The 113375-nt window shown below is 72.7% G+C and carries 101 protein-coding genes, 2 pseudogenes and 1 riboswitch (1 of these 104 running past the window's edge); of the genes and pseudogenes, 49 read left to right on the forward strand and 54 right to left on the reverse strand.

Going from position 1 to position 113375, the window contains the following annotated elements; genetic code table 11:
• Positions 1-198: 198 nt before the first annotated feature.
• The 9 genes from ACFVT2_RS19855 to ACFVT2_RS19895 all read right to left on the reverse strand — a co-directional run bounded on the left by ACFVT2_RS19855 (position 199) and on the right by ACFVT2_RS19895 (position 12050).
• Positions 199-825: a TetR/AcrR family transcriptional regulator gene (locus ACFVT2_RS19855; RefSeq protein WP_390019404.1), complete on the reverse strand. Its 627-nt coding sequence runs from the start codon at positions 823-825 to the stop codon at positions 199-201.
• Positions 813-1565, reverse strand: a complete 753-nt coding sequence (locus ACFVT2_RS19860; protein ID WP_390019407.1) for an enoyl-CoA hydratase family protein — start codon at positions 1563-1565, stop codon at positions 813-815. The genes ACFVT2_RS19855 and ACFVT2_RS19860 overlap by 13 nt, the downstream gene beginning before the upstream one ends.
• The gene (locus ACFVT2_RS19865; RefSeq protein WP_390019409.1) at positions 1562-3322 is read right to left on the reverse strand and encodes a 4-coumarate--CoA ligase family protein; all 1761 of its coding nucleotides are present in this window, start codon (positions 3320-3322) and stop codon (positions 1562-1564) included. The genes ACFVT2_RS19860 and ACFVT2_RS19865 overlap by 4 nt, the downstream gene beginning before the upstream one ends.
• Before the next feature lie 130 nt (positions 3323-3452).
• Entirely contained in the window at positions 3453-4631 is a 1179-nt protein-coding gene (locus tag ACFVT2_RS19870) for an acyl-CoA dehydrogenase family protein (protein WP_390019411.1), read from the reverse strand.
• Between the two features lie 142 nt (positions 4632-4773).
• A complete protein-coding gene (locus ACFVT2_RS19875) occupies positions 4774-6732 on the reverse strand; it encodes an acetyl/propionyl/methylcrotonyl-CoA carboxylase subunit alpha (protein WP_390019670.1) in 1959 nt (652 codons plus the stop codon).
• Between the two features lie 96 nt (positions 6733-6828).
• Entirely contained in the window at positions 6829-8427 is a 1599-nt protein-coding gene (locus tag ACFVT2_RS19880; RefSeq protein ID WP_390019413.1) for an acyl-CoA carboxylase subunit beta, read from the reverse strand.
• Positions 8424-10070 (reverse strand): acyclic terpene utilization AtuA family protein, encoded by a 1647-nt coding sequence (locus tag ACFVT2_RS19885; RefSeq protein WP_390019673.1) that lies wholly within the window; start codon positions 10068-10070, stop codon positions 8424-8426. Before ACFVT2_RS19885 ends, ACFVT2_RS19880 begins: the two co-directional genes overlap by 4 nt.
• Positions 10071-10144: 74 nt before the next feature.
• Complete coding sequence (locus ACFVT2_RS19890; RefSeq protein WP_390019416.1) at positions 10145-10948, reverse strand: TIGR03084 family metal-binding protein; 804 nt, start codon at positions 10946-10948, stop codon at positions 10145-10147.
• Positions 10949-11165: 217 nt separating this feature from the next.
• Entirely contained in the window at positions 11166-12050 is an 885-nt protein-coding gene (locus ACFVT2_RS19895; protein WP_390019419.1) for an NAD(P)-dependent oxidoreductase, read from the reverse strand.
• 49 nt (positions 12051-12099) lie between these two features.
• Between ACFVT2_RS19895 and ACFVT2_RS19900 the strand changes: the two genes are divergently transcribed.
• Positions 12100-12507 (forward strand): MerR family transcriptional regulator, encoded by a 408-nt coding sequence (locus tag ACFVT2_RS19900; protein WP_390019421.1) that lies wholly within the window; start codon positions 12100-12102, stop codon positions 12505-12507.
• Between the two features lie 78 nt (positions 12508-12585).
• Here the strand turns inward: ACFVT2_RS19900 and ACFVT2_RS19905 are convergent, their stop codons facing one another.
• Positions 12586-12777, reverse strand: coding sequence for a DUF397 domain-containing protein (locus ACFVT2_RS19905; RefSeq protein ID WP_390019424.1), 192 nt, complete (start codon positions 12775-12777; stop codon positions 12586-12588).
• Positions 12774-13595 (reverse strand): helix-turn-helix domain-containing protein, encoded by an 822-nt coding sequence (locus ACFVT2_RS19910; protein ID WP_390019426.1) that lies wholly within the window; start codon positions 13593-13595, stop codon positions 12774-12776. Before ACFVT2_RS19910 ends, ACFVT2_RS19905 begins: the two co-directional genes overlap by 4 nt.
• Before the next feature lie 316 nt (positions 13596-13911).
• On the opposite strand from ACFVT2_RS19910, the gene ACFVT2_RS19915 reads away from it, so the two are divergent.
• Positions 13912-14118, forward strand: coding sequence for a hypothetical protein (locus ACFVT2_RS19915; protein WP_390019428.1), 207 nt, complete (start codon positions 13912-13914; stop codon positions 14116-14118).
• Between the two features lie 226 nt (positions 14119-14344).
• Here ACFVT2_RS19915 and ACFVT2_RS19920 read toward each other — a convergent pair whose 3' ends face one another.
• A complete protein-coding gene (locus tag ACFVT2_RS19920; protein WP_390019674.1) occupies positions 14345-15274 on the reverse strand; it encodes a DMT family transporter in 930 nt (309 codons plus the stop codon).
• A gap of 167 nt (positions 15275-15441) precedes the next feature.
• Here ACFVT2_RS19920 and ACFVT2_RS19925 point away from each other — a divergent pair, with 167 nt between their 5' ends.
• Entirely contained in the window at positions 15442-16293 is an 852-nt protein-coding gene (locus ACFVT2_RS19925) for a LysR family transcriptional regulator (RefSeq protein WP_390019431.1), read from the forward strand.
• 112 nt (positions 16294-16405) lie between these two features.
• Here ACFVT2_RS19925 and ACFVT2_RS19930 read toward each other — a convergent pair whose 3' ends face one another.
• Entirely contained in the window at positions 16406-19408 is a 3003-nt protein-coding gene (locus ACFVT2_RS19930) for an FAD-binding and (Fe-S)-binding domain-containing protein (RefSeq protein ID WP_390019434.1), read from the reverse strand.
• 105 nt (positions 19409-19513) lie between these two features.
• On the opposite strand from ACFVT2_RS19930, the gene ACFVT2_RS19935 reads away from it, so the two are divergent.
• Entirely contained in the window at positions 19514-19714 is a 201-nt protein-coding gene (locus ACFVT2_RS19935; RefSeq protein WP_390019437.1) for a hypothetical protein, read from the forward strand.
• A 61-nt stretch (positions 19715-19775) separates the two neighbouring features.
• Here ACFVT2_RS19935 and ACFVT2_RS19940 read toward each other — a convergent pair whose 3' ends face one another.
• Entirely contained in the window at positions 19776-21242 is a 1467-nt protein-coding gene (locus tag ACFVT2_RS19940) for an FAD-binding oxidoreductase (RefSeq protein ID WP_390019440.1), read from the reverse strand.
• Positions 21243-21320: 78 nt separating this feature from the next.
• Between ACFVT2_RS19940 and ACFVT2_RS19945 the strand changes: the two genes are divergently transcribed.
• Positions 21321-22391, forward strand: a complete 1071-nt coding sequence (locus ACFVT2_RS19945) for a helix-turn-helix transcriptional regulator (protein WP_390019442.1) — start codon at positions 21321-21323, stop codon at positions 22389-22391.
• 186 nt (positions 22392-22577) lie between these two features.
• Entirely contained in the window at positions 22578-23696 is a 1119-nt protein-coding gene (serC, locus tag ACFVT2_RS19950; protein ID WP_390019444.1) for a phosphoserine transaminase, read from the forward strand.
• A 94-nt stretch (positions 23697-23790) separates the two neighbouring features.
• On the opposite strand, the gene ACFVT2_RS19955 is transcribed toward serC, so the two are convergent.
• Complete coding sequence (locus ACFVT2_RS19955; protein ID WP_390019446.1) at positions 23791-24168, reverse strand: hypothetical protein; 378 nt, start codon at positions 24166-24168, stop codon at positions 23791-23793.
• A 102-nt stretch (positions 24169-24270) separates the two neighbouring features.
• Here ACFVT2_RS19955 and ACFVT2_RS19960 point away from each other — a divergent pair, with 102 nt between their 5' ends.
• Positions 24271-24804: a MarR family winged helix-turn-helix transcriptional regulator gene (locus tag ACFVT2_RS19960; protein ID WP_390019449.1), complete on the forward strand. Its 534-nt coding sequence runs from the start codon at positions 24271-24273 to the stop codon at positions 24802-24804.
• A gap of 54 nt (positions 24805-24858) precedes the next feature.
• Here ACFVT2_RS19960 and ACFVT2_RS19965 read toward each other — a convergent pair whose 3' ends face one another.
• Complete coding sequence (locus tag ACFVT2_RS19965; protein WP_390019452.1) at positions 24859-25665, reverse strand: DUF6333 family protein; 807 nt, start codon at positions 25663-25665, stop codon at positions 24859-24861.
• A 245-nt stretch (positions 25666-25910) separates the two neighbouring features.
• Between ACFVT2_RS19965 and ACFVT2_RS19970 the strand changes: the two genes are divergently transcribed.
• Complete coding sequence (locus ACFVT2_RS19970) at positions 25911-26324, forward strand: PPOX class F420-dependent oxidoreductase (RefSeq protein WP_390019454.1); 414 nt, start codon at positions 25911-25913, stop codon at positions 26322-26324.
• Between the two features lie 101 nt (positions 26325-26425).
• Here ACFVT2_RS19970 and ACFVT2_RS19975 read toward each other — a convergent pair whose 3' ends face one another.
• On the reverse strand, positions 26426-27493 hold the full coding sequence (locus tag ACFVT2_RS19975) for a hypothetical protein (protein ID WP_390019457.1): 1068 nt from the start codon (positions 27491-27493) through the stop codon (positions 26426-26428).
• A 99-nt stretch (positions 27494-27592) separates the two neighbouring features.
• Between ACFVT2_RS19975 and ACFVT2_RS19980 the strand changes: the two genes are divergently transcribed.
• Both ACFVT2_RS19980 and ACFVT2_RS19985 read left to right on the forward strand, forming a co-directional pair.
• Positions 27593-28264 (forward strand): GDSL-type esterase/lipase family protein, encoded by a 672-nt coding sequence (locus ACFVT2_RS19980; protein WP_390019677.1) that lies wholly within the window; start codon positions 27593-27595, stop codon positions 28262-28264.
• A gap of 42 nt (positions 28265-28306) precedes the next feature.
• Positions 28307-29299, forward strand: coding sequence for an aldo/keto reductase (locus ACFVT2_RS19985; RefSeq protein ID WP_390019459.1), 993 nt, complete (start codon positions 28307-28309; stop codon positions 29297-29299).
• Between the two features lie 228 nt (positions 29300-29527).
• Here ACFVT2_RS19985 and thpR read toward each other — a convergent pair whose 3' ends face one another.
• The 3 genes from thpR to ACFVT2_RS20000 are packed head-to-tail and all read right to left on the reverse strand — an operon-like array spanning position 29528 to position 32083.
• Complete coding sequence (thpR, locus tag ACFVT2_RS19990) at positions 29528-30094, reverse strand: RNA 2',3'-cyclic phosphodiesterase (protein WP_390019462.1); 567 nt, start codon at positions 30092-30094, stop codon at positions 29528-29530.
• 44 nt (positions 30095-30138) lie between these two features.
• Positions 30139-31617: an MFS transporter gene (locus ACFVT2_RS19995; RefSeq protein WP_390019465.1), complete on the reverse strand. Its 1479-nt coding sequence runs from the start codon at positions 31615-31617 to the stop codon at positions 30139-30141.
• Positions 31618-31645: 28 nt separating this feature from the next.
• On the reverse strand, positions 31646-32083 hold the full coding sequence (locus ACFVT2_RS20000; RefSeq protein ID WP_100606736.1) for a MarR family winged helix-turn-helix transcriptional regulator: 438 nt from the start codon (positions 32081-32083) through the stop codon (positions 31646-31648).
• Between the two features lie 142 nt (positions 32084-32225).
• Between ACFVT2_RS20000 and ACFVT2_RS20005 the strand changes: the two genes are divergently transcribed.
• A complete protein-coding gene (locus ACFVT2_RS20005) occupies positions 32226-32459 on the forward strand; it encodes a hypothetical protein (protein WP_390019468.1) in 234 nt (77 codons plus the stop codon).
• Here ACFVT2_RS20005 and ACFVT2_RS20010 read toward each other — a convergent pair.
• Positions 32452-33924: an NCS2 family permease gene (locus tag ACFVT2_RS20010; protein ID WP_390019470.1), complete on the reverse strand. Its 1473-nt coding sequence runs from the start codon at positions 33922-33924 to the stop codon at positions 32452-32454. The two genes, ACFVT2_RS20005 and ACFVT2_RS20010, sit on opposite strands and share 8 nt — an antisense overlap.
• A 272-nt stretch (positions 33925-34196) precedes the next feature.
• Here ACFVT2_RS20010 and ACFVT2_RS20015 point away from each other — a divergent pair, with 272 nt between their 5' ends.
• Together ACFVT2_RS20015 and ACFVT2_RS20020 are read left to right on the forward strand one after the other, a co-directional pair.
• Positions 34197-34463 (forward strand): DUF2530 domain-containing protein, encoded by a 267-nt coding sequence (locus tag ACFVT2_RS20015; RefSeq protein WP_390019472.1) that lies wholly within the window; start codon positions 34197-34199, stop codon positions 34461-34463.
• Between the two features lie 155 nt (positions 34464-34618).
• On the forward strand, positions 34619-37114 hold the full coding sequence (locus ACFVT2_RS20020; RefSeq protein ID WP_390019475.1) for an HAD-IC family P-type ATPase: 2496 nt from the start codon (positions 34619-34621) through the stop codon (positions 37112-37114).
• A gap of 175 nt (positions 37115-37289) precedes the next feature.
• Here the strand turns inward: ACFVT2_RS20020 and ACFVT2_RS20025 are convergent, their stop codons facing one another.
• Positions 37290-37514, reverse strand: a complete 225-nt coding sequence (locus ACFVT2_RS20025) for a hypothetical protein (RefSeq protein WP_390019478.1) — start codon at positions 37512-37514, stop codon at positions 37290-37292.
• Positions 37515-38000: 486 nt separating this feature from the next.
• Here ACFVT2_RS20025 and ACFVT2_RS20030 point away from each other — a divergent pair, with 486 nt between their 5' ends.
• Positions 38001-39212: a cytochrome P450 gene (locus tag ACFVT2_RS20030; protein WP_390019481.1), complete on the forward strand. Its 1212-nt coding sequence runs from the start codon at positions 38001-38003 to the stop codon at positions 39210-39212.
• A gap of 110 nt (positions 39213-39322) precedes the next feature.
• Here ACFVT2_RS20030 and ACFVT2_RS20035 read toward each other — a convergent pair whose 3' ends face one another.
• The 7 genes from ACFVT2_RS20035 to ACFVT2_RS20065 form a co-directional block, all read right to left on the reverse strand.
• On the reverse strand, positions 39323-40630 hold the full coding sequence (locus ACFVT2_RS20035; protein WP_390019484.1) for a cytochrome P450: 1308 nt from the start codon (positions 40628-40630) through the stop codon (positions 39323-39325).
• Positions 40627-41289, reverse strand: coding sequence for an ATP/GTP-binding protein (locus tag ACFVT2_RS20040; RefSeq protein ID WP_390019487.1), 663 nt, complete (start codon positions 41287-41289; stop codon positions 40627-40629). The genes ACFVT2_RS20035 and ACFVT2_RS20040 overlap by 4 nt, the downstream gene beginning before the upstream one ends.
• Positions 41270-41626, reverse strand: a complete 357-nt coding sequence (locus ACFVT2_RS20045; protein WP_390019490.1) for a DUF742 domain-containing protein — start codon at positions 41624-41626, stop codon at positions 41270-41272. The genes ACFVT2_RS20040 and ACFVT2_RS20045 overlap by 20 nt, the downstream gene beginning before the upstream one ends.
• Positions 41623-42036: a roadblock/LC7 domain-containing protein gene (locus ACFVT2_RS20050; protein WP_390019492.1), complete on the reverse strand. Its 414-nt coding sequence runs from the start codon at positions 42034-42036 to the stop codon at positions 41623-41625. Before ACFVT2_RS20050 ends, ACFVT2_RS20045 begins: the two co-directional genes overlap by 4 nt.
• Positions 42033-43640 carry a sensor histidine kinase gene (locus ACFVT2_RS20055; RefSeq protein WP_390019494.1) on the reverse strand — a complete coding sequence of 536 codons (1608 nt, stop codon included), beginning with the start codon at positions 43638-43640 and terminating at the stop codon, positions 42033-42035. The genes ACFVT2_RS20050 and ACFVT2_RS20055 overlap by 4 nt, the downstream gene beginning before the upstream one ends.
• A 385-nt stretch (positions 43641-44025) precedes the next feature.
• The gene (locus ACFVT2_RS20060; protein ID WP_390019679.1) at positions 44026-47265 is read right to left on the reverse strand and encodes a sacsin N-terminal ATP-binding-like domain-containing protein; all 3240 of its coding nucleotides are present in this window, start codon (positions 47263-47265) and stop codon (positions 44026-44028) included.
• 404 nt (positions 47266-47669) lie between these two features.
• Positions 47670-48575 carry a DUF3027 domain-containing protein gene (locus tag ACFVT2_RS20065; RefSeq protein ID WP_390019496.1) on the reverse strand — a complete coding sequence of 302 codons (906 nt, stop codon included), beginning with the start codon at positions 48573-48575 and terminating at the stop codon, positions 47670-47672.
• Between the two features lie 403 nt (positions 48576-48978).
• Between ACFVT2_RS20065 and ACFVT2_RS20070 the strand changes: the two genes are divergently transcribed.
• From ACFVT2_RS20070 to ACFVT2_RS20085, 4 genes are all read left to right on the forward strand, one after another.
• Positions 48979-50358, forward strand: a complete 1380-nt coding sequence (locus ACFVT2_RS20070; RefSeq protein WP_390019499.1) for an MFS transporter — start codon at positions 48979-48981, stop codon at positions 50356-50358.
• Between the two features lie 94 nt (positions 50359-50452).
• Positions 50453-50962: a hypothetical protein gene (locus tag ACFVT2_RS20075; protein ID WP_390019502.1), complete on the forward strand. Its 510-nt coding sequence runs from the start codon at positions 50453-50455 to the stop codon at positions 50960-50962.
• A gap of 52 nt (positions 50963-51014) precedes the next feature.
• On the forward strand, positions 51015-51800 hold the full coding sequence (locus tag ACFVT2_RS20080) for a futalosine hydrolase (protein WP_390019505.1): 786 nt from the start codon (positions 51015-51017) through the stop codon (positions 51798-51800).
• On the forward strand, positions 51797-52648 hold the full coding sequence (locus ACFVT2_RS20085) for a 1,4-dihydroxy-6-naphthoate synthase (protein ID WP_390019508.1): 852 nt from the start codon (positions 51797-51799) through the stop codon (positions 52646-52648). Before ACFVT2_RS20080 ends, ACFVT2_RS20085 begins: the two co-directional genes overlap by 4 nt.
• 10 nt (positions 52649-52658) lie before the next feature.
• On the opposite strand, the gene ACFVT2_RS20090 is transcribed toward ACFVT2_RS20085, so the two are convergent.
• On the reverse strand, positions 52659-53042 hold the full coding sequence (locus ACFVT2_RS20090) for a cold-shock protein (protein ID WP_390019511.1): 384 nt from the start codon (positions 53040-53042) through the stop codon (positions 52659-52661).
• A gap of 203 nt (positions 53043-53245) precedes the next feature.
• On the opposite strand from ACFVT2_RS20090, the gene ACFVT2_RS20095 reads away from it, so the two are divergent.
• A complete protein-coding gene (locus tag ACFVT2_RS20095; protein ID WP_390019513.1) occupies positions 53246-53512 on the forward strand; it encodes a hypothetical protein in 267 nt (88 codons plus the stop codon).
• On the opposite strand, the gene ACFVT2_RS20100 is transcribed toward ACFVT2_RS20095, so the two are convergent.
• Positions 53461-54135, reverse strand: a complete 675-nt coding sequence (locus tag ACFVT2_RS20100) for an HAD family hydrolase (RefSeq protein ID WP_390019515.1) — start codon at positions 54133-54135, stop codon at positions 53461-53463. The two genes, ACFVT2_RS20095 and ACFVT2_RS20100, sit on opposite strands and share 52 nt — an antisense overlap.
• 150 nt (positions 54136-54285) lie before the next feature.
• On the opposite strand from ACFVT2_RS20100, the gene ACFVT2_RS20105 reads away from it, so the two are divergent.
• The 4 genes from ACFVT2_RS20105 to ACFVT2_RS20120 all read left to right on the forward strand — a co-directional run bounded on the left by ACFVT2_RS20105 (position 54286) and on the right by ACFVT2_RS20120 (position 58466).
• Positions 54286-55296: a FecCD family ABC transporter permease gene (locus ACFVT2_RS20105; protein WP_390019517.1), complete on the forward strand. Its 1011-nt coding sequence runs from the start codon at positions 54286-54288 to the stop codon at positions 55294-55296.
• Entirely contained in the window at positions 55293-56417 is a 1125-nt protein-coding gene (locus ACFVT2_RS20110) for a FecCD family ABC transporter permease (RefSeq protein ID WP_390019520.1), read from the forward strand. Before ACFVT2_RS20105 ends, ACFVT2_RS20110 begins: the two co-directional genes overlap by 4 nt.
• Positions 56418-56485: 68 nt before the next feature.
• Positions 56486-57277: an ABC transporter ATP-binding protein gene (locus ACFVT2_RS20115; protein ID WP_390019682.1), complete on the forward strand. Its 792-nt coding sequence runs from the start codon at positions 56486-56488 to the stop codon at positions 57275-57277.
• Positions 57278-57350: 73 nt separating this feature from the next.
• Positions 57351-58466, forward strand: coding sequence for an ABC transporter substrate-binding protein (locus tag ACFVT2_RS20120; protein WP_390019522.1), 1116 nt, complete (start codon positions 57351-57353; stop codon positions 58464-58466).
• 37 nt (positions 58467-58503) lie between these two features.
• On the opposite strand, the gene ACFVT2_RS20125 is transcribed toward ACFVT2_RS20120, so the two are convergent.
• Positions 58504-59751, reverse strand: coding sequence for a hypothetical protein (locus tag ACFVT2_RS20125; protein WP_390019525.1), 1248 nt, complete (start codon positions 59749-59751; stop codon positions 58504-58506).
• Between the two features lie 327 nt (positions 59752-60078).
• Between ACFVT2_RS20125 and ACFVT2_RS20130 the strand changes: the two genes are divergently transcribed.
• Entirely contained in the window at positions 60079-62712 is a 2634-nt protein-coding gene (locus ACFVT2_RS20130; RefSeq protein WP_390019528.1) for a helicase-associated domain-containing protein, read from the forward strand.
• A gap of 265 nt (positions 62713-62977) precedes the next feature.
• Positions 62978-64663 carry a DNA repair helicase XPB gene (locus tag ACFVT2_RS20135; protein ID WP_390019530.1) on the forward strand — a complete coding sequence of 562 codons (1686 nt, stop codon included), beginning with the start codon at positions 62978-62980 and terminating at the stop codon, positions 64661-64663.
• 145 nt (positions 64664-64808) lie between these two features.
• Here the strand turns inward: ACFVT2_RS20135 and ACFVT2_RS20140 are convergent, their stop codons facing one another.
• The gene (locus tag ACFVT2_RS20140; protein ID WP_390019533.1) at positions 64809-66098 is read right to left on the reverse strand and encodes a glycosyltransferase 87 family protein; all 1290 of its coding nucleotides are present in this window, start codon (positions 66096-66098) and stop codon (positions 64809-64811) included.
• A 405-nt stretch (positions 66099-66503) separates the two neighbouring features.
• Positions 66504-66713, reverse strand: a complete 210-nt coding sequence (locus ACFVT2_RS20145; protein ID WP_390019536.1) for a hypothetical protein — start codon at positions 66711-66713, stop codon at positions 66504-66506.
• A 359-nt stretch (positions 66714-67072) separates the two neighbouring features.
• On the opposite strand from ACFVT2_RS20145, the gene ACFVT2_RS20150 reads away from it, so the two are divergent.
• A complete protein-coding gene (locus ACFVT2_RS20150; protein ID WP_390019539.1) occupies positions 67073-69262 on the forward strand; it encodes a HelD family protein in 2190 nt (729 codons plus the stop codon).
• Positions 69263-69417: 155 nt separating this feature from the next.
• Here ACFVT2_RS20150 and ACFVT2_RS20155 read toward each other — a convergent pair whose 3' ends face one another.
• Positions 69418-71646, reverse strand: coding sequence for an FG-GAP repeat domain-containing protein (locus tag ACFVT2_RS20155; RefSeq protein WP_390019541.1), 2229 nt, complete (start codon positions 71644-71646; stop codon positions 69418-69420).
• Positions 71647-71964: 318 nt separating this feature from the next.
• The gene (locus ACFVT2_RS20160; RefSeq protein ID WP_390019543.1) at positions 71965-72687 is read right to left on the reverse strand and encodes a copper homeostasis protein CutC; all 723 of its coding nucleotides are present in this window, start codon (positions 72685-72687) and stop codon (positions 71965-71967) included.
• 332 nt (positions 72688-73019) lie between these two features.
• On the opposite strand from ACFVT2_RS20160, the gene ACFVT2_RS20165 reads away from it, so the two are divergent.
• From ACFVT2_RS20165 to ACFVT2_RS20185, 5 genes are all read left to right on the forward strand, one after another.
• Positions 73020-73505, forward strand: coding sequence for a hypothetical protein (locus ACFVT2_RS20165; protein ID WP_390019546.1), 486 nt, complete (start codon positions 73020-73022; stop codon positions 73503-73505).
• Positions 73502-74239 carry a hypothetical protein gene (locus tag ACFVT2_RS20170; protein ID WP_390019548.1) on the forward strand — a complete coding sequence of 246 codons (738 nt, stop codon included), beginning with the start codon at positions 73502-73504 and terminating at the stop codon, positions 74237-74239. The genes ACFVT2_RS20165 and ACFVT2_RS20170 overlap by 4 nt, the downstream gene beginning before the upstream one ends.
• 93 nt (positions 74240-74332) lie before the next feature.
• Positions 74333-75184, forward strand: coding sequence for a transporter substrate-binding domain-containing protein (locus ACFVT2_RS20175; RefSeq protein WP_390019551.1), 852 nt, complete (start codon positions 74333-74335; stop codon positions 75182-75184).
• An 18-nt stretch (positions 75185-75202) separates the two neighbouring features.
• On the forward strand, positions 75203-75907 hold the full coding sequence (locus ACFVT2_RS20180) for a hypothetical protein (protein ID WP_390019553.1): 705 nt from the start codon (positions 75203-75205) through the stop codon (positions 75905-75907).
• A 93-nt stretch (positions 75908-76000) separates the two neighbouring features.
• On the forward strand, positions 76001-77323 hold the full coding sequence (locus ACFVT2_RS20185) for a Cmx/CmrA family chloramphenicol efflux MFS transporter (protein WP_390019556.1): 1323 nt from the start codon (positions 76001-76003) through the stop codon (positions 77321-77323).
• A gap of 105 nt (positions 77324-77428) precedes the next feature.
• Here the strand turns inward: ACFVT2_RS20185 and ACFVT2_RS20190 are convergent, their stop codons facing one another.
• Together ACFVT2_RS20190 and ACFVT2_RS20195 are read right to left on the reverse strand one after the other, a co-directional pair.
• Positions 77429-77689, reverse strand: a complete 261-nt coding sequence (locus tag ACFVT2_RS20190; protein WP_390019559.1) for a DUF4031 domain-containing protein — start codon at positions 77687-77689, stop codon at positions 77429-77431.
• A gap of 1 nt (position 77690) precedes the next feature.
• Positions 77691-78053 carry a hypothetical protein gene (locus tag ACFVT2_RS20195; protein ID WP_018540318.1) on the reverse strand — a complete coding sequence of 121 codons (363 nt, stop codon included), beginning with the start codon at positions 78051-78053 and terminating at the stop codon, positions 77691-77693.
• Positions 78054-78184: 131 nt separating this feature from the next.
• Here ACFVT2_RS20195 and ACFVT2_RS20200 point away from each other — a divergent pair, with 131 nt between their 5' ends.
• From ACFVT2_RS20200 to ACFVT2_RS20215, 4 genes and pseudogenes are all read left to right on the forward strand, one after another.
• Positions 78185-79117, forward strand: coding sequence for a MurR/RpiR family transcriptional regulator (locus ACFVT2_RS20200; protein ID WP_390019562.1), 933 nt, complete (start codon positions 78185-78187; stop codon positions 79115-79117).
• 241 nt (positions 79118-79358) lie between these two features.
• Positions 79359-80312 carry an N-acetylmuramic acid 6-phosphate etherase gene (gene murQ, locus ACFVT2_RS20205; protein WP_390019565.1) on the forward strand — a complete coding sequence of 318 codons (954 nt, stop codon included), beginning with the start codon at positions 79359-79361 and terminating at the stop codon, positions 80310-80312.
• A gap of 35 nt (positions 80313-80347) precedes the next feature.
• Positions 80348-82075: a PTS transporter subunit EIIC gene (locus ACFVT2_RS20210; protein ID WP_390019568.1), complete on the forward strand. Its 1728-nt coding sequence runs from the start codon at positions 80348-80350 to the stop codon at positions 82073-82075.
• Between the two features lie 11 nt (positions 82076-82086).
• A pseudogene (locus ACFVT2_RS20215) lies at positions 82087-82275 on the forward strand (DUF397 domain-containing protein); the annotation flags it as partial.
• Positions 82276-83558: 1283 nt separating this feature from the next.
• Here ACFVT2_RS20215 and ACFVT2_RS20220 read toward each other — a convergent pair.
• The gene (locus ACFVT2_RS20220; protein ID WP_390019571.1) at positions 83559-84467 is read right to left on the reverse strand and encodes a DUF998 domain-containing protein; all 909 of its coding nucleotides are present in this window, start codon (positions 84465-84467) and stop codon (positions 83559-83561) included.
• Positions 84468-85110: 643 nt separating this feature from the next.
• Here ACFVT2_RS20220 and ACFVT2_RS20225 point away from each other — a divergent pair.
• Positions 85111-85323 carry a hypothetical protein gene (locus ACFVT2_RS20225; protein ID WP_390019573.1) on the forward strand — a complete coding sequence of 71 codons (213 nt, stop codon included), beginning with the start codon at positions 85111-85113 and terminating at the stop codon, positions 85321-85323.
• Positions 85324-85486: 163 nt separating this feature from the next.
• Here the strand turns inward: ACFVT2_RS20225 and groL are convergent, their stop codons facing one another.
• From groL to thrC, 4 genes are all read right to left on the reverse strand, one after another.
• Positions 85487-87109 (reverse strand): chaperonin GroEL, encoded by a 1623-nt coding sequence (gene groL / locus ACFVT2_RS20230; RefSeq protein ID WP_100605988.1) that lies wholly within the window; start codon positions 87107-87109, stop codon positions 85487-85489.
• A gap of 496 nt (positions 87110-87605) precedes the next feature.
• A complete protein-coding gene (locus ACFVT2_RS20235; RefSeq protein WP_003949956.1) occupies positions 87606-87809 on the reverse strand; it encodes a cold-shock protein in 204 nt (67 codons plus the stop codon).
• Positions 87810-88292: 483 nt separating this feature from the next.
• Positions 88293-88571: a MoaD/ThiS family protein gene (locus ACFVT2_RS20240; RefSeq protein WP_390019576.1), complete on the reverse strand. Its 279-nt coding sequence runs from the start codon at positions 88569-88571 to the stop codon at positions 88293-88295.
• 55 nt (positions 88572-88626) lie between these two features.
• Entirely contained in the window at positions 88627-89904 is a 1278-nt protein-coding gene (thrC, locus tag ACFVT2_RS20245; RefSeq protein WP_390019578.1) for a threonine synthase, read from the reverse strand.
• A gap of 17 nt (positions 89905-89921) precedes the next feature.
• Positions 89922-90079: riboswitch (SAM riboswitch) on the reverse strand.
• 176 nt (positions 90080-90255) lie between these two features.
• On the opposite strand from thrC, the gene ACFVT2_RS20250 reads away from it, so the two are divergent.
• The 4 genes from ACFVT2_RS20250 (at position 90256) to ACFVT2_RS20265 (ending at position 94811) form a co-directional block, all read left to right on the forward strand.
• Positions 90256-91230: a glucosyl-3-phosphoglycerate synthase gene (locus ACFVT2_RS20250; RefSeq protein ID WP_390019580.1), complete on the forward strand. Its 975-nt coding sequence runs from the start codon at positions 90256-90258 to the stop codon at positions 91228-91230.
• A gap of 49 nt (positions 91231-91279) precedes the next feature.
• Positions 91280-92773, forward strand: a complete 1494-nt coding sequence (locus ACFVT2_RS20255) for a trehalose-6-phosphate synthase (RefSeq protein ID WP_390019582.1) — start codon at positions 91280-91282, stop codon at positions 92771-92773.
• 91 nt (positions 92774-92864) lie between these two features.
• Positions 92865-93947 (forward strand): cytochrome c oxidase assembly protein, encoded by a 1083-nt coding sequence (locus ACFVT2_RS20260; RefSeq protein WP_390019585.1) that lies wholly within the window; start codon positions 92865-92867, stop codon positions 93945-93947.
• Between the two features lie 168 nt (positions 93948-94115).
• Positions 94116-94811, forward strand: coding sequence for a hypothetical protein (locus tag ACFVT2_RS20265; RefSeq protein WP_390019587.1), 696 nt, complete (start codon positions 94116-94118; stop codon positions 94809-94811).
• Here the strand turns inward: ACFVT2_RS20265 and otsB are convergent.
• The 3 genes from otsB to ACFVT2_RS20280 all read right to left on the reverse strand — a co-directional run bounded on the left by otsB (position 94801) and on the right by ACFVT2_RS20280 (position 97619).
• A complete protein-coding gene (gene otsB / locus ACFVT2_RS20270) occupies positions 94801-95799 on the reverse strand; it encodes a trehalose-phosphatase (protein ID WP_390019589.1) in 999 nt (332 codons plus the stop codon). The two genes, ACFVT2_RS20265 and otsB, sit on opposite strands and share 11 nt — an antisense overlap.
• A gap of 246 nt (positions 95800-96045) precedes the next feature.
• Positions 96046-96300: a DUF3263 domain-containing protein gene (locus ACFVT2_RS20275; protein ID WP_390019591.1), complete on the reverse strand. Its 255-nt coding sequence runs from the start codon at positions 96298-96300 to the stop codon at positions 96046-96048.
• Between the two features lie 98 nt (positions 96301-96398).
• Positions 96399-97619: an extracellular solute-binding protein gene (locus ACFVT2_RS20280; RefSeq protein WP_390019594.1), complete on the reverse strand. Its 1221-nt coding sequence runs from the start codon at positions 97617-97619 to the stop codon at positions 96399-96401.
• 368 nt (positions 97620-97987) lie between these two features.
• Between ACFVT2_RS20280 and ACFVT2_RS20285 the strand changes: the two genes are divergently transcribed.
• The 3 genes from ACFVT2_RS20285 (at position 97988) to ACFVT2_RS20295 (ending at position 101297) form a co-directional block, all read left to right on the forward strand.
• Entirely contained in the window at positions 97988-98920 is a 933-nt protein-coding gene (locus ACFVT2_RS20285; protein WP_390019596.1) for an ROK family protein, read from the forward strand.
• Positions 98920-100164: an N-acetylglucosamine-6-phosphate deacetylase gene (nagA, locus tag ACFVT2_RS20290; protein WP_390019599.1), complete on the forward strand. Its 1245-nt coding sequence runs from the start codon at positions 98920-98922 to the stop codon at positions 100162-100164. The genes ACFVT2_RS20285 and nagA overlap by 1 nt, the downstream gene beginning before the upstream one ends.
• A gap of 203 nt (positions 100165-100367) precedes the next feature.
• Positions 100368-101297, forward strand: coding sequence for a 1-phosphofructokinase family hexose kinase (locus ACFVT2_RS20295; protein ID WP_390019601.1), 930 nt, complete (start codon positions 100368-100370; stop codon positions 101295-101297).
• A gap of 48 nt (positions 101298-101345) precedes the next feature.
• On the opposite strand, the gene ACFVT2_RS20300 is transcribed toward ACFVT2_RS20295, so the two are convergent.
• Both ACFVT2_RS20300 and cdgB read right to left on the reverse strand, forming a co-directional pair.
• Positions 101346-102248, reverse strand: coding sequence for a CBM35 domain-containing protein (locus ACFVT2_RS20300; protein WP_390019603.1), 903 nt, complete (start codon positions 102246-102248; stop codon positions 101346-101348).
• 263 nt (positions 102249-102511) lie between these two features.
• Positions 102512-104203, reverse strand: coding sequence for a diguanylate cyclase CdgB (gene cdgB, locus ACFVT2_RS20305; RefSeq protein ID WP_390019606.1), 1692 nt, complete (start codon positions 104201-104203; stop codon positions 102512-102514).
• Positions 104204-104578: 375 nt separating this feature from the next.
• Between cdgB and ACFVT2_RS20310 the strand changes: the two genes are divergently transcribed.
• Positions 104579-105193, forward strand: a complete 615-nt coding sequence (locus ACFVT2_RS20310; RefSeq protein ID WP_390019608.1) for a flavin reductase family protein — start codon at positions 104579-104581, stop codon at positions 105191-105193.
• A gap of 160 nt (positions 105194-105353) precedes the next feature.
• On the opposite strand, the gene arfB is transcribed toward ACFVT2_RS20310, so the two are convergent.
• Positions 105354-105782 carry an alternative ribosome rescue aminoacyl-tRNA hydrolase ArfB gene (arfB, locus tag ACFVT2_RS20315; protein WP_390019611.1) on the reverse strand — a complete coding sequence of 143 codons (429 nt, stop codon included), beginning with the start codon at positions 105780-105782 and terminating at the stop codon, positions 105354-105356.
• Positions 105783-106053: 271 nt separating this feature from the next.
• On the opposite strand from arfB, the gene ACFVT2_RS20320 reads away from it, so the two are divergent.
• Entirely contained in the window at positions 106054-106629 is a 576-nt protein-coding gene (locus tag ACFVT2_RS20320; RefSeq protein WP_390019612.1) for a TerD family protein, read from the forward strand.
• Between the two features lie 83 nt (positions 106630-106712).
• Here the strand turns inward: ACFVT2_RS20320 and ACFVT2_RS20325 are convergent, their stop codons facing one another.
• Positions 106713-107000, reverse strand: coding sequence for a helix-turn-helix domain-containing protein (locus tag ACFVT2_RS20325; RefSeq protein ID WP_390019614.1), 288 nt, complete (start codon positions 106998-107000; stop codon positions 106713-106715).
• Between the two features lie 153 nt (positions 107001-107153).
• Between ACFVT2_RS20325 and map the strand changes: the two genes are divergently transcribed.
• Positions 107154-107921: a type I methionyl aminopeptidase gene (gene map / locus ACFVT2_RS20330; protein WP_390019617.1), complete on the forward strand. Its 768-nt coding sequence runs from the start codon at positions 107154-107156 to the stop codon at positions 107919-107921.
• Between the two features lie 161 nt (positions 107922-108082).
• On the opposite strand, the gene ACFVT2_RS20335 is transcribed toward map, so the two are convergent.
• Positions 108083-109393: an SGNH/GDSL hydrolase family protein gene (locus ACFVT2_RS20335; RefSeq protein ID WP_390019619.1), complete on the reverse strand. Its 1311-nt coding sequence runs from the start codon at positions 109391-109393 to the stop codon at positions 108083-108085.
• Between the two features lie 141 nt (positions 109394-109534).
• Between ACFVT2_RS20335 and ACFVT2_RS20340 the strand changes: the two genes are divergently transcribed.
• Positions 109535-110032, forward strand: coding sequence for a hypothetical protein (locus tag ACFVT2_RS20340; protein WP_390019621.1), 498 nt, complete (start codon positions 109535-109537; stop codon positions 110030-110032).
• A 22-nt stretch (positions 110033-110054) separates the two neighbouring features.
• Here the strand turns inward: ACFVT2_RS20340 and ACFVT2_RS20345 are convergent, their stop codons facing one another.
• A complete protein-coding gene (locus tag ACFVT2_RS20345) occupies positions 110055-110738 on the reverse strand; it encodes a pentapeptide repeat-containing protein (protein ID WP_390019622.1) in 684 nt (227 codons plus the stop codon).
• Positions 110739-111038: 300 nt separating this feature from the next.
• Between ACFVT2_RS20345 and ACFVT2_RS20350 the strand changes: the two are divergent.
• Both ACFVT2_RS20350 and ACFVT2_RS20355 read left to right on the forward strand, forming a co-directional pair.
• Positions 111039-111212, forward strand: a pseudogene (locus tag ACFVT2_RS20350) (FAD-dependent oxidoreductase); the annotation flags it as partial.
• A 127-nt stretch (positions 111213-111339) separates the two neighbouring features.
• Positions 111340-112353: a zinc-binding dehydrogenase gene (locus ACFVT2_RS20355; RefSeq protein ID WP_390019624.1), complete on the forward strand. Its 1014-nt coding sequence runs from the start codon at positions 111340-111342 to the stop codon at positions 112351-112353.
• 282 nt (positions 112354-112635) lie between these two features.
• On the opposite strand, the gene ACFVT2_RS20360 is transcribed toward ACFVT2_RS20355, so the two are convergent.
• Both ACFVT2_RS20360 and ACFVT2_RS20365 read right to left on the reverse strand, forming a co-directional pair.
• Positions 112636-112908, reverse strand: coding sequence for a hypothetical protein (locus tag ACFVT2_RS20360; protein WP_390019625.1), 273 nt, complete (start codon positions 112906-112908; stop codon positions 112636-112638).
• Positions 112909-113322: 414 nt separating this feature from the next.
• Positions 113323-113375, reverse strand: partial view of a M24 family metallopeptidase gene (locus tag ACFVT2_RS20365; RefSeq protein ID WP_390019685.1) — the end only. Its footprint extends 1051 nt past the window's final position; the window shows 53 of its 1104 coding nt (coding positions 1052-1104); the start codon falls outside the window, past its right edge; it ends in the stop codon at positions 113323-113325.

Genomic DNA, 113375 nt, shown 5'->3' on the forward strand with positions numbered 1-113375 from the left:
AAAGCGCAGCAGTCCTGCACACCGACCCCTCCGCCCCGACACCGCACCCAACAGCCCCGCGCAGCGGACAACACCCCACGCCGCCAGGCGAAACGGCACGGCCCCGCGCAGCGGACAACAGCCACGCCGCAGGCGAAACGGTGCCGCACCCGGCAACGTACGAAGGGCCCGCGCCGCCAGGCGCAAAAACGTGGGAAGTCAAACCCCCGGCAAGACGGAGTCGATGATCTTGGCCCACTGGGCCACGACTCGGTCTCGGCGGGCCGTGTCGTCCGTCAGGAGGTTGGCCAGGCCCAGGCCGCGGGCCATGTCGAGCAGCCCCTGCACGGTCTCCCGGATGCCGGGGACGGACTCGTCGGCGGCCAGTAGTGCCACCGCCGTGCGGTGCGCCTCGCGGCCGACCCGGGCCTCCAGGGCGGTGACGCGTTCGCGGAGTTGTTCCTCGTCGGAGGCGGCCACCCACAGGTGCAGGGCGGCCCGGAACAGCGGGCCGGTGTAGAGGCCGACCAGTTCCTCGACGATGATCCAGGTGCGGGCGATGGACCCGGTCGGCGGCAGGTTGTGCGCCAGGGCCTTCAGCGCGCCCTGCCGCTTCTCGGCGACATGCTCGACGGCCGCGGTGAACAGGTCCTCGCGGGTGCGGAAGTGGTGCTGGGCGGCGCCCCGGGAGACGCCCGCCCGTTCGGCCACGACGGAGACCGTGCTGCCGGTCCAGCCGCGTTCGGCGAGGCAGGCGATGGCGGCCTCCAGGAGCTTGAGCCGGGTGGCGCGGCTGCGCTCCTGCTGGGGCTCCTTGGAACCGCGGGCCGGGGTCAGCGCACCCATGCCGGGTCCCGCCGTTCGAGGAAGGCGGTCATGCCCTCGCGGGCCTCCGCGGAGCCGAAGAGCCGCGCGGACTGTTCGGCGAGCGCGTCGGTGTCCCGGTCGAAGGCGGCCAGTACCTCGGCCGTGACGAGTTTCTTGGATTCGGCCAGTCCCTGGGGGGAGCCCTTGCGGAGTCCGTCCAGGAGGGGCGCCAGTCCGGTGTCGACGTCGTCGGCGGCGAGCGTGACCAGTCCGATCCGGGCCGCCTCGGCCGGCCCGAACTTCTCGCCGGTGAGGTAGTAGCGGGCGGCGGCACGGGCGTCCAACCGGGGCAGCAGCGGCAGCGAGATCACCGCGGGGGCGAGGCCGAGCCGCGCCTCGGTGAAGGCGAAGGTGGCCTCGGGGCCGGCGACGGAGAGGTCGCAGGCGCCGAGCAGTCCGAGCCCGCCGGCCCGGACGTGGCCGGTCACCCGGGCGACGACCGGTTTGGGCAGCTCCACGAGGGCCCGCAGCAGCCGGGCGAGCCCCAGGGGGCCGTCCTTGGCGGTGCCGGAGGTGGCCTCGGAGAGGTCCGCGCCGGCGCAGAACGTGCCGCCGGTGTGGCCGAGCACCACGGCCCGGACGGTGTCGCCGGCGGCCGCGGCCGCGAGTGCCTGGTGCAGTTCGGTCACCAGGCGGGTGGAGAGGGCGTTGCGGTTGTGGGGGGAGTTAAGGGTGAGGGTGGTGATTCCGCGCTCGTGGGAGCGCTCCACGTACGTCATCGGGCCGTCGAATTCCTTTCCCTGGCGCGGAGTTCGCGCCGGAGGATCTTTCCGGTGGTGGCACGCGGCACGCTGTCCAGGAATTCCACGCGGCGCACCTTCTTGTACGGGGCAACTCGCTCTGCAACGTAGGCGATGACCTCGTCCGCGGTGAGTTCGGCCCCCTGCCGGCGCACGACGAACGCCTTGGGGACCTCGTTGCCGTCCTGGTCGGTGACGCCGATGACGGCCGCGTCCGCGATGGCTTCGTGGGCGAGCAGCAGCGCCTCCAAGTCGGCGGGGGCCACTTGGTACCCCTTGTATTTGATCAACTCCTTGACGCGGTCGACGACATACAGCCAGCCGTCGCCGTCGGTCCGCCCGATGTCGCCGGTGTGCAACCAGCCGTCGGGGTCGATCATCGCGTCGGTTTCGGCGGGGCGTCCCAGGTATCCGCGCATCACCTGCGGGCCCCGGATGACGATCTCGCCGCTCTCCCCCGGTCCGAGGTCCTGCCCGGTCTCCAGGGAGACGATCCGCAGCTCCGTACTGGGCAGGAGGGTGCCGACCGCGCCCGGTGGCGGGAGAGTGCCTTCGGCGCGTGGCGCCGGCGTTGCCCGGTGGTGGCCGGGTGGCCGGTGGGCCGCGTCGGGCGGTACGACGTGGGTGGCCGGGGAGAGTTCGGTCATCCCGTATGCCTGGAGGACGGTGGGCAGGCCCAGGCGGCGGGCGCAGGTGGCGGCGAGTTCGGCGTCCAGGGGTGCGGCGGCGCAGAGCACCCGCCGTAGGGAGGAGAGGTCGAACTCCGTCACCATCGGGTGCTTGGCGAGCGCCAGCACGATCGGGGGTGCGGTGTAGACCTCGGTGATCCGGTGCTGCTCGATCGCGGTGAGGAACTGGCGCAGGTCGAAGCGGGGCAGGACGACGACGGTGGCACCGTTGCGCAAGGGGGCGTTCATCAGGGCGGTGAAGCCGTAGATGTGGAAGAACGGGAGTACCGCCAGGATGCGGTCCCCCGGGCCGTTGGCCATCACGGGCGCCAGTTGGGCGAGGTTGGTGGCGATGTTGCGGTGGGTGAGCATCACGCCCTTGGGGGTGCCGGTGGTGCCGGAGGAATACGGGAGCGCGGCCAGGTCGGTCGCGGGGGTGATCTCCGGTTCGGGGTCCGGCTGGTCGTCGTCGAGCAGCTCGAAGACGGACCGGTCGGAGCGGTCGGAGCGGTCGGACCGGTGGCCCTCGGCGCGGTCGCAGAGGAGGATGTCGGCGATGCCGCCGGCCTGGCGGGCGGCGCCCCGGGCGGTGTCCAGCAGCGCCGCCACGGTGACGATCCGGGACGCCCCGGAGTCGGTCAGCTGCCGGGCGAACTCGGCCTCGGTGGCGAGCGGGTGGACGGTGGTGACCGCCGCCCCGCAGCGCGAAACGGCGTAGCACACCACGGGGAAGAGCACCGAGTTGGGACTGTGCAGGGCCAGTACGTCGCCCTTGCGGAGCCCGGATGCGGCGAGCGCGGCGGCCAGGCGGCGGCTGAGGTGGTCGAGCCGGGCGTAGTCGAGCGTGGCGCCGGTGAGCGCGTCGATGAGGGCGGGGCGGTCGCCGTACTCGGCGGCCCGCCCGAGGACGGCTTCGTGGATCGGCAGCTCCACGGGAGCGATGTCGGGGTACGCACTGCGGAAGACGTGGGAGCGGTGGGAGCCGTGGGAGTGGACGGAGCCGTGGGAGTGGTCGGAACGGTCGGAGTGGTGGGAATGGTCGGAGTGATGGGACGCCTTGGATGCCATAGGGCCCTTCCCCTGGGTGCGGCGGTGGGCGGCGGTGGGCGGCGGTTTGGGGCGGTGGAACTTCCCCCCGTATGGCGGGCGTTGGTGCGCCGCGCCCGGTGGTGCCGGGGCCGGCGCACCGGCCGCTTCCTCAGTACGACTTCGGCAGCCCCAGGGACTGGTGGGAGATGAAGTTGAGGATCATCTCCCGGCTGACCGGTGCGATCCGCGCCACCCGGGCGGCGGTGATCAGCGACGCCAGCCCGTATTCCCGGGTGAGGCCGTTGCCGCCCAGGGTGTGCACGGCCTGGTCGACGGTGTGGACGGCGGCCTCGGCCGCCGCGTACTTGGCCATGTTGGCGGCCTCGCCGGCGGCCATGTCCTCGCCCGCGTCGTACAGCAGTGCCGCCTTCCGCATCATCAGCCCGGCCAGTTCCAGTTCGACGTGGCACTGGGCGAGCGGGTGGGCGAGGGCCTGGTGGGCGCCGATCGGTTCCTTCCAGACCTGGCGGGTGCGGGCGTAGTCGACGGCCCTGGCGAGCGCGTAGCGGCCCATGCCGAGGGCGAACGCGGCGGTCATGATGCGTTCCGGGTTGAGGCCGGCGAACAGTTGGAGCAGTCCGGCGTCCTCGTCGCCCACCAGGGCGTCGGCGGGCAGCCGTACGTCGTCCAGGGTCAGCTCGAACTGCTTCTCCGGGGCGGCGAGTTCCATCGGGACGGTGCTGCGGCCAAAGCCGGGGGCCTCGCGCGGGACGATGAACAGGCAGGGCTTGAGCTTGCCGGTGCGGGCGTCCTCGGTGCGGCCGACGATCAGCGTCGCCTCGGCGATGTCGACGCCGGAGACGAAGATCTTCCGCCCGTTGAGGATCCAGTCGCCGCCGCTCTCCTTGCGGGCGGTGGTGGTGATGCGGTGGGAGTTGGATCCGGCGTCCGGTTCGGTGATGCCGAAGGCCATCTTGCGGCTGCCGTCGGCCAGTCCGGGCAGCCAGGTGCGCTTCTGTTCCTCGGTGCCGAAGCGGGCGATGACCGTGCCGCAGATCGCCGGCGAGACCACCAGCATCAGCAGCGGGCAGCCCGCCGCCCCCAACTCCTCCAGTACAAGGGAGAGTTCGGTGATGCCGGCGCCTCCGCCGCCGTACTCCTCGGGGAGGTTCACGCCGAGGTAGCCGGCCTTGGCGGCGTCCTGCCACAGCTCGTCGGTGTGCTTGCCCTCGGCGACGACGGTGGTGAAGTACTCCCGGCCGTAGCGCTTGCCGAGTGCGGCGACGGCGGCGCGCAGGGCGCGGTGTTCCTCGGACTCGATCACGGAGTTGCTCAGGGCGTTGCTCATGACGGCTCCTGGGGCGGTGAGTGAGTGCCTACGGATGGCGGATGCGGATGGCGGATGGCGAGTGACCCGTAACCGGCGACCGGCGACCGGCGACCGGCGATGCGTAACGGGTGTGGCCCGTAAGCCAGTTACGTGGCCCGAGTCAGTCGGCGACGACGGCGAGCAGTGTGCCCACCTCGACCTGCTGTCCCGTGCGGGCGGGCAGGGCGGTCAGGGTGCCGGCCGCCGGTGCGGTGATCTTGTGTTCCATCTTCATGGCCTCCAGCCACAGCAGCGGCTGGCCGGCCGTGACGCGGTCGCCCTCGGCCAGCCCGTCCGCGATCCGGACGACCGTGCCGGGCATCGGGGCGAGCAGCGACCCGGGCTCCGTGCGGGCGGTGGGGTCGGGGAACCGGGGCAGCGCGGTGAGGGTGCGGGCGCCCAACGGCGAGTCGACGTGGACCCGGTCGCCGTAGCGGGCGACCGTGAACGTCCGCCGGAGCCCGTCGACGTCCAGCACCACCTGGTCCGCGGCCAGGCGGAGGAGTCGGATGCCGGGGAAGTCCTCGGCGGTGAGCCCGGCGCGCCCGAGTCGGTAGCGGACCTCGTGGGTGGTGCCCGCGCAGGCGTAGCTCTTGACCTGCGGGCCGGCGGGGACGTTGCGGAAGCCCCCGAAGCGGGAGCGGCCGTGCGCGTCGGCGAGGGCGGCGGCCAGCGCGGACAGGCCGTCCCCGGCCGTGGCGGTCCCGGTGAGGTTGTCGAGGTTGCGGTCGTAGAAGCCGGTGTCCAGTCCGGTGGCGGCGGCGAATTCGGGGTGCCGCAGCGAGCGGACCAGCAGGTCGCGGTTGGTGACCGGGCCGTGGATCCGGGCCCGTTCCAGGGCGCCGGCCAGTTTGCGCACGGCCTCGGCGCGGGTGGGCGCCCAGGCGATGACCTTGGCGAGCATCGAGTCGTAGTGGATGCTCACGGTGTCGCCGTCGGTGATGCCGGAGTCCAGCCGGACGCCGTCCGGTACGTCGATCCGGTGCACGGTGCCGGTCTGCGGCTGCCAGCCGGCCGCCGGGTCCTCCGCGTAGAGCCGGGCCTCGACGGCGTGGCCGTGCGGTTCGGGCAGCGTGGCGGGGAGTGGCCGGCCCTCGGCGACGCCGATCTGGAGGGCCACCAGGTCGAGCCGGTAGATCTCTTCGGTCACCGGGTGCTCCACCTGGAGGCGGGTGTTCATCTCCAGGAAGTACGCCCGGCCGGAGGCGGGGGTCCCCCCGTCGGAGGCAGCGGGAGAGACCAGGAACTCGACGGTGCCCGCGCCCCGGTAGTCGATGGCCCGTGCGGCCTGCGCGGCGGCCCGGTGCAGGGTGTCCCGGAGCGCGTCGGGCAGTCCGGGGGCCGGGGCCTCCTCGATGACCTTCTGGTGGCGCCGCTGGAGGGAGCAGTCGCGGGTGCCGAGCGTCCAGACCGCGCCGTGGGCGTCGGCGAGGACCTGCACCTCTACGTGCCGCCCGCCCTCCACATAGGGCTCGACGAACACCTCCCCGTCCCCGAAGGCGGCCGCCGCCTCCGCCCGAGCCGAAGCCAACTCCTCCGCCAGCGACGCCAGTTCCCGCACGATGCGCATGCCCCGGCCACCGCCGCCGGCCGCCGCCTTCACCAGCAGCGGCAGCTCCCCGGCGGTGGCCGCGGCCGGATCGACCGGCACCAGCAGCGGCACCCCGGCCGCCGCCATCAGCTCCTTGGCGCGGGTCTTGGAGGCCATCGCCTCGATGGCGGTCGGCGGCGGCCCGATCCACACCAGCCCCGCGTCCGCCACCGCGGCGGCGAACGCGCTGCTCTCGGAGAGGAACCCGTACCCCGGGTGGACCGCGTCCGCCCCGGCCGCCAGCGCCGCCTTCACGATCAGCTCGCCGCGCAGATAGGTGTCCGCGGGCGTCTCTCCCGGCAGGCGGACCGCGCTGTCCGCCTCCCGTACGTGCGCGGCGTCCGCGTCCGCGTCGGAGTACACGGCGACGGTGGCGATGCCCAGCTCCCGGCAGGTGCGGAAGATGCGGCGGGCGATCTCACCGCGGTTGGCGACGAGGATCGAACGGATCTCGGTACGGCCGGCCGCCCCGGAACCGGAACCGGCCATGGGCACCGCCCCGGAATCAGCCCCGGTCGTAGTCACCGCCCCGGAGTCGGCCCCGGTCACGGTCACCGCCGCGGAATCGTCAGTGGTCATGGAACCTCACATCCGGAAGACGCCGAAGCCGCCCCGCGCGCCCTCGACCGGCGCGGTGTGGACGGCGGACAGGCACAGGCCGAGGACGGTGCGGGTGTCGCGCGGGTCGATGACGCCGTCGTCGTACAGCCGCCCGGACAGGAACATCGGCAGCGATTCGGCTTCGATCTGCTGCTCCACCATGGCGCGCAGCGCCGCGTCGCCCTCCTCGTCGTACGGCTGCCCCTTCGCGGCCGCGGAGGCGCGCGCCACGATGGAGAGCACCCCGGCGAGTTGCTGCGGCCCCATCACCGCCGATTTGGCGCTCGGCCAGGCGAACAGGAACCGCGGGTCGTAGGCCCGCCCGCACATCCCGTAGTGCCCGGCCCCGTACGAGGCGCCCATCAGGACCGAGAGGTGCGGTACCCGCGAATTGGACACCGCGTTGATCATCATCGCGCCGTGCTTGATGATGCCGCCCTGCTCGTACTCCCTGCCGACCATGTAGCCGGTGGTGTTGTGCAGGAAGATCAGCGGGATGTCCCGCTGATTGGCCAGCTGGATGAACTGCGCCGCCTTCTGCGACTCCGCGCTGAACAGCACGCCCTGCGCATTGGCGAGGATCCCCACCGGGTAGCCGTGCAGCTCGGCCCACCCCGTGACCAGGCTCGCCCCGTACAGCGGTTTGAACTCGTCGAAGTCCGACCCGTCCACGATCCGGGCGATCACCTCGCGCGGATCGAACGGCGCCTTGAGGTCGCCCGGGACGATCCCCAGCAGCTCCTCCTCGTCGTACGCCGGCGGCTCGGCCGGGCCCGGATCGCCGTGCGCCTTGTGCCAGTTGAGCCGCGCCACCACCCGCCGCGCCTGCCGCAGCGCATCGGGCTCGTCGACCGCGAAGTAGTCCGCCAGTCCCGACGTCCGGGCGTGCATCTCGGCCCCGCCCAGCGACTCGTCGTCGCTCTCCTCACCGGTCGCCATCTTCACCAGCGGCGGCCCGCCGAGGAAGACCTTGGCCCGCTCCTTCACCATGATCACGTGGTCCGACATCCCGGGGACGTACGCGCCCCCGGCCGTCGAGTTCCCGAAGACCACCGCCACCGTCGGAATGCCCGCCGCGGACAGCCTCGTCAGGTCCTTGAAGAGCGCCCCGCCCGGAATGAAGATCTCCTTCTGGCTGGGCAGGTCGGCCCCGCCCGATTCCACCAGGCTGACCACCGGCAGCCGGTTGCCGAACGCGATCTCGTTGGCCCGCAGCGCCTTCTTCAACGTCCACGGATTGCTCGCCCCGCCCCGCACCGTCGGGTCGTTCGCGGTGATCAGGCACTCCACGCCCTCGATCACCCCGATCCCGGTGACCAGCGACGCCCCCACCGCGTAGTCGCTGCCCCACGCCGCGAGCGGCGACAGCTCCAGGAACGGCGTGTCCGGGTCCACCAGCAGTTCGATCCGCTCCCGGGCCAGCAGCTTGCCGCGCTTGCGGTGCCGGGCGACGTACTTCTCCCCGCCGCCGGCGAGCGCCTTGGCGTGTTCCCCCGCCACCTCGTCCAGCTTCCCCAGCATCACCGCCCGCCGCTCGGCGTACTCGGCACCGCTCGGGTCCAGCGCGCTCCTGAGCACGGTCACAGCAACACCACCTCCGGTATCTCCACAAGACGGGAGCGCAGCCACTCCCCCAGCGCCTTGGCCTGCGGATCGAACCGGGCCTGCGACGCGACGCCCGCCCCCAGCAGCCCCTCGACGGTGAAGTTCAGCGCCCGCAGGTTCGGCAGCACCTCCCGTCGGACCTCCAACTCACCTGTCTCCGGCAGGAGTTGGCGGAATCTGGTCACCGTCAGCTCATGCGCGAGCCACCGCCACGCGTCGTCCGTCCGGACCCACACCCCGACGTTCGCCGACCCGCCCTTGTCACCACTGCGGGCCCCGGCGACGGCCCCCAGGGGCGCCCGCCGGGTCGGCCCCGCCGGCAACGGCGCCGGAAGCTCCCCTTCCACGACAACCTCCGCGGCAGCCGGCTCCCCTGCCGCCGCCGACGCGGGCACCTGCGCGATCTCCACCCGCCCCCCGTCCGGCAACACCGCCACCTGCCGCACGTCCCCCACCGGCACATAAGCCGCCTCGAACACCCCGTACGGGGCGCCCTTCCCCGGCGGCGCCGTCACGTGGAAGCCCGGGTAACTGGCCAACGCCAGCTCGACGGCCGCCCCGCTCACCCCCCGCCCGACGGCCTCCGGATCCGGGTCCCGCACCACCAGCCGCAGCAGCGCACTCGCCTCCTCCTGCACCCCCGCATCCCCGTGATCGGTCCGCGCCAGCGACCACCTCACCTCGCGCGGACGGCGCTCGGCCCGCCCCAACGCGTCCTCCAACTGCTCCTGCACCAGCGCCGCCTTGGCCTCGATGTCGAGCCCGGTGAGCACGAACACCACCTCGTTGCGCCAGCCGCCCATCCGGGTCAGCCCGACCTTCGCGGTCGCCGGCGGCGCCTCACCGCGCACCCCGTCGATCCGCACCCGGTCCGGCCCGACCTCGGTCAGCCGTACGGTGTCCAGCCGCGCCGTGACGTCCGGCCCCACATAGCGCGCACCGGCCGTCTCGTAGAGCAGTTGGGCGGTCACCGTCCCCGCCGTGACCGCGCCCCCGGTCCCCGGATGCTTGGTGATCACGGCGCTGCCGTCCGGGTGGATCTCGGCCAGCGGAAACCCCGGCCGCCGCACGTCCCCCAACTCCCCGAAGAACGCGTAATTGCCGCCCGTCGCCTGCGTCCCGCACTCCAGTACGTGCCCCGCGACCACCGCGCCCGCCAGCCGGTCGTAGTCGTCCGCCGCCCAGCCGAAGTGCGCCGCGGCCGGCCCGCTGACCAGCGCCGCGTCCGTCACCCGCCCCGTGACCACCACATCCGCCCCGCCCCGCAGGCACTCCGCGATCCCCGCACCGCCCAGATAGGCGTTGGCGGTGAGCACTCCCTCGCCCCACCCCCGCCCCACCAGGTCATCACCCTCGACGTGCGCGACCCGCACCGGAACCCCGACCCGGTCACTCAACTCCCTTACGGCATCGGCAAGTCCGGCCGGATTCAGCCCACCGGCGTTCGTCACGATCCGCACACCCCGCTCGACGGCGAGCCCCAGCCCCTCCTCCAACTGCCGCAGAAAGGTCTTGGCGTACCCCCGCCGCGGGTCCTTCAGCCGGTCCCGTCCGAGGATCAGCATCGTCAACTCGGCGAGGTAGTCCCCGGTGAGCACGTCCAGCGGCCCCCCGGTCAGCATCTCCCGTACGGCCTCGAACCGGTCGCCGTAGAAGCCGGACGCGTTCCCGATCCGCAGCGGCTCCCGCGCGCCGGTCACCGCCGCACCTCGCCCGGCGCCCGCCCCGGACCCGCCGGCCCGGCGAAGGACTGCGCGATGCCCAACCACCGTTCGGCGTCCGCCCCCACGGCCACCAGGGAGACATCGTCCCGGTGTACCCGCTGCGTCACCAGCAGGCAGAAGTCCAGCGCCGTCCCCGTGACCCGCTGCGCGGCCCCCGCCGGCCCGAACGCCCACTCCTCGCCGCCGGGCCCGGCCAACTCGACCCGGAACTCCTCCCCCGGCGGTGTCAGCCCGCGCACCGCGTACGCGTAGTCCCGGGCCCGCACCCCGATCCGGGCGACGTGCCGCAGCCGCGCGGTCGGCACCCGCCGCACCCCCAGCGCGTCCGCGACGTCCTGCCCGTGCGCCCAGGTCTCCATCAGCCGCCCGGTCGCCACCGACGCCACACTCATCGGCGGCCCGTACCACGGCAGTTTGCCGCCGGCCGGCTGCGCCGCCAGCACCTCCAACAGCTCCGCCCGGCTCGCCCGCCACCGGGCCAGCAGCTCGGCGGGCGGCATCCGGGCCCCCCGCTCCGCCCCCTCGTCCACGAACGTGTCGGGCGACGCCGACGCCGCCGCCGCCTCCCGCCCGAACCCCTCGGGGTCGACCGCGGACTGCACGGCCCGCTCGTCCGTCCACAACAGGTGCGCGATCTGGTGCGCGATGCTCCACCCGGCCGCCGGGGTCGCCCGACCCCACTCGGCTTCGGGCAGCCCCGCCACCAGCCCGTCCAGTTCCTCACCCTCGGCCCGTAGGTCCGCAAGGACCTCCCGAACCTCCTGCGGATCGGCCATCGCGCGCTCTCCTCATCCACGCCGGACGCCCATATCCCTTACGGGCCGGGCGCGTTGACATCAGCTGCGGTGATGCGAGACCCGAGCGTGGCAGCACCCCCAGAAACAATCAAGCACGCCTGCATGATTTTCTGCCATGGCGCGCCGAGCTCCTTCGACGCGCCCGGCGCCAGAGCCAGGCGCCGGGATCGGTCAGTCGCTACGGGGCTGGAATCGGTCAGTCGTTACGGGGTCGGCTGAACTCCTCGATCAGCACGGGATACTGCTCCCCACCGTGTCCGGCGGCGATCGCGCGGTCGGCCATCGCCTTGATCAACTTCGGCAGTTCGGCGTTGACACCCACCGCCTCGCTCTCCTCGATCAGGTGCGCCATCGACCGGACGTGGGTCTCCAGCGACGCCACCTCGGCCGGGAAGGAGCCGCTGTCGACCTGCTCGGCATGGCCCGGCAGCCATTCGGCCACCCCGGCGGCGATCTGCCGCGCGAACGGCGCGTACGTCACGGCGTCCACACCGGCCGTCCTGAGCAGGGCCGTGCCCTGGAGCCAGGCGTTCAGGACGCTCCACATCATGGCCAGGCCCGCCACGTCGTACAGGGACGCCAGCCCGTGATCCGCACCAAGGTAGGTGACAGTGCCGAGCGCGTCGAGTGTGGTCCTGTGCGCCTCGAAGTCCGCCTGCGGCCCGCTGTGCAGAATCACCGCCCCAGCGGTCCCGATCGCCTGCGGGATCGCCATGATGGCGCCGTCCAGGTAACGGGCGCCGCGCTGCTCGGCCCATTGGGCGGCCTCCCGGGCCTGGGCCGAGTCACCCGAGGTCAGGTTCACCAACGTCAGCCCGTCCAGCTCGATATCGCCCGCGCCGAGCAGACCGTGCATGCCCTGGTAGTCGGTGACGCAGACGATCGTCAGGGAACCCGCCTTGAGCGCGTCGCCCACCGTTGGCGCCAGCAGGGCACCCTCGGCCACCAACTGGTCGGCCTTGGAGGCCGTACGGTTCCACACGGTGGTGGGGTGCCCGGCTTTGAGGAACGCGCCGGCGAGTGCCTGGCCCATCCGTCCGAGGCCGATGACGGTTACGGGTGTTTCGGTTGTGTTGTTCATGGCAGCATCGTCAACGTTGATACCGGTGTGAAGGTCAAGCGAGGTTTTGATGCGGATCGGGGAACTGGGTCGCCGGACGGGCGTCAACACCCATCAGTTGCGCTACTACGAGGCCCAGGGCCTGCTGGAGGCGGACCGCGGCGCGAACGGCTACCGCGAATTCGATGAGAGCGCCGTGCTGCGGGTCAGGCAGATCCGGCATCTGCTGAGCGCCGGCCTGTCCTCCGAGGACATCGCGTACGTGCTGCCCTGTGCGGTCGGAGAGGCCCCGCAGCTGCCCGGGTGCCCCGAGTTGCTCGCTGCGATGCAGTCACGGCTACAGCGACTGGACGATCAGATGGACAGCCTCGCTCAATCCCGCGACGCTCTTGCCAACTACATTGACGCGGCCGAGCGAACGGGCAGCAAGAGCTACCCGCCCTTTGACCATGCCGACCAAGAGCCCGTCCCCGCCTGATCAGTCGAAGCGCCCCGCCTTACGGACCGCCTCGACCGGCGGCACTCGACCAGGGCCTCCCCGTCGATATCGCCCTCGTCACCGAGGCGTTGCGCCTGCCGCGTAACGGAGGAAGGCGGTCCAGGTGGCGGGGGTGAGGGTGAGGTGGGGGCCGGTCGCGTCCTTGGAGTCGCGGACTCGCGTGACGTGAGGCTGGAAAGCCACCTCTACGCAATCGGCGGCCTGCGGGCCGCTGTAGCTGGACTTCATCCATGCAAGTTCACTCTTCATGCCTTACCAGCCAACTCCTCGATGAATTGCAAGGATTCGTTGAGGGACAGGGCCTGTGTTCGGATCATGCCATAGCGCTGCGTCATGCGGTTGACCTTCTCGCGGTCGGATACGAGCAGTCCGTGGGCCTGACCTTCAACGTAGACCACCGTGCGCTGGTCCGGCATGTCCAACAGGGTCATCGCGCCGTCCAGGCCGGGATGCGCCACGTTCGTCGGCATGACCTGGATCGATACATTGCGCAGCTGTACCCACTCCAACAGCTTCTCGATTTGCCCCTGGTGGATCTTTCGCCCACCCATCGGACGCTCCAACGCGGCCTGCTCGACGACGAAATGCACGGCGGGGCGGTCATCGCGGGTGAGCATTGCCTGACGATCGAGCCTCGCGCCCACCAGTCGGGCCACCTCATCCTCCGTGAAGGCCGGGATATACCAGCCGATCACCGCGATTGCGTACTCCTCCGTCTGCAGCAGCCCCGGCACGCAGTGCGGATCGTACGAGTAGCGCTTCGTGCACTTCTTTTCGAGCTTGGGCAGGTCCCGGAAGAACTTCGGGTATTGCACCTCCTCCAGTAGCGGAATCGCCGCCCGCAGCACCCCCTTGGCCCCCAGCAGTTCGTCCGCGCGCTCCACCGTCGCCGGTTCCGGGATGCGCTGGGCGAGCTCGTAGGACTTGATCGTGTGGGAGGCATAGCCCAGCTGCCTTCCCAGTTCCTCTCGACTCATCGAGGCCAGCTCCCGGAAGAGCTTCAACTGTCCGCCGAAGACGCGCAGCGCCGTCGGCACCCGCTCCCCATTGCCGTCTGCATTCACCATGCCTCCTCGGGTGCGGCTACGCGCACTCCCCGTACACGTGCCGTTACTTTTCAGGCTAGGCAGGCATGCCGACGATAGGTGGCATGAATCAGAAAGACCCCTCATCCGGGGACAATGCTTTGGCCCAAGGACAGCGGGCGGCAGAGGAGTTGGCGTGTGCGCTGACAGGCGCTGGGTTCGTCTTTCCGTCCCTCCGAGGCGGTTATCCCGTCCTGGAGCGGGGGCGGGTCGAACTGGGCGGAATTTCCGCTTCCGAAGTGTTCCGGCTGGCCGCGTGGATTCGTGAGCGTACGGAAATGCAGCGGGGGCGGGCCCGGTGAAGACCAATCCGTGGAAGATCAACCCGCGGCGGATGACGCTGTCCGTGTACCGGGTTTCGGCGGCCGGTGAGCGTACCCCGCTCCGTACGGTCGTCGTGCGGACCGACGATCCGATGCGGCTCGTCGACGACATGCCGGGCCGCTATCCGCCCTGTGCGTGTCCGGCGTGCAGGCCCACCGGCGGGCAGTCGGCGACGGCGTAGGCCGGAGGGGATGTCCCGGGGTGCGCCCGCAGGATCTGGAGCGAACGCCGGGGCATTCCTCATCTGACTGACCAGAAGCGCCCGCACCGAGGACGGACCCCGGGGCAGCCCCTCCGGCCCCACCCACCGGACAGAACCCGCACAGCGCCCGCCCCCACCGGACGGAACCCGAGGCCACCGCAACCACCACGGCGGGACAGCCGACAACGTACGGCGGCCACAAACCTCAGCGGCGCGACCCGCTCAACACCGCCCCCGCACTGGCCACCACCACCAGCCCGATGGCCACCAACTCCACCCACCCCAACGCCTGCCCCAGCACCAGGAACCCGGCCGTGGCCGCCGCAGCCGGCTCCAGGCTCATCATCACCGCGAACCCCGACGCCGGCAGCTTCCGCAGCGCCAGCAGCTCCAGGGTGTACGGCATCACCGACGACATCAGCGCCACCGCCGCCCCCAGCCCCACCGTCACCGGATTCAGCAGCGCCGTCCCGGCACTGAACACCCCGAGCGGCAGACTCAGCACCGCCGCCACCGTCATCGCCAACGCCAACCCGTCCGCCTGCGGGAACCGCTGCCCGGTCCGCGCCGACAACAGGATGTACGCGGCCCACAGCCCACCCGCGGCCAGCGCGCACCCGGCCCCGACCAGACTCAGCCCGTCGAACCCCGCGCGCCCCAGCAGCACCACACCCCCCAGCGCCAGCGCCGCCCACACCACACTCAGCAGCCGCCGCGACGTCGCCACCGAAAGGATCAGCGGCCCGAGGAATTCCAGGGTGACCGCGGCCCCCAGCGGAATGCGGTCAATCGCCTGGTAGAAGAGCGAGTTCATGCCGACGAGCGCCACGCCGAAGGCGATGATCGTCGCCCAGTCGCCCCGCCCGTAGCCCCGTACCTTCGGCCGGCAGGCGATCAGCAGCACCAGCGCCGCGACGACCAGCCGCAGCGTGACCACGCCCAGCGCCCCGGCCCGCGGGAACAGCAGCACCGCCACCGACGACCCGAACTGCAACGAGACGATCCCGCCGATGACCAGTCCCACCGACACCAGCCGGCCCCGCGCCCGCGCTGTGCCCGTATCGCCCACGCCCCGGGCCGCGGCCTCCACCTCGGCCGACACCACCTCGGGCGAGGGCGGCACGGGCGCGGGCAGCACGGGCTGAGGTATCTCGGAACCGAGCGCATCGGCCCCGGACGACCCATGGGAGGAACCGGCGGAGGAACCCGCGGACGACGCGGAGGAAGCATTCACACCCCCACGCTACGACCCACGTTCCCGCACGTGAAATGCGATTTCGCCGGTTGTTATGCTCCGCAGGCATGAGCATCGAGCTGCGTCATTTCCGCTGCTTCCTCGCCATCGCCGACACCCTCAGCGTGACCCGCGCCGCCGAACGCCTCCACCTCACCCAGCCCGCCGTCTCCCGCACCCTCCGCCAACTGGAGGACGCGCTGGGCGTCCGCCTCGTGGACCGCACCACCCACCACCTGGCGCTCACCCCGGACGGCCTCGCCTTCCGCGACCAGGCCACCCTCGCGCTCTCCGCCTTCGACCGCGCCCTGGCCTACGGGCGGCACACCGGCTGGCCGCTCCGCCTGGGCCACGCCTGGTCCGCGGCCGGCGCGGACACCACCACCCTGCTCCGCCGCTGGCACGAGGAGCACCCGGAGACCCCGCTCGAACTGCTCCGCATCGACGACCGCACGGCCGGCCTCGCCCGCGGCGACGTGGACGCGGCCCTCCTCCGCGGCGAGGTCAGCGCTCCCGGCCTGGTCACCGAGGAGCTGACGACCGAGCCCCGGGTGGCCGGCCTCCCCGCCGACGACCCGCTGGCCCGCCGCCCCAGCATCTCCCTCGCCGACCTCGCCACCCGCACCATCGCCCTGAACACGGTCTCCGGGACCACCTTCCTCGGCCTCTGGCCACCCACCGCCCGCCCCTCCTCGACGATCACGATCGGCAACACCGACGACTGGATCGCCGCCATCACCGGCGGCCGCGCGGTCGGCGTCACCACCTCCGCCACCGCCGGTATGCATCCGCACCCGGCGATGGCGTACGTCCCGCTGACCGACGCCCCGCCCGTCCCCGTCGTGATCGCCTGGCGCGACGGCCCCGGCCACCCCCGCATCCCGGACCTGGTTTCCCTGGCCCACGAGGTCATGGGCTAGTACGGCCGCCGGCCCGGCTGCCTGGCATTCCTCGTCGCCGGGAGCACGGACACGAGCCCGCGACATCCGGGGCACGGCCGCCGGCCCTCCGGCCGATGGGCCCGCCGACCGGCTAGCTCCCCGCCCCCTCCCCCGTCTCCCACGTCTGCCCCGCGTCCAGCCCCTCCGCCAGGACCTCCGCCAGGTGTCGTCCCCGGCGGTCGCCGAGTTGGGCGAGCTGGGTGCGGCAGGAGAAGCCGTCGGCGAGGATCTCGGTGTCCGGGCCGGCCTCCCTTACGGCGGGCAGGAGTTGGTCCTCGGCGCAGGCGACCGAGACGTCGTAGTGGCCGCGTTCGAAGCCGAAGTTGCCGGCCAGACCGCAGCAGCCGCCACTCAACGTCCCGTCCAGACCGGCCCGTTCGCGGAGTCGGCGGTCGGCGGCGTCGCCGAGGACCGCGTGCTGATGGCAGTGGGTCTGGCCGGCGACCGGTCGGTCGAGGCGGGGCGGGACCCAGTCGGGGGCGAGCTCCTCCAGCACCTCGGCGAAGGTGCGGACGGCGGCGGCGAGCCGGGCGGCGCGGGGGTCGTCGGCGAGCAGCTCCGGCAGGTCGGTGCGGAGCGCCGCGGCGCAGCTCGGTTCGAGGACGACCAAGGGGCGGCCGGGGCGTACGAGGGGGCTGAGCACCTCCACCGTCCGCCGCATGACGGCCCGGGCCTGGGTGAGCTGGCCGGTGGAGACGTAGGTCAGGCCGCAGCAGAGGCCGGGGCGGGGCAGGCGGGGCAGCGGGAGTGCCGGGCGGGCCGCCAGGGGTGCGGTGGGTGGGAGCAGGGGCCGCAGTCCGGCGGCCTCCAGGACGCGGACGGCGGCCCGCCCCACCTCCGGGGAGAGGAAGTTGGTGAAGGTGTCCGGCCAGAGGACGACGGTCCGGCCGCCCGTAGGCGCACCCGTCGTCGTGTGCCGGCGCCACCACCACCGGCGGAACGTCTCCCGCGCCAGCTCCGGGATCTCCCGCTCCGGCGCGATCCCGCCGAGCCGCTTGGCGACCGCGGCCAGTGGGGTGCGGGCGAGCGCGTTGAGGACCGGCGCCGCGGGGGCGGCGGCGCGCAGCCACTGGGGCAGGCGGCCCATGGTGTAGTGGGCGGCGGGGCGGAGCCGGCCCGCGTAGTGGTGGTGCAGGAACTCCGCCTTGTAGGTGGCCATGTCGACCCCTACGGGGCAGTCGCTGCGGCAGCCCTTGCAGGAGAGGCAGAGGTCGAGCGCTTCGCGCACCTCCGGGGAGCGCCAGCCGTCGGTGACCACCTCACCGGCCAGCATCTCGTGCAGCAGCCGGGCGCGCCCGCGGGTGGAGTGCTGCTCCTCGCCGGTCGCCCGGAAGGACGGGCACATAACGTCCGTCGAACCTGAACTCAACTGTTCCGTACGGCACTTGGCTACGCCGACGCAGCGGCGAACGGCGGCGGAGAAGTCGCCGCCGTCGTGTGGGTAGCCGAACTCGACCGGGACCGGCCCCTTGGGCAGCGGGGCGAAGCGGAGGTTGTCGTCGAGGCGGGCCGGGCGGACCAGCATGCCGGGGTTGAGGCCCGCGGCCGGGTCCCAGAGGTCCTTGAACCGGCCGAAGAGGCCGACCAGTTCTTCCCCGTACATCGCGGGGAGGAGTTCGGCGCGGGCCTGTCCGTCGCCGTGCTCGCCGGAGAGCGAACCGCCGTGCGCCACCACCAGGGCGGCCAGGTCGGTGGAGAACTCCCGGAAGCGGCGGATGCCGGGCGGGGTGAGCAGGTCGAAGTCGATCCGGACGTGGATGCAGCCGTCACCGAAGTGGCCGTAGGGGGTACCGCGCAGGCCGTGCTGGGCGAGCAGGGCGCGGAAGTCCCGTAGGTAGGGCCCGAGTTGGGCCGGTGGGACGGCGCAGTCCTCCCAGCCGGGCCATGCCTCTCTGCCGTCGGGCGTGCGGGTCGCGGTGCCGGAGGCGTCCTCGCGGATCCGCCAGAGGGCGCGTTGACCGGCCGGGTCGGTGACGAGGGCGTGGCCGGTGGCGCCGTCCGCCCGCGCCGCGCGGCACAGCGCCTCGGCCCGGGCGGCGGCCTCGGCGCGGCTCGCCCCGCCGGTCTCGACGAACAGCCAGGCGCCGCCGTCGGGCAGCCCGGCGGCGCCCTTGCCGACCAGGTCGGCGGCCATGCCCTCGACGGTCAGCGGCTCATGTGGCAGGAGGGTGTGTGCGGCCTCGGCGGCGGCGCTCTCGTCGGGGTAGGCGAGGACGGCCAGCGCACGGGCCGCGGGGGCCTCGACGAGCCGGACGGTGGCCTCCGTGACGACCCCGAGGGTGCCCTCGCTGCCGGTGAGGGCACGGGCCAGGTCGGTGCCCGCCTCGGGGAGCAGCGCGTCCAGGGCGTAGCCGGAGATCCGGCGCGGGAGGCCGGTCGGGTAGCCGGTGCGCAGCAGCGCCAACTCCCGGTCCACGAGGGCCTTGACGCCGTCGCGCAGGCGTGGCGGGAGGCCGGTGGGGCGGCCTTCGGGGTCGGTGCCGCGGCCTGCCCGGACCGGTTCGCCGCCGTAGGTGAGCAGGTCCAGGGTGTGGACGTTGTCGGCGGTGGTGCCCCAGGCGACCGAGTGCGAGCCGCAGGAGTTGTTGCCGATCATGCCGCCGAGGGTGCAGCGGCTGTGGGTGGAGGGGTCGGGGCCGAAGGTCAGCCCGTGCGGGGCGGCCGCGGCCCGGAGGTCGTCGAGGATGACGCCGGGCTGGACGACGGCGGTGCGGGTCACGGGGTCCACTGCGACGATCCGGCGCAGGTGGCGGGTGAAGTCCAGGACGACGCCGGTGCCGGTGGCCTGTCCGGCGATGCTGGTGCCGCCGCCGCGCGGCACCACCGGGACGCCGCGTTCGCGACAGACCCGTAGCGCCGCGGCGACGTCCTCGGCGTCCCGGGGCGCGACCACCGCGTCCGGGACCCGCCGGTAGTTGGACGCGTCCATCGTCATCAGGGCCCGGTCGGCGGCGGTGGCCGAGACCTCGCCCCGTACCGCCGCGGTGAGTTCGCGCGCCAGGTCGCGGCGGGCGGCCGCCGCCCGATCCGTTCCCCGTCCGCTCGTGCCGGGTCCGCCGCCGTTCCGCTTGTCCGTCTCCGTGCGATCAGCCATGACTCCAGGGTGCGCAGAGAGGGTGGGGGCGGATCAAGGGCTGTGGATAACGGTGTCGCCGCGGACCCGGCCATGAACCACCGGACAGGACCTAGCATGGAACGCATGAGCGACGACACGTCCGGTGGCGCCTCCCACCACACGGCCCACCACTCCTCCCACCACTCGTCGGACGATTCCTTGCCCTGGCAGCCGCACCGGTCGTCCGGCGGTCATTCGTCGATGGACACGCTGCGCCGCGCGGCCCGGTGGGAGACCCTCGCCATCCTCGTGGCGCTGATCGTGCTGGCGGCGATCTTCAGCTAGCCGGGCGGGTGCCGGTCGTTCGAGCGGCCGGCGTACGAAGGCTCACGCCTCGTACCGGGGCTCACGCCTCGTAAGGGTGGAAGCGGAAGACGTTCTCCGGGTCGTGCGCGGCCTTGAGGTCCGCCAACCGGGACCGGGCCGCCGTCCCGTGGGTGCTGCGGGCCACCTCCGCCGCGTCCGCCCGCCCCCGCTGCTCGCCGAGGAGGAAGTTGACGCTCCGTCCGATCCGCCAGGGCTCGACCGCCGCCAGCGCCGCCGCGTGCACCTCCCGTACGGTCGCCAGGTCGCCCTCGGGGTCGGCGTCGCCCAGCGGCGACAGCAACCGCAGCGCGAACCGGGCGTCCCGGTGGCCCACCGCCCCGGCCCCGGTACCGCCGGTGGGGCCGGTCGCCAGCGCCCCGCCCAGGTGGTTGAGCTGCACCACCACCATCATCGGCGCGGCCGGCCCGGTCAGTGCGGCCACCCGTTGCAGCGCCGCCGCGTCCAACCCGCTGAGCAGCGCGTTGTCGCCGTTGTAGGCGTGCGGGTCGCTGGGGTCGCGGTGGATGGTGTGGGACTCCTCGTAGGGCATCTCACGCAGGTCGTCGCCGACCACCGGGCCGACCGCGCGCAGCGGCGCCACCAGGCGCGCGCCCTCCTCGGCGGGGCCGGTGTACGCGATCCGGATCTGGAGGAGGTGCCGGCCGCGCAGCGGGGCCGGCAGCTGCGGCAGGTCGGGGTAGACGATCAGCGCGAGTGAGGAGGTCAGGGCGTCGGGGACGGTGTCGGTCCAGCGCAGGTACGCGGCGAGTGCGTCGTCGATCTGCTCGGCGCCGAAGACGAGTTGACCGCCGTAGAGCCGGGCCACCGGCACCAGCCCGAACTCCATGCCGGTGACCACCCCGAGGCCGTGTCCGCCGCCGAGCAGCCCCCAGAAGAGGTCGGGGTCGGTGTCGGCGGTGACCCGGACCGGGCGCCCGTCGGCGGTGACCAGGTCGACGGCCCGGACGTGGTCGGCGGCGAACCCGTAGGTGCGGGCCAGCACCCCGACCCCGCCCCCGAGGGTGTACGAGACCACGCCGACGCCGGGCGAGGAGCCGTTGAGCGGGGCGAGCCCGTGCGGGGCGGCCGCCGCGACGACCTGGCCCCAGACGGCGCCCGCGGCGACCCGTGCGGTGCCCGCCACGGGGTCCACGGTGACGTCGGTCATCCGCCGCGTGCTGATCAGCAGTCCGCCGTCGGTGGCGGTGGAGAGGCCGTGCCCGGTGACCTGGACTGCGACCGGCAGCCGCTGGGCGCGGGCGAAGCCGACCGCGGCGGCCACGTCCGCGGCGTCCGTCGCGCCGACGATGACGGCGGGGCGGTGCCGGTAGCCGGCCTGGAACCCGGACCGCTCGGCGTCGTAGCCCTCGTCACCGGGGTGGAACACGGGCCCGCCGACCTGCCGTACGAGGTCCACCACCGCCTCCGGGGCGAGCGGGGCGGGGGCGGTGGCCGGGCCGGCAGCGGCGGGTCGGGAGGTGGGGGCGAGTGCTTCGGTCGTCGTCATGCGTCGCACTCTCGGCCAATAACTTGACATCGGCCGTCATATTTAAAGGGGAGTTGAGCGGCGGGATATAAACCGGGGGTGAAGGCCGACCGTCTGCTCTCGATCCTGCTGCTCCTCCAGACCCGCGGCCGGGTCCCGGCGAGCGAACTGGCCGCGCGCCTGGAGGTCTCCACCCGCACCGTCTACCGGGACGTCGAGGCGCTGTCGGCGTCCGGAGTCCCGGTCTACGCCGAGCGCGGCCGGCACGGCGGGATCGCGCTGCTGCCCGGCTTCCGGACGGACGTCACGGGGCTGACCACCGACGAGGCCCGGGCGCTGTTCATCCTGGCCGCGCAGGGCGCGCACCACGCGCTCGGCCTGGACGACGCGCTGGGCTCGGCGCTGCGCAAGGTGATGGCGGCGCTGCCGGCCCCGCACCGCCCGGCCGCCGAACTGGCCGGCCGACGCATCCTGGTGGACCCCGACCGCTGGCTCGGCGGCCCCCGCCCGGCGGTGGACCTGGACGAGTTGCAGACCGCCGTCTTCACCGACCGGCGGCTACGGATCCGCTATCGGCACGGCGGCGAGACCCGGCTGCGCACCTACACCGTCGACCCGTACGGGCTGGTCGCCAAGGCCGGGACCTGGTACCTGGTCGCCGACCGGCGCGGCCGGCCGCAGCTGTTCCGGGCCGACCGGGTCGCGTCGGCGGCCGTCACCGACGCCCCGGTCCGGCGGCGGCCGGGCGTGGAACTGGCGGAGGTCTGGGCGCAGTTGCGGCGGCAGGTGGAGGAGCGGCCGGCGCCGGTACGGGTGACCGCCCGGATCCGCCGGGAGCGGCTGGACCTGGCGGTGCGGATCCTGGGCGGCGCGCTGACCGGGCCGCCACGGACGGGGGACGCGGCGGACGGGGAAGAGGGGGAAGGCGGGGAAGCGCGGGGAGGCGGGGAGGAGGCGCCACGCCACGGGGCGGGGGCCGCGGACGGCTGGGCGGTCCTGGAGCTCGGCTATCCGGTGCTCTCCGCCGTCCGCCAACTGCTCCAGTTCGGCGACTCCCTGGAGGTGCTGGACCCGCCCGAGGCCCGCCGGGTGCTGGCCGACGCCGCGGCGGCGCTCACCGGCCTCTACGCGGCGGACGGCGCAGCGGACAGCGCGGCGGGCGGCGCATAGCCACCCCGCGCCCTTCGGACGTGAGGTGCTCGTGAGGTGCCCGTGAGGCGCCTGCGAAACGCCTCTGAGACGCCCGCGAGGTGCTCGTGAGGCGCCTGTGATGCCCCGTGTCCACACTCCGACCGCAGGTCATCTCACCGGCTGGACGCTCCACCCGACCCCCGCGCGACCCCTTAGGCTTCCCCCGTGGCTGATATCGAGATCCCCGCTGACCTCAAGCCCGCCGACGGACGCTTCGGCGCGGGCCCCTCCAAGGTGCGTACGGAGGCGCTCGACGCGCTGGCCGCCACCGGTACCTCGCTGCTCGGCACCTCCCACCGCCAGGCCCCGGTCAAGAACCTGGTCGGCAAGGTGCGGCAGGGCGTGCACGACCTCTTCCAGCTCCCCGAGGGCTACGAGGTCGTCCTCGGAAACGGCGGTTCCACCGCGTTCTGGGACGTCGCGACGCACGGTCTGATCGAGAACAAGTCGCAGCACCTGTCGTTCGGCGAGTTCTCCTCGAAGTTCGCCAAGGCCGCCAAGCAGGCGCCGTGGCTGGCCGAGCCCACCGTCATCTCCGCCGACCCGGGCACCCACCCGGAGCCGGTCGCCGAGGCGGGCGTGGACGCCTACGCCTTCACCCACAACGAGACCTCGACCGGTGTCGCGGCCCCGATCCAGCGGGTGGCCGGCGCCGACGAGGGCTCCCTGGTGCTGGTCGACGCCACCTCCGGCGCCGGTGGTCTCCCGGTGGACATCACCCAGACCGACGTCTACTACTTCGCGCCCCAGAAGTCGTTCGCCTCGGACGGCGGACTGTGGCTCGGCGTCTTCTCCCCGGCCGCCCTGGAGCGCGCCCGCGCCATCCACGCGTCCGGCCGCCACGTCCCGGAGTTCTTCTCGCTCCCCACGGCGATCGACAACTCCCTGAAGAACCAGACGTACAACACCCCCTCCCTCGCCACCCTCTTCCTGCTCAACGAGCAGCTGGAGTGGATCAACGGCCAGGGCGGCCTGGACTGGGCGGTCGGCCGCACCGGCGCCTCCTCGCGCACCCTCTACGGCTGGGCCGAGGACTCCAAGTACGCCACCCCGTTCGTCACCGACCCGGCGAAGCGCTCGCAGGTCATCGGCACGATCGACTTCAACGACGACATCGACGCGGCGGCGATCGCCAAGGCGCTGCGCGCCAACGGCATCGTCGACACCGAGCCGTACCGCAAGCTCGGCCGCAACCAGCTGCGGATCGCGATGTTCCCGGCGATCGACCCGGCGGACGTCGAGGCGCTGACGGCCTGCATCGACTACGTGGTCGGCCAGCTGTAACGGCACCGCACCGACGCGCATACGGAGGGCCCCGGCGGGCAGCAAGACCGCCGGGGCCCTCCGCGTGCCGGGGTCGTACGCGGAGAACGGCCGATCAGGCGACGTCACCGCCCACGCCCGACCGTCCGGCCGGGATCCCCACCAGCACCACGGACAACTCGTCTCGGGTGCCCTCGCCGAGGACACCCACGGTCCGGTCGGTCAGTGCCGCGACGAGCCGCGCGGGGGTGTCCCCGGCGCGGGTGAAGGCGCCGTCCCGCATCGTCAGGGTGACGATCGGGGCGGGCGCCGCGCCGGGCACCCCGCCCCGGCCTCGGCGCTCACGCGGCAGGCCGAGGAGGTCCACGGACGCCCGGCTGCGCCCCCAGTCGCCGAAGACGTCGGCGACCCCTTCGGTCAGGGCCTGGATGAGCTTCGTCTCCACCTGGCCGTCGAGGAGTTCCTCGGCGATCTGTACGTTGAGGTGCGGCACGGGAAATCTCCGTTCGACGAGCCGGTCGGCTAGGACCGGCGAGCGGAATTACCTTTGCATGCAAAGCATCTTTGAAGGTAAAGCTAAATGGAGTGAGGGGCGATGTCAACGGAGCGCCGTGCGCAGGGCCAAGCAGCAGCCGAAGGGCCCGGGCCCGACGTCGATGCCGCCGTCCGGGCACTGCTGCTGCTCATGCCCCGCATGGTCGGCCGGGTCAAGCGACTGACGGTGCCGGAGGAACTCCAGTCACTCGCGCTGGCGCCCCGGCACCTGTCGCTACTGTCGTACCTGCTCTTCGACGGCCCGATGACCGTCAACGACCTGGCCGCCCGGCTGGAAGTGGCGCCGACGACGGTGAGCCTGATGATCGGCGAGCTCAGCCGGAAGGGGATCCTGGAGCGCCGCGAGGACCCGTCCGACCGCCGCCGGCGCATCGTCAGCATCAGCGACGCCAAGCGCCCGGCCATCGACAGCTGGCTGGCCGGCGGAGCTACCGCCTGGCGCCGCGCCCTGGCGCCGCTGACACCGGATCAGCGGCAGCTGTTCATCGACACGCTGCGCGCCTACGAGGAGGCTGCGAGCCCCGGCCTGGAGGGCCAGGGCCCACCCGACCATGATCCACCGGACAGGCCCTGAGGCCCACTCCGATCTACCGGACAGGCCCTTGAGCCCCACCCCCTGAAACGGCTACTACCGGGAGAACCACACCTCGTCGCGGCTGTAGGCGCCATCCTCGGTGCGGCGGACGCGGAAGTAGGAGACCGTGGGCTCCTCGCCGGTGTAGACGAACCGCCCGACCACCAGCGCCCCGAGAGCGCTCCAGCTGCGCTCGCGCGGCTCCTCGTCGAGGTCGAAGCCCGCTCCCGCCGCGGTCTCGCGGTCGACGCCTATGGCGCGCAGGATCTCCCCCGGATCGCCGGCATACGTCCACGCGTCATCGCCATCGCAGTCCCAGCCGCCGACGAACAACTGCTCGCCGCTGGGCAGGACCACATGGTCCTCCAGGTAGGAGTTTCCGTAGTCGAGTTCGACCGACCCGACGATCCGGGCCTCCGGGTACCGTTCGCGCTGCCGCGCTATCTCCTCCTCCATCGCCGGGCTGAGCATGTCGCTGCCCAGCGCCGGGTCGAGGAAGCAGACAACGTTGCCCCAGCAGCCGACCGCGACGCAGTCGAGGTCGGCACGCACCTCCGGCGCCGGTATGTCGTCGACGGGGCGGTCCGGAAGCTGCTCCAGCACCTCGGCGACGGTGCTCAGCTCCTCGACGAACCGGCGGGCGCGCACCGGGTCGTGCGGAGCCCGGACCGCGGCGCCGGCGCCCGGGGTGGGGAACGGCGGGAAAATCAAGGTCAGGTCGATCTCGGCGCCGCGCCAGAGCTTCACCTCCTCGTTCGGGTCGGACTCCTCATCGGACTCCTCATCAGACCCCTCATCAGACCCCTCAGCAGACTCCTCATTCAGGTCGATACCGTCTTCGTGGACATCTGCGTCAGCCATGTCTGCACCGTAACTGCCGCTACTGACAACGCGGTTCGAGGACCGAGGCGCCTCGTAGGAGCGCGGCGTCAGCGACCCAGCCGCCGGAAGCGGCGCACCGCCAAGAAGCTGCGTACGCGGCCATCGCCGCCCGGGCGCCCGGAGCCCCGGCCGCGTCCCCGAATGGGCGCACCGCGACCGGCCGCCGCACGGGACGCACCGCGACGAGACGTGACGAAACGGGCCGGATGTGCCTCCATGGAGGCATGCGGACTCCTCCCAGCCCCGGCCTCGCCCCCTTCGAGCGGCAGGGAACGATCCTGCTGACCACCTACAAGAAGGACGGCACCGGCGTCGACACCCCGGTCAACCTCGCGGTGGACGGCGACCACGCCTACTTCCGCACCTTCGGCAGCGCCTGGAAGGTCAAACGGATGCGGAACTTCCCCGAGGTGGAGTTCTGCGCCTCGACCTGGCGCGGGAGGCCCACCGGCCCCACCGTCCGGGCCCGGGCCCGGCTGCTCGACCCGACCACCCGCGAATACCGGCGCGCCGAACGGTCGTTGACGCGGAAGTACCCGCTCATCCACGGGCTGGTGGTGCCGCTCGTCCACCGACTGCGGCGCGAGCGCACGCTCCACTACGAGCTACGGCCGGTAGAGGACGCGCCAGAGGTGTAGCCGGGGCGGCGGGCCCCCGGGCCGACAGCCCAACAGACCGACCGACGGACCGACAGTCCGACGGGCCAACAGCCCGCCAGCCCCACAGCCCGACGAGGACCCTAGCGGCGGCCCCGCCGCAGCAGGCTCCGGATGGCCAGTACCAGCGCCGTCGCCCCCGCCAGCACCAGCGCCCCCTTGCCGTAGCTGGGCGCCGGGTCGCCGGACCGCTCGCCCGGCCGCCCGTCCGCGCCGTCCCCACCGGACACGTCCCCGTGAGCCGCGCCGCCGTCCCGCCGGGCCCTGTCCGGGAGTTGCTCCCCGCTGAGCGCCACCGGCTCGACCTGGCTGCCGCGCCCCTCCGACCCGTACATCAGCGTGCGGCCGTCGGGGGTGAAGCTGACCGACTCGCCCTGCCGTTGCAGCGGCACCGCCGCCCCGCCGAGGTCGTCCGGGCGGCCGTCCCGCCAGCGGTACATCCGCGCCCCGAAGTAGCCGCGCAGCACCAGCCGGGTGCCGTCCGGGGAGAACGCGCCGTCGGTCACCCACAGGTCCACCAGGGCGACCTTGCGGAAGGTGTTGCTCCCGGAGGTGGACAACCGGGCCGGGCCCTCGTAGAGCGCGGCCCCGCCACCCTGCTTCTTGCTGGCGAGGTAGACCCGGCCGGTCTTCGGGTGCACCATCAACGCCTCCGCGTCCCGCGGCCCGTCCGCGTACCGGACGGTGAACTGCTCGGCGGTGACGGTGACGTCGCGCAGCTGCTTCGGCTCGGGGAAGCGGTAGATCCAGACGTGGTCCCAGCTGCCGCCGAGGTTGTCGCCGATGTCGCCAACGTAGACCTGGCCGTCCTGGCCGTCCGGGCCGACCGAGATCGCCTCGACGTCGCGCGGCGCCCCGATGCCGCGCAGGGTGACGGTGGCGACCGTCCGGCCGGTGGCGGCGTCGACGGCGTAGACGTAGGGGCCGTCGTCGCTGTCGTTGTGCGTCCAGTAGATGCCGGGATGGGCTCGACTGGCGGCCAGGCCGCTGGACTCGGTGATCCGGGGGTCGGTGAGGGTGAAGCCGTCGGGCTCCGCGGCCGCGGCCGGCCCGCCCGTCGCGGTCAGCAGCGCTAGCGCCGCGGCCGCCACCCCCGCCGCGCAGGGGAGCGGACGTCGCGGGCTCCGGGGGCGGCGCACGGCGGCATACATGGGGCACAGCCTGCCATGGCGCCCGGTCGCCCGGGGCGGCGTGGCCAGCGTCACGTACCCGGCGGTAGCGTTCTCGGCCATCATGGCCAGATGAGGATCATGTGCGTCGGGGACTCCATGACGATCGGCAGCTCCGGCGACTTCACGTGGCGCTACCGGATGTGGCAGCACCTCAACGCGACGTACGCCGGCCCGTACCGCATCGTCGGACCGCGCCGCACGCTCCACGACCCGGCCACCGGCGCCGCGGACTCCCCCGCGTACGCCGACCCGGCCTTCCCCGAGAAGGCGCAGTGCCACCTCGCCGGCTGGGGCGAGGGCTGGCTGCACATGGCGCCGCTGATCGAGGACGCGGTGCGGGAGCACCGGGCCGACACCCTGCTGGTGTCGCTGGGGCTGATCGACCTCGGGTTCTACACCGACCCGGAGCAGACGGCGGAGAACGTGCGGCGCTTCGTGGACCGCGCCCGGGCGGCCCGACCGCACATCCGGGCGGTGCTGATGCCGGTGATACCCAATGTGCGGACGCTGATGGACCCGGACTTCGGCGACCAGTGCACGCGCTTCAACGAGCTGCTGGCGAAGGCGGTGGCCGACCTCGACACGCCCGGCTCGCCGCTGCTGCTGGCCTCCGAACCGGAGGACTGGGAGATCGACACGGCCACCTACGACGGCACCCATCCGTCGGTGCTGGGCGAGCACCTGCTGGCCGGCGCGTTCGCCGATGCGATGCACCAGGCGTGGGACGTCGGCGACCGCTACGCCCCCTGACCGCTTGCTTCGAGCGGGCTCCAAGGGCTTGGCTGGACGACCATGAAGTACACGCAGCTGGGACGCACCGGACTCAAGGTCAGTCGCCTCGTCCTCGGGACGATGAACTTCGGGCCGCAGACCGACGAGGCGGGCAGCCACCGCATCATGGACGCCGCGCTGGACGCGGGCATCAACTTCTTCGACACCGCCAACGCCTACGGCTGGGGCGTGAACAAGGGCCGCACCGAGGAGATCATCGGCTCGTGGTTCGCCCGCGGCGGCGGCCGGCGGGACAAGACCGTGCTGGCCACCAAGGTGTACGCCAACATGGGGCCGGACGGCGAGCCGGTCTGGCCCAACCACGACAAGCTCTCCGCGCTCAACATCCGTCGGGCGGTGGACGCCAGCCTGACCCGCCTGGGCACCGACCACATCGACCTGTACCAGTTCCACCACGTCGACCGGGACACACCCTGGGACGAGATCTGGCAGGCCGTCGACGTCCTCGTCCAGCAGGGGAAGATCCTCTACGCGGGCTCCTCCAACCACGCCGGCTGGCACCTCGCGCAGGCCAACGAGACGGCCGCGCGCCGGGGTTCGTACGGCCTGGTCAGCGAGCAGTGCCTGTACAACCTCGCGGAGCGGCGGGCCGAGATGGAGGTCATCCCGGCCGCCCGGGGCTACGGGCTGGGCGTGATCCCCTGGTCGCCGCTGCACGGCGGGCTGCTGGGCGGGATGATCAAGAAGGGGGTCGAGGGCGGGCGCCGGGCGTCCGGCCGGGCCGCGGACGCCCTCGCCGACCCCGCCGTCCGGGCGCAGATCCAGTCCTACGAGGACCTGGTCGACAAGCACGGCCTGGAGCCGGGCGAGGTGGCCCTGGCGTGGCTGCTCGGCCGGCCCGGGGTGACCGGCCCGATCGTGGGTCCGCGCACCGCCGACCAGCTCGCCTCGGCGCTGCGTGCGGTGGAGCTGGAGCTGTCGGCGGAGCTGCTGACGGGTCTGGACGAGGTCTTCCCGGGGCCGGGGCCGTCGCCGGAGGCGTTCGCCTGGTGAGCCCGGGAGCCCGGCGCGCCCGGTGAGCCCGGTGAGCCGGCTGCTGCCCGGCTGATCGGCGGCCCGCGCCCCGGCGGGCGGCTCGGGTCAGCGCAGCGCCGCCGCCACGATGACGACGATCAGCAGCACGGCGAACAGACCGGACATGATCCGGTTACGGGTTTTGGGATCCACCCTTTGAGCGTAACCGGGGCCGAACCGGACCCTTCGCCGACCCGGGTGTTCGGCTCAGCCGCCCAGCGGCCACCGCGCCACCGGCTCGTAGTGCGGCTGGCTGCCGGGGACGCCGGGCGCGGGCGGGTGGCTGCGCACCAGGGCGATCTCCTCGACCGTCCAGGGGCTGCCCTCGAAGTCGGCCAGGGCCGCGGCGTACGGGACGAGGTCGAGGCCGCCGGTGCGGTTCCGGGCGAGGGTGAGGTGCGGGGTGTACGGGCGGTGGTCGCCCATCCGCAGGCCCGCCCGGCGGCCGGCCGCCTCGGTGGCGTCCGCGAGGTGGCGCATGGCGGGCCGGTCGCCGTCCGCCCCGGCCCACACCACCCGGTCGCCGAACCGGCCGCCGCCGGCGATCCGCAGGTCGTAGGGGGCGTGCCGGTGGGCGGCGCGGGCCAGTCGCTCGTGCAGCTCGGGGAGGACGTCCTCGGGCACCTCGCCGTAGAAGGCGAGGGTGAAGTGCCAGCTGTCGTGACCGGTCCAGCGCAGCCGGTCGGCGTCCGGGAGCTTCTTCAACTGGCCTACTTCCGAGGCCAGTTGGCCGAGGGAGTGGGCCGGGGGCAGCACGGCGGCGAAGAGTCTCATGGGGCCAGTGTTGCCCCACGATCGCCGCCGTGCCCGGCAGACGGCTACGCCGCCGGCGCCAACTCCTTCTCCGCCGCCTCGCCGGCGGCGCCCATCCGCGGGACGAACGCCACGTGCGGGTGCCCGCGCCGCAGATCGATCTTGAGGCGGAGTCCGCCGGACCGGGCCAGGGCCAGGCCGACCAGGGCCGCGGCCGCCATGGAGATCACCCCGCCGGCGAGGAAGCCGACCTGGGGGCCGTAGGCGTCGGTGACCCAGCCGAGCAGCGGCGCGCCCAGCGGCGTACCGCCCATGAAGACCATCATGAACAGGCTCATCACCCGGCCGCGCATCGCCGGGTCGGTGGCCATCTGGACGCTGGAGTTGGCGGTGACGTTGATCGTCAGGCCGACCAGGCCGATCGGGGCGAGCAGCGCTGCGAAGACCCAGAACCCGGGCGCCAGGGCCGCGACGCACTCCAGCAGGCCGAAGACCAGCGCCGCGCCGACCAGCATCCGCAGCCGGGAGCTGGCCCGGCGGGCCGCGAGCAGCGCACCGATCAGCGAACCGGCCGCCATCAGGCCGTTGAACAGCGCGTACGTGCCGGCTCCGGCGTGGAAGACCTTGTAGGTGAAGGCGGTCAGCCAGATCGGGAAGTTGAAGCCGAAGGTCCCGATGAAGCCGACCAGGACGATGGGCCAGATCAGTTCGGGGTGCTGGCGGACGTAGTCCAGGCCCTCCCGCAGCTGCCCCTTGCTGCGCGGGATCCGGTCCACCTTGTGGAGTTCGGCGGTGCGCATCATCAACAGGCCGGTGAGCGGGGCGAGGAACGACAGGCCGTTGAAGAGGAACGCCCAGCCGCTGCCGAAGGCGGTGATCAGGACACCGGCGACGGCCGGGCCGATCAGCCGGGCGGACTGGAAGTTGGCGGAGTTCAGGCTGACCGCGTTGCGCAGGTCGCGCTGGCCGACCATTTCGGAGACGAACGCCTGCCGGGCCGGGTTGTCGACGACCGTGACCAGGCCGAGGAGGAAGGCGCCCGCGTAGACGTGCCAGACCTGGACCTGGCCGCTGAGCGTGAGGCCGGCCAGCGCCAGACCGGTCAGGCCCATCGCGGCCTGGGTGCACAGCAGCAGCTTGCGCTTGGCGAAGCGGTCGGTGAGGACGCCGCCGTAGAGGCCGAAGAGGAGCATCGGCAGGAACTGGAGCGCGGTGGTGATGCCGACCGCGCCGGACGAGCCGGTGAGGCTGAGCACCAGCCAGTCCTGGGCGATGCGCTGCATCCAGGTGCCGGTGTTGGAGACCACCTGACCGGTGGCGAAGAGGCGGTAGTTGCGTATGCGGAGGGAGCTGAACATGCCCGTGCGCGGTGTGGCGGCGTGGCCGGCGGTGGTGCCGGCGGTGGCAGTCGCGGCGGTGGCCGGTCCTGCGGCGATACCGGGGGCCTCGGTGGGGCCCGGGGTGGTCGCGGTCGCGTCGTCGGTGACCGTGTCGTCGTGGGAGTTCGGTGCGGGGGCGGAGTGTGCTCCGGATCCCGTACTCAAAGTGGGTTCGCCTCCTTGGACCATGGCTCTACAGCTGTGCGAGTTTCTCCAGTACGGGCGCGGCGTCCCGCACCTTGGCCCACTCGTCCTCGTCCAGCCCTGAGGCCAGCTCGGCGAGCCACGCATTGCGCTTGCGGCGGCTCTCTTCGAGCATCGCCTCGGCCTGTTCGGTCTGGGTGACCACCTTCTGGCGGCGGTCGTCGGGGTGGGCCTCCAGCCGGACCAGCCCCTTGGCCTCCAGCATCGCCACGATGCGGGTCATCGACGGCGGCTGGACGTGCTCCTTGCGGGCCAGCTCGCCGGGCGTGGCCCGGCCGCACCGGGCGAGGGTGCCGAGCACCGACATCTCGGTGGGGCTGAGCGACTCGTCGACCCGCTGGTGCTTCAGGCGGCGCGAGAGGCGCATCACGGCGGACCGCAGGGAATTCACGGCGTCAACGTCGACACCGTTGGACAGTTCCGGCATAGTCTTTAGCATAGCTCATTAGCCTTTCTAAGGAAAGCGGCGGCACCCGGGTCCGTTCCGCGTCACCCGGGCATCACCCGTATGAGTGAGGACGTCGCGGAAAGCGACACACCTGACCGCACCGTGCGGGGACCGTGTCGGTATGGGATCGAGAGTGCTCAGCCTGCGCGTCGACGGGGAGCTGCTGGAGCGCCTTCGGCAGCATGCCGCAAAACGCGGAATGAGCGTCCAGGACTATGTCGTCCGGACGCTCATCCGCGAGGACTTCGATGAACGGTTGTCGAGCTCGGTCGACGAGACCGAGCGGCTGCACGGCTGGGGGCCGGCCGGCTCCCAGACCCTCGTGACGGGTCCGACCGGACCGCCGCCTACCTGACCCCGAGCACCTGCTCGATCGGGTTGAGCAGGAAGTAGACGAGGAAGCAGGCCCCGACCGCGTTCAGCAGCCACGGGATCTCCTTGAAGCGGCCGGTCGCCGCCCGCAGCAGGATGAAGGCCAGCACGCCGATGCCGATGCCGTTGGTGATGCTGTAGGTGAACGGCATCGAGACGACGGTCAGGAACGCCGGGATGCCGACGGTGAAGTCACCCCAGTCGATGCCCCGGACGTTCGAGGCCATGATCAGGAAGCCGACGACCAGCAGCGCGGGCGTGGCGGCCTGCGAGGGGACGACGGTGGCCAGCGGCGTGAAGATCAGCGCCAGCAGGAAGAGCCCGCCGGTGACCAGGTTCGCCAGGCCCGTGCGGGCCCCCTCGCCGACGCCGGCGGTGGACTCCACGAAGCAGGTGTTGGCGGAGGCCGAGCCGAAGCCGCCGGCGGCGACCGCGATGCCGTCGACCATCAGGATCCGCCCCATGTTCGGCAGGTTGCCGGTCTCGTTGTCCAGCAGCCCGGCCTCCTCGCCGACGCCGATGATGGTGCCCATCGCGTCGAAGAAGCCGGACAGCAGGACGGTGAAGACGAACAGGCAGCCGGTCAGCACGCCGACTTCCTTGAAGCCTCCGAAGAGGCTGATGTGCCCGATGAGTCCGAAGTCGGGCGCGCCGACGATCTTGTCCGGGACGTTCGGGACGGCCAGCCCCCACGACGCGTCCGGGATGGTCGCCACCGCGTTGATGATGATCGCGACGACGGCCATGGTGACCATGCCGATCAGGATCGCGCCCTTGGTCTTGCGGACGGTCAGCACGAACATCAGCGCCAGACCGAGGACGAACACCAGCACCGGCCAGCCCTTGAGCTGACCGCCCTGGCCCAGGCTCAGCGGGACGGTGGTGTGCGCGGCGTCCGGGTTGCGGGACACGAAGCCCGCGTCGACCAGGCCGACCAGCGAGATGAACAGGCCGATGCCGATCGCGATGGCCCGCCGCAGCCCGCCCGGGATCGCGTCCATCACCCGCTGCCGCAGCCCGGAGGCGACCAGGATCATCAGCACCAGACCGGCGAGCACCACCATGCCCATCGCGTCCGGCCAGCTCATCTTGGGGGCGAGCTGGAGCGAGACCACGGCGTTGATGCCCAGGCCGGCGGCGACGGCGATCGGGACGTTGCCCATCACGCCCATCAGGACCGTGCCCAGACCGGCCATCAGGGCGGTGGCGGTGACCAGCTGGCCGTTGTCCAAATGGTGGCCGTATTTGTCGACACCGGCACCGAGGATGATCGGGTTCAGCACCACGATGTAGGCCATCGCGAAGAACGTGGCCAGTCCGCCGCGCAGTTCGCGGCTGACCGTCGAGCCCCGCTCGGAGATCTTGAAGAAGCGGTCGAGACCGTTCTTGGGCGGCTGTGGGCCAGGACTCTTCAGGGCGTCGACCGGCGAGGGGGTCGAGGGCGACATGCGGGACCTCAGTCGTACGGGCCGGAGCAGGCGCGACGGCCTTGGGGTCTGCCCCAAGGCCGGGACGCGCACAGGCGGCGGGACAGCAACCAATGGACGGGAACAGTGTGGAGGGATCAGATTGGAGGAATCAACGATCCGAACCAGTCAGTTCCGGAAAGGTTCAGTATGAATAAACAATTCGTTGATCGCTATCTCCGCGCGTAGACCCCTCGGGCGCCTACGAGAAGGGCTCGGGCCGGCGCCGCCCCCGGCCCCGTAAGCTGACCCCCATGTGGAAGAAGTCCGAACTACGCGAGGCCCCGGCGCCCCTCGAAGGTCCCGTCGTCGGCACGATCACCGGCGGCACCATCATCTGGTTCGTGCTCTTCCTCGCCCAGCTGCCCTTCTACGGCTGGTACGCCGACCACCGCCACACCTGGTTCCTGTGGACCTGCCTGGCCGGCGGCGGGCTCGGCCTGCTGGGCGTCTGGTACGTGCGCAAGCGGGACGCCGCGATCAAGCGGGCGGCGGCCACCGCCGCCCCGGACGCCGCCTGACACTCCCCCGTCCCCACCGGGCCGGCACCCCGCCCGGCCCGCCACCGGACGCCGCCCGGCCGCCCGGGGTTGCCGCGTAACCGGACAGAACCCCCACACCACCCCTGTCGACCGCCAGCGGGTGAAGCGGTCATTACGCCCGTAACGTCTAGGGCATGACGGACCCGGCGCAGACCGAAGTCGAGGAACCGGAGCCCGGCGGCGGCCGGCCCGCCACCGGGAACGGCCGGGAGGTGGCCCGGGGCGGACTGACCACCGCCGAGGTCGCCGAACGGGTCGCCAGGGGCGAGGTCAACGACGTCCCGGTGCGGTCCTCCCGCTCCACCGCGGACATCGTCCGGGGCAACGTCTTCACCCGGTTCAACGCCATCATCGGCGTCCTCTTCGTGATCATCCTGATCGTCGGCCCGATCCAGGACGGCCTGTTCGGCTTCGTCATCGTCGCCAACACCGGCATCGGCATCCTCCAGGAGCTGCGCGCCAAGAAGACCCTGGACAGCCTGGCCCTGATCGGCGAGGCCCGGCCGACCGTCCGCCGCGACGGATCCGCCGTCGCGGTCCTCACCTCCGAGGTGGTCCTCGACGACGTCATCGAACTCGGCCCCGGCGACAAGGTCATCGTCGACGGCGAGGTGCTGGAGAGCGACGGCCTGGAGATCGACGAGTCGCTGCTGACCGGCGAGGCCGACCCGGTGGTGAAGAAGCCCGGCGACCCGGCGATGTCCGGCAGCTTCGTCGTCGCGGGCAACGGCGCGTTCACCGCGACCAAGGTGGGCCGGGCGGCGTACGCGGCGCAGCTCGCCGAGGAGGCCAGCCGCTTCACCCTGGTCCACTCCGAACTGCGCACCGGCATCAGCCGGATCCTCAAGTACGTGACCTGGATGATGATCCCGACCGCGCTCGGCCTGATCCTCAGCCACCTGCTGACCTTGGGCCTGCCCGCCGACTCCGCGATCCGCCGGATGGTCGCCGGGATCGTGCCGATGATCCCCGAGGGGCTGGTGCTGCTGACCTCGGTCGCCTTCGCCATCGGCGTCGTCCGGCTCGGCCGCAGACAGTGCCTGGTGCAGGAGCTGCCGGCCATCGAGGGCCTGGCCCGGGTCGACGTGGTCTGCCTGGACAAGACCGGCACCCTCACCGAGGGCGGGATGGACGTCAGCGAGCTGCGGACGCTGGGCGACGGTGACCTGCGGCCGCAGGGCGACAGTGACCCGCGGTCGCAAAGCGACAGTGCTGTGCGGTCGCAAAGCGACCGCGAACCGGCCCGCGTGCAGCAGGTGCTCGGCGCCTTCGGGGCGTCCGACCCGCGCCCCAACGCCTCCCTCCAGGCCATCGTCGACGCCTACCCGGCCCCGGACTCCTGGCGGTGCACCGGCACCCTCCCGTTCTCCTCCGCCCGCAAGTACAGCGGCGCCGCCTTCGAGGAGCCCGGCGGAGAGCCCTCCTCCTGGCTGCTCGGCGCGCCGGACGTGCTGCTGACCGGCGACGACCCGCTGCTGCCGGAGATCGACCGGCTCAACGCCCAGGGCCTGCGCGTGCTGCTGCTGGCCCGCGTCGACCGGCCCCTGGACCACCCCGACGTCGCACGCGAGGTCCGGCCCGTCGCCCTGGTCGTCCTGGAGCAGCGGCTCCGCCCGGACGCCCCCGACACCCTGCGCTACTTCGCCGAGCAGGGCGTGCAGGCCAAGGTGATCTCCGGTGACAACGCGGTGTCGGTGGGGGCGGTCGCCGGCAAGCTGGGGCTGCCCGGCGCCGACTCCCCCGTGGACGCCCGGCACCTGCCGCACGACGACCCCGAGGCGATGGCCCGGGCCGTGGAGGAGGGCGCCGTCTTCGGCCGGGTCACGCCCCAGCAGAAGCGGGACATGGTCAGCGCGCTCCAGGCGCGTGGCCACCACGTCGCGATGACCGGCGACGGCGTCAACGACGTACTGGCCCTCAAGGACGCCGACATCGGCGTAGCCATGGGGTCCGGCTCCGAGGCGACCCGCGCGGTCGCCCAGATCGTCCTCCTCGACAACAGCTTCGCGACCCTGCCGTCGGTGGTGGCCGAGGGCCGCCGGGTGATCGGCAACATCACCCGGGTCGCCACCCTCTTCCTCACCAAGACCGTCTACTCGGTGCTGCTCGCCGTCCTGGTGGCCTGCTGCCAGATCCCCTACCCGTACCTGCCACGGCACCTGACGCTGCTGTCCACGCTCACCATCGGCGTCCCCGCCTTCTTCCTCGCGCTGGCGCCCAACAAGGAGCGGGCCCGCCCGCACTTCGTCCGCCGGGTGATGCGCTACGCCGTCCCCTCCGGCCTCATCACCGGCCTCGCGGCGTTCGCCACCTACCTGCTGGCCCGCGTCTACTACACCGGCCCGGACGCCCTCAGCGCGCAGACCAGCGCCGCCACCCTGACCCTCTTCCTCACCGCCCTGTACGTCCTGGCGATCATCGCCCGCCCGTACACCTGGTGGCGGATCGGTCTGGTCCTCCTCATGGGGCTGGGCTTCCTGATCGTCCTGGTGACGCCGTGGCTCCAGCGCTTCTTCGACCTGCGGCTGGTGGGGACGACGATGCCGTGGACGGCGGTGGCGATCGCGGCGGTGGCGGCGCTGCTGCTGGAGGTGGCCTGGCGGTGGGTGGGGCGGCGCTTCCCGGCGTGACGCCCGCGCCGAGCGGGCGCGCGAAGGCCCCGACTCTGCGGGAGAGCCGAGGCCGGGCGGGACGGCCGGGGCTCCCCCGCTGACACACCGCGGGAGCCCCGGGACGCGTCAGGGACGTCCCGGGGCTCCCGGTGGTTTACGGCCGTGCGGCGACGGCCGTGGCGGACCGCTCGGCTCAGAAGCCGACCGTACGGACCGTCACCAGACCGCCGAGCGGGCCGCCGGGCACCGAGGGGGCGAGGGACTCGGCGCCGCCGAGGACGTCGCCGACGTGCACCATGGCACCGTGGCCGGCGATCTCGCCGCCGAAGGTGGCGAGGCCGCCGGAAATCGCGTCCAGCTCGCCGTCGGAAATCTCGGTGGCGTTCTCAGGGGTGAAGCCGTTACGCATGGCGTGCATTTCCCTTCACGATTGCGGATTTCTTGACAGGGCGCCCGGATCCCGGAAAGGGAACGTGCCCGGCGCCCCGTGAACAGGTTTGGGATGCAACCACGCCAACGGACCGTCAGACAACCTACCCAACGGTTTTTTACCGCCTCTGAACTGCACCTTCACGTTCGAGCGAGATTCCGCGATGATTCGGCGTCACTTCCCTGAAAAGTGTGGGAAAGCGTCTGACAAAGTCCTGCGTACGACCTCGGGAGTCATATCTGTGGTTACGGAACGACGAATGCCCAGCGAGCCGACATGACGGGAGATGTCCGATCTGGATTATTCCGGATCGTTCCGGATCACTCCGGATAGCGGTGCCCCGGACGGCCGTCGGTGCGGCGCCGGTCGGTGGATCCTCTTGATAACGGCCCACTCCAGCAACGATCTTGGGGGGACGGACCGCCCGCGCCCGCCGCGGCCCCGTCCCGTACCCAACCGAGGAGAGTCGTGCCCGTGTACCGAGAAGCGCCGGACATCCTGTCGCCGGAATTCGCCGCGGACCCCTATTCCGCCTATCGCGTGCTGCGCGACGACTTCCCGCTGCTGCACCACGAAGCCACCCAGAGCTACGTCATCTCACGGTACGAGGACGTCGAACGGGCCTTCAAGGACCCGGTGTTCACCACGGACAACTACGACTGGCAGCTGGAGCCGGTACACGGCCGGACCATCTTGCAGATGAGCGGCCGGGAACACGCGGTCCGCCGGGCGCTGGTCGCCCCCGCCTTCCGCGGAAACACCCTGGAGCAGTCGTTCCTGCCGGTGATCGAGCGCAACGCCCGGGAGTTGATCGACGCCTTCCGCGGGGCCGGGAGCGCGGACCTGGTGGCCGACTTCGCCACCCGTTTCCCCGTCAACGTCATCGCGGACATGCTGGGCCTGGACCGGGCCGATCACGACCGCTTCCACCGCTGGTACACGGCGATCATCGGCTTCCTCGGCAACCTCGCCCAGGACCCGGACGTCGCCGCGGCCGGCCTGCGCACCCGCGACGAATTCGCCGCGTACCTGCTGCCGATCATCCGCGAACGCCGCGACCACCCCGGCGACGACCTGCTCTCCACGCTCTGCGCCGCGGAGATCGACGGCACGCGGATGAGCGACGAGGACATCAAGGCGTTCTGCAGTCTGCTGCTGACCGCGGGCGGGGACACCACCGACAAGGCGATATCGAGCCTGGTGCACAACCTGTTGCGGCACCCGGAGCAGCTGGCCGCGGTGCGCGCGGACCACTCGCTGATCCCGCGGGCGTTCGCGGAGACCCTGCGGTACACCCCGCCGGTGCACATGATCATGCGGCAGGCCGCGGAGGACCTCACCATCGGCGGCGGCCGGGTGCCCAAGGGCGCCACCCTCACCTGCCTGATCGGCGCGGCCGGCCGCGATGAGCGGCGCTACGCCGCCCCGGACGTCTTCGACATCCACCGCACCGACCTGTCCGCCACCACGGCGTTCTCGGCGGCCGCGGACCATCTCGCGTTCGCCCTCGGCCGGCACTTCTGCGTCGGCGCGCTGCTGGCCAAGGCCGAGATCGAGGTGGGCGTGGCGCAGTTGCTGGACGCCCTGCCGGACCTGGCGGTGGAGCCGGGAGCGCGACCCCGGGAGCGGGGGGTGTTCACCCGCGGGCTGGACGCGCTGCCGGTGCGGTTCACCCCGGCCGACTAGGGCCTAGCGGCACGCGGGCACCGGGTGACGTTTCACGTGAAACGTCACCCGGTGCGGGAGAGTTGGCGACGAGGGGCCACAACTCTCGTACTACCGGCGTCATTTGGTCGTCAGCGTCGTGTCATACCCGGTGCCACCATCGCGGGGATCGGGGTGTACGCGGGCGTGAACTCCACCGGCAGGCTGACCAGTCCGCGCATCCACAGCGACGGGTGCCACGCCAGCTCCTCGGCCGGCACCGACAGCATCACGTCCGGCAGCCGGTCGAGCAGCACCTCCACCGCGGCCTTGGCGATCACCTCGGCGATCTCCGGGGCGGGGTAGGGGCACGCATGGTCGCCGTGACTGAAGGACATATGGGCCTGGTTGCCGTCGGACCCGGCGTCGCTGAAGTCCGGCCGCACCTGGGGGTCGGTGTTGGCGGCGGCCAGTCCGAGGATCACCAGGTCCCCGGTCCGGATCCGGCGCCCGCCGAGCTGGGTGTCGCGGACCGCCCAGCGGCCGATGAAGTTCTGCGTCGGGGTGTCGTGCCAGAGCACCTCGTTGAGCGCCTGGCCGACGCTGCGCCGCCCGCCGGAGAGGCTGAGTGCGAACCGGTCGTCGGTCAGCATCAACCGCAGGGTGTTGCCGATCCAGTTGGCGGTCGGCTGCTGGGCGGCGGCCATCACCACCAGCAGGTCGATGACCACCTCCTCCTCGGCCAGCCCCGCCGGATGGGCCAGCAGCCGGGACGGCACGTCGGCGCCCGGCGTGGACCGCTTGGCCTTGATCAGCCGCTGCATCCGTCCGGCGACCCGCTGGTGTGCGGCGATGGCCCCGTCGTCCGCATTCAGCGAGGCGGCGATGTCGGCGGCCAGTTCGGGCACCTCGGTGTGCGGGAAGCCGAACAGCTCGGCGATGACGAGCAGCGGCAGCCGGGCCGCGTAACGGGCCATCAGGTCCGCCTCACCGGACCCGGCGAACGCGTCGACCAGCCCGTCCGCCAGCCGCTCGCAGATCTGCCGCAGCTCGAACTGGTCGATCGCGGTGAGCGCGTCGCTGATCGCGCCGGCCCGGCGGCGGTGCTCGGGCCCCTCGGCGAACATCACCGACGGCTGGTGACCGACGAACGGCATCAGCGGCCAGTCCTCGGGGATCCGCTCCCAGGCGTGCCAGCGGCGGGAATCCCGGGCGAACAACTCGGGGTTGCTGGTGACCTGGTGCAGCTCGCGGTAGCCGAGCACGAACCAGCCGGGGACGTCGCCGTCCAGGAGGATCGGCGCGACCGTCCCGTACCGTGCACGCATCTCACGGTAGAGCCGGGCCGGGTCGCCGCTGAGCCCGGAACCGTAGAGCGGTACGGCGTCCGTGCCGGGGGCGCCGCGGGTACCGGCGCCCAGCGGGCAGCCGCCGGTCGTGGGGTGCTGCGGGTCGTTCACAGTGCGGTCTCCGCGCTCTCCTGAACGGATACGGCGTCCTGGGTGGACAGGGCGTAGAGGTGGTCGACGAGTGCGATCAGCACCGCCTTGCAGGACTCCCGGTCACGGGCGTCGCAGCCGACCAGCGGCACGTCCGGGGAGAGGTCCAGCGCGTCGCGGATCTGCTGCAACGTGTGCGGGTCCCCGCCGAAGTCGTTGTGCGCGACGATGAACGGCATCCCGTGCGCCTCCAACCGGTCGATGGCGTACCAGGAGTCGTCCAGCCGGCGGGTGTCGACCAGCACCACCGCGCCCAGCGTGCCGGAGAACAGCCGGTCCCACAGGAACCAGAAGCGTTCCTGGCCGGGCGCCCCGAACAGGTAGAGCACCGCACTGTCGTTGACGGTGATCCGGCCGAAGTCGAAGGCGACGGTGGTGGTCGTCTTGGACTCGACCCCGCTGGGGTCGTCGACGCCGACCCCCGCCCGGGTCATCGTCTCCTCGGTGTTCAGCGGTCGGATCTCGCTCACCGAGCGGACCATGGTGGTCTTGCCGACGCCGAAGCCACCGACGATGACGATCTTCAGGCCGTTGTCGGCGGTGGCGCGCAGCGGAACGCGGTCGGCGTCGGTGCCGGCCGCTCCCCCGGGGTGCGCGGGCTCAGAGGCGGTGGAGTGCATCGAGCACCTCCTTCAGCAGGTCGGCGTCGGGTAGTTGGGCGGTCGCGGTGACCCGCGGGTGCCGGGCGGTGACCTGACCGCTGTCCAGCAGGTCGGACAGCAGGATCCGGACCACGCTGACCGGCATCCGCAGCTCCGCCGAGAGCTCGACCACGGCCGTCGGACGACGGCACAGGGTCAGGATCCGGACGTGCTCGGACTGCATGCCCGGGGTCGGATCGCATTCGCTGACGATCAGGGTGACCAGGTCGAGCGTGTGGTCGTCGGCGGACCGGCTGCGGCCGCCGGTGACGGTGTAGAGCCGGTCCGGATCGTCGTCAGGACCGAGCCGCTTCATGCCGACGGCCCGCCCTCACCGCGCGGGGCGGCCTGGAGGTACTCGCCGATCTGCTCCACCAGCTCGTTCATGTGGAAGCCGATCAGGCCGACGTCGGCGTCCTCGACGGCGATCAGGGCCAGGTGGGCGCCGTTGCCCGCCTCGACGATGAACAGCAACCCGCCGTGGAACTCCGTCATCGCCTGCCGCACGCCCCCCGTGCCGTCCCCGAACTCCACGGACGCGCCGTGCGACAGGCTCTGGATCCCGGAGGCGATCGCGGCGAGCTGGTCGGCCTGGTCGACGGTCAGGTCCTTGGAGTGGCAGAGCTTGAGCCCGTCCCGGGACAGGACCAGCGCGTGCCGGGCCCCGGGGGTCTTCTGGAGCAGGTTCTCCAGCATCCAGTCGAGGCTGTGGTCAGTGGTGTTCATCGGGTCTCGTCCTCCGGGCGTGCTGGCGAGGGGGCTGGGGGTGACGCGGGCGTGCCGCTGGTACGGGGGGCGTCGGCGCCGTCCTGGGTGGACCTGCCCTGGACGGCCTGACGGAAGGCGCGGAACCGTGCCGCCGACTCCTCGCGGGAGCGCGCGGGCCGCGCGGCCTCGTCGCGCACCGGCCCGTTCCCCGTGGGGGCGGAGGCCAGGGTCTGGCCACGACGGCGCTTGGGGAGCCCGCTCTCGCCGAACTCCGGCGCGGGTACGGCGTCCGGCTCGGACCCGGCGGTCCGGGCGGTGCGCCGCGGCAGCGGCGCCGGGGCGTCGGCCGGGCGCGCGGCCCGGCTCCCGGGTACGGTCCGGTCCGGCGCCGCGCCGGCCTCCCGCGCCGGCCTCCGGGCCGCCGGCCGCTCCTCGGGCTCGGCTTCGCGGGTACGCCGGGGAGCCGGGACGACGGGCCGCGGAGCCGGCCCTGAGGGGGCGGCCGGGGCACTGACCGACGGCTGCTCCGCCGGCCGGGTCTCGGTGACCAGTTGCTGCGGGATCAGGATCACCACGCCCGTGCCACCGCGCGCCGACGGCCGGAAGGAGACGTTCAGCCCGTGCTTGCGCGCCAGGCAGCCGACCACGGCGAGCCCGAGTCGCGTCCCGGACAGCGACATCAGGTCCAGGGTGTCCGCGGACACCGTCTCCTGGGCGCGCTGGAGCGCGGCCTCGCCCATCACCAGCCCGCTGTCCTCGACGCTCACCACCACGCCGGCCTGCGCCTCCTCCACGTACACGTGGACCGGCGACGACGGCGGGGAGAACGAGGCGGCGTTGTCCATGATCTCGGCCAGCGCGTGCATGATGCCCTCGGCCGCGTGGCCGGCGATCGCGACGTCGCTGCTGCTGTGCAGCTGGATCCGGCGGTAGGCGCTGATCCGCCCCATCGCGCCACGCAGGATGCTCTCCATGGCGATCGGCTTGTTCCACCGGCGTCCGGACCGGGCGCCGGTCAGCACCGCGATGCTGTCCGCCAGCCGTCCCGCCTGCGCCGTCGTGTGGTCCAGCCTCAGCAGGTCGCCCAGCACCTCCTCGCCGTGCCGGTTCTCCATCTCGCGCAGGTCGGCGAGCATCCCGGTGGCGAGCGCCTGCACCCGGCCGGCGGCGTTGGCGCATGCGGACATCGCCGCGGCCCGCATCCGCTCACCCCGCCCGACCTCCTCGGCCAGCGTCCGCACGATCCGCTGGTGCGCCGCGGTCGCGGGCAGGTCGGTGCGGCCCAGCGCGGTGTCCACCGACGCCCCGTCGCGCAGCTGCGCGACCAGCCCCGGCATCGTCACGTTGGCCAGCCGCTCGGCCTCGGTCTTCATGCTCCCGATCCGCGACCGGTAGAGCCGGACCAGCCGCTGCTGGTAGACCGCGGTGGCCACCGCGCCACTGAGCAGCACCGCGCAGATCCCCCCGGTCCAGGCGAGCAGCGTGCGCGCGGACTCCGGTACGAGCAGGACCACACCGACGCACAGCCCACCGGTCACCACCAGAGCGACCGCCAGTGTGCGCAGTGCGGCGCCCAACGGCGTGGGCGCTGCCCCGGGGCGGGAGGATATCCGTGCTGGCATCAAACAGGTCCTCGTGGCGATGGCGACGGCGGGCGGGGCAGGGCAGGGCGGGGCAGGAGGGGCGATCGGCAGGGACGGGGCCCGGGCATCGGGATGCCGATCCGCGGCGGGCACCCTCCAGGAAGGGTCTCGGTGTGCGACGAGAGAATGATCGAAGATCGCTCTGGCACTCTAGCCTGTCGGCGGGATCCGGCAACTTCCGTGCCAGGCTCCGTTATTGACGCACCGTTTGCCCGGGGCATCCTGCTTTTCCGCATTCGCACGCCCCGGTCCGGCGGGAAAGGCCGGGCCGGCGGGGCGGGCCGGAAACACGACGGCGGCCGCCGGACTCCACACGTCCGACGACCGCCTCCCTCACGCCCCACTCACACCGGGCGCACCGTTCTCAGTCGAACCACCGCGCCCGGGCCAGTTCGTCGACCCGGTCCGGATCCTCCAGCAGCGCCGCGACCTCGAACCGGCGCGGCCACTGCCCACTCGCCCAGGCCAGACCGGCCGCCACGCCCTCCAGCGTCGCGGCGTGCAGGGTGCCGTCCGGGCTCCACCGCCAGTCCAGCTCCACACCCCCGTCGGGGCCGGCGGTGCCGTCGGAGCCGTCGACCAGCAGCTCCTCGTGTTCGACGTACGCCTCGGGGGCGGCCGGGCCGAGCAGGGCCCGGACCGCCTCCGGAACGTCGTGCGCCGCCCCGTCGGAGCGGACCTCCGCGGCGACCGCCTCGCTCAGCCGCCGCACCTGGAACAGCTCGGCCAGCTCCGCGGCGCGGGCCGGCCGCACCGGCAGCAGCGCCCGGCCGCCGGCCAGCGGCATCAGGTCCGGGGCGTCGGCGACCAGCGCGTCCGCCGCGTCCACCACCTGGATCTCCCCGTCTACGACCGCCCGCAGCTCGTCGGGGAGCGTCACCTGATCCGGGTCGAGATCGGTCAACAGGCCGTACAGGGCGTGGAGTTGCCCGATCCCCACCCCGTGGTCCGGATCGGCGAGCCGGGTCAGCAGCTCGGCCGCGCCGCCCGGCTCGTCGAGCAGCGCCCCCACCGAGGTACGGACGCCGAGGGCGCGCAGCACCTGCGCGTCGACCCGGCCCGCGTCCGCCGCCTCGTACAGCCCGGCCAGCAGCGGATCGCCGCCCGCGGCACGCAGTCCGGCGGGACGGCGCCCGTCCAGCACCGGGTGGCCGCGCAGCCACCAGGCGGTGTACGGCCGTACCGACTCGGTGGTGCCGTCCGGGAGCAGTACCCGCACCGGCGCGGTCAGCGCGTCCCGCAGCGGCGGCTGGGAGAGCATCTCCAGGACCTGCGGCCAGGCGTCGTCCGCGACCAGGTCGAGGTCACGGACCGCGACCAGTTCGGTGACGACCGGCGGCACGGGCGTCTCCGGCAGCAGGTCGAGGATGTCCTCGCACCACACGTCCACGGCGTCCAGCAGTCCGGCGTCGTCCGGCTCGGGGAAGTCACCGTCCCGCGGCTCCAGTTCGTCCGGATCGAGCACCACGTCGGTTGCCCGGACCAGCGCGAAGGTGGCCAGCACCCCCACCGCGGTGAGCGGCTGCGCGCCCCACCGCTCCGCCAGCTCCGCTTCGCAGGCGGCGAGTTCGCCCTCCCGGATGACCCGCTCGAAGTCGCTACCGGGGAAGACCAGCTCGCCCGCCGGCGCCAGTTCGCCGTCCTCGTCGGGCAGCGCCAGCGCGGCCAGCCAGGGCTCGTCGCCGGGCGCCAGATCGGCGTCCCGGACCAGCCCGAGGACCGCCTCGGCCAGCTCCTCCGCACCCAGCGGCACCCCGGCGCCCGGCGCCAGCTCGTCCGCGAAGACGTCGTAGGCGTCCTCGTCGGCGTCCAGCGAGTGCGCGACCGCCGCCCGCACCTGAGGCGTCGTCAGAACGGCCCGGGGTGCGGCGGGGGTCGCGCCGAGCTTCTCCAGCAGCGGGTGGACGGCATCGGGGTGGGCGACCTTGAGCCCCAGCCGGGTGAGCGTGCGGTGCCGGTCCGCGGCCTCGTCCCCGGCGTCCGGGCCGCCGTCGGGCAGCGGCAGCAGCACCTGGCGCGGCCCGATGGTGGTCCGCCCGGTGCCCGCCAGCGGCACCGGCAGGCCGCTGAGCCGGTCCGGGTCGGTGCCGGCCAGCGCGTCGTAGAGCCGCCACCACCACTCCGGCGACCGCTCCACACCCGCCAGCCGGTCGATCATCTCGGTGAGCGGCACCCGGGCCGCGCCCAGCGCCCGCAGCTCCGCCCGCCGTTCGAGCCCGGCCGGCAGCAGACTGGGGAACAGCTCGGCCAACACCCCGACGGTCGCCGCCCCGGCGCCCTCCACCAACTCGGCGTCCACCGGCCGCAGGACGTACCGCTCGCCGTTCTCGCCCTCACCCTCGCCCCACGCGGCGGTCTCCGCCGCCGCGCTCGGCAGGAACCGCACCCGGGGCAGCAGATCCAGCACCTGCCGACGGAGTTCACCGTCCAACCAGCCCTTGCCCAGCAGCCCCGGCACCAGGTCCAGGGTGCCGGCCGACACCGGCTGCCAGTCGCCGAGCAGGCCCGCGTAGGCGGCGGCCGCCCGGCCCACCAGGAAGTCCGCGAGCGGACCTGGCGCGACATGACGCCGGGTCGGCTCCAGCGGGAACGAGGCGATGAGCAGCGCGGGCAGGCCCAGGGGCTCGTCGGTCGGGGTCGGCGCGTGCAGCACCGGCACGGTGCCCGGCGGCACCGGCGCGCCCGACGCGTCCACCGGCACCGCCCAGGTCACCGACCAGGACGGCCGCAGCTTCTCCTCGACCGGACGGTCCGCCAGCAACGCCGCGTCCAACGCGCCGCCGTCGGTCGCCACCCGCCACCGGGTGGCCCCCCGCTCACTGTCCTCGATCAGCACGTACACATCGTCCTGACGCCGGGTCAGCGTCCGGACGCCCTCCGGCGTCTCCACCACGACCTCGGCCAGCCCCGGCAGGGTCAGCAGCAGCGCCGCGTCGAGACCGGCCAGCAGCCGCTCGGCGAGGTCCTGCGCGGCACCGTCGCGCAGCGGCAGCACCACCGCGGTGTCGTACCCCTCGGGCGCGGTGCCCTCCGCGGGCAGCGGCAGCCGCAGCAGCGGTACGTGCCCCTCACGGCGGCGGAGTTCACCCCCCAGGCCGGGGCTGTGCGCGGCGACCGCCTCGGCCAGCTCCCGGGCCTCCGCGAGCGACCAGCGGACGCCGCCGGTGCGGCCCACCAGCGCCGGTTCGTCGCTGACCGCCAGTACCGCGGCGAACCCGACGCCGAACCGGCCGACCGCGCCGGCCGCCACACTGCTCTCCCGCTTGGCGGAGGCGCGCAGCGTGGAGAGCGATTCGACGCCGGTGGCGTCCAGCGGGGCGCCGGTGTTGGAGGCGACGAGCACCGCGGGCGCACCGCCGTCGGCGGCGTGCAGGGTGAGCCGCAACCGGCCGGCGACGCCGGCCCGGGCCGCCGCGTCCGCCGCGTTCTGCGCCAGCTCCACGGCGAGCCGGTCGCGGTAGCCGCCGAGCGCGAGATCCTCCTCCGCGTTGGCGTCCTCACGGAACCGGGCCGGCGAGGCGGCCCAGGCGTCGAGCACGCCGCGCCGCAACCGGGCCGTACCGAACGGGTCGGCGCCGTCGTCCGCGCCCCGCACCCACGGCATACCTGCCACGTTTCTCGTCTCCCTCGTCAGACCGTGTCTGTCCCGACGGTACCCCCACGTTGTCGGCTTTCCCGCCGTACGGGTTTCCGCCTGTGACGGGGGTGTTGCCCCACCCGCACCTCCGGTCCGAGAGGCACCACGACGGCCCCCTTACCTCACCCCACGGGGCGGGGAGCCGCCGGCATACGGGAGGGGGTGGGCCGGAGGTACCTGTGTTTGTGGACGTAAAGCGCAGCAGTCCACAACACAGGCACCTCCGGACCACCCCCGGCACCCACCACGAACGCCAGGCGGAGCGCCCCCGCCCGACACACCCCACCGCTCCCGCCGAAGGCGGGGAAGAACCACGGAACCCGCGCGGCGGGAAACCCGGCTACGTGGGAAGCCCGCCCAGCGGCAGGCGACTAGCTGTGACCCAGCTCCTCGGCCGGGCCGGCTGCCTCCACCGACCCCCCGTCGACCGCCGGCCGGATGGCCACCGGCTCGACCACCGTTTCGTCCAGCACCGGCTCCGCCGGCTTCGGGGGCTTCGGCATGACGGCCGCCTCCGAATGCGCCCCGCACCCGTACGACAGCGAGACGACGCGGCCGTCGGCCGGCGAGAACTCGTTCGCGCAGACCCCGAACGCCTGCCGCAGGGAGCCTGCCATCGGCGTCAGGAAGCCGCAGCTCACACAGGTGGCGGGGGCCGCTTGGGCCATCGGGGTCTTGGGACCGAAGGAATCCTCCCAACGGTCGGCGGCGGCGTGCAGGCCGTAGCGGGACAGGACCCGGGCGCGGCACATGCCCAGTTCCCCGGCGGCCGCGGCGATGCTGCCGCGGGCCGGCGCCGGCTGGATCGCGGGCGAGCCGGGGACGATGTCCGCCTCTTCGGTGTCGGCGACGTCGGCGGCCATGCCCTCGGCTACCGGGGAGTTCGGCGGCGGGGCGTCCTCACCGCTGAAGCCGGGCTCCAGCCGCAGGTCGTCGGCCTCGGTGGGCAGCAGGTCGCCGGGGCCCATGTCGCCGGGGCGCAGCCGCTCGCTCCAGGGCACCCACTCGGGGGCCAGGAGCGCGTCGGGGCCGGGGAGCAGGGCCGACTCGTCGAGGGTGATGAGCTTGGCGCGGGAGGCGCGGGTGACGGTGACGGCCCAGCGCCAGCCGCGGTAGCCGGGCTCCTCGCAGGCGAAGAGGTGGGTGACGACGCGGTCCGCCTCGGCAACGGCATCGATGTGCTCGCCGACCATGCCGGGCGTGGCGACCTCCTCGGCCGCCGCCCGGGCAAGGTCGACCGCCTCGGCGCACAGGCGGTCCGGGGTACGGCTTCGCATCGCAGCACTCACAAGAATCGATTCTCTCTTCCACGCCGTCTCACGAGCGCGCCAGCCGGGGCTGTCCTGGTCCTGTCCGGACGACCGGCGGGACCGGGGCGGGCGGAGCGGACCTGGGGACCGCGTCGACGTCCGCGCCCGGCTGGATCGTTCGGTCGAGCGCACCTCTTACGTCCTATTCTGCGGGATCGCAGGGAAATGAGGTACGCGGCCGGAACGGACCGCCGGTGGCGCTCTGGACACGCTACCCCTTCAACGCTGCACGACCCCTCGGCGGGAGCAGCAAATATCTCCGACCGTGACCGGTCGGGAGGGCCACGGTGACGGCCGGACGGCCGGTGCGCCCCGCCGCAACGGGGGAAGAAAACGCCACCTCTGGGGCGAGTTGGGGCAGTATGACCAGGTGGCTGCCGTCAGGGCGACGAGGGAGTCGAAGGCCCGCCGGGCGGGCCGGGCGGCCGGCCGCGCGCTGCACCGGCCGCTGGCGGGCGCGGCCCGGGGGGTACGGCGGGCCACGCATGCGCAGGGCGCGGGGGAATCGGGGCTGGCCCAGCTCATCGAAGTGCACGCGGTGAACGCGGCGGGCGACATGATGATCACGGTCGCGCTGGCCTCGACGGTGTTCTTCTCGGTGCCGACGCACGAGGCGCGCGGCCGGGTGGCGCTGTACCTGCTGGTCACCATGGCGCCGTTCGCGTTGCTGGCGCCGGTGGTGGGACCGTTGCTGGACCGGGTGCCGCACGGCCGCCGGGCGGCGATGGCCGGTTCGATGCTGGCCCGTGCGGTGCTGGCGCTGACGATGTCGGGGACGGTGGCCGGCGGCGGGCTGGGGCTGTATCCGGCGGCGCTGGGGGTGCTGGTGTCGTCGAAGGCGTACGGGGTGGTGCGCAGCGCGGTGGTGCCGCGGCTGCTGCCGCCGCGGGTCTCGTTGGTGAAGGCCAATTCCCGGGTGACGCTGGCGGGGCTGCTGGCGACCGGGGTGGCGGCGCCGGTGGGCGCGGGACTGCATCTGATCGGGCCGGCCTGGCCGCTGTACGGGGCGTGCGCGGTGTTCCTGGCCGGGGCGTTCCTGTCGTTCTCGCTGCCGCACGCGGTGGATTCGGGCAAGGGCGAGGCGCGGGCCCGGCTGGCGTCCCGGGACGGCGCGGCGCACGACGGGGCGCGCGGGCGGCGGCCGGGACTGCGGACGGTCGGCCCGGCCGTGCTGCACGGCCTCCAGGCGAACGCGGCCCTGCGCTCGCTCTCCGGTTTCCTCACCTTTTTCCTGGCGTTCCTGCTGCGCGAACACCCGCTGGGCGGGCTGGGGCCGGCGGTGTCGCTGGGGCTCGTGGCGGTGGCGGCCGGGGTCGGGAACGCGCTGGGCACGGCGGTCGGCGCCTGGCTGAAGGCGCGCGGCCCGGAGCCGATCATCGCGGCGGTGCTGGGGCTGGCGCTGGCCGCCACGGCGCTGGCGGCGCTGTTCTACGAGGTGCTGGCGGTCGTGGTGGTGCCCGCGATGGCCGCCGCCGCGGGGCTCTGCCAGGCGCTGGCGAAACTGTCGCTGGACGCGATGATCCAACGCGATGTGCCGGAGGCGGTACGGACCTCGGCGTTCGCCCGCTCCGAGACGGTGCTCCAGCTGTCGTGGGTGGTGGGCGGCGCGCTCGGGATCGCGCTGCCGCTGATCGGCACGCTGGGCATGGTGGTGGCCGCGGGGCTGGTGGCGCTGGGTGCGGCGCTGGCCGTGCGGGGGCTGCTGGGCGCGGCCCGCCGGGGCGGCCGGCCGGCCCCGCGGGTGGTGTGACGCCGCCGCGCGGGGCACCCCGTGCGGCGGGCCCGGGTGCGGCGCGCCGTACCCGCGCGTGGCGTGCGCCGGGACGCCCGATAGCCTGCCCCGTATGACCGCTGCGTTGATCTCCCGGGGCAAGGGCCGCCGCGCCGCCGCTGCCCTCGGTGCCGTGACCCTGGGCCTGCTCACCCTCTCCGCCTGTCAGCAGCCGACCTCGTTGGCCACCGTGACCGTCGGCACCAAGACGGTGACGGCGGAGGTGACCCCCGGCTGCGACGGCGACGGCAAGTCCCTCGACAAGCAGGCCGTGCAGAGCTGCATCGCCAAGAAGGGCGCCGAAACCATCACGGTGCGCCCGGGCGAGCGGGTCCGCGTGGGTGTCGACCCGAAGGTGGCCAAGGTCGGCTGGTTCGTCGTCGGCGGCGGACCGGTGATGTCGGCGCCCAGCACCGACACGTACCGCACCTTCAGCACGGACGAGCTGTTCAAGGCGATGAACCCGGCGACCGGCCAGAGCGAGTCCCTGCCCGAGGTCACCCTGATGGTCGCCGAGGCCGGCAAGGCCCAGGGCGCGGGTCCGATGGCCCTGTGGCACTTCAACCTGAAGCTGAAGGACTGAGCGCACTGAGCGCGGGGGCCGGGGACCGGTGGCACGCGGTGCGGGGCGTCTGATGCGGACGCTGGTCGTCACCGCGGTGGCCGCCGAGCGTGACGCGGTGTGCGCCGCGCTGGACGCCGGGGACGGCACGGACGGCCATCGGCCCGAGGTACTGCCCGGCGGCTACGCGCTGCACCGCGCGCCCGCCGGATCGCCGGCCCCGGACGTGCTGGCCGCCGGCGTCGGCCCGGCCGCCGCGGCCGCCGGCACCGCCACCGCGCTGACCGCCGCCGCCCTGGCCGGCGCCCCGTACGACCTGGTGGTCTCGGCCGGCATCGGCGGAGGCTTCTCCCCGGCCGCCGCGCCGCTCGGGTCGGTGGTCGTCGCGGACGCGATCGTTGCCGCCGACCTGGGTGCCGAGACCCCCGACGGCTTCGTCCCGGTCACCGAACTCGGCTTCGGGACCGTGGCGCACCTGCCCGACCCGGCACTGGTGGCGGCCGTCGCGGCGGCGACCGGCGGGGCGACCGGACCGGTCGTCACGGTCTCCACGGTCACCGGCAGTGCCGCCCGCGCCGCCGAGCTGGCGGAGCGTCACCCCGGGGTGCTGGTCGAGGCGATGGAGGGGTTCGGCGTCGCCGAGGCGGCCGCCGCGCACGACCTGCCGGTGCTGGAGATCCGCACGGTCTCCAACGCGGTCGGTCCCCGGGACCGCGCCGCCTGGCGGATCGGCCCCGCCCTCGCCGCGCTGACCGGCGCCTTCCGCACGTTCCCCGGAGCCCTGGCGGGCACCCCCGCGGCGGCGACGCCCTCCGGCGCTCCGGCCGCACCGCCCCACACCCCCCGGAGGACCCCGTGACCCGGCCGCTGTCCATCGCCTATTCCCCGTGCCCGAACGACACGTTCGTCTTCGACGCCCTGGCGCACGGCCGGGTCCCGGACGCGCCGGAACTGGCGGTCACCTTCGCCGACATCGACGTCACCAACGGCCTGGCCCAGCGCGGTGAGCTGGACGTGCTGAAGGTGTCGTACGCGGTGCTGCCGTGGGTGCTGGAGGAGTACGCGCTGCTGCCCTGCGGCGGGGCGTTGGGGCGCGGCTGCGGCCCCCTGGTGCTGACCCGTCAGCCGGGCGCCGTGGCGGACCTGGCGGGGAAGACGGTCGCGGTGCCCAGCGAGCGGTCCACCGCGTACCTGCTGTTCCGGCTGTGGGTGGCGGCCGAAGTGCCGGGCGGGGTCGGCGAGGTCGTGGTGCTGCCGTTCCACGAGATCATGCCGGCCGTGCGGGACGGCAAGGTCGACGCCGGCCTGGTGATCCACGAGGCCCGCTTCACGTACCAGGACTACGGGCTGCACTGCCTGGCGGACATGGGCGAGCACTGGGAGTTGACCACCGGTCTGCCGATCCCGCTGGGGGCGATCATCGCCAAGCGGTCGTTGGGCGAACCGGTGTTGCGCGGGCTGGCGGCGGCGATCCGCACGTCGGTCCGGATGGCCTGGGACGACCCGGAGGCGTCCCGGCCGTACGTCCTGGAGCACGCCCAGGAGATGGACCCGAAGGTGACCGACCAGCACATCGGGCTGTACGTCAACGAATTCACCGCCGACCTCGGCGAGGACGGCTATGCCGCGGTGCGCGGGCTGCTCACCCGCGCCGCGGCCGAGGGGCTCGTTCCGCCCCTCGGCCGCGATGCGTTGACGTTCGTCTGAGCGGTCCGGCTCAGACGTCGAGTTGGTCGGCGACCGCCCGCAGCATGCCGGCGATCTTGCCGCCGTGCGCCTTGTCGGGGTAACGCCCGCGCTCCAGTTGCTGGGTGACGTTCTCCAGCAGCGTGGTGAGGTCCTGGACGATCGAGGCGAGTTCGTCGGGCTTGCGGCGCTGGGCCGCGGCCACCGAGGGGGTCGGATCGAGGAGGATGACGCTCAGTGCCTGGTCACCGCGCTGGCCTGCTACGACACCGAATTCGACGCGCTGGCCGGGCTTGAGCGCCTCCACGTCGTCGGGCAGCACCGACGAATGTACGAAGACGTCACCGCCGTCGTCGCGGGAGAGGAAGCCGAAGCCCTTCTCGCTGTTGAACCACTTGACCTTGCCGGTAGGCACGTCTGTCCTCGTCCTCGTACTCGTCGGAAAATGCGGGCTGGTCCGCCGCGGGCACTGGGAAGCCGCGGCGAGGAAAATGGGTCTGGATAACAGTGCAGCGGGCCACCGAGCCCGCCTTCCCCAAGGCTAATGGTCCGGGGCCCGGTGACAAGACGTCGCCAGGGGGATCCTCGGCGCCTCTGGCCCCGACTTACCCTGGTCAGGTGTCTGATGAAACGCCCCAGGCCGGGGATCTGCTTGTCCGAATCGGCGCGATCGTGTTCCTAGTTGGCGCACTGGGCACTCTCGTCACGGTGCTCCCACTGTTCCTGGGTACACACCCGCTGCCGTGGGAGTTCTACTGGGTGTCCATGCTGATGGGCGCCGGTTTCCTGATCGCGGGTGCCGGAGTGGTCCGCTCCGTGACCGCCCAACGCCGTCAGGCGGAGGCGGCCCTCGCCCCGTCCCCCTCGGCACCACCCGCCGGGTAACGGCCCGGATCCGCTACGTAACGATCCAGCCACGACGGGAAATCGGTCAGGTCGTCGAGCAGCACCCGGGCGCCGGCCGCGCGGAGTTCGTCGGCGTCGCACGGTCCGGTGGCGACCGCGACGGGCAGCGCGCCGGCGGTCCGGGCGCCGCGCACGTCACCGGTGTGGTCGCCGACGTAGACCCGCGCGCCGTGTTCGCGCAGCGCCTCGGCCTTCGCCTCGGCCCACAGTGAGCCGATCACCGCGTCCGCGGCGATGCCCAGGTGGGTCAGGTGCAGCTTGGCGTTGGGCTCGTACTTGGCGGTGACGACGATGGCCCGACCACCGGCCGCGTGCACCGCGTCGATCGCCTCCCGCGCGCCCGGCATCGCCAGGGTGCCGGTGACCGCGTGCGTCGGGTACAGCTCGCGGTAGACGTCGCTGATCTCCGCCACCCGCTCCGCCGGGAACCACCGGCGGATCTCCTCCTCCAGCGGCGGCCCGAGCCGGGTGACCGCGGCGGCGGCGTCGATGTACGTGCCGGTGCGGGCGGCGAGCGCCTCGTAGGCGGCCTTGATTCCGGGGCGGGAGTCGATCAGCGTCATGTCGAGGTCGAACCCGACGGTCAGGGGATGCGCAGCCATGCCTGCCATTGTGCCTGCGCCCCTGCGAACGGAACCGGCCAGGACGTACCGTTAGCCTTGCCTTACCTAACCCGTGGCTGCCGTGCGGTGACCGCGGGTCCGTACCGACAGCTCCAGACCGCGCGAAATGGACCCGACGCCCGTGATGCCATGCCCGTGACGCACCGGAAGCGGAGCCGACGGCTCGGCCTGACTGCGCTGGCGGTGCTGGCGCTGCTGCTCGCGGTGGTCTTCTCGCTCGCCGTCGGCAGCCGCGCGTTCGCGCCCTCCGCGGTGTTCGACGCCCTCGTCCACGGCGGCACCGACGACGCCGCGCAGGTCGTGCGGTACCTGCGGCTGCCGCGCACCCTGATCGGCCTGATGGTCGGCGCCGCGCTGGCGATGGCCGGCACGGTCATGCAGGGCCTCACCCGCAACCCGATCGCCGACCCCGGCATCCTCGGCATCAGCCAGGGCGCCGCAGCCGCCGTGGTGGCCGCCATCGCCTTCGCCGGGGTGCACACCCTGACCGGCTACGTCTGGTTCGCGTTCGCCGGCGCGGGGGTCGCCGCCGTCGTCGTCTACGGCATCGCCACCCGCGGCCGGGGCGGCGCCACCCCGGTCAAGCTGGCGCTCTCCGGCGCCGCCATCAACGCGCTGCTGGTGTCGGTGTCGATGGCGATCCTGACCACCAAGGCCGCGGCACTGGACGAGTTCCGGTTCTGGCAGGTGGGTTCGCTCACCGGCCGGGACGCCGCGGTGGCCACCCAGATCTGGCCGTTCCTGCTGGTCGGCGCGGTGCTGGTGCTGTCGGTGGCGCGCGGGCTGGACGCCCTGGCGCTCGGCGAGGACGTCGCCCGCGGCCTGGGCCAGAAGGTCGCCACGGTGCGGATCGTGGGCGGGCTCGGCGCGACCGTGCTGACCGGCGCGGGCGTGGCCGCGGCCGGTCCGATCGCCTTCGTCGGCCTCGCCGTCCCGCACCTCGCCCGTGCGCTGGTGGGCGGGGAGCACCGTTGGACGCTGCCGATGGCCGCGCTGCTCGGCCCGGTCGTCGTGCTGGTCTCGGACACCGTCGGGCGGGTGCTGTTCCCGCCGTCGGAGGTCCCGGCGGGCGTGATGACGGCGCTGATCGGCGTGCCGTTCCTGGTCACCCTGGTCCGGCGACGGGCGGTGGCGGCATGACGGCCCCCGGCATCTCCCCCGCCGCCCGCCCGACCGCGGTCCGCCCCGCCGGGTACGCGCTGGTCCGGGCCGGCCGCGGCTCCTTCCTGCTGCACCGCCGCGCCACCGTGGTCGCCGCCGTACTGGCCGTCCTCCTGGCCGTGGTCTGCGTGGCGTACCTGTGTGCCGGCGAGAGCTGGGTGGCGCCCTCCGAGGTGCTCAAGGTGCTGGCGGGCCAACCGTCCTCGCAGGAACTCGTCGTCGGCACGCTACGGCTGCCCCGGATGGTGGTCGGGCTGCTGGTCGGCGCGGCCTTCGGGGCGGCCGGCGGGCTGATCCAGACGGTCGCCCGCAATCCGCTGGCCAGCCCCGACATCATCGGCGTCACCCAGGGCGCGGGAGCGGTGACGGTCGGCGCGATGACCTTCGGCCTCACTCCCCCTGCCTTCGGCGGGGGGACCCCCACGTTCGCGGTCCTGCCGTACGTCTCGGTGGCCGGCGGGCTACTGGCGGCGCTGCTGGTCTACGTCTTCGCCTGGCGCGGCGGGCTGCACGCCACCCGCTTCGTGCTGATCGGCATCGGCTTCGCGGTGGCACTGCGCTCGGTCACCCAGCTGTTCCTCACCAAGGGCGACTACCTGGTGGCCCAGCAGGCCCAGGTGTGGATGACCGGCTCGCTCAACGGGCGCGGCTGGCCGGAGGCGGCGCCCCTGGGGTGGGCTCTGCTCGCGCTGCTGCCGGCCGTCCTGTGGGCGGCGCGCGCCCAGCGGACCGTCTCCCTGGACGACGACACCGCGACCGCGCTGGGCATCCGGCTGGGCCGCACCCGGCTGGGGCTGGTGGCGGTCGGGGTGGTGCTGGCGTCGATGGCGACCGGTGCGGCCGGGCCGGTGGACTTCGTGGCGCTGCTCGCCCCGCAGATCGCCCGCCGACTGACCCGGACCGCGCAGATCCCGCTGCTCAGCTCGGCGCTGCTGGGCTCCGTCATCGTCGTCCTCGGCGACCTGCTCGCCCGCAAGCTGCTCGCGCCGACCGAGCTGCCGGTCGGCGTGCTGACCGCCGCGGTCGGCGCCCCGTATCTGATCTGGCTGATCGTCAGGGGCCACCGGGCCCGTGGCCGGGCCACAGGAGGAGAAGCGTGACCGGTACCGGCACCCCGCGGCCGGCGGCCGAGGCGGACACCGCCGCCCAGGAGCCCGCCGCGGCCCGACTGACGGCCCGTGACCTCACCCTCTCCTACGAGGAGCGCACCGTCGTCGAGGGCCTGGACCTGGACGTGCCGGACGGTGCGGTCACCGTCGTCGTCGGCCCCAACGCATGCGGCAAGTCGACGCTGCTGCGCGCCCTGGGGCGGCTGCTGCGACCGCGCCACGGCGCGGTCCTCCTGGACGGCACGGACCTGGCCAAGATCCCCACCCGGAAGATCGCCCAGTCGCTCGGGCTGCTGCCGCAGACCCCGGTCGCGCCCGAGGCGATCACCGTCGCCGACCTGGTGGCCCGCGGCCGGCAGCCGCACCAGCGGTGGTGGCAGCAGTGGTCGGCACAGGACGAACGGGCGGTCGCCGAGGCGATGGCGCGGACCGACGTGGCCGCGCTGGCGGACCGTCCGGTCGACGAACTCTCCGGCGGCCAACGGCAACGGGTCTGGATCGCCATGGCGCTGGCCCAGGAGACCGATCTGCTGCTCCTGGACGAGCCGACCACCTACCTGGACATCGCCCACCAGGTGGAGGTCCTGAACCTGGTCCGCCAGCTCAACCACGAACGCGGCCGGACCGTCGTCGCCGTCCTGCACGACCTCAACCAGGCCGCCCGCTACGCCGATCACCTGGTGGCCATGAAGGCCGGCCGGGTCGTCGCCCAGGGGCACCCGGGGAAGGTCGTCACGGCCGACCTGGTCCGGGAGGTCTTCGGCCTGGACTCGGTGGTCGTCCCGGACCCGGTGACCGGCTCGCCCCTGGTGGTGCCGGGCCGTCCCTGGGAAGGGGAACCCCGGCAGTGACGACCGCTCCCCGGGGCATCCGCCCCGTCGACCTCCCCGTCGACCTCCCCGCCGCCGAGCCGAAAGGGCTGTGATGACCCGACCCACCCGCCCTGCGAAGACCCGACCCACCCACCCGGCGAAGACCCGACCCACCCGCCCTGCGATGGCCGCCCCCACCTGCACCACCACCCGTGCCGCCGCGGCCGCCGTCGCCGCCGGGGCGCTCCTGCTCACCGCCTGCGGCAGCGGCGACTCAGGCGCCTCCGCCGCCGGCCCCAACGGCACCTTCAAAGCCGCGGAATGCCCCGCGCAGCCCACCACCACCTGGCCCGCGCCGGCCCCCGAGGGCGGCCGCAGCCACCCGGTCCGCACCGCGATGGGCGAGGTGACCGTCCCCAACGCCCCGCAGCGGGTCGTCGTGCTGGACACCGCCGAACTGGACTCCGCACTCACCCTCGGCATCACCCCGGTCGGCGCCACCCGCTCCGACGTCGCGTCCGGCTTCCTCGACTACCTGCCCAAGGACAAGCTCGCCGGCATCAAGGACGTCGGCAGGATCGGCGCCCCCAACCTGGAGGCGATCGCCGCCCTCAAGCCCGATCTGATCCTCACCAACAAGGTCCGCGACGGCCAGCGCTACGCCGAACTCACGAAGATCGCGCCGACCGTCATGACCGAGACCACCGGCTACCCGTGGAAGCAGAACTTCGCCGTCCACGCCGCCGCGCTCAACAAGATCCCCGAGGCCAAGCGCGCCGTCGCCGCCTACCGCACGCACGCCGAACGCGTCACCCAGGCCCTCGGCGGCCCGGCCAAGGCCCGCGCCCTGCGCACCAACGTCGTCCGCTTCGTCGAGGGCGCCGACACCCGCATCTACGGCTGCCAGAGCTACATCGGCACCGTCCTCGACGACCTCGGCACCGGCCCCACCGCGGTCGTCGACGACGCGCGGAACGGCCTGATGGTCGAGGTCAGCCCCGAGCAGATCACCAAGGCCGACGCCGACACGGTCTTCTACTCCGCCTACGGCAGCCCCGAGAAGTCCAAGGAGGCCCAGATCACCGCCGGCCCCCTCTGGAAGAACCTCCGGGCCGTCAAGAACGGCAAGTCGCTCCGCGTCGACGACCAACTGTGGATCCAGGGCATCGGCTACACCGCCGCCGACAAGATCCTCGACGAGATCCAGCAGCGGCTGGCCAAGAAGTGAGGCGGCGCGGGCGGCTCTTCAGTGCGCCGCCCGCACCTCAACCCGCCGCCCGCCGCATCCGCCAGAGCAGGAACAGCGCCGAGGCGACCGCGGCCACCCGCACCACGCCCGGCAGACCGGCGAGCAGTTCCTGCCCCAGGTGCCCGGGGGCGATCGGTGCGCCCCAGCGGCCGTCGAAGCGGCCCCAGACCCAGACCACCAGGCCGCCGACGACCATCCCGGGCACGCCCAGCGCCGCGAACTTGGTCTCCCTACGGCTGAGCCGGCGCGAGACGTAGGCGATCCCCCAGCCGCCGGCCAGCGCCAGCCAGGACCCGGCCACCGCGCCGGCCACCAGCAGCAGCACGGCCAGCGTCAGCACCGGACTGAGCCACGCCCGCAGAGGAACCGGAACCGACGCCTCCGCGCCGCCCTCCGCGCTGTTTACGCCCTCTGAGCCCGCCGCCCCGGCCGCGGACTCGGCCGCGGTCTCCTTGGCCGGCCGCCCGAGGGTCCGCCGCAACAGGGCCGGCAGGACCCGCCCACGCCCCTCGCCGCCGCCCTTCTCCACCGACGGCACACCCTTGTCCACCGACGGCACACCCTTGCCGTCCTTGCCCGCACCGTCCTTGCCCTCCTCCGCCGGCCGCTCCCAGACCTCCGGGAGCTCGATACCGCCGACGAACCCGGGCACCGAATCCTCCGCCCCGGGGGGCGCGCCCTCCGCCCCGAAGGGCATGGCCTCCGCCCCGTAGGGCGCGGCCTCCACCCGCCACCAGTCGGGCGGGTCCTCCCCGTCCCCCAGTTCGTCGGCGCCGGCCAGATGGGGCGGCGCGCCGCCCCACGGCACCTCCGGGACGGCCGGCTGACCGGCGCGCTTCGTGAAGAAGCCCGGCCGTCGACCGTCCTCTTCCGCCGCGTCCCCGTCGCGCGGTGCGGGCACCTTGCCGATCAGCCCGCCGAGTCTGCCCCGCGCACCGGCCCACTGTGCGGGGCGGACCGGCTCCGCGGGCCCGGCCACCGGTCCGGGCGCCCGGATACCGGTCCCGCCGGCACCCTCCGCGCCGGGCCCGCCCGCCGTGTCCGCCGCGGCCTTCACCACCGCCTCCGGCGTCCCCAGCCGGGCCAGCATCCGCTTCACCCCGGGCACCGAATCGGCCTTCGGGTCGCCCTTCTGCGCGTCGATCTCGGCCCGCAGCGAGGCCACCAGCCGCATCCGGGTGCCGGACGGCAGCCCCCGCTGCTGGGCCAGGTCGCCCACCCGGCTCAGATAGTCAAAGACGAGCTGCTCGCTCTCGATCCCCACGAAATCCCCTGCGGCGTGCGCTGGTTACTGCCCCGACGGTACCCCGTAGGCCCGCACCGCCACCGCGGACCGCCCACGGAACGGCCCACAACACGGCGCGCGCCACTACGGACGAGCAGCACCGCGGAACGACGGCCGGCACGGCGCACGGCGCGGTGCACGGCGCGACGCACCGCGCGACGGCCACCGGTGAGCGCCCCACCGTCCCGCCATCCCACCGTCCCGCCATCCCGCCATCCCGCCCGATCGCCCCCGCCCGATCGCCCCGCCCGCTCCGCGCCCGCCGCCTGCTCCCGTCGTCCCGCCCGCCCGGCTAACGTAAGACGAATGACCACCGCTACCCCCCGCACCCTCGCCGAGGAGCTCAGGACCCGTTCGGACCGCGGGCTCGCCGGCCTGCTGCGGGCCCGGCCCGACCTGCTGAACCCGGTGCCGGGTGATCTGACGCAGCTGGCCACCCGGGCCGGGACCCGGGCGTCGGTGGTCCGGGCGGTGGAGCGGCTGGACGCCTTCGCCCTCCAGACCGCCGAGGCACTGGCGGTCGCGCCGGACCCCTGCCCGTACGGGACGCTGGCGGCGCTGATGGCCGGGGACGCCGGGGACGAGGCGGTCGCCGCCGCCCTGCCCGGGGCGGTGGCGGCGCTACGCGCCCAGGCGCTGGTGTGGGGCCCGGACGACCGGCTGCGGCTGGTCCGCACCGCCCGGGAACTGCTCACCCCGAGCCCCACCCGCCCCTCGCCGACCGGTCTGGGCCCGACCGTCGCCGAGGCCACCGCCGGGATGTCGCCGGGCCGGCTCCAGAACATCCTGGCCGCGGTCGACCTGCCCGCCACCCACGACCCGGTGTCCGCGGTCGCCGCCCTCACCGCCCTCCTCTCCGACCGCGCCCGGACGGCCGCCCTCCTGGACACCGCGCCCGCCGAGGCCGTGGCCGTCCTGGACAAACTGCTGTGGGGCCCGCCCTACGGGGCGGTCACCGACCGGCCGGCCGCGCACGTGCAGTGGCTGCTGGACCGCGGGCTGCTGCTGCCGGCGGGCGCCCGCAACGTCGTGCTGCCCAGGGAGGCCGCGCTGCACCTGCGCGCCGGGCGCGCGCACCGCGTCCCCGAGCCGGCGCCGCCCGCCCTCGCTCCGACCACCGCGCGCGATCCACAGCTTGTGGACAACGCCGCCGCGAGCCAGGCGTTCACCGCGCTGGCCACCGTCGAGGAACTGCTCAAGGAGTGGGACCTCGGCGGCCCGCCCATCCTGCGCGCCGGCGGCCTGAGCATCCGCGACCTCAAGCGGACCGCGACCGCCCTGGACACCACCGAGCAGCTCGCCGCCCTCTGGCTCGAACTCGCCTACGCGGCCGGGCTGATCGCCTCCGACGGCGAGGCCGACGAACGCTACGCCGCCACCCCGGCCGCCGAGGACTGGCTCCAGCTGCCCGACCACGAACGCTGGGCGATCCTGGTCGCCGCCTGGCTGCCCGCCACCCGCACCCCGGGCCTGGTCGGCACCGCCGACACCAAGGGCCGCGCACTGGCCGCCCTCGGCCCGCACCTGGACCGTTCCCCGGCCCCCGAGGTCCGCCACCGCGTACTGACCTTGCTGGCCACGCTCCCGCCCGGCACGTCCGTACCGGAGGCGGCGCTGCTGTCCCGACTGCGCTGGGAGCGGCCGCTGCGCGCCGCCGCACCGGCCGCCCAGGCCCCGGCGTCGGCACCCGCGGCCCAGGTGCCGGGCCAGACCCCCTCGCCGGTCGCCGCCCCGGACGGCTCGGCCGGGACGGCGACCGGGGACCTGCGCTCCCGACTCGCCCAAGGGACGCTCCTCGAAGCCGAGTTGCTGGGCGTGACGGGCCGGGGTGCCCTCGCCACCCACGGCCGCGCCCTGATCGGCGCCGACCGGACCACGGAAACGGTTCCGGGACCGGCCACCGGCCCGCACGAGGAACGCGAGCGCCCGGACGGCACAGCGGGCCCGGGCGCGACCCCCCTCACCCCCGCCGAAGCGACCGCCGCCGCCACCCGCGCCGCCGCGCTGCTCGCCCCGCTGCTGCCCGAACCGCTCGACCACGTCCTGCTCCAGGCCGACCTGACCGCCGTCGCCCCCGGCCCGCTGCACCGCCCGCTCGCCGAGGCGCTCGGCGTGCTGGCCGACATCGAGTCCAAGGGCGGCGCCACGGTCTACCGCTTCACCCCGGCCTCGGTACGCCGCGCCCTGGACAGCGGCCGGTCCGCCGCCGAACTCCAGGAGTTCCTCACCACCCACTCCCGCACCCCGGTCCCCCAGCCGCTCTCCTACCTCATCAACGACGTGGCCCGTAAACACGGCCAGTTGCGGGTCGGCGCGGCCACCGCCTACGTCCGCTGCGACGACGACGCGCTGCTCTCCGAGATCCTCGCCGACCGCCGCGCCGCCGCACTGCGCCTGCGCCGACTGGCCCCGACCGTGCTCGCCACCCAGTCCTCCCCGGAGCAACTCCTCGACGGCCTACGGGCGATGGGCTACGCACCGGCCGCCGAATCCGCCGCCGGCGACGTCCTCGTGGCCCGCGCCGACTCCTACCGCACCCCGCCCCGGACGGCCCCGACCCCGGTCCCGGACGGCCCGCCGCCGCCCGACCGCACCCTGCTGGAGGCGGCGGTCCGCGCCATCCGCGCCGGCGACCTGGCCGCCACCGCCGAACGCAAGCCCACCGCCGCACCCACCGACGCCCCGACCCCGGCCCCGGGTGTGCTGCCCCGCACCACCTCCGCCGAGACCCTGGCCACCATGCAGGCCGCGGTCCTCACCGGCTCGCCCGTCTGGATCGGCTACGTCAACGCGGACGGCGCCGCCAGCCAGCGGGTGATCGCCCCCGTCCGCGTCGAGGGCGGCTACGTCACGGCCTACGACCACACCTCCGACGAGGTCCGCACCTACCCCCTCCACCGCATCACCGGCGTCTGCGAACTCGCCGACGACACACTCTGACCTGCGGGAAAACCGCCCCAGGTCGCAGTGACCGCCCTCCCCCGAAACCACCCGCGGCGTGCTCTCCGGCGCGGACCCGGGCGCCGTCGGGATCCGGCCCTGCTCCCGATGCGCTTCGTGGCCCGCCGCCGGGCCGTCCGAGAAGGGTCCCGACGCCCGACCGGGCCGGCATGTCGGTGCGATGCGGCACACTGGACGTTTGGCACCCGGGGCCGCCCGGCGGCCCGGGCCGACGGTTCACACCGGAATGCGAAAGGCGAGGCGCGTGAACGGACCTCTCATCGTCCAGAGCGACAAAACGCTGCTGCTGGAGGTGGACCACGAGCTGGCGGACGCCTGTCGGCGGGCCATCGCGCCGTTCGCCGAGTTGGAGCGGGCGCCGGAGCACATCCACACCTACCGGGTGACCCCGCTCGGGCTGTGGAACGCGCGGGCCGCCGGCCACGACGCCGAGCAGGTCGTGGACGCGCTGGTGCAGTACTCGCGGTATCCGGTCCCGCACGCGCTGCTCGTCGACATCGCCGAGACCATGTCGCGGTACGGACGGCTGACGCTCACCAAGCACCCCGCGCACGGCCTGGTGCTGTCCACCACCGACCGTCCCGTGCTGGAGGAGATCCTCCGTTCGAAGAAGGTGCAGCCGCTGGTCGGCGCGCGGATCGACCCGGACAGCGTCGTGGTGCACCCGTCCGAGCGCGGGCAGATCAAGCAGACGCTGCTGAAGCTGGGCTGGCCGGCCGAGGACCTGGCCGGTTACGTGGACGGCGAGGCGCACCCGATCGAGCTGGCGGAGGACGGCTGGTCGCTGCGCCCGTACCAGTCGCAGGCCGTGGAGGGCTTCTGGCACGGCGGTTCCGGCGTCGTGGTGCTGCCCTGCGGCGCGGGGAAGACGCTGGTCGGCGCGGGGGCGATGGCGCGGGCCAAGGCGACCACGCTGATCCTGGTCACCAACACCGTCTCGGCCCGGCAGTGGAAGCACGAGCTGGTGAAGCGGACGTCGCTGGTCGAGAGCGAGATCGGCGAGTACAGCGGGACGAAGAAGGAGATCCGGCCGGTCACCATCGCCACGTACCAGGTGCTGACGACCAAGCGGAAGGGCGTCTACCCGCACCTGGAGCTGTTCGACTCCCGGGACTGGGGCCTGATCGTCTACGACGAGGTGCACCTGCTGCCCGCGCCGGTCTTCAAGTTCACCGCCGACCTCCAGGCGCGGCGGCGGCTGGGGCTCACCGCGACGCTGGTGCGCGAGGACGGGCGGGAGTCGGACGTCTTCTCGCTGATCGGGCCCAAGCGGTTCGACGCCCCGTGGAAGGAGATCGAGGCGCAGGGGTACATCGCGCCGGCGGACTGCGTCGAGGTGCGGGTGGATCTGACCGACTCGGAGCGGTTGGCGTACGCCACCTCCGAGACGGAGGAGAAGTACCGCTTCTGTGCCACCACGGACAGCAAGCGGCGGGTGACCGAGGCGCTGGTGCGTCGGCACGCGGGCGAGCAGACGCTGGTCATCGGGCAGTACATCGACCAGCTGGACGAGTTGGGCGAGCACCTCGACGCCCCGGTGATCAAGGGCGAGACGAGCAACGCGCAGCGCGAGAAGCTCTTCGACGCCTTCCGGGAGGGCGAGATCTCGGTGCTGGTGGTGTCCAAGGTCGCGAACTTCTCCATCGACCTGCCGGAGGCCACCGTCGCGATCCAGGTGTCCGGCACGTTCGGTTCCCGCCAGGAGGAGGCCCAGCGGCTGGGCCGGGTGCTGCGCCCCAAGGCGGACGGTCATGAGGCCCGCTTCTACTCCGTGGTCGCCCGCGACACCGTCGACCAGGACTTCGCCGCCCACCGCCAGCGCTTCCTGGCCGAACAGGGCTACGCGTACCGGATCATGGACGCGCACGAGCTGCTGACGGCGGGCAAGGACGACATCACGGCCGGGGAGGACGACCCCGCTTCGGCGTGATGGGGGGACGGCGGTGGCGACTTCGTCGACCCGCCGGGATCTCGGTGACGGCCTCGTCGGTTGGCTGGGATCTCGGTGACGGCCGTCGGCTCGGCTGGGCCTCGGTGACGGATTCGTCGGCTCGCCGGGGCCTCGGTGACGGTCGTCAGCTCGACGGGGCCTCGGCGGGCCGGCGGCCGCCGGCGCGTGGCGAGGGGAACCGGCGGGTGTCCGGGAGGCCCCCGGGGGCGCCGGGGGTCCGGCGCGTCCACCAGGCCAGCGCGGCCAGCAGGGCGAGGCCGAGCACCGGGTAGGGGGCCGCGAGGAGTTGCTGCCACCAGGAGAAGTGCAGGGCCAGGGTGCCCTTGTGGTACAGCGCCCACATCGAGCGGGCCGCGAAGGTGACCGCGACGGCGGCCACCAGCGCCCAGCGCCAGGCGTCGCGTCGGGCGTGGGCGATCAGCGCGGCCAGCAGGGGCACGCACCAGACCCAGTGGTGCGACCAGCTGATCGGCGAGACCAGCAGTGCCGTGACGGCCGTGGCCAGGACGCCCCAGAGATCCAGGCCGTGGACGTAACACCGGCGGGCGATCCAGAGCCCGGCCGCGGCGGTCACCGCGGCCGCCGCCAGCCACCACGCCCCCGGCTCGGTGGTGTGCAGGAGCCGCGCGAGCAGTCCTTGAAGCGACTGGTTGTCGACGATCCACAGCTTGCCGACCCGCTGCGTCTCGAACATCCGCCGCGTCCAGAAATCCACGCTCGCCGCGGGCAGCACCAGCGCGCCGAGCAGCACCGACACCACGAATCCGGCGAGGGTGGTGAAGGCGGCCTTCACCCGCCCGGTGATCAGCAGATAGACCCCGAAGATCGCCGGGGTGAGCTTGATGCCCGCGGCGAGGCCGGTGGCGAAGCCCTTGAAGCGGGCGCCGTCCGGACGCGAGAGGTCCCATAGGACCAGGCAGGTCAGGGCGAGGTTGACCTGTCCGAAGACCAGGGTCTGGAAGACCGGTTCGAGCCAGAGGCCGAGGGCGGTGGTGCCGAGGAGCAGCGGCGCGGAGTACGCGGCCCGGCGCAGGCCGGCGGCCTTGCAGGAGAGGTGGATCAGCAGTGCCAACAGGGCGGCGTTGACCAGCACGCAGGTGATCTTGAGGGTGGTGAGCGAGATCCAGGTGGTGGGGATGAACAGCAGGGCGGCGAACGGCGGGTACGTCGCCGGCAGCGCCCACTTGGTGACCGTGAAGCCGTAGAGGTCACCGCCGGTCGCGGCGGCGTGGCCCTCGGCGCGGTAGACCTCTATGTCGGACATCGGGAGCTGCACGGCCAGGGAGAGCGCATACAGCCCGGCGCAGGACAGGCCCAGCAGCGCCACGCCTATCGCCAGTCGGCCGGGGCTGGCGATGCTCTGCGCCCAGGTGCGTCTCCACGTCCACGTCCCCGTCCCGTCGGCGGCAGACACCCGTTGACCCCTCCTCGTCGCCCTGAGCGCGCTCTCTGCGGCGACGCTAGTCGTTCGAGACCGACCGTCCGTAACGCTTTCCGGTCAACCAGTTGTCCATGCGGAATCGGCTGTCACACGCACGAAAGGTGCGCGATCCGGCCGAACCGCGCAACGTCGGCCGCCGGCAGTACGGACCGCGCCTACGGTGCATGCGGTGCCACGCAGTGGTTGGCAACGGTGCGCAGCGGTACGCAGCGGCTGATGTGACGGGTGTTGCCGGACGGCGTTGCCGGACGAGTGTCGTCGGACGGGACTCGTGCTTGCTCGGGCTGGTACGTACTCGGACTTGCGCTTGCTCGGACTGGAACGTGCTCGGACTCGCCGTGCTGCGGGCCTCGGTGCGGGCTCGCTGCGCGCCTCGCCTCACCCTTCGGCGTACTCCCCCATCACCACCACGCTGAACGCGGCCGCGGCGAAGACCTTCACCGCGCGGACGGCGTTGCCCATCAGGTGGCGGTGCTCCTCGCGAGCCGCCGAGCCGGTGGTCGGGGCGGCGCCGAGGGCCGTGGCGCCCTTGGCCGAGCGTCGGGGGACGGCGTGGACAGAGGCTGGGGAAATCGTTGCGCTGCTCATGTCTCCATCATCGTTTTCACGCGAATGGCGCACATCGCCCCACAGTTCCATTTCTCCACGCCCCGGCATCAGCCTGTGGGTCCATACCGTCCCCTACGGGAGACCTAGGGACCTCAGGGTTATCCCTCCCAAGGACGGCGTCACACGCCCCCGTACACCGCACCCCGCACCGGCTCCCCGCCGAAAAATCCGTTGGCGTCCCGAATAGGTGCTGACTACAATCGCGCGCCTGCCTGTCTCCCGTTCAGGGGAGCGCCGCCGTCCGGTCGGAAACCGGTCGGCCCTTCGCATCATGCCGTCGCACGCCGTCGCGCCGTCGCGCCGCGTACCGAGGATTGACCCGTCACCGGAGGCAAGCCGTGCCCTCGCACGCCCACCCGACACCCGACCAGCACCCCGCAACGCCGGCGCCACCCGCCGCGGGCCCGGCTCCGTCACCCGAGGCTCCGGCACTCGACCACGCCCCTGGCCAGGGCCAGGGGGCCGCACCCGGCGACCCGCTCCAACGGGAGCGCGCGCACCTCGCCGCCTCCCGCACCGCCCTCCGCGCCATGCGCAAGGACGCCGAGGCCCTGAACATCGCGGACGTCGCCGCGAACTGGGTCAACGCCAAGGTCCTCCAGGGCGAGATCGACGCCCGCATCAAGGCCCTCGCCGACCTCTCCGGCACCCCGCTCTTCTTCGGTCGGCTCGACTACCTCCACGCCCCCGGCGTCGAACTCGCCGAGGGTGCCGCCGGCGAGAACTTCTACGTGGGCCGCCGCCACGTCCACGACGCCGACGGCGACCCCATGGTCATCGACTGGCGCGCCCCCGTCTCCCAGCCGTTCTACCGGGCCTCCAAGAAGGACCCGATGGACCTCAGGCTGCGCCGCCGCTTCGGCTACACCGGCGGCGAGCTGACCGCCTACGAGGACGAGCACCTCACCGACCCGGCCGAGGCCGAGACCACCAGCGCCCTCCTCCAGGCGGAGATCGAGCGCCCGCGCGTCGGCCCAATGCGGGACATCGTCGCCACCATCCAGCCCGAGCAGGACGAGATCGTCCGGTCCGGCATCGGCGGCACGGTCTGCGTCCAGGGGGCGCCCGGTACGGGCAAGACGGCGGTGGGCCTGCACCGGGTCGCGTACCTGCTGTACGCCCACCGGGAGCGGCTGGCCCGTTCCGGCACCCTCGTCATCGGCCCGAACCGCTCCTTCCTCCAGTACATCGAGCAGGTGCTGCCCGCCCTGGGGGAGTTGGAGGTCAAGCAGGCCACGATCGACGACCTGGTGGGCCATGTGGAGGTGCGCGGCACGGACGACGCGGCCGCGGCCATGGTCAAGGGCGATGCGCGGATGGCCGAGGTGCTGCGCCGGGCGGTGCGCTCGCACGTGACGCTGCCGCAGGAGCCCTGCATGGTGGTCCGTGGCTCCCGCCGCTGGCGCATCCCGGCGTACGAACTCGAAGAGATCGTGCAGGAGTTGCAGGACCGCGACATCCGGTACGGCGCGGCCCGTGAGGCGCTGCCGCAGCGGATCGCGCACGCCGTCCTGGTGCGGATGGAGCAGGCGGGCGAGGCGCCCGACGACCGGGTGCAGGACGCGGTGGCCCGTAATGCCGCGGTGAAGGCGGCGGTCAAGGCGATCTGGCCGCCGGTCGATCCGGCGAAGCTGGTGCTGCGGCTGCTGGTCGACGTCGACTTCCTCGCCGAGCACGCGGACGGGCTCCTCACCGACGAGGAGCAGAAGACGATCCTGTGGGCGCTGCCCGGCTCGGGAAAGCGGGCGCCGCGCAGCGTGAAGAGCGCCAAGTGGTCGTCCGCGGACGCGGTGTTGATCGACGAGGCGACGGACCTGGTGGCCCGGACGCACTCGCTCGGCCATGTGGTGCTGGACGAGGCGCAGGACCTCTCCCCCATGCAGTACCGGGCGGTGGGCCGCCGCTGCACCACCGGCTCGGCGACGATCCTGGGCGACATCGCCCAGGGCACCACCCCGTGGGCGACCGACACCTGGCAGCAGGCGCTGGCCCACCTGGGCAAGCCCGGTTCCGTCGTCGAGGAGCTGACCCAGGGTTTCCGCGTACCGCGCGAGGTCATCGCCTACGCGTCCCGTCTGCTGCCGGCGATCGCGCCCGACCTGAAGGAGGCCACCTCCATCCGCGAGTCGGCGGGCGACTTCGCCCTCCGTGCGGTGGAGTCCGCGGATCTGGACGCGGCCGTCCTGGCGGCCTGCCGCGACGCGCTGGCCAAGGAGGGCTCGATCGGCCTGATCGCGGCGGATGCCCGCATTCCGGTGCTGCGCGCGGCCCTTGAGGAGGCCGGCATCAGCTGTCTGCCTCCTGGTGCGGAGACCTCGGCCGAGGCCCGGCTGACGCTGGTGCCGGCGACCCTGGCCAAGGGTCTGGAGTACGACTACGTGGTGCTGGACGAGCCGGCGGCGATCGTGGACGGCGAACCGGACGAACGGACCGGCCTGCGCCGCCTGTACGTGTGCCTGACCCGGCCGGTCTCCGGCCTGACGATCGTCCACGCGACGGCCCTGCCGGAGCAGCTCGGGACCGACTGACGGCGACCACCGGGCGGGGGACCGCGCCGGCCGCCGGAAACGGGGGGCGCGTGCCCGACAGGCACCGCCCCCGCGCCCCCGGTCCCCCACGTCCCCGATCCCCCGCGTCCCCGGTCCCCCCGTGACCCGTTGGTCCCCCGTGACCCGTTCCCCCGTCAGGCGAGTTCGTCGTTCCAGCTGTTGGAGATGCCGGTCAGCTCGCGCGGGGCGAACGGCGCCTTCCAGTTGCCGGTGCCGTGGTAGACGTACACCTGGTCGTCCGACGTGACCACGAGGTCGGCCTTGCCGTCGGCGTTGGCGTCACCGATGCCGATCAGCTGGGAGTAGCCGCCCCAGCCCGCGCCGATCCGCACCGGGCGGTCGAGGGTGCCGTCCCCCTTGCCGAGGTACGACCACAGCGCCCCGTCCTTGTCCCGTGCGACCACGTCGCCCGCGGGCCCGCCGGCCACATCGCCGACCGAGACGATCCGGTCGTAGATGTTCCAGCCGCCGCCGATCTTCACGCGGGGGGCGAACGGTGCCTTCCAGTTGCCGGTGCCCTTGTAGAGCCAGAGCACCCCGGCGGTATCACGGGCCAGCAGGTCTCCGCGGCCGTCGCCGTTGAGGTCGCCGCCGCCGGTGAGCTGGGTGTAACCGCCCCAGCCCGCACCGATCTTGACGCGGCCGTCGAACGAGCCGTCCCCCTTGCCCAGGTACAGCCACAGCACCCCGGCCTTGTCCCGCGCGACCACGTCGCCGTGGTCCGCGCCGGCGACGTTGCCGACGGCCGTGACCTGGTCGTAGATGTCCCAGCCGCCGCCGACCCGCGCCGCGTCACCGCTCTTCAGCTGCCCGTCCTCCGGGGCGCGGTAGGTGTCCTTGCGCTCCAGGTTTCCCCACCCGTCGCGGACCAGCAGGTCCGGCGAACCGTTGTCGTTGTAGTCGTGCGGAGCGGGCTTGCGCGCCACGGTGAAGGTGCCGTTCGCGGTGAGGGTCGGGCCGATGCCGTTACGGGGCTTGGCCGTCAGCTTCCACGTGTACGCCCCGTTGGGGGCGGCCAGGTCGGGGGCGTAGGAGCGGCCGAGCAGGCCGTCCCAGTCCAGTTGCACCCAGGTCGGCCCCGGCTTCTCCCACTTGGCGGGATCGATCCGGATCTCGGTTTCGCGCTGGGCGCCGGAGGCGGTGTGGCGCAGGGTGACGGACACGTCGGCGTTGCCGTGCGACAGCTGCCAGCGCGGTCGCCACCGGCCCTTGTCCAGCTCGGCCACGGCCGGGACCTCGGAGCCGACCAGGGTGAGCCCGGTCCGCTCGCCGGTGCTCGCGATCAGCTTGGCGACGGGTGCGCCGTCGGCGCCGCGGGAGATGCGGTAGAGCCCCTCCCCGTCGGCCACCGTGCCGCCCCTCACCAGCAGGTCGCCGTCCGGAGTGGGGGTGAGCGAGGAGGCGTGGTCCAGCACCTTGCGGACGCTGCCGCCGCCGATCGGTACGGCCCGGAAGGCCGCCTCACCGCTGTCGTAGCCCTCGTTGTTCTGCCAGGGGTTCCCGTACAGCGCCCAGTCGCCGACCAGGCCCACCATGGGGGTGGCGACCCGGCCGAGGTCCATGCTCCACCGCTGCTGGTCCCCGCCGAGCGCCGTCGTGCGCAGCGACGTGTCGGTGTCGCCCATGAACAGGCCGCCGGCGAGCGCCATGTGGCTGCCGGACACCGCGGTCCCGGACGCGTAGCCGCCCACCATCCCGCGGCCGGTGATGACCTTGGCGGAGGCCAGGTCGGCCACCGTGTAGTCCTCCATGCCCCGGTTGTCGACGCCGTCCGGGGTGGTCGAGTACCGCAGCACGGCCGCGCCGGCGGAGCCCGACTCCACCTTGACGTCCCGGGTGGCGTCGGGCAGACCGGTGATCACCCGGTCGGTCATCTCGCCGCCTTTGGCGGCCTCCAGGATGTGCGCCACTACGGTGCCGTTGTCGTTCCGCTGGTACGCGAGGACCCGCGCGCCGACGGTGCCCAGGTAGCGGTAGCCGTACGTGGTGAGGTCGATGAGGGTGGACGACCCGCTCGCCATGTCCCGCAGGGTGATCTTGTGGGAGGCGCCCATGACCGGGTTGTCGCCCAGGGCCACGACGTCGGAGGCCGTGCCGTGCGTCGTGTCGTAGGAGGACAGGGCGTCGTCCTGGGCCAGCTTCGTCGTCACACCGTCCGCGTACCGGGTCCACAGCACGTTGTGCTGCCCGTCGACGGAGAGGAACCCGGTCCGGCCGGCGCTCACGATCTCGGAACCGGCGGCGATCTTCAGCGCCTGCGCGGGGGCGGTGGTGGCCGCGGGGGCGGCGGGGGTGGCGGCCACGGCGGGTGCGACGAGCGGACCGGCGGTGACCGCCAGGACCAGCGCGACGGCGCCGGTCATGAGCCGGCGCGAACTCCCGGACGTCGCCGACGTCCGAGGCCGTCGGGATATGGCGGAACGGGTCATCTGCCCTCCTGGCAATGCGTTGTGCAGGCCGGAGGGCGGCCGGAAGGAAACGAATCCCCCCAAGCCGGTGGAATGCGTTCCCCCATGCCGATTCACAAAAATCCTACCAAGCGGTAGTTCTGGCCCGTTTACCCCCATGGATCCGCTACGTGGCCGGTTTACCCCTGTGGATCCGCTACGTGGCCGGTTGATCCCCTACGGGGCCCTTGACCCGCTAGGCGCCCCCTCGGCGCACTCCCCAGGGGTCGGGGCTCAGACCCGCGAACCCACCGGTGCGTCCAACGCCGCCCGCCATTCCCGCACGGCCGCCGCGTCCACCGGCTCGGCCCATCCACCGGGCCGGGCGGCGCCCCCGATGTGGAACGCGTCCAGTCCGGCCGCCCGCAGCTCCGCCAGGTGGTCGAGCCGGAGCCCGCCGCCCACCAGGATCCGCGGCGCGTACCCGGGCTCGCCCGCCGCCTTGCGCGCCCGTTCGGCGATCAGCGTCGCCAGTCCCGCGTCGACGCCTTCCGCGGCACCGGCGGTCAGGTACGTGTCGAGCCCGGCCGGGCCGGCGAAGCCCGCCAGCTCCTTGCGGAGCGCGTCCCGGTCGGCGGCCCGGTCGATGGCCCGGTGGAACGTCCACCGGCAGCCGTCGACCACCTCGACCAACGCCTTCACCGCCACCAGGTCCGGCCGCCCGTCCGGCGTCAGGAACCCCAGGACGAACTCCTCCGCCCCCTCCGCCCGCAGCGCCGCCGCCTCCGCGCACAGCGCGTCCACGTCGCCCGCCGCGAAGCCGTCGGCGGCGCGCAGCATCACCCGCAGCGGAATGTCGACGGCGGCGCGGATCGCGGCGAACGTGGCGCGCGGCGGTGTCAGCCCGTCCGCCGCCATGTCCGCGACCAGTTCCAGGCGGTCGGCACCGCCGGCCTGCGCGGCGACCGCGTCCTCGGGACCGAGCGCGATCACCTCCAGGAGCGCGCGCTGATTCATACGACCCAACCTTCCGCTGACGAACGACGTGGCCAGAACCCGCGGGACGGGGGGCCGGGGCGACGCCGCACGCGCTTGCCGCGGCCCGTCGCCCCCGACCCGACGCCCCTCACAGGTCTAGTCCAATACCCAGCCTAAGCGCTCCTTGACCACGACACCTCCACCCGCCCCGCGACGCGGCCGAAATCCACCCACCCCCTCCGCCCCCACCACCCCGAAAACCACCCAATGGCGCGAGTGTGGATCAGCCCTCACTTGGGTAACACGCCTTTCCCGTAAGGGCGTTGCGCCGGCACCTCGCTCGCCCTCGGCTTCGAGCACGGAGAAACCAGATGTCCGACCTTGCGACCGTATCCGCCGAAATAGCCCCATATCTCGTCTTAGCGGCCAACAACCTGGGCACCTCCGTCCTCACCGCCGCCCAGGACCGCCTCGCCGAACGCACCGTGACCGCCGGCGAGGGCTTCTTCCGCCGCCTGCTGCACCGCCGCGACGACACCGCCACCCTCAGCGACGACGGCACCACCCGGCCGCACCTCGACACCGACCGCGCCGACGCCCTCGACGAACTACTGGCCACCCTGAACGACCACGACCGCCGACTACTCGCCACCGCCCTCACCAACTGGCTGCACGCCCCCGCCGAGGACCACGACGCCGGCGGCTTCCGGCGCCACGTCGAACAGCTCACCGCCGCCACCGGCCCGCGCATCGTCCACAACAACCCCACCGCGACCGGCCAGGGCTCCATCGCCGCCGGGGAGATCCACGGCACCATCAACATGGGAGGCGGCCCCAGCCCCCGGGACGACGCATGACCCCCCGCACACCACCGCGGCCGGACCCGGAGCACATCCACAACGACGCCACCGCCACCGGCGACCACTCCATCGCCGCCGGCAACATCCGGAACGTCTTCATCCGCTGGGCCCTGCAACACCCCAGCGCCCGCTGGCTGCCGCTGCTCCTGGCCTGCGCCGCCCTGATCATCGCGGGCACCACCTGGCCGGACGGCCCGGCCTCCCAGTACGCCCTGTGGGGCGCACTGGCCGCCGTCTCCCTCGGCACCGCGACCGGCCGCGTCCTCATCCAGCGCCCCGCCAGCGCCCGCATCGTCGCCACGCTCTCCCTGGTCTCCGTCCTGGCCACCGTCGGCGGCCACCTGGCCTTCCGGAACGTCGTCACCCACGGCGAGATCGACGTCACCGGGAAGATCAACCCGCCGGTGAAGCGCGCCCTGTCCAACGGCACCCACATCACCCTGAGCCTGGACATCGCCACCCCCGAGGAGTCCCGCAACGCCCTCCGCCTCACCCTGGCCATCAACGATCACGACACCGCCGACCCGACCTGCCGCCCGGACTCCTCGGCCGACCTCACCCTGCTCGGCCCCGGCAGCACGGCCCAGCCGACGACCGTCCGCCACGGCGGCACCGCCGACTTCCTCCTCGGCGGGCAGGTCCGCACCGTACGGATCGACGTCGAACTCAGGACGGCCCAGGGCTGCCTCCTGGACATCCGCACCACACAGGCCACGCTCTACGACACGTGACCGCACCGCACCACAACTCACGACCCGCACCACAAATCACGATCCACACCACAACTCACGACCGCACCAGCGCACGGAAGAAACGGGGACCCCATGACGATTCGCCGTACCACGTTGGCTCCCTTATTCATCCTCGTCGCCCTCGCCGCGACCGCCACCGCCTGCGGCTCCTCGGATTCCCTCTTCAGCTCCGGCAGGGTCGCGGTAGGCGTGAAAGACGACCAACCCGGTACCAGCTCAATCGAGCATTACCACCCCCTCGGATTCGACGTCGAGGTCGCCAATCACGTACTCAAAACGCTCAATGTGGAACCGGATTTCGGCGCGGTCCCCTCGGAACTGCGCGGCACCGTACTGAAGAACAAGAAGAAGGACCTGGTCGTCGCGACCTTCTCCATCACCGCCGACCGCATGCGAGAACTCGACTTCGTCGGCCCGTACGCCTCCACCTTGCAGGGCTTCATGGTCCGCAAGGACGATCACAGCATCCAGAACATCTCCGACCTCGACGGAAAACGCGTCTGCACCTGGACGGGCACCACCTCCCTCGACACCCTCAAGAAATACACCGACAGCAAGTGGTACGAGGCACCCGACGCCTCCAGCTGCATCGACGACCTCAATACGAAATACGCCAGCGCAGTCTCCACCGACCAAATGATCCTTTATGGATTCACCGAGAGGCACAAGAACCTGAGGGTCATACCTAAACTCACCATCGGTTCCGCAAACCGCTACGGAATCGCCATGGCAAAAGGCCACCGCGCCGACTGCTACAAACTCCGCGACGCGCTGCGCACCTACGTCACCACCAGCGACTGGGACCAGGATTTCAAATCCTCGCTCCCCTCCATCCCCGAAGCCGACGTCGACTGGCAAGCTCATTACAAACCCACCGCGGACGAGATCGAACTCCATTCCTGCCGCGACGAACCCGCCCCCTGACCGGGCACAATGGCCGACATGACCGACCCCCGCCCCGACCTGGCCGCCCGCTGGGCGGCCACCGTGGCCCAGGCCCGCGGCACCCAGGTCCACGACACCCCGGCCCACGGCACCCAGCAGCGCCCCGACCCCGCCCCGTACGCGGCCAACCTCCTCGACCGCTGGGCCGAACCACAGCGCCACTACCACACCACCGACCACCTCACCGCCGTCCTCGCCCGGATCGACGAACTCGCCGCGCACGCCGACGACTTGCCGGCCGTCCAGTTGGCAGCGTGGTTCCACGACGCCGTCTACCGGCCCGACCGCTCCGAGAACGAGGAACGCAGCGCCGCCCTCGCCGAGCGCGCCCTCCCCGAACTCGGCATCGCCCCACCCCGCACGGCCGAGGTCGCCCGCCTCGTCCGCCTCACCGTCACCCACGACCCGGCCCCCGACGACCGCAACGGCGCCGTCCTGTGCGACGCCGACCTGGCCGTCCTGGCCGGCTCCCCCGACGCCTACGCCACCTACGCCGCCGCGGTCCGCACCGAGTACGGCTTCGTCCCCGACCCGGACTTCCGGGCCGGCCGCGCCGCCGTCCTCCGCCAACTCCTGGCGCTCCCCCGCCTGTTCAGGACCCCCCAGGGCCACGACCGCTGGGAGCAACCGGCCCGCCACAACCTGTCGACCGAACTCGCCCTCCTGGAGAGCGGCAGCGACAACGGCACCGACTCCGGCTGACCGGTCCGGCCCAGCACCCGGCACGGCCGCCGCGTGGCGGACACCACCCCCCGACCGGGAATGCCAGTACCCATTCCCCGGTTGATACCTGTCATGCCAGCACCAGCCGCCCCCCCTCCCCGTGCCCGCCTCCCCCTCGCCGTCTACGTCCTCGGCCTGTCCGTATTCGCCCTGGGCACCAGCGAGTTCATGCTCTCCGGCATCCTCCAGCCGCTCGCCCGCGATCTCCAGGTCTCCATCCCGCAGGCCGGACTGCTGGTCTCCGCGTTCGCCATCGGCATGGTGGTCGGCGCCCCCGTGCTGGCCGCCGCAACGCTCCGCCTCCCCCGCCGCACCACCCTCATCACCCTGCTCGCGTTCTTCGGCCTCGGCCAGGTCGCGGGCGCGCTGGCACCCTCCTACACCGTCCTCTTCGTGTCCCGGGTGGTCAGCGCCCTGGCCTGCGCCGGTTTCTGGGCGGTGGGCGCGGCCGTGGCCGTCTCACTGGTCCCGGTCAACGCCCGGGCCCGCGCCATGGCCGTCATGGTCGGCGGCCTGAGCATCGCCAACATCGCCGGCGTCCCGGCCGGTGCGCTGCTCGGCCAGCACGCCGGCTGGCGCTCCGCCTTCTGGGCGGTGGCGGGGCTCTCCGTGATCGGCCTCATCGGCGTCGTCGCCCTCGTACCCCGTACGAAGGTGCCCACCGGCGAGGACCGCCCCCAGCTCCGCCGCGAGCTGACCATCTACAAGGACAAGCAGGTCTGGCTGGCACTGATCGCCACCGCCATGAACGGCGCCGCGGTCTTCGCCCTCTTCTCGTACCTCTCCCCGCTCCTGACCGACACCGCCGGCCTCGCCGAGAGCTGGGTCCCGACGGTGCTCGCCCTCTTCGGCGTCGGCGCGCTGATCGGTACGTTCATCGGTGGCCGGATCGCCGACGCCCACCTCTTCGGCACGCTCTTCGGCGGAATCTCGGCCTCCACCGCCGTCCTCGCCGTCCTGGCGCTGACCGCGCACAGCCCGATCGCCGCCGTGGCACTCTCCCTCATGCTCGGCGTCACGGCCTTCACCACGGCCCCGGCCCTCAACGCCCGGATGTTCAACGTGGCGAACGCGGCCCCGACCCTCGCCGGCGCCACCACCACCGCCGCCTTCAACATCGGCAACACCCTCGGCCCCTGGCTGGGCGGCCTGACCATCAGCGCCGGCTGGGGCTACCCGTCCGTCGCCTGGACCGGTGCGGCTCTCGCCGCCGTCGCCGTCCTCACCACGGCCCTCGCCTTCCGCCTCCACCGCACATCGGCCCGCTCCCACGTGGTCGCGTCCTCGGCACCCCGATCCGACGCCGATTCCGGCACGGACTCCAGCACCGGTTCCGGCGGCGCATCCACCGCGGCGTCCGCCGTCCGCTCCTCGGAGACCGCAGAACGCCGCTGACGGCCGCGCAGGCAACCAGCCGGCGGGCGGGCGAACGCCGGCTGGTCCTGCACCTACTCCGCCGTACGCTCGCCCCCCATCCGCCTCCCCTCCCCACCCCCTCCCTCACCGCCCCTTCGGCCGCCGCAGCCCCGCCTCCGTAAGACGACGCACCAGCTCTTTGGAGCCGACCTCCACCGCCCCCGCCCGCACGGCATCGGCATACCGCTCGGCCGGCAGGTCGTAGTGGTCGCGCTCGAAGGCCCGGCGGGGCGCGCCCAGCACCGCCGCGAAGCGATGCAGTTCGTCGAACGAGCGGTCACTCACCAGGTGCGACCACATACGACCGTGCCCCGGCCAGCTGGGCGGGTCGATGTAGATCGCCACCTCAGCCCTCCGTCGGCGCGCGCAGCCGCCCGACCGGGGCGACGGCGACCGCCGTCTTCGGGCACACCCAGTGCGGATCCGGGCCCAACTCCGGCTCCACATCGAGCGCGTGCGGATCTCCGGACTCCGTGCACACCGGGCACAACGGCCAGCGGCCGTACCGCTCCAACAATGCGTCCTGTACGTCCTGCGCTATCAGTCCCGCGACGAACGACGCGCCCTCAGGCCACTGCTCCACCCACCATCGACGATGCGTGACCGCATCCTCGACGAGCGAGACGATCTCGGCGTCCGCTACGTCGTCCGCCATCAGGTCGGCGAGCACCAGCGCTCGCGCGGCGTGCAATGCCTGTTCCAGCTCCATGACCTCATTCTCGCGCGGAGCCGCCGGCCGGCTGAAGTTATCCACAGTCGACCCGGACACCGTCAGCGGTCCGTCCACAGGCTTCACGGAGGGTATTGACGCGTCACCGATGCTGAAAATACCTTTCAGACATGAGTAGCGGAGTGAAAGAAACTTTCATCGGCGCCAGGCCGACCTCGGCTCCGGCGCCACCGGCCCCCGCGGCACTGGCTGCCAAGGTCCGCACGCTCGCGCCGACGATGACCCGCTCCATGCAGCGGGTCGCGGAGACGGTCGCAAGCGATCCGGCCGGCTGCGCCGCCCTCACCGTCACCGGCCTGGCCGAGCGCACCGGCACCAGCGAAGCCACCGTCGTGCGCACCTCCCGCCTGCTCGGCTACCCGGGCTATCGCGACCTGCGCCTCGCCCTCGCCGCGCTCGCCGCGCAGCAGGCGACCGGCAGCGCGCCCGTCGTCACGGCGGACATAGCGGTCGACGATTCCCTGATCGACGTCGTCGCCAAGCTCGCGCAGGAAGAGCAGCAGTGCCTCGCCGACACCGCCGCCGCACTGGACGTCACCCAGTTGGAAGCGGCCGTCGCCGCCCTCGCCTCCGCCCGCCGGATCGACGTCTACGGAATAGGCGCCTCCAACCTCGTCGCCCAGGACCTGGTCCAGAAGCTGCTGCGCATCGGACTGATCGCCCATGCCCACTCCGACCCGCACCTCGCCGTGACCAACGCCGTGCAGATGCGAGCCCGCGACGTGGCCATCGCGATCACCCACTCCGGCCGGACGACGGACGTCATAGAGCCACTGCGGGTCGCCTTCGACCACGGCGCGACGACGATCGCCATCACCGGCCGCCCGGACGGCGAGATCGCCGCCTACGCCGACCACATCCTGACGACGTCCACGGCCCGCGAGAGTGAGCTGCGCCCCGCGGCCATGTCCTCCCGCACCAGCCAACTCCTCGTCATCGACTGCCTCTTCATAGGCGTCGCCCAGCGCACCTACGAAACCGCCGCCCCCGCCCTCTCCGCCTCCTACGAAGCCCTCGCCCACCGCCACAACCCCCGCCACTGACCACACCGCAACATCCCGTCACACCGTGGCCAGCCCCCACCCTGGGCGGCCGCGCCACACCCCGCTGCGGGCAGTCGCACCGCCGCGACGCCCCGCTGTGGGCCGTCGGGCCGCTGGGGCGCGCGCGGGCACAGCGGCACCCACCGGCAGGCAGCCGGAAGAGAAGCGGCGCACCCCCACCCGACAGCCGCAACCAAGCCCTCGCCATCCCAAGGCCCCGCACCCCAAGGAGCCCCTCCCCATGCCACCCACCGACCCCAACTACTCAACCCTCCGCACCCAGTTGGCCTCCCTCACCACCGAGGCATACCGCCCCGACCTCGCCGACATCGACCGCCGCCCCACCCTCGACATCGCCCGCCTGATGAACGAGGAGGACACCACCGTCCCCACCGCCGTCGCCGAGCGCCTCCCCGAGATCGCGGCCGCCATCGACGCCGCCGCCGCCCGGATGGCCCGCGGCGGCCGCCTGATCTACGCCGGCGCCGGTACGGCCGGCCGCCTCGGCGTCCTGGACGCCAGCGAGTGCCCGCCGACCTTCAACACCGACCCCTCCGAGGTCCTCGGCCTGATCGCGGGCGGCCCGTCCGCGATGGTCACCGCCGTCGAGGGCGCCGAGGACAGCAGGGAGCTGGCCGCCGCCGACCTGACCGCGCTCGCCGTCGCCGACCGCGACATCGTCGTCGGCATCTCCGCCTCCGGCCGCACGCCGTACGCCGTCGGCGCGGTCGAGCACGCCCGAACGATCGGCGCCCTGACCATCGGCCTGTCCTGCAACGCCGATTCCGCCCTCGCCGCGGCCGCCGAGCACGGCATCGAGATCGTCGTCGGCCCCGAGCTGATCACCGGCTCCACCCGCCTCAAGGCAGGCACCGCCCAGAAGCTCGTCCTCAACATGATCTCGACGATCACCATGATCCGGCTGGGCAAGACCTTCGGGAATCTGATGGTCGACGTCCGAGCCTCCAACGACAAACTACGGGCCCGCTCGCGCCGCATCGTCGCGCTCGCCACCGGGGCCTCCGACCTGGAGATCGAGGCCGCCCTCACCGAAACCGACGGTGAGGTGAAGAACGCCATCCTCGTCCTGCTCGGCGGCGTGGACGGTCACGAAGCCACCCGCCTCCTCAACGCCTCCAAGGGCCACCTCCGCACCGCCCTCCAGTCCACCACCGGTCACGCCCATACGACCTGACCCACCGTCAGCCATCCGACAGCAAGGCGCCACACATGACCGAAGACAAGAACCGCGCCATCGCCGCCGCGCTCCTCCCTCTCGTCGGCGGCGCCAACAACGTCACCTCCGTCGCCCACTGCATGACCCGCCTCCGCCTGGGCATCCAGGACCGCACCCTCGTCCAGGACGACGCCCTCAAGGCACTCCCCGCCGTCCTGGGCGTGGTGGAGGACGACACCTACCAGATCGTCCTGGGCCCCGGCACGGTCGCCCGAGTCACCCCCGAGTTCGAACGCCTGACAGCCGAGACCGGCAACTCCGATAACGCTCCGCAGGAACAAATCACTCTCCGTAATCGTTGCCGTAAAAAGGAAGAAAGCGGCGCCCCAGCGGCCCCCTCAAAAGCCGCCCCCCACCACCCCCGCCCCCACAGCACCACCCCAACAGTCACTGCCACCCCAACAGACACTGCAACAGACGCCCCACCCCCGACAGACGCCCCGCCCCCAACAGACATCACCACCCCCGCAGCCACCACCGCCGGCGACCTTGCCTCCCAAGGCGCCGCCCTCAAGGCCCGCCAAAAGGCCCGCAACGCCACCCCCGTCAAACTCTTCCTCCGCCGCATCGCCAACATCTTCGTGCCGCTCATCCCCGCCCTGATCGGCTGCGGCATCATCGCCGGCCTCAACGGCCTGCTGACCAACGCCGGTTGGCTCCCCTCTCTGATCCCCGTCCTGACCGCCATCGCCTCCGGCTTCATGTCCCTGATCGCGGTCTTCGTCGGCTACAACACCGCGAAGGAGTTCGGCGGCACCCCTGTCCTCGGCGGCGCGGTCGCCGCGGTGATCGTCTTCCCCGGCATCGCCAACGTCACCGCCTTCGGCCAGAAGCTCGCCCCCGGGCAGGGCGGCGTCCTCGGCGCCCTCGCCGCCGCCCTCCTCGCCGCCCAGTTGGAGAAACAGCTCCGCAGACGCATCCCCGAGGCCCTGGACGTCCTCCTCACGCCCACCCTCACCGTTCTGCTCACCGGCCTGGTCACCGTCTTCGGCCTGATGTACGTCGCCGGTGAGGTCTCCACCGCCATCGGCACCACCGCCGACTGGCTGCTCGCCCACGGCGGCGCCCTCGCCGGCTTCCTCCTCGGCGGCCTCTTCCTTCCCCTCGTCATGCTGGGCCTCCACCAGGCCCTCATCCCCATCCACACCACCCTGATCCAACAGCAGGGCTATACGACCCTCCTCCCGATCCTCGCCATGGCCGGCGCGGGCCAGGTCGGCGCCGCCCTCGCCGTCTACCTCCGCCTCCCCCGCAACCGCCCGATCCGCACGACGATCCGTTCCGCCCTCCCCGCGGGCTTCCTGGGTGTCGGCGAGCCCCTGATCTACGGCGTCTCCCTCCCCCTCGGCCGCCCCTTCGCCACCGCCTGCGTCGGCGGCGCGTTCGGCGGGGGCTTCGTCGGCCTGTTCAACCAACTCGGCGACGCCGTCGGCTCCACCGCCATCGGCCCCTCCGGCTGGGCCCTCTTCCCCCTGGTCAAGGGCAATCACTCGCTCGGCACGACGGTCATCGTCTACGCCCTCGGTCTCCTCATCGGCTACGCGGTCGGCTTCGCCGCCACCTACCTCTTCGGCCTCAGCAAGCAGCAACGCGCGGTTCTGAACGCGACCCCCGAGGCACCGCACGCGAAACAGGAAGGCGAAGCCGACGCGGCACCCCCCGACACCCCCCGGCGACCGGACCCGGACGCCCGGAACACCGCTCTCGAAGGAATCGGGTAAGCAGCCGCCCCCACAAGCGCACCTACAGCGGAGGCAGTGGAGGCAACTGCGTCGAGGTGGCCACCTGGCGCAAGTCGTCCCACAGTGGCGGCGACGGCGACAACTGCCTGGAATTCTCCGACGGCCACGCCGGCGTCGTCCCCGTTCGCGACTCCAAGGCCCCCCACGGCCCGGCGCTCGTGTTTCGGGCGGCGGCATGATCCGCGTTCATCGACGGCATCAAGGCGAGCTGACCAACTCCAGCCGACCTCGGAGCCCCGGGCCAACCCCCGGGGCTCAAGCCTCGTAATCCGAGCCCTCTTTCCAAGGAACGGGCGGACGGACCAGTACCCACCCACCCTCCCCCGCACCCCAACTCCCGCGCACACCAGGCCGGATGACGTTCCGTAGCGGGCTTGCCACGCAGCGTCCCGCCCGTCTAGCGTGCGCAGCAACAAAACAACCCCGGCAGGTGCTACCAACACCACGCCGGGGTCTCACCATCAAGATCGACGCAAGAGGAATCCCGATCTCGTGGCTGACGAAAACTCTAGCCTTCCCGCGGCCTCATACGCAGCCCCCCACCCCCGCGCCAAACCAGGTTTCGGCAAACGCAGCGCCCCGGACCAACACCCCCGCCGCGCCACCGACTTCGCTCACCTCCCCCGCCGCGAGGCGTCCATCGCCGCGTACCTAGACCGGCTCCCCGAAGGGGCCGACGTCTCGGTGAAGACGCTGGCCAGGGTCTTGCCGGACTACGGGCAGTGCGCCCTCCGCACCGCCCTGCGTCGGCTATCGGAGGCCGGTCATCTGCGGCGGTTCACCGAGACGTTCATCGGCAGCGGTGGCAGCCCGCAGTGGGTGACGCGGACGTACTTCTCCCGTACGGCACGGGACGACTCCTGGTGGGCGGCCTTACCCGCCGGGAACGTGCCGCAGGCCGAAGCGGACGAGCACCGACCAGCGCATCCCACCCCCTCCCGTCCGCCCAGCCCCGCCTACGCCCTCCTCGCGGGCCTCGGCCGGATCGAACCCCGCCTGACGCTCTCGGCGGCCGACTGCACCTCACTGGCACCGCACGTCGCGGAATGGCTGGCCAGGGGCGCGTCACCGGACCAGGTCCTCACCGCGTTGACGGCCGGGCTGCCCACCCCCGTCCACCACCCGGCCCGGTTCACCCTGTCCCGGCTGACAGCCAAGTTGCCACCCGTCATCACCCAGGTCCCCGCCGCACCGGCCGTCACACCGCCGCCCGCCACACCGCTCCGCATCATGGAGTGCACCGTCTGCCGCGCGCCGGGACGCCCCACGGCACTCCCCGGCGGCATCTGCCGCTCCTGCCGGGACGAAACCGCCGAGACCGACGAACCCAACGGGATCGGCGAACCCAACGGAACCAACAGAATCAACGGGATCAACAGGACCGGCGGGACCCCACCGGCCCACGGTCCGACCCCGCTCACCCCAGACCGACTCACTCCAGACCGAGTTACTCCAGACCGACTCACTCCGGACCGAGTGACTCCGGACCGGCTCGCTCCGAACCAGCCTGCCCCGGACCGGCCTGCTCCGGACCGGCCTGCTCCGGACCAGCTCGCTCCGGAGCGGGTCCGTTCCCGCGCCCGGCAGGTTCGGTCCGCCATACACGCCTGAGTCCTTCCACGTACCGCTCCCACGGGCCGTCCCAGTGGCCGGCCCAGCGTCGCCGCCGGCGGGCCGAGCGGCCCAACTCGCAGGCCAACAGGGCGAACCACACGCCCACCAGCGTCAGGTGCACGCGCTGCGGGACGCCGTGCCAGCCGGGGTGGCCGATGAGCGGGCCGACGGTCAGGATCGCGGCGGGCATGGCCACGGCCAGGACGCGCGGGCCCCAGCGGCGGACCAGTGGCATGGGCGGACGCTGTACGGCGGCGGCGCGGCTGAGGGTCGCCATCGAGGCGAACAGGAAGAAGTGGGCGAAGGCGCTGGTGGCGGTGTGCCAGGGATGGACCGCCACGCAGCCGGGCTCCACCGAGGGGGCGCAGGTCATGGGGAGGATGACGTCGGCCAGCGAGGAGAGGCCGAGGCCGACCAGCGCGAGCCAGCCGGTGCGGGCCCAGCGCCCGTGGCCGGCGGGCGTACTGCGTGCCAGTAGGGCGCCGGTGATGACCAGGAGCGCGCAGCCGCTCTCCAGGCCGCCGAAGAGGTGGCGCAGCGGCTGGTCGGCGGCGTAGAGCTCGCTGACGTAGGAGTGGCGGGGGTCGAGGCCGGTGCGGAGGCGGAATTCCAGCAGCCACCAGTTGTAGAGCAGGGCGGCGACGGCGAAGAGGAAGGCCGCCGTCGCCTCCCGGCCGGCGTAGCGGGTGGTGGGGGTGACCACGGGCTCGTAGACGGTGCGGGCACCGGTCCGCGTGGGGTTCGGGACGTTCGGCACGGGCGGGTCCTGTTCCGGGTGGGGGCGGGGGCCTAGTGCGAAGGTTCTCCCCGGCAAAGCCCTCCCCATTGGCGCGCCGGTCGGAGGCGCGCCGAGCCTTCACCCGTCAGGCCCAGCCAATCCCCTGATCACATGATCCAGCCAATTACGGCATCGGGTTTGGGGTTCCGTCGGGGTATCGGACGATCGCCGGGCGACCGCTTTCCGACCGTTCTCGATCAAGGGAACATACGTTCGCGCGAGCAACGCATCATTCTCGATCGATCACCGATCACGCTCCCGTATAGCGGCGATCATGACTGTCCACATACAACCTGGTGCGGAGAGTGACGGACCCGTTGTCATTGCCTCGCCGGGATACGGATGCGAACCACAACGGCTTCGCCCCGGCATCTGATCCGCGGGGAGGAACCACAGCAATGGTCCAGACACAGAGCACCACGCATTGGCGCAACGGGCACAGGGGGGCACGGGAGGGGCGGCCGCCGCATCAGCGCGGCGGTGGCCTGCGCGGCGGTGGTCGGCTCGGTGGTGTTCGTCGGCGCCCCGGCCGCCCAGGCGGCCACGCCCCCGAGGCACCCTCGACGGCTTCGGCATCCTCGCCGACGAGCTCAACAAGTTGGCGCCCATCCTGGGGTTCGCCGTGGAGAACCCGATCCGGGAGCACTGCTTCGTCCCGGCGGTCAGCGCGGTCGCCGTACGGGAGCCGAGCAACCACGCCGACCTCTACCGCCCGATCGACGAACTCGACCCGGACGAGAGCCCCCTGGACGACTTCGTCCTGGCCGCGCGGAACGAGGAGCACACCCTGATCACCGAAGAGCTGTCCACCTGGCTCCTCGACCGCCTGCCGTAACACCGGCCGTAACAAGGGCCCCACCGCCGGCCGCAGCCCCATAGCCGCATAAGGCGGAGGGTCCGGAGAGAAAACGCCGCCGGGGCGGTACCCCCTGGGAGAGGAGGTACCGCCCCGGCGAACGAGCGGACGTTGATCGACCAGCGGCCGGAGCCGCGGCGGATCAGAAGTCCATGTCACCGCCCGGCATGCCGCCCGGAGCGGCCGCAGCGGCCTTCTCCGGCTTGTCGGCGATGACGGCCTCGGTGGTGAGGAACAGCGCCGCGATGGAGGCGGCGTTCTGCAGCGCGGAGCGCGTGACCTTGGCGGGGTCGATGATGCCCTCGCCGATCATGTCGACGTACTCGCCGGTCGCGGCGTTCAGGCCGTGACCCGGAGTCAGGTTGCGCACCTTCTCCACGATGACGCCACCCTCAAGGCCGGCGTTCACGGAGATCTGCTTGAGCGGGGCCTCCAGGGCCAGCTTCACGGCGGCGGCACCGGTGGCCTCGTCGCCGTCCAGCTCCAGCTTCTCGAAGACCGAGGAAGCCTGGAGCAGGGCCACGCCACCACCGGCGACGATGCCCTCCTCGACGGCCGCCTTCGCGTTGCGAACGGCGTCCTCGATGCGGTGCTTGCGCTCCTTGAGCTCGACCTCGGTCGCGGCGCCGGCCTTGATGACGGCCACGCCGCCGGCCAGCTTCGCGAGGCGCTCCTGGAGCTTCTCGCGGTCGTAGTCCGAGTCGCTGTTCTCGATCTCGGCGCGGATCTGGTTGACCCGGCCCTGAACCTGCTCGCTGTCACCGGCACCGTCGACGATGGTGGTCTCGTCCTTGGTGATGACGACCTTGCGGGCGCGGCCGAGCAGGTCGAGACCGGCGTTCTCCAGCTTGAGGCCGACCTCCTCGGAGATGACGGTGCCACCGGTGAGGATGGCGATGTCGCCGAGCATGGCCTTGCGGCGGTCACCGAAGCCGGGCGCCTTGACCGCGACGGACTTGAAGGTGCCGCGGATCTTGTTGACGACCAGGGTCGACAGGGCCTCGCCCTCGACGTCCTCGGCGATGATCAGCAGCGGCTTGCCGGACTGCATGACCTTCTCCAGGAGAGGCAGCAGGTCCTTCACGTTGCCGATCTTGGAGTTGACGATGAGGATGTACGGGTCCTCAAGCGCCGCCTCCATGCGCTCCATGTCGGTCGCGAAGTACGCCGAGATGTAGCCCTTGTCGAAGCGCATACCCTCGGTGAGTTCCAGCTCCAGACCGAAGGTCTGGGACTCCTCGACGGTGATGACGCCTTCCTTGCCGACCTTGTCCATCGCCTCGGCGATCAGCTCGCCGATCTGCGGGTCGGCGGCGGAGATGGACGCGGTGGAGGCGATCTGCTCCTTGGTCTCGATCTCCTTGGCCTGGTCGAGCAGCGCACCGGAGACGGCCTCGACGGCCTTCTCGATGCCGCGCTTCAGGGCCATCGGGTTGGCGCCGGCGGCGACGTTGCGCAGGCCCTCGCGGACCAGCGCCTGGGCCAGGACGGTCGCGGTCGTCGTGCCGTCACCGGCGACGTCGTCCGTCTTCTTCGCGACCTCCTTGACCAGCTCGGCGCCGATCTTCTCGTACGGGTCCTCCAGCTCGATCTCCTTGGCGATGGAAACACCATCGTTGGTGATCGTGGGGGCGCCCCACTTCTTCTCAAGGACGACGTTGCGGCCCTTGGGGCCGAGGGTGACCTTGACGGCGTCGGCGAGCTGGTTCATACCGCGCTCAAGGCCGCGCCGCGCCTCCTCGTCGAACGCGATGATCTTGGCCATGTGAAGTGGTCCCTCCGGACTGATGGGGGTCCCCCTGCCCGAACGAAGCCGAGAGCTTGGGGGAGGAAATATCGGACCGTGTTGGCGCCCGCGACGGACGGCCTGCATACCGTGTGGTTCCTTGCCCCACCTGGCGTGCGGGCCTCACCGACCCGGTCCACATTCAGCACTCTCACTGGGAGAGTGCTAACGCAATGATTAGCACTCGCACCCATCGAGTGCAAGCGCTTGGCGGTCGGACCCCTCGTCCGTGAGACGGTCGGACCCCCGTCCGCGAGACGACCGGGCCCCGCCTCCGAGACAGCTACCACCGCCCGCGCGCGCCCGCGTACCACCCCCGTGAGGCGCCCGTGACACCCGAGACGCCCGAGAACGGCAAGGCGCCCGCGACGCCCGGAAGCGGTGGGGCGCCTATGCCGTCCGGGAACGACAGAAGGCCCGCAACCCCGTACTCGGGGATGCGGGCCTTCTTCCAACGATGCAGTCGGTCGCCGCCTCAGGCGGCGACCCGGACCATGTCCGCCTGTGGCCCCTTCTGGCCCTGCGAGATCTCGAACTCGACTCGCTGACCCTCCTCAAGGGTGCGGTACCCGTCCATCTGGATCGCGCTGTAGTGGACGAAAACATCCGCACCACCGTCGACCGCGATGAAGCCGTACCCCTTCTCCGCGTTGAACCACTTGACGGTGCCCTGAGCCATGCCTAACTCCCCTATTACTGGCCCTTGCGCAGGACCGCACTCCGCGGACCCGGGTCAGACCTCACCCCGCCGGAAATGGTCCGTGGGATGTGCGCCGGAACGCGTCGACCGCCGCTGAATGTATCTGGACCAATGCCCAGCGCAACAGGTCAATCGGACGAGAATTCTGGCGCCAGGGAATCGGCTGTATGTACTCAAATGCCGTTATCTCAGGCCAAGTCGGGCCAGGAATAAGCCGCGCAAACGACAAAACGCGCACACAACTTGCGCACAAGTCCCCGCGATCTCATATGCGTTCGGCATGCACGCGGAGATAACCGGAGGGGGATCGCCCCAATGGTATCCCCTTTCACAACACGGAATTGCCCCGTCCGTTTAGTACGGACGGGGCAATTTCCGGTCACTACCGGCAAAGAGTTGGCGCAATTTCGATCGGCGCGTTCAACACCGGCGCCGGCGGGCGCGTCAGCGTCGGCTACCGGGTCAGCAACCGCCCGCCACTGCCGGAATGATCGAGACGCCCGCACCGTCCGGGGTCGGTGTCGCAAGGCCCTGCTCGAAGCGGACGTCGTCGTCGTTGACGTAGACGTTCACGAAGCGGCGCAGCTTGCCCGCGTCGTCGAGCACCCGGGCCGCGATGCCCTGGTGGTTCTTCTCCAGGTCGGCGATGACCTCGGAGAGGGTCGCGCCCTCGGCGGCCACCTCGGCCTCGCCTCCGGTGTACGTGCGCAGGATGGTGGGGATGCGGACCTTGACGCTCATGGTTCTGCCTTCCAGGGAAGTACGGGTGCGGAATCGGGGCGGGCGGAGGGCCGACTCAGCCGGCCAGGCCGGCCGCACGGAACGCGTCCAGGTTCGGCCGGATGGTGGCGGAGGGCCCGGCGGCGACGGCGTCGAGGGTCTTGAGGCCGTCACCGGTGTTCAGCACGACGGTGGTCAGCGACGGGTCCAGGATGCCGTTCTCGATGAGCTTCCTGGTCACGCCGACGGTCACGCCGCCCGCGGTCTCCGCGAAGATTCCCTCCGTACGGGCCAGCAGCTTGATCGCGTCCACGATCTGCGGGTCGGTGACGTCCTCGACCGCACCGCCGGTGCGCCGCGCGATGTCGAGTACGTACGGGCCGTCCGCCGGGTTGCCGATCGCCAGCGACTTGGCGATGGTGTTCGGCTTCTGCGGCTTGACGACCTCGTGTCCGGCCTTGAAGGCCACGGACACCGGAGAGCAGCCCTCGGCCTGGGCGCCGAAGATCTTGTACGGCTTGTCCTCGACCAGACCGAGGGCGATCAGCTCCTTCAGCCCCTTGTCGATCTTGGTGAGCTGGGAGCCGGACGCGATCGGGATGACGAGCTGGTCCGGCAGCTGCCAGCCCAACTGCTCGCAGATCTCGTACGCCAGCGTCTTGGAGCCCTCGCCGTAGTAGGGGCGGAGGTTGACGTTGACGAAGCCCCAGCCCTCGCCCAGCGGGTCGCCGATGAGCTCGGAGCAGAAGCGGTTCACGTCGTCGTAGTTGCCCTCGATGGCGACCAGGTCACCGCCGTAGACCGCGGCCATCACGACCTTGCCGGGCTCCAGGTCGTGCGGGATGAAGACGCAGGACTTGAGGCCCGCGCGACGCGCCGCGGCGCCGACCGCACCGGCCAGGTTGCCGGTCGAGGAGCAGGACAGGGTGGTGAAGCCGAAGGCGCGGGCGGCCTCGACGGCGATCGCGACGACCCGGTCCTTGAAGGAGTGGGTGGGGTTGCCGGAGTCGTCCTTGACGTACAGGCCGCCGGTGACGCCCAGCTCGGCGGCGAGCCGGTCGGCCTTGACGAGCTTGGTGAAGCCGGGGTTGAGGTTGGGCTTGTCGGCCACGTCGGCGGGGACGGGCAGCAGCGGGGCGTAGCGCCAGATGTTGGCGGGTCCGGCCTCGATCCGCTTCTTCAGTTCCTCGGGGTCGCCGCCGGGGAGCTCGTAGGCGACTTCCAGCGGGCCGAAACACTCCTGGCACGCGAAGATCGGGCCGAGCGAAAAGCGCTGTCCGCATTCGCGACAGGACAGCGCGACGGCGGGGCCGAGGGAGACAGCGGGAGCGGATTCGGTGACTTGCACAGCCATGGAGGCGAGGCCCTTTCTCCTCATCTTCCTCACGACGCATCTCGCCGTGAGACGGATTTGGCACCTTCCCTAGCCGGGAGCCTCGCGCGCGCACTGTGCTGACTTGCGGCGGAGACCGGCTGGAGGGTTGCCGGGGCTTCAACGGGCCGTATCCCTCTGCCCCTCTGGATGAGCGGTATGGCGCTGGGTCGAAACCCAGGCGTTTGTTGCGCGGCGACCCCGACATGCGAGGGTCATCCGCGTTGTTCAAGACTGTAACCGAAGGCACTCGCCGTTGAGATAGTCGTCCGGTCCGCGAGATGGATCACATAACGGGCTTCCGTTCGGGGGCCACCGAGGAGAGTCGTAGACGTGCTGGAAGAAGTGGAGCGCTGGCTGGCCGGCCGCTCCTGGTCCGCCGCGGACCGCCCGTTGGAGCGGCTGGTGGAGGCCAAGCGGCAATCGGGCCGGACGGTCAGCGTGGTGCTGCCCGCGCTCGATGAGGAGGCGACGGTCGGCGCGATCGTCGCGGCGATCCGTGCCGACCTCATGACCGAGGAGGTGCCGCTGGTCGACGAGCTGGTGGTGCTGGACTCGGGCTCCACCGACCGTACCGCCGAGGTCGCCGCGGCGGCCGGTGCCCGGGTCGTCCACCGGGACAGTGTGCTGCCCCGGATTCCGGCGCTGCCCGGCAAGGGCGAGGTGCTGTGGCGCTCACTGCTGGTGACCGGCGGCGACATCATCTGTTTCGTCGACGCCGATCTGCGGGAATTCTCGTCCACCTTCGTCTCGGGGATCGTCGGGCCGCTGCTGACCGATCCGGAGATCCACTTCGTCAAGGCGATGTACGACCGGCCGCTGGAGACCGGGGAGGGCCGGGTGCCCGCGGCCGGCCGGGGCGAGCAGGGCGGCCGGGTCACCGAGCTGGTCGCCCGGCCGCTGCTCAACCTCCACTGGCCGCAGCTGGCCGGGTTCGTGCAGCCGCTCGGGGGGGAGTACGCGGCCCGTCGCTCGCTGCTGGAGCGGCTGCCGTTCCCGGTCGGTTACGGGGTGGAACTGGGGCTGCTGGTGGACGCCCTGCACACGGTCGGACTGGACGCGCTCGCCCAGGTGGACGTAGGGGTGCGCAAGCACCGCCACCAGGGCGGCCAGGCGCTCGGCCGGATGGCCGCCGCGATCTACCGCACCGCTCAACTCCGGCTGGCCCGCGGCCACTTGGTGCGGCCCCGGCTGACCCAGTTCGACCGCGGGGAGAACGGCTTCGTGCCGCGGACGACGGAGGTGGACACCGAGGAGCGGCCGCCGATGGCCGGAATACCGGAGTACGCGGAACGGCGGGCGGCCTGAGGGGCGATCCGTACGTTTGCGCGGATCCCCTGCGGGTTAATGTCGCGACATGGTCTCCGAGCGCAGTGCGGTCCAGCCAGGTGCCGAGGTCCTCGTCGCGTCCAACCGCGGTCCGGTCTCGTACGCCGTGGGGGCGGGCGGTGAGCTGACCGCCAAGCGCGGCGGCGGGGGGCTCGTGTCCGGGCTCTCGGCGATCGGGCCCGAGACGGATGCGGTGTGGGTGTGTGCGGCGCTCGGTGACGGTGACCGGGAGGCGGTGCGGCGGACCGGCGGGCTGCTGGACGCCGCGGACACCGGTGGACAGCGCGTCCGGATGTTGGACATCCCGGCGGATGTGCACGCCGCGGCCTACAACGGCGTCGCCAACTCCGTGCTGTGGTTCGTTCACCACATGCTGTACCAGACGCCGCTGGAGCCGGTCTTCGACGCGGATTTCCGGGGCCAGTGGGCGGCCTACGAGGCGTACAACGCGGCGTTCGCCAGCGCGCTGGCGGACTCCGCGAGTCCCGGCGCGTCGGTGCTGGTGCAGGACTACCACCTGGCACTGGTGCCGGGGATGCTGCGCGAGGTGCGGCCGGACGTCCGGATCGCGCACTTCTCGCACACTCCGTGGGCGCCGCCGGAGTACTTCGCGATGCTGCCGGACGACATCCAACAGCAGCTGGTGCTGGGCATCCTCGGCGCCGACCGGGCGAATTTCCTGACCCAGCGGTGGGCGCGGGCGTTCGCGGCGTGTTGCGAGCGGGCGCTGGGGCCGGACTGCACGGCGCACTGGCCGCGGCACGAGGCGCCCAGCGTGGTCGCGGTGCCGCCGGACCGCAAGGCGCACCGGACCCGGATCGGGGTCCACGGGCTGGGGGCGGACGCGGAGTTCCTGCGGGAGCGGTCGCGGCGGCCCGACGTGGAGGAGCGAATGGCGGCGCTGCGCGAGCAGATCGGCGGCACCGACCGGAAGACCGTCGTCCGGGTGGACCGGACGGAGCTGTCCAAGAACATCGTGCGCGGGCTGCTGGCCTTCCGGCGGTTGCTGGCCGACCGGCCGGAGTGGCGCGAGCGGGTGGTGCACCTGGCGTTCGCCTACCCCTCGCGGCAGGACCTGCCCGTCTACCGCGACTACACCGCGCAGGTCGGCAGGCTCGCCGAGGAGATCAACGCGGAATACGGGACGGCCACCTGGCAGCCGGTCGTGCTGCACGTCAAGGACGACTTCGCGCGGTCGCTGGCCGCGTACCGGCTCGCCGACGTGGCGCTGGTCAACCCGATCCGGGACGGGATGAACCTCGTCGCGAAGGAGGTGCCGGTGGTCTCCGACGCGGGGTGCGCGCTGGTCCTCTCCCGGGAGGCCGGCGCGTGGGAGGAGCTCGGCGCGGACGCGCTGACGGTCAATCCCTACGACGTCGGGCAGACCGCCGAGGCGCTGCACACCGCGCTGACCATGCCGGCCGAGGAGCGGGCCGCCCGGACCGCCCGGCTGGCCACGGCGGCGACCGCGCTGCCGCCCGCCCGGTGGTTCCTGGAGCAGCTGCGGGCCCTGCGCGAATGACCGGCCGCGAGCGGTCCCGCTGCTCCTTGAGAGCTCGGGGAAGGGTGCCCCGCCGGTAGATCGTCAGCGGGCGGGGCTAGCGTGGTGGGCCGTGACAGTGACAACGCTTGCTTCGACGACCGTCGCGTCCGGTCTGCCGGAGCTGACCGCCGCGCGCCTCCTCGACAGCTGGCGGCTCGACCCGTACGCGCTGGTCCTGATTCTCGTCCTGGGCGTCCTCTACGCCTGGGGCGTGATGCGGCTGGCACGGCGCGGGGAGCGCTGGCCGGTGGCCCGGGCGGTGGCGTTCGCCGGCCTGGGGCTGGGCGCCATCGTGGTGGCGACGATGTCGGGCCTGGCGGTCTACGACCACGAGCTGTTCTGGCCGGCCGCGGTGCAGAACATCGTGCTGGACCTGATCGCGCCGCTGGGGCTGGCGCTGGGCGACCCGCTGGCGCTGGCCCTCAAGGCGCTGCCGGCGGAGCGGCGGGCGGCCCGTTGGATGCGCGCGGCGGTCTCCGGCCGGCTCGTCCGCTTCTTGACGTTCCCGCTGGTCAGTACGGTGCTGGTGCTCTCCTCGGAGCTGGCGATCTACTTCACGCCGTACTTTCCGACGGCGCTGCGGCACGGTCCGCTGCACGAGCTGATGTATCTGCAACTGCTGGTCGTCGGCAGTCTTTTCGTGCTGCCGATGCTCACCCGGGAGGAGTTGCTGCCGTCGTGGTGCAGCCATCCGGTGCGGGCGCTGCTGGTCCTGTTGGACGGGTTGGTGGACGCGGTGCCCGGGATCGTGGTGATGACCAGCGGGACGCTGATCGCGGGCGGCTGGTACGCGTCCCAGCACCGGCCGTGGGACCCGAGCCTCCAGCAGGACCAGATGATCGGCGGCGGACTGATGCTGACCATCGCCGAGCTGGTCGGACTGCCGTTCCTGATCGCGGTGTTCGCGGAGTGGGTGCGGGACGAGCGGCGGAAGACGCGGGCGCTGGACGCCCGGCTGGACCGGGAGATGACGGTGGCCGCGGCGGCACCGGCAGCGGCGCAGTCGGCGGCGTCGACGCCGGGGGCACCGGCGGCACCGGCGGCACCGGCTGCGACGACACCTGCGGCGGCGGTTCCGGAGCCGGAGGTGACGCGTCCCTGGTGGGAGACCGACCAGGGCGAGGTCGGCGAACGGTTCCGACGGGGGCGCTAGGGCCCGTCCGATCCTGATCCACCGGACCGTCCCCGGTCCGGCCGTCGTCCTCCCGTCGTCCTCCCGGCAGGCCGGCGGGCCCTTCGTCCGCCCCTTCGGTGCTCCCCGGTGCTCCCCCGCGCCGCGGTTCCGTGGCTGCGGCGGGCCGGAGTGGGGTAGTTCTTTTCCATGCCAATCAGCGCACGGTCACATTCCGCACGATGGGCCGCGGTTGCGGCCGTCGCCGTCCTGGCGACCACGGTCGCCGGCTGTTCGTCGGGGAAGGGGGGCGCCGACCCCAAGAGCGGCGCGTCATCGTCCGGTTCGGCGTCCGCCTCCGCGTCCGCGCCGTCCGGAACGTCCGGGTCGATACCCGTCGGTCCCGGCCCGCAGTCGGCGTACACGGTGCAGCAGCAGCCCGCCCCCGGCTCCTGCCACGTCCACTACACCGCGGACAAACAGCCACTGCCCGACCCCAAGTGCACCCCCGGGGCCACCAATCCCAAGGTCACCCCGCAGACGCTGAAGACCACGATCTGCCAGAGCGGGTACACCAAGGGCATCCGGCCGCCGGTGAGCATCACCGGCCGGGAGAAGACCGCCAACGCCAAGTCGTACGGCTACACCGGCCCGTTGCACGACGCCGAGTACGACCACCTCATCAGCCTCCAGCTGGGCGGCGACCCCAACGATCCGCGCAACCTCTGGGTCGAACCGCCGTCCCCGGGGCACAAGCCGGGCGCCGGGCCCAACAACCCCAAGGACGGCGTGGAGAACAAGCTCAAGGCCGCCATCTGCTCCGGCAAGGCCGACCTGGCGAAGGCGCAGCAGGCCATCGCACACGACTGGACGACGGCGCTGTCCTCACTGGGCCTCAAGGAGTAGCCGGGCCATCCTCGGCCGGGCCGTCCCCGGGCGGGTCCTCCTCGGTCCCACCCGCGGCGTTCCGCTCCGTCGCCTCCGGTAGGTGCTCGATCCGGTCCGCGAGGGCGTTGAGCAGGGCCACCACGCCCGTCGGGCCGTCGACGACCAGGTCGGCGCGGTCGGCGAGTTCGGTGACCTCGCTGCTGCCGCTGCACACCAGGACGCCGCCGGTCCCGTCGGAGCGCAGCTTCTCGACGGCGGCGAAGGCGGCGAGGTCGCCGAGGTCGTCGCCGGCGTAGAGGACGGCGGCGGCCCCGGTCTCCTCGACCCATTCGGCGAGCGCGACGCCCTTGTCCATACCGGGCGGGCGCAGCTCCAGCACCAGCCGGCCCGGTTCGACGATCAGGCCGTGGCGTTCGGCGAGTGCGGTGAGTGGTTCCCGCAGTTGCTCGAAGGCGCCCTGCGGGTCGGCGGCGCGGCGGGTGTGCACGGCGATGGCGCGGCCGCCCTTGCGCTCGACGGCGGTCTCGACCCAGGTGCCGCGCCAGACCCCGGAGCGGTCCAGTACGCCGGGGAGTTCGGCCTGTATGGCGGCGATGCCCGGATGCGGGGCGGGCGCGTGCAGGGCGCCGGTCGCGGCGTCCCAGCGTTCGGCGCCGTAGTGGCCGAGGACGACGAGGCGGGGAAGGCCCGGCAGCGCGTCGAAGCCGCCGAGGCGGACCGCGACCCCGGCCGGGCGGCCGGTGATCACGGCGAGGGCGCGCAGGTGCGGGGCGAGGCGGGCGAGGGCCGCGCGGGCGCCGGGGTGGGCGCGGGCCTTGGCGGGGTCGGGGACGATGTCGGCGAGTGTGCCGTCGAAGTCGAGGGCGACGACGGCGCGTTCGGGGTGGGCCAGCAGGGCGGCGAGGCCCTCGCGGCCGGCAGGGGTGTCCGGAGTCGGGACGGCGGGCGGCGCCGGCACGGGGTCCGGTGCCGGTTCGGAAGATGGCGCGGCGTTCGGGGTGCCCATGACGCCGACCCTACCGGCGGGACACGGGCGCACGCCGGGTGTACGGGCGCATCCCAACGGCGGGTCGGCGCGCAGCGCCGTCATCTGGGGGCGGAGGTCGGGCGACGGGCGGGCGGGGTGGCGCGCAGCGGGGCGGCGGGGGTGCGGGCCAGAGAGGTGGGGCGCGGGCCTCGGGCGGGCGGGTCGGCGCGCAGCGCCGTCGTCTGGGGGCGGAGGTCGGGCGGCGGGCGGGCGGGCCGGATGGATTCAGCGCCGGGCGCGCCGGGCGTCCCGTACGCGGCGCAGCCGGTTGACGGTTCCCGGGTCGTGTTCGAGCGCGCGGGGGTCGTCGAGCAGGGCGTTGAGGAGTTGGTAGTAGCGGGTCGGGGAGATGCCGAGCTGTTCGCGGATGGCGCGTTCCTTGGCGCCGGGGCCGGACCAGGAGCGGCGTTCGACGGCGAGCACCGCCTCGTCGCGGGCGGAGAGCCCGCGCGGTGTGCCCTCTCCGGTGCCGTCCGTCATTCCACTCCGCCGTCCGTCGTCACGATCCCACGATAAGCCCACTGCGCGGGGCGTTGCCGGGGCGGGCCCGGGGTGGTCCACCGGGCCCGCGGGCGACGCTATTCGCCGGTGTTGTCGGCGGTGTCTGCGGTGTTCTGGATGTCGGTGAGGGTCGCGGAGGGGTTGCCCTGCGGGCCGACCGTGGCGCCCATCCGGGACTTGATGGTCTTGGAGACCAGCGGCCAGGACGTCTTGTCGGACGGGTAGAAGTGGGCGTTGGGCAGCTGGGTGAGGAAGCCGTGCAGCTTGCCGAACTTGTCGTCGGCGAGCATCGCCTGGGAGGCGGAGGTGGTGACCGGCAGCAGGTTGTAGTCGGCGGAGAACTTCAGGACGTTCTTCTGGCTGTAGACGAAGTCCAGGAACTTGCCGACCTCGGTGGGGTGGCCGTTCTGCTTGAACGCCATCATCCAGTCGGCGACGCCCATGGTGGCCTTGGCCTTGCCGGTGGTGCCGGGGAGTTCGACGGTGCCGTAGTCGACGCCCTTGGCCTCGGCCTGCTTCATCAGGGTGGGGTGGCCGTTGAGCATGCCGACGTCGCCGTTTGCGAAGTCGGCGAAGGCGTCCTCGCGGTTGAGCTTGGCGGGGTCGGTGCCGGTGAGGCCCTTGCCGACGAGGTCCTTCTGGAGCCACTCGAAGGTCTTGACGTTCTCGGGCGAATTGATGGTGTATTTACCGATGTTGTCGGTGTAGTCACCGCCCCCGGCGAGCATCCACTCCAGCGTCTCGGCCTGGGTCTCCTCCGGGCCGAGCGGCAGCGCGAAGGGGATCTTCACGCCGTGCGCCTTGAGCGCCTGGGCGTCGCTGACGATGTCGGCCCAGTTCTGCGGCGGGGTGGTGATGCCCGCCTCGGTGAACAGCTTCTTGTTGTAGAAGAGGCGCCGGGTGCTGGCCCCGAAGGGCATCCCGTACTGCCTCCGCTGGTATTCGCCGGCCTCCGCGAGGGAGGGGGTGAAGTCGGCCTGGACCGGGATGGAGAGCAGGTCGTCGGCGCTGTAGAGCTTGCCGTGGGCGGCGTAGTCGGCGTACGCGCCGATCTGCGCCATGTCGGGGGCCTTGCCGGCGTTGACGAGGTCTTCGACCTTCTTGTCGACGTCGGTCCAGTTGTAGACCTTGACGTCGACCTTGATGCCCGGGTTCTGCTCCTCGAAGGCGTGGACGAGTTCGTCCCAGTAGTGCTGGGAGCTGTTGGCCTTGCTGTCGCCGTAGTCCGCGGCGATCAGCGTGAGGGCGACGCCGTTGCCCTCGGAGCCGCTGCCGCAGCCGGTAAGAGTCAGTGTCATGGTGGCGGCGAGTCCCGCCGCCGCCAGGCTCACGTACCGCCGTCGCACCGCTGTTACCGCCCTTTTATCCCGAAAATTCCGTGCTTGCGGGTATTCCCTCCGTCGTCTTGGGGATCGCCCGCGATCGACGTGGAACAGCGAGTCTCCCCACTGTCCCCCACAAGGTCTACACCACCCCCTATTCGCTTTCCGTATCGCCCTGCCTCTTGCGCAGGTCAGGGGCCCTGTGGGATGGCGAGCGAGGGTGGCTACCGACGCGTACGCGCTGCCCGGATCCGGGCAGCGGCACCGGTTGACGATCATCGCGTGGCGATCAGCACGGCGAGTGGACTAGACCTTTCTTGGCAGGTCGCGCGACACTGTTCCCCGTGAAACACGTCATCGCCCTTGATGTGGGCGGCACCGGAATGAAGGCCGCTCTCGCCGGAGCGGACGGCACCCTCCTGTACGAGGCGCGGCTCCCCACCGGGCGTGACCGCGGCCCCGAGGCGGTCGTCGAGACGATCCTCGGCTTCGCCACCGAGCTGCGCGACATCGGCCGGGAGCGGTTCGGCAGCACCGCGCTGGCCGCCGGCGTCGCCGTCCCCGGCATCGTCGACGAGGCCACCGGCACCGCCGTCTACGCCGCCAACCTCGGCTGGCGGGACGTTCCCCTGCGGGCCCTGCTCTCCGAACGGCTCGGCGGGGTCCCGGTCGCGCTCGGCCACGACGTCCGCACCGGCGGGCTGGCCGAGGGCCGGATCGGCGCCGGCCGGGACACCGACCGGTTCCTGTTCGTGCCCCTGGGCACCGGCATCGCCGGCGCCATCGGCATCGGCGGCGGCATCGAGGCCGGCGCCCACGGGAGCGCCGGCGAAATCGGCCACATCGTCGTCCGACCCGGCGGCCCCGCGTGCGGCTGCGGACAGCGCGGCTGCCTGGAGACGCTGGCCTCGGCCGCCGCGGTGGGCCGCGACTGGGCGGCGGTCTGCGGCGATCCGCAGGCCGGCGCCGCCGACTGCGCCAAGGCCGTGGAGTCCGGCGACCCGCGCGCCCGGAAGGTCTGGCAGGGCGCCGTGGACGCGCTCGCCGACGGCCTGGTCACCGGGCTGACCCTGCTCGACCCGCGGACGCTGATCATCGGCGGCGGGCTCGCGGAGGCCGGCGACACGCTGTTCGCACCGCTGCGGGAGGCGGTCCGCCGGCGCGTTACCTTCCAGCAGCTCCCCACGATCGTCCCGGCGGCCCTCGGGGACGCCGCCGGCTGCCTGGGCGCAGGACTGCTCGCCTGGGATCTTCTCTCCACGGAGGTAACCGCCTGATGGCACAGCAACAGTCCGCGGGAGCGCCCTCGGACGCCGGGCGCACCGTCCTGGCCGGCGCCCGGATCGCCCGGCCCTCCGGCGTCACGGACAACGGCCGGATCACCGTCGAGGGCACCCGGATCACCGCGGTCCGCAGCCGGGACAAGGACCGCGGCCGGTCGCCGGACACGGCACAGGACCAGGACCTCGACGAGGCCACCGCGACCGTCCTCGACCTGAGCGGGCATCTGATCGTCCCCGGCTTCGTCGACCTGCACGTGCACGGCGGGGGCGGCGGCTCCTTCTCGTCCGCCGACCCCGAGGAGTGCCTGACCGTCATCGGCACCCACCGCCGGCACGGCACGACCTCGATGGTGGCCTCCACCGTCACCGGCGACCTGGACGACCTGACCCGACAGGCCGCCGTCCTGGCCGAGTTGGTGCAGCAGGGCGATCTGGCCGGCATCCACTTCGAGGGCCCGTTCATCTCCCCGCACCGCTGCGGCGCCCACCAGCCCGAGCTGCTGCGCGACCCCGACCCCGCCGAGGTCCGCCGACTGGTCGACGCCGCCCGCGGCACCGCCGCGATGATGACCGTCGCCCCCGAACTGCCCGGCGGCCTGGACTCCGTACGGCTGCTCGCCGACGCCGGGGTGATCGCCGCCATCGGCCACACCGACTCCTCCTACGACGCCACCCGCCGGGCCATCGACGCCGGCGCGACCGTCGCCACCCACCTCTTCAACGCGATGCCGCCGCTCGGCCACCGCGCCCCCGGCCCGGTCGCCGCGCTCCTGGAGGACGAGCGGATCACCGTCGAGCTGATCAACGACGGCACCCACCTGCACCCGGCGATCCTCCAGATGGCGTTCCGCGAGGCGGGCGCCGGACGGGTCGCCTTCATCACCGACGCGATGGGCGCGGCCGGGATGAACGACGGGATGTATCCGCTCGGCCCGATGCGGGTCGAGGTCAAGGACGGCGTCGCCCGGATCAGCGAAGGCCCCACCGCCGGCTCCATCGCGGGCTCCACGCTCACCCTGGACCGGGCCTTCAAGCGGGCCGTCACGCTCGACGGCCTCACCGTCGAACAGGCCGTGCAAGCGCTCTCCACCAACCCCGCCCGGCTGCTGGGCATCGCCGACCGGACCGGCTCCCTGGAGCCCGGCAAGGACGCCGACCTGGTGGTGCTGGACGCCGGATACGACGTCGTGGGCGTCCTCCGGCAGGGTGCCTGGCTGCTCCGCCCGCCGGGCGTCTGACCGCCCCGACCGGTCCTCCCCCAGCTACCGCTGAGAAGTGCCCCCGGCCCGGCGGCCGGTCCGGGGGCAGGGTGGCCGACCCGGGTCTGGGCCTACGGCCGTTCGCGATGGCATGATCGCTCGCGCACTTGTCCGTATGCCACCGCGGAACGCGGTGCCTTCACCCACGGCCGTCCGGCCGGCCTCCTCCCGGAGGGGAGTCCATGATCCTCACGGTCACGCTGAACGCCGCCCTGGACATCACCTACCGCGTCCCCCGGCTCCACCCGCACACCACCCACCGCGTCACCGAGGTCACCGAACGCGCCGGCGGCAAGGGCCTCAACGTCGCCCGCGTACTGGCCGCGCTCGGCCACCGCACGGTCGCCACCGGCTTCGCGGGCGGCGGCACCGGCGAGGCGCTGCGCGCCCTGCTCGCCCAGGAGACCCTCGTCACCGACGCACTGGTCCCGGTCGGCGGCGCCACCCGCCGCACCGTCGCCGTGGTGGACGGGAACACCGGCGACACCACCCAGCTCAACGAGCCCGGCCCGACCGTCTCCCCCACCGAATGGGCCGCGTTCCTCGGCACCTACCGCGAACTGCTGGGCGAGGCACAGGCGGTGGCGCTCTGCGGCAGCCTGCCGCCCGGTGTCCCGGTGGACGTCTACGCCCGGCTCATCCGCGCCGCCCGCACCGCCGGCGTCCCCGTGCTGCTCGACACCAGTGGCGAACCGCTGCGCCGCGGCCTGGCCGCCCGCCCCGACCTCGCCAAGCCCAACGCCGACGAACTGGCCGCCCTCACCGGCAGCACCGAACCGCTGCGCGCCGCCCGCGACGCCCGCCGTCGCGGCGCCCACGCGGTGGCCGCCTCGCTCGGCCCGGACGGGATGCTCGCGGTGACCGCCGACGGCGCCTGGCAGGCCGCCCCGCCCCGCCGGTACGCCGGGAACCCGACCGGGGCCGGCGACTCCGCGGTGGCCGGCCTGTTGTCCGGACTGGTCGAGGAGCTGCCCTGGCCGGACCGGCTGAGCCGCGCGGTGGCACTCTCCGCCGCGACCGTACGGGCCACCGCGGCCGGCGAGTTCGACGCGGCGACCTACGAAGACCTGCTGCCGCGTGTGGTGGTGACGGACCGTCCCACGGCGGCCTGAACGCCCCTCAGACCGCGCCCTCAGACCGCGCCCCTCAGGCCCGTCGACTCAGGGCTGGGCGAGCCAGACCTGGTCGAGGTTGACCTCGCACTGGTTGCCGTTCTCGCAGGACAGCTTGATGGTGTTGGTGCCCTTGTTGAGCTGGACGTACGACCAGGACTTGGTCCAGCCCTTGTCCCAGGCGCCCTCGGCGGCGCCGGCGAAGTTCTTGAGGCTTATCGGCCGGGTCAGCGCCTGGCCGTTCACGTTGAGCGTGAGGTTGGCGTCCTTGCCGGGCACGCCGTAACCGACCCAGAGCTTGTACTGGCCGGCGGCCGCCACGTCGAGCGTCCAAGTGGCCGCCGCGCCCTGGTTGTTCATGTTGGTGACGTACGAACCGCTGGCGGTCCGGGCACCGGGGACGTCCTTGGCGGTGGCGGCGCCGCCGTCGAGGCGCAGCGCGCCCGCGTCGTCCTTGGGGAGGTTGACCGCGGTGGGCTTGGTGGACGGCTGGTCGCTGGGCTGGACCGACTCGGCGGCGGTGGGGCCCGGCTTGCCACCGGCGTCGTTCTTCGAGTTGCCGGAGTTGTTCAGCATGGCCGCGCCGATGCCTATGCAGACCACCGCGACCACCGCGACCGCGCCGATCAGCAGGCCGTTGCGGCCCTTCCGGGGCTCCGGGGCGGATATCGGGCGGGTGCGCTCGCCGGCGCCGCCGCCGGCCAGCGTCTCGGGGGCCGCGTAGTGCGGGCTCGGGTTCTGCCGGCCGTACGCCTGCTGGCCCTGCTGGGTGCCGTACTGCCGCTCGCCGACCGCGCGCACCTGGTTGTAGGAGGTCCGCGGGACGCCTGGCTGCCGCGCGGCACCGACGCCCGACGTGCCCGAACCGCCCTCGCCGCCCTCCGAGCGGTACAGGTGGGCGAAGGGGTCGTCGTTCTCCGGCGTGTCCGCGCCGTTGTTGCCGGCCGTCATTCCGTGTCACTCCCAAGCGGTCTCTACGCGTCTGTGCGCGTCCGTACGCGTTCGCGGGGCTGCGTGCGCATTGCCTTTTCGGGCCACCCGACGCCGCCGCGCCGCATCGGCGCAGCCTACCCCGTCGGGACCGGGCCACGCCGGTCTCCGACGTTCACAAGATCACTACGGATCGGTGAACGGGCGGTGCCCAGGCAGGACACCGCGAATGTGAGATGCGCGGCACCGGGTCGGGTTCCGGCGCCGCGACCGTTCGGGGCGGCTCAGCCGGCCGCCCGCCGGTTGCTCTTCGTCCGTCGCTTCTCGATGTACATCCGCTGGTCGGCCGACTCCAGCACCTCTTCGGCGGTCATTCCGCAGCTCGCCCAGCCGATGCCGAAGCTGGCGCCGACCCGGACGGCCCGGCCCTCGACCCGGATCGGCGGGATGATCGCGTTCCGCAGCCGGACCGCGAGGTCCTGGGCGTCGGCCGTGCCGAGCCCGTCGGCGAGCACCACGAACTCGTCGCCGCCGAGCCGGGCCACGGTGTCGCCGTCCCGGACGCCGCTGGTCAGCCGGCGGGCGACCTCGATGAGTACCGCGTCGCCGGTGTTGTGCCCGAAGCGGTCGTTGATCGACTTGAAGCCGTCCAGGTCGCAGAAGAGCACCGCGAGCCCCTTCGCACCGTCGTCCTCGACCCCGTCGGCGGGCGCCGAGAGGTGGACGTGGTGGTCGAAGGGCGGGGCGCCGGACGACACCGCCCGCGGCTTCTCCCCCTCGAAGCCGTCGAGCCCGTCGAACGGCTCCGGCCCGTCCCCCGCGAAGCCGTGCGGGGCGCGCGGATCGGCCCCGGCGCCCGAGGAGGCGTAGGCGTCGGCGAGCGCGCTCGGCGGGCGGGAGCACAGCCGGGCCGAGAGCCGGGCCCGCAGCTCGGAGCTGTTGGGCAGGCCGGTCAGCGAGTCGTGGCTGGCCCGGTGCGCGAGCTGGAGCTCGTGCCGCTTGCGCTCTTCGATGTCCTCGACGTGGGTGAGGAGGAAGCGGGGGCCGTCGGTGGTGTCGGCGACCACCGAGTTGCGCAGCGAGACCCACAGGTAGGTGCCGTCCCGGCGCTGCAGCCGGAGTTCGGCCCGGCCACCCTCGGCGGAGGTGCGCAGCAGCGTGCCGATGTCCTCGGGGTGGCAGATGTCGGAGAACGACAGCCGCCGCATCCCGGAGGCCGGGCGGCCCAGCAGCCGGCACAGCGCGTCATTGGTGCGCAGCAGCCGGCCGTGCTGGTCGCCGCCCATCTCGGCGACGGCCATCCCGCTCGGCGCGTACTCGAACGCCTGCCGGAAGCTCTCCTCGCTCGCCCGCAGCGCCTGCTGCTCGCGCTCCAGGCGGACCAGCGCCCGCTGCATGTTGGCCCGCAGCCGGGCGTTGCTGATCGCGATGGCGGACTGGAAGGCGTACATCTGGAGCGCCTCCTGGCCCCAGGGGCCGGGGCGCCGGCCGTTGCGCGGCCGGTCCACGGAGAGCACGCCGAGCAGTTCACCGTTGCCGTGGGCGGCGGTGTACATGGGCGCGAAGAGGCGGTCCATCGGGTGCCACTCGTCGGGGAAGCGGGGCGCGGGTCCGGCGGTGTGCCACTGCGGCACGTCGTCGTCGTCCAGCACCCAGCCCTCGGTGTACGGGATGAAGCACAGCTCGCCCCAGCGCTCCCCCATGGACAGCCGGCGCTCCCACGAGGCGCGCGAGCCCACCCGCCCGGCCATCAGCGCCTCCGCGCCCGCACTGCCGGCCACCGCGGCGACCACGAGATCGCCGTCCGGCCGTACGAGGTTGACCGCGGCGAGCTCATAGCCGAGCCCGACGATCGCCCCGTCGGCGACGGACTGCAAGGTGTCCGCAAGGCTGCGTGCGGTGTTCAGTTCGGCGACCACTTGGTGCAGCTGCCGCAGGGTCGCAAGACGGACATAGGGCTCCGACTCGGTCTCCATCGCTCGCTCTCCCTGAGACCTCGACAGCAACTCCACCGATTTCTTCGTCGTCCGATTCCACGCTCACTGAATCACAGTGAGCTGTTCACCCGGTACACAGGGTCAACAATTAGCGGCCCATGTGACTCAAGTCACAATCAGTGACGGGCCGTTACGGATCGCCGACCAGGGACTCATCCGCGCGCGCGAACGCCGCCCGGACACTCCCTGAAAACTTCCTGAACGCAAATTCCAGCCATCTTCGAAGCCAGGTCCGGACCATTGCCGCGCCCCTCGTCGGCCGTTCGCCTCCGCCGCGGGACCTAGTACGCCCAGGACGCAGCTGGTTCCAGGGCCCGATGCGCACGGGCAGCGGACGACGTTAGCGTTCATGGCGTGTTCACGAAGACTCCTGCCGCCACCTCGGCCACCGGCTCCACCGCCACCGCCGCACCCACCGTCGCCCTCGCCTCCGCGCCGGGCGACGGGCCGATCGCGCATGCTGTGGGGGTGAGTGACGACGAGTTCCGCGCCGCCCTGTCCCGCCTCGCCGCCGGCGTGGTGCTGATCACCGCCCACGATCCGGACGCCGGGCCGCGCGGCGAGGACGCCGGCATGACCGCCACGGCATTCCTCTCCGTGTCCCTCGACCCACCGTTGGTAATGGTGAGCGTTCGCAACGACTCACGGATGGACGACCTGTTGGCGCAGCAACCGTTGTGGGCGGTTTCGGTGCTGTCGGGCCACCAGCGGCACGTAGCGGCACGATTCGCCATGAAGGGCCGGATCAGCGACCGACTGCTCTTCCAGGACATCCCCTCCGTACGGGGCGAAGCATCCGGCGCGCCGCTCATCGGGGGCGCGCTGGCGACGCTGGAATGCCGGACCGAGCAGCGGGTGGTGGCCGGGGATCACACCCTCGTCATCGGCCGCGTCCTGGCCGCGACCGCGTCGGCCAAGGACGACGGGCCGCTGACGTACTTCCGGGGGAAGTACCGACAGCTGGGGTGAGCGGGGGCGGGCACGGCCCGGGACAGCGCCGGGCGCGGACACGGCCCATGGCGGGACCCCGGGGCGGGACCGGACGTGGGCATGGCCCAGGGCAGGGCAGGACGCGGGCACGGCCCGAGGTGGGGCAGGACGCGGGCACGGCCCGGGGCGGGAGTGACCCTCAGCCCCAATCGCGGCCGGAGCGGCCGCGCTTGGTGTCGCCGCGCTGCTTCTTCTCGCGCAGTCGCCGCTCGTTGATGCCGCGCGGGATCCGTGACTTCTTGCGCGGCTTGGGCGGCGGTGCGGTGGCCTCGGCGAGCAGCGCGGCGAGCCGGACGGCCGCGGTCTCGCGGTTGCGCCACTGGGAGCGGTGGTCGGAGGCCCGTACGGTCAGCACGCCGTCGACCAGCCGGTCCGCCAGCCGCTCCAGCGCCCGCTCCTGCCACACCGGGGGCAGCGCCTTCGTTCGCGCCAGGTCGAAGCGCAACTCGACCTGACTGTCGCTGGTGTTGACGTGCTGGCCGCCCGGACCGGAGGAGCGCGAGAACCGCCAGACCAGCTCGGCCTCCGGGAGGGCGACCGAACCTCGGATGACATGGGGCCCGGACATGCCCCCCATGATCCCGCTCCCACGGCCGCCCGTCACCTCGGTTTTCCCGGCCGGAGCGGCCCGCCGCCTTCAGGAGCGCGGCCCGGACCGGGCAACAGGATCGGGCAAAGAAAGTAAAGAGGGCTGGAACCACCTGGCCGCCCCGCCGCGTTGAGGTGGGTGACGGCGGCTCCGCTCCCGGGCAGGTCCGCCGCGGTATCACCGACACCACTCGTATCAGTGGCATCACCGACCTCAGGTCGACGTGACTCCACGAGGAAAGGGACTTCCCATGGCTGTAAGCCTGTCCAAGGGCGGCAACGTCTCGCTCACCAAGGAGGCACCGGGTCTGGCCGCCGTCACGGTCGGCCTCGGCTGGGACGTCCGCACGACCACGGGTACGGACTTCGACCTCGACGCCAGCGCCATCGCGGTCAACCCGACCGGCAAGGTCTACTCCGACCAGCACTTCATCTTCTTCAACAACAAGGCGACGCCGGACCAGTCCATCGTCCACACCGGTGACAACACCACCGGTCAGGGCGAGGGCGACGACGAGTCGATCAACGTCAACCTCGCCGCGCTGCCGGCCGACATCGACAAGATCGTCTTCCCGGTCTCGATCTACGACGCCGAGAACCGCAGCCAGAACTTCGGCCAGGTGCGGAACGCCTTCATCCGCATCGTCAACCAGGCCGGCGGCGCCGAGATCGCGCGCTACGACCTGAGCGAGGACGCCGCCACCGAGACCGCCATGGTCTTCGGCGAGCTGTACCGCAACGGCGCGGAGTGGAAGTTCCGCGCGGTGGGCCAGGGTTACGCGTCCGGCCTGCGCGGTATCGCCCAGGACTTCGGCGTCAACGTCTGAGCCACGACACCGACGAGGCACCGCCGGACGCACCCGGCAGCGAGGGCCGGCTCCCGAGAGGGGGCCGGCCCTCGGCCTTTGCGCTACGCCGCCGCACTGCCGCGTGCGGCGGCCCCGGGCTCCGCCGCCGGCGGCGCGGCCAGCGAGGCCACCTCGTCCAGCGAGAGTCCGAGCGTCCCGGCGAGCGCGGCGACCGTGAAGAACGCCGGGGTCGGCGCCCGGCCGGTCTCGATCTTCCGCAGCGTCTCCGCGGACAGTCCGGCCGCCGCGGCGACCTCGACCATGCTCCGCTCGCCGCGCGCCACACGCAGCAGCGCGCCCAGCCGCTCGCCGCGTTCGCGTTCCCAAGGGGTCAGTGGAGTCCGCACCATGCCCGTGATACTAATACCGGTAAACAAATACCGGTATACAAATACCGGCCCGGCTCGACGGAACGCCGCGTTCCGGCGCCGGTGACGAAACACCGCACCGCTCGCGCACCGCACACCACAACGCGCCGGGCGGCGGATTGGGGAGGCATACCGATGGTGGAGATCAAGACCGACGCGTCGCTGGACGCGATGCGGGTGGCCGGCCGGGTCGTCGCGGACGCACTGGCCGCGGCCCGCGCCGCGGCCGCCCCCGGGGTGCGCCTGACCGACCTGGACGAGGTGGCCCGCACGGTGCTGCGCGAGGCCGGCGCCACCTCACCGTTCCTCGGCTATCGCCCGTCCTTCGCCCCCACCCCCTTCCCCGCGGTGCTCTGCGTGTCCGTCAACGACGCGATCGTGCACGGCATCCCGGACGGCTACCGGCTGCGCGACGGCGACCTGGTCAGCATCGACTGCGGCGCGGTCGTCGACGGCTGGGCCGGTGACGCGGCCACCAGCTTCACCGTCGGCACGGCACGCCCCGAGGACCGCCGGCTGATGGAGACCACCCAGCGGGCCCTGGAGGCGGGCATCGCGGCCGCCGTGGTCGGCGCCCGGATCGGCGACGTCTCGCACGCCATCGGCAGCGTCGGCCGCGCGGCCGGCTACGGCATCCCCCAGGACTTCGGCGGCCACGGCATCGGCCGGGCGATGCACGAGGACCCGGGGGTCCCCAACGACGGCCGGCCAGGCCGCGGTTTCGTGCTCCGGCACGGTCTGGCCATCGCCATCGAGCCGATGTTCCTGGCCGGCGGCAGCCACCACTACGTGACCGATCCCGACGGCTGGACGCTGCGCACCGCCGACGGCAGCCGCGCGGCCCACTTCGAGCACACCGTCGCGGTGACGGACGAGGGACCGCGCGTCCTCACCCTGCCGTGAGGTCATGAGGCGGACAGGGCGGGGCAGGCCGGGGCAGGCCGGGACGCGCGGAGCCGTACGTGCAGAGCGGGGCATGGGGCACGGCGGGCGCGGCGCTCGGCACGGCGCGGGCAACGACGCTCGGCGCGGCCCGCGCCGCCGTCTCAGATCGCGCCGCCGTCTCAGATCGCGTCGAGGTCGATCGCCTCGGCCATCTCGCGGTAGCCGGCGTCGTTCGGGTGCAGATGGTCCCCGCCGTCGTACGCGGCAGCCAGTCGCCCCCGGTCGGCGGGGTCGGACAGCACCCGGTCCAGGTCGACCACCCCGTCGAACTCGCCGGAGGTCCGTATCCAGCGGTTGAGCGCCACCCGCTTGGTCTCACCGCGCTCGGTGTAGTACCCCGCCCCCTTGAACGGCGTCAGCGTCGCCCCGATCACCTTGACGCCCTTGTGGTGTGCCTGACGGATCAACTCCCGTTGAGCGGATATGAGTTGGCGGATCGACACGTCGGGGGTCGGCTTGTTCGACCCGCCGGTCGGCACGCTCATTCCGATGTCGTTGATGCCCTCCAGCAGGATCACGGTGCGCACGTTCGGCTCGTTCAGCGCGTCCTTCGGGAAGCGCACCACCGCCTTCTCCCCGAAGTCGGCGGTGCTGTTGGTCAGTTGGTTGCCGCTGATGCCTTCGTTGAGGATGCTGCGTGGCCGCCCCGCGGCGGCGAACCGCTCGGCCAGGGCGTCCGGGTAGCGGTGGTCGGCGTCGATCGTGGAGCCGTACCCGTCGGTTATGGAGTCCCCGAAGGTGACGATGCCGTCCCGTCGGGCGGCCGCGCCGCCGGCCACCTCGACGCCCGAGAGGTAGTACCAGGACCGCGTGGTCTCGGCGAACGCCGCCGCCCCGGCATCGGCCCGGTGATCACCGGCCGCGCGATAGCTGGTGGCGGTGGACTTCGCGTGGAAGGTGGTCTGGCCTGTCGGCGCGTCGAAATACAGCGTCACGGTGACCGACTCCAGGGCGCGCACCGTCAGTCCCGCCCCGTCGCTGAGCAGCTCACCGCCGGCCGGTACGGTCGCCGACTTCCGTTTCCCGAAGGTCAGTTGGCGCACCGAACCGGCCTGCACCGCGGCGCCCCGGTCGGTCCGCGCGACGGTGGCCCCGGTGACCGTCAGCGGCGCCGTGCCGTAGCGGTTCGACAGCTTGATCCGGAGCTGTGAGCCGCCCGTGCTGACCCGGACGACCTGTCGGACGGTCTGCCGCGCGAATCCGCTGACGGACCAGTTCTTCCCGAACACCTCGGTCGGCTGCTGCGGCGCGGCGGCCCAGCCACCGCGCCAGTGCCCCCGGCCCTGCACGGTCGCCGCGTGCCCCGCGCCGCCCGCCCGACCCACCGCGTACGCCGCGGCCGGCGCGCCCGGGCCGTCCGGCAGCACCGGCACGGCCGGCAGCGCCGTCAGCACGGTCGCCGACACCAGCGCGACCCCTGAACGTCTCACCAAGGAACCAGACACGATCATTACCCCACCCTCTGACTGTCTGTCGTTGTGCGTGACTCCCGTGCACCGGCCGCCGCCCGGGCCCGACCGTCCGGACCCTCCGCCGCGCCCGTCTGACTTCGCGCGTGACACCATCAAGAGGTGATCGACCTCGGCTATTCCCTCTCCCGTCGCTTCCCGGACCCTCCGCAGACCGACTACCGGACCGCGGACGTGCACACCCTGCGCCACGACCTCTTCTGCGGCGACGTCTACCTCGCGGACACCGAGTCCGACCGCGAGGTGTCCACGGCCTGGGGCTGGGTGCCGGTGCTCGACTTCGCCTGGGCGCTGTGCGACATCGTCGAGCAACTCGACACCGACCCCCGGGGCAGCCGCTCCGCCCGCCCCGTCCACGCCGAGCTGGACTTCACCGAATCCACCGACCGGATGCTCTTCGAGCGGCGCTTCGGCTGGGTCGACGTCGCCGCCGACTGGATGCCGGTCGAGGAAGCCCCCCTCACCTTCAACCACGCCGCGCTGCGCCGCGAGGCCCGCGACTTCCTGCACGACCTGATCGCCGACCTCGCCGATATGCACGACGGCCTCGCCGACAACCCCGCCGTCTGGGCACTCCAGGCCCGCTTCCCCCGCGTCTGAACCATTCCCGCCCTCTCCTGCCTCACTCCACCCGCACGCCCACCTGGGCCGCGAACGCCGGTGCCAGATCCATCAGTTGGGCCGTGCTGATCACCGCACCGCCCAGGCAGTCGATGCCCCGCGCGATGTCCAGCCCGGCCGCACCGCGCAGATCGACGTCCTTCATCCGTACCGCGGAGAAGTCCACCCGCGCCAGGGTGCAGTCGTCGAACGACACCCGCTCCAGCTCCGCACCCCCGAAGTCCGCCTCGACCAGCACGCACCCCTCGAAGGCGACGTCCCGCAGCTTGGCCCGGCGCAGATTGGCGAAGTCGATCTTTCCGCCGCGCACCACCACCCGCTCCAGCACCGCTCCGTGGAGCTGGACCCCGCCGAGCCGGCCATCCACCACCTCCACATCGCGCAACGACGCCTGCGACAGATCCGTACCCACCCCGCGCGCCCCGCTCAACACGCTGTCGATGATGCGCGCCCGGCTCAGCACCGTCTCGTCCAGCGCGCACCGGCGCAGCGCACAGTCCATGAACCGGGCGCCCCGCGCCGACTGCCCCGCGCAGTCCACCTCGGTGAACTCCAGCCCGTCGTAATCCCCTTCGGGCTCCAGCTCCCGGCCGTCGTACGCCTGAAGCTCCGGCAGTCGCACCTCCGGGCGCCGCACCGCCCGCACCGTGTCCTTGCCGCGCCCTGCCATGCGCTCACCGCCCATGCGCTCACCGCCTCCGTCCGTCCGGGCCCGGGCCCGGTCCCTTGTCCTGCCGCGGACCGGCTCGGCCCCCGCACCCGGCGGACCGCTCCACGCCCACACCCCCATGCTGAACCACGCCACTGACAATCCCCGCTGACCTGCGAAAACCCTCGTTCTCGCGCTGGCATGTCACATCTCCGGCACCCTCGCCCGTCCCCTCGGTGAACGCCCGCCGACCCCACCGACCCCACCGACACCGCCGACCCCACCGACCCCGCGGGCGCCACCACCGACGCACCATCCGCGACCGAAGGAGCCGCCATGACCAGCCGCCCGCTCACCGTCATCGGAGGCGGTTTCGCCGGCCTCACCGCGGCCATCTCCGCCGCCGAGGCCGGCGCCACCGTCACCCTCCACGAGGCCCACCGCACGCTCGGCGGCCGCGCCCGCACCGCCGACGGCCCCTACCGCACCAACGACGGCCCCTGCGCCCTCCAGTGAATTCTTGACCTCAACTCGACTTGAGGTACCAGAGTGGCGGCAGTTGACCATCCCCACCGGCAGGGGCGGTCGCCCGCCACCGGGGCCCCTGCCCACCCTCCCCAGAGGAGACCACTCCGCCATGCGCGCAATACGGCTGCACACCTTCGGTCCCGCGGAAAACCTCGCCTACGAGACGGTCGACGACCCCGCACCGGGGCCGTGCGAGGTCCGTATCGCCGTGGCCGCGGCGGGCGTCCACCTCCTGGACACCGCCCTCCGCGCGGGCCAGGAGGGCGGCCCCGTACCGCTGCCCGACCTGCCGACCGTGCCGGGCCGCGAGGTCGCCGGCACCGTGGACGCCATCGGCCCGGGCACCGACCCCAGTTGGCTCGGCCGACCCGTCGTCGCCCACCTCGGCATGGTCCCGGGCGGCTACGCCGAACTGGCCGTCACCGCCACCGACCGACTGCACGCCCTCCCCGACGGCCTGGACCCGGCCCAGGCCGTCGCCATGATCGGCACCGGCCGCACCACCATGGGCATCCTGCTCTTCGCCGCCCTCACCGCCGACGACATCGCGATCGTCCCGGCGGCCGCCGGCGGCATCGGCTCACTGCTCGTCCAGTACGCCCGGAACACCGGCGCCACGGTCATCGGTCTGGCCGGCGGCCCGCGCAAGGCGGCCCACGTCCGCGAGCTGGGTGCCGACCTCGCCCTCGACTACACCGACGCCAACTGGCCGGTCCTCGCCCGCAGTTTCCTCGACGAGCGCGGCGCCTCCGGGGCAACCCTCGTCTTCGACTCGGTCGGCGGCGCCGCGGGCCGTGCGGCCGTGGACCTCCTCGCCCACGGCGGCCGCCACCTGGTCTTCGGCTGGTCCTCCGGCGGCCCGCTCACCGGCGGCCCGCTGGAGTTCACGGACGCCGAACTCGCGGAGCGCGGCATCACCTCGGAATCCGTCCTCGGCCCTCCGATGTTGGCCCGGGTCGGCGGCATCAACCCGCTCCGCACCCTGGAGATCGCCGCCCTCACCGAAGCCGCCGCCGGCCGCCTCGTCCCCACCGTCCAGCGCTTCCCCCTCTCCGAGGCCGCGACCGCCCACCGCGCCCTGGAATCCCGCGGCACGATGGGCAAGGTCGTCCTGGTGCCGTAGGGCCGGTCGTCACATTCCCGTCGTCGCCCGAAGGGCGGCACCGCGGCGTCTGGTGCGTGCTCTCGGCGTGCCGGGCGGAAGTCCTTGTACTGGACGTACTTGGGCTTTCGCCCGGTGCGGCGAGAGGGCGTGCCAGGCGTCGCGAGGCAGACGGGAATTTGACGACCGGCCCTAGGGCCGGCCTGGTGGTTCACGGCCGGGTCCGCGGCGCCCGGCACGGCGCCTCCCGGCCGCGCCGGCCCGGCCTTCCGGGGCGACGGCTCACCCCGTCCACCCCAGGGGTCACCCCCGCCCCTTCCGCCCCCGCCCGGACAGCAACGCCCCGCCCACCAGCGCCACCGAGGCCCCCGCCCCGCCGACGACGACCAGCGGGTCGGCGTCCTTCGCCCGGCTCGCCGCCACGCCGTCGCCCCCGGCGCCCGCCACCCTCGTCACCCGCCCCTCCGCATGCGCGGGCACCCCGCCCGCGAGGGCAATGGCCACCGCGCCCAGTACGGCGGCGGCGCTCACGGCGAGCGAGCTCAGCACCCCGCTCCGCGCGGCCGCAGTCGCCACACCCCTGAGCCGAGCGGCGACCGAGCCACGGACGCTCCCCCCACCAGGAGCCGAGCCGACGGCCATCGAACCCTCAACGCTCTGCGTGGTCCCGCGCGGCATCGGCATCCTGCTCACTCCTTCACTGCCGTCCTGTCCGTAGTGGCCGGTGCCGTCAACGGCGACCGTCCGGCCCGACGCCCCCAACGCTACGGACCAGGGCCCCCGCCCGCCTCAGCCCAACGACCAGGATCACCCCCGCAAAAAGAAGGAGCCCCGCACCGTCCCACCCCTGCCCAAAGACCAGCCCCTCCCCTGCCCAAAGACCAGCCCCACCCGGGACCAAAGTCACCCTCACCCCGGCCGTTCGCCACCCCGCGCCCGTCCCCGTCCCCGTCCCCGCACCCGCACCCGCACCCGCACCCGCACCCGCACCTACCCCACCACCGCCAACTCCCGCCCCGTCACGTTCAACCGCCGCCCACCGG

It is taken from the genome of Streptomyces sp. NPDC058000 (assembly GCF_042886435.1).
In the GTDB taxonomy this organism is placed as follows: Bacteria; Actinomycetota; Actinomycetes; order Streptomycetales; family Streptomycetaceae; genus Streptomyces.

Coding starts and splice junctions, on each gene's coding strand:
- ACFVT2_RS19855 (WP_390019404.1), bottom strand. CDS start 825: ATGGGTGCGCTGACCCCGGCCCGCGGTTCCAAGGAGCCCCAGCAGGAG.
- ACFVT2_RS19860 (WP_390019407.1), bottom strand. CDS start 1,565: ATGACGTACGTGGAGCGCTCCCACGAGCGCGGAATCACCACCCTCACC.
- ACFVT2_RS19865 (WP_390019409.1), bottom strand. CDS start 3,322: ATGGCATCCAAGGCGTCCCATCACTCCGACCATTCCCACCACTCCGAC.
- ACFVT2_RS19870 (WP_390019411.1), bottom strand. CDS start 4,631: ATGAGCAACGCCCTGAGCAACTCCGTGATCGAGTCCGAGGAACACCGC.
- ACFVT2_RS19875 (WP_390019670.1), bottom strand. CDS start 6,732: ATGGCCGGTTCCGGTTCCGGGGCGGCCGGCCGTACCGAGATCCGTTCG.
- ACFVT2_RS19885 (WP_390019673.1), bottom strand. CDS start 10,070: ATGCTGACCGGGGGGCCGCTGGACGTGCTCACCGGGGACTACCTCGCC.
- ACFVT2_RS19890 (WP_390019416.1), bottom strand. CDS start 10,948: ATGGCCGATCCGCAGGAGGTTCGGGAGGTCCTTGCGGACCTACGGGCC.
- ACFVT2_RS19895 (WP_390019419.1), bottom strand. CDS start 12,050: ATGAACAACACAACCGAAACACCCGTAACCGTCATCGGCCTCGGACGG.
- ACFVT2_RS19900 (WP_390019421.1), top strand. CDS start 12,100: ATGCGGATCGGGGAACTGGGTCGCCGGACGGGCGTCAACACCCATCAG.
- ACFVT2_RS19905 (WP_390019424.1), bottom strand. CDS start 12,777: ATGAAGAGTGAACTTGCATGGATGAAGTCCAGCTACAGCGGCCCGCAG.
- ACFVT2_RS19910 (WP_390019426.1), bottom strand. CDS start 13,595: ATGGTGAATGCAGACGGCAATGGGGAGCGGGTGCCGACGGCGCTGCGC.
- ACFVT2_RS19925 (WP_390019431.1), top strand. CDS start 15,442: ATGAGCATCGAGCTGCGTCATTTCCGCTGCTTCCTCGCCATCGCCGAC.
- ACFVT2_RS19930 (WP_390019434.1), bottom strand. CDS start 19,408: ATGGCTGATCGCACGGAGACGGACAAGCGGAACGGCGGCGGACCCGGC.
- ACFVT2_RS19935 (WP_390019437.1), top strand. CDS start 19,514: ATGAGCGACGACACGTCCGGTGGCGCCTCCCACCACACGGCCCACCAC.
- ACFVT2_RS19940 (WP_390019440.1), bottom strand. CDS start 21,242: ATGACGACGACCGAAGCACTCGCCCCCACCTCCCGACCCGCCGCTGCC.
- ACFVT2_RS19960 (WP_390019449.1), top strand. CDS start 24,271: ATGTCAACGGAGCGCCGTGCGCAGGGCCAAGCAGCAGCCGAAGGGCCC.
- ACFVT2_RS19965 (WP_390019452.1), bottom strand. CDS start 25,665: ATGGCTGACGCAGATGTCCACGAAGACGGTATCGACCTGAATGAGGAG.
- ACFVT2_RS19970 (WP_390019454.1), top strand. CDS start 25,911: ATGCGGACTCCTCCCAGCCCCGGCCTCGCCCCCTTCGAGCGGCAGGGA.
- ACFVT2_RS19975 (WP_390019457.1), bottom strand. CDS start 27,493: ATGTATGCCGCCGTGCGCCGCCCCCGGAGCCCGCGACGTCCGCTCCCC.
- ACFVT2_RS19980 (WP_390019677.1), top strand. CDS start 27,593: ATGTGCGTCGGGGACTCCATGACGATCGGCAGCTCCGGCGACTTCACG.
- ACFVT2_RS19985 (WP_390019459.1), top strand. CDS start 28,307: ATGAAGTACACGCAGCTGGGACGCACCGGACTCAAGGTCAGTCGCCTC.
- thpR (WP_390019462.1), bottom strand. CDS start 30,094: ATGAGACTCTTCGCCGCCGTGCTGCCCCCGGCCCACTCCCTCGGCCAA.
- ACFVT2_RS20000 (WP_100606736.1), bottom strand. CDS start 32,083: ATGCCGGAACTGTCCAACGGTGTCGACGTTGACGCCGTGAATTCCCTG.
- ACFVT2_RS20005 (WP_390019468.1), top strand. CDS start 32,226: ATGGGATCGAGAGTGCTCAGCCTGCGCGTCGACGGGGAGCTGCTGGAG.
- ACFVT2_RS20010 (WP_390019470.1), bottom strand. CDS start 33,924: ATGTCGCCCTCGACCCCCTCGCCGGTCGACGCCCTGAAGAGTCCTGGC.
- ACFVT2_RS20015 (WP_390019472.1), top strand. CDS start 34,197: ATGTGGAAGAAGTCCGAACTACGCGAGGCCCCGGCGCCCCTCGAAGGT.
- ACFVT2_RS20020 (WP_390019475.1), top strand. CDS start 34,619: ATGACGGACCCGGCGCAGACCGAAGTCGAGGAACCGGAGCCCGGCGGC.
- ACFVT2_RS20025 (WP_390019478.1), bottom strand. CDS start 37,514: ATGCACGCCATGCGTAACGGCTTCACCCCTGAGAACGCCACCGAGATT.
- ACFVT2_RS20040 (WP_390019487.1), bottom strand. CDS start 41,289: ATGCACTCCACCGCCTCTGAGCCCGCGCACCCCGGGGGAGCGGCCGGC.
- ACFVT2_RS20045 (WP_390019490.1), bottom strand. CDS start 41,626: ATGAAGCGGCTCGGTCCTGACGACGATCCGGACCGGCTCTACACCGTC.
- ACFVT2_RS20050 (WP_390019492.1), bottom strand. CDS start 42,036: ATGAACACCACTGACCACAGCCTCGACTGGATGCTGGAGAACCTGCTC.
- ACFVT2_RS20055 (WP_390019494.1), bottom strand. CDS start 43,640: ATGCCAGCACGGATATCCTCCCGCCCCGGGGCAGCGCCCACGCCGTTG.
- ACFVT2_RS20060 (WP_390019679.1), bottom strand. CDS start 47,265: ATGCCGTGGGTGCGGGGCGCGGACGACGGCGCCGACCCGTTCGGTACG.
- ACFVT2_RS20065 (WP_390019496.1), bottom strand. CDS start 48,575: ATGCGAAGCCGTACCCCGGACCGCCTGTGCGCCGAGGCGGTCGACCTT.
- ACFVT2_RS20075 (WP_390019502.1), top strand. CDS start 50,453: ATGACCGCTGCGTTGATCTCCCGGGGCAAGGGCCGCCGCGCCGCCGCT.
- ACFVT2_RS20080 (WP_390019505.1), top strand. CDS start 51,015: ATGCGGACGCTGGTCGTCACCGCGGTGGCCGCCGAGCGTGACGCGGTG.
- ACFVT2_RS20100 (WP_390019515.1), bottom strand. CDS start 54,135: ATGGCTGCGCATCCCCTGACCGTCGGGTTCGACCTCGACATGACGCTG.
- ACFVT2_RS20105 (WP_390019517.1), top strand. CDS start 54,286: ATGCCCGTGACGCACCGGAAGCGGAGCCGACGGCTCGGCCTGACTGCG.
- ACFVT2_RS20110 (WP_390019520.1), top strand. CDS start 55,293: ATGACGGCCCCCGGCATCTCCCCCGCCGCCCGCCCGACCGCGGTCCGC.
- ACFVT2_RS20120 (WP_390019522.1), top strand. CDS start 57,351: ATGACCCGACCCACCCGCCCTGCGAAGACCCGACCCACCCACCCGGCG.
- ACFVT2_RS20130 (WP_390019528.1), top strand. CDS start 60,079: ATGACCACCGCTACCCCCCGCACCCTCGCCGAGGAGCTCAGGACCCGT.
- ACFVT2_RS20145 (WP_390019536.1), bottom strand. CDS start 66,713: ATGAGCAGCGCAACGATTTCCCCAGCCTCTGTCCACGCCGTCCCCCGA.
- ACFVT2_RS20155 (WP_390019541.1), bottom strand. CDS start 71,646: ATGACCGGCGCCGTCGCGCTGGTCCTGGCGGTCACCGCCGGTCCGCTC.
- ACFVT2_RS20160 (WP_390019543.1), bottom strand. CDS start 72,687: ATGAATCAGCGCGCGCTCCTGGAGGTGATCGCGCTCGGTCCCGAGGAC.
- ACFVT2_RS20165 (WP_390019546.1), top strand. CDS start 73,020: ATGTCCGACCTTGCGACCGTATCCGCCGAAATAGCCCCATATCTCGTC.
- ACFVT2_RS20170 (WP_390019548.1), top strand. CDS start 73,502: ATGACCCCCCGCACACCACCGCGGCCGGACCCGGAGCACATCCACAAC.
- ACFVT2_RS20175 (WP_390019551.1), top strand. CDS start 74,333: ATGACGATTCGCCGTACCACGTTGGCTCCCTTATTCATCCTCGTCGCC.
- ACFVT2_RS20180 (WP_390019553.1), top strand. CDS start 75,203: ATGACCGACCCCCGCCCCGACCTGGCCGCCCGCTGGGCGGCCACCGTG.
- ACFVT2_RS20185 (WP_390019556.1), top strand. CDS start 76,001: ATGCCAGCACCAGCCGCCCCCCCTCCCCGTGCCCGCCTCCCCCTCGCC.
- ACFVT2_RS20195 (WP_018540318.1), bottom strand. CDS start 78,053: ATGGAGCTGGAACAGGCATTGCACGCCGCGCGAGCGCTGGTGCTCGCC.
- ACFVT2_RS20200 (WP_390019562.1), top strand. CDS start 78,185: ATGAGTAGCGGAGTGAAAGAAACTTTCATCGGCGCCAGGCCGACCTCG.
- murQ (WP_390019565.1), top strand. CDS start 79,359: ATGCCACCCACCGACCCCAACTACTCAACCCTCCGCACCCAGTTGGCC.
- ACFVT2_RS20210 (WP_390019568.1), top strand. CDS start 80,348: ATGACCGAAGACAAGAACCGCGCCATCGCCGCCGCGCTCCTCCCTCTC.
- groL (WP_100605988.1), bottom strand. CDS start 87,109: ATGGCCAAGATCATCGCGTTCGACGAGGAGGCGCGGCGCGGCCTTGAG.
- ACFVT2_RS20235 (WP_003949956.1), bottom strand. CDS start 87,809: ATGGCTCAGGGCACCGTCAAGTGGTTCAACGCGGAGAAGGGGTACGGC.
- ACFVT2_RS20240 (WP_390019576.1), bottom strand. CDS start 88,571: ATGAGCGTCAAGGTCCGCATCCCCACCATCCTGCGCACGTACACCGGA.
- thrC (WP_390019578.1), bottom strand. CDS start 89,904: ATGGCTGTGCAAGTCACCGAATCCGCTCCCGCTGTCTCCCTCGGCCCC.
- ACFVT2_RS20255 (WP_390019582.1), top strand. CDS start 91,280: ATGGTCTCCGAGCGCAGTGCGGTCCAGCCAGGTGCCGAGGTCCTCGTC.
- ACFVT2_RS20265 (WP_390019587.1), top strand. CDS start 94,116: ATGCCAATCAGCGCACGGTCACATTCCGCACGATGGGCCGCGGTTGCG.
- otsB (WP_390019589.1), bottom strand. CDS start 95,799: ATGGGCACCCCGAACGCCGCGCCATCTTCCGAACCGGCACCGGACCCC.
- ACFVT2_RS20275 (WP_390019591.1), bottom strand. CDS start 96,300: ATGACGGACGGCACCGGAGAGGGCACACCGCGCGGGCTCTCCGCCCGC.
- ACFVT2_RS20280 (WP_390019594.1), bottom strand. CDS start 97,619: ATGACACTGACTCTTACCGGCTGCGGCAGCGGCTCCGAGGGCAACGGC.
- nagA (WP_390019599.1), top strand. CDS start 98,920: ATGGCACAGCAACAGTCCGCGGGAGCGCCCTCGGACGCCGGGCGCACC.
- ACFVT2_RS20295 (WP_390019601.1), top strand. CDS start 100,368: ATGATCCTCACGGTCACGCTGAACGCCGCCCTGGACATCACCTACCGC.
- ACFVT2_RS20300 (WP_390019603.1), bottom strand. CDS start 102,248: ATGACGGCCGGCAACAACGGCGCGGACACGCCGGAGAACGACGACCCC.
- cdgB (WP_390019606.1), bottom strand. CDS start 104,203: ATGGAGACCGAGTCGGAGCCCTATGTCCGTCTTGCGACCCTGCGGCAG.
- arfB (WP_390019611.1), bottom strand. CDS start 105,782: ATGTCCGGGCCCCATGTCATCCGAGGTTCGGTCGCCCTCCCGGAGGCC.
- ACFVT2_RS20320 (WP_390019612.1), top strand. CDS start 106,054: ATGGCTGTAAGCCTGTCCAAGGGCGGCAACGTCTCGCTCACCAAGGAG.
- ACFVT2_RS20325 (WP_390019614.1), bottom strand. CDS start 107,000: ATGGTGCGGACTCCACTGACCCCTTGGGAACGCGAACGCGGCGAGCGG.
- map (WP_390019617.1), top strand. CDS start 107,154: ATGGTGGAGATCAAGACCGACGCGTCGCTGGACGCGATGCGGGTGGCC.
- ACFVT2_RS20345 (WP_390019622.1), bottom strand. CDS start 110,738: ATGGGCGGTGAGCGCATGGCAGGGCGCGGCAAGGACACGGTGCGGGCG.
- ACFVT2_RS20355 (WP_390019624.1), top strand. CDS start 111,340: ATGCGCGCAATACGGCTGCACACCTTCGGTCCCGCGGAAAACCTCGCC.